The organism is Pseudomonas abyssi (genome assembly GCF_003444685.1).
Classification (GTDB): Bacteria; Pseudomonadota; Gammaproteobacteria; order Pseudomonadales; family Pseudomonadaceae; genus Halopseudomonas; species Halopseudomonas abyssi.
Window position 1 is genome coordinate 352,606 of record NZ_LMAZ01000003.1, and the last position, 113,258, is coordinate 465,863.

Consider the following 113,258-nt stretch of genomic DNA (forward strand, 5'->3'; position numbering starts at 1 on the left):
CCTGGGCCATGCCTTCCGGCTATAAAAGCCCCCGTATTTCAGGCATGCTACCGGCAAATGGACATCAGCATGTCCAAACCAACGGTTTGAACCAGCGCACAAGGTATTTCGCAACACAATGAAACCCTCGCTCGTCCTCAAGATGGGGCAGCAGCTGACCATGACACCTCAGCTGCAGCAGGCCATCCGACTGCTTCAGCTGTCCAGTCTCGACCTCCAGCAGGAGGTACAGGAGGCCCTGGAAGCCAACCCCATGCTGGAAATGGCCGATGAGGGTGACGACGACTACAGCAGCAACGCCAGCGCCGATAGCGGCGACGATGATGCACCAGCGGTGACCCTGCCCGAGCCGGTCTCGATGGACTCCATCGACCAGCACACCCAGGGTGATCAGGAAGGCAACTGGAACGAAGCCATCCCCAACGAGCTGCCGGTCGACACCCAGTGGGAAGACGTTTACCAGACCTCCGCCAGCTCCCTGCCCAGCCAGGATGACGAAGACTGGGACTACACTTCGCGCACTGGCACCGGCGAAACGCTGCAGAGCCACCTGGAGTGGCAGCTCAATCTGCTGCCCATGTCCGAGACCGACTACCAGATCGCTACCGCGCTGATCGACGGCATCAACGCCGACGGTTACCTCGAAGAGTCACTCGAGGATATCCTCGCCTCCCTGCCCGAAGAGCTGGAAGCCGAGCTCGATGAAGTGGAGATGGTGCTGCACCGCATCCAGCAGTTCGAACCGGTTGGTGTAGGCGCCCGTGACCTGCGCGAATGCCTGTTGCTGCAGATCCGCCAGCTGCCGGACGACACACCGATGCTGGAGCAAGCTACCAGGGTGATCCGCGATCATCTGGAACTGCTCGGCAACCGCGACTTCACCCAGCTGATGCGCCGCAGCAAGCTGAAGGAAGAGCAGCTCAGAGACGCCATCAGCCTGATCCAGACACTCAACCCCCGCCCCGGCTCGGAAATCGCCTCCGGCGAGGCGGAGTACGTCATTCCCGACGTCATCGTGCGCCGCGACAGCCACCGCTGGGTGGTCGAGCTGAACCAAGACGCGGTACCCAAGGTGCGCGTCAACGGTCACTATGCGTCCATGGTCCGCCGCGCCGACTCCAGCGAAGACAACACCTACCTGCGCAACAATTTGCAGGAGGCGCGCTGGTTCATCAAAAGCCTGCAAAGCCGCAACGAAACCCTGATGAAGGTGGCCACCCAGATCGTCGAGCACCAGCGCGGCTTTCTGGAGCACGGCGAAGAAGCGATGAAACCACTGGTGCTGCATGACATTGCCGAGGCCGTCGGCATGCATGAGTCGACCATCTCGCGGGTCACCACGCAAAAGTACATGCACACTCCGCGCGGTATCTTTGAGCTCAAGTACTTCTTCTCCAGTCACGTCGGGACCAGCGAAGGTGGAGAATTCTCCTCCACAGCAATCCGCGCACTGATCAAAAAGCTGGTTGCAGCAGAAAACCCAAAGAAACCATTGAGTGACAGCAAGATCGCTGGTTTACTGGAAGAGCAGGGCATCGAAGTGGCCCGCCGGACCATCGCAAAGTACCGCGAGTCGCTCAATATCGCGCCATCGAGCGAACGCAAGAGACTGGTCTAGCGCCTGCCGACCGGTTGTCGGTCAAGGCAAAGATCCAGTTCAGGGATCATGCAGTGGCACCACCGGGTGACGGAAGATCACCCTGCAACAACAAGCCAATCAGGAGACGCCGTATGCAACTGAACATTAGCGGTCACCAACTCGACATCACTGACGCACTGCGCGATTACGTCACTGAGAAAATGGCCCGTCTGGAGCGGCATTTCGACAAAATCACCAACGTCCAGGTCACCCTCGAAGTTGAGAAACTCCGGCAAAAGGCCGAAGCCACACTGCACATCGCCGGTGGCGAGGTAGTAGCCCTGGCTGAGCACACCGATATGTACGCCGCCATCGACATGCTGACCGACAAGCTTGATCGCCAACTGATCAAGCACAAGGAAAAGCACATTGACCGCCAACAAGGCGCAAACGTCCGATAACACTGCGCCAACATGCAAATTGACCATATCCTGACCCCTGAACGCACCTTCTCCGGCGTTCAGGGGGGATCCAAAAAACGTGTGCTGGAGCTGATCGGCAAACTGGTTGCCCAGCACACCAACCTGGATCCTGACGCCATCTATGAAAACCTGATTGCCCGCGAGAAGCTCGGCTCAACCGGCTTCGGCAACGGCATCGCCATTCCCCACTGTCGTCTCGAAGACTGTCACCAGGCCATCGGCGCGCTGTTGCAGCTGGACGGCAAGATTGACTTCGATGCCCTGGACGGCCAGCCCGTGGACCTGATCTTCGTCCTGCTGGTCCCCCAAGAGGCCACTGAACAACACCTGCAGATCCTCAAGATGCTGGCCGGCAAGCTGGACCGGGCCGATCTGCGCGACGCCCTGCGTGCTGCGCCGGACGCCGACGCGCTGTACCACGTCATGGTCAACGACGGCGACGGAGGCTGACCATGCGCTTGATTGTCGTCAGCGGCCGTTCCGGCTCGGGTAAAAGTACCGCCCTGCACCTGCTGGAAGACAACGGTTTCTACTGCATCGACAATCTTCCCGCCGGCCTGCTACCGGAGTTGGCCCGCCAGGCCAGCCTCAATGACTTCAGCGTGCCCGACGTTGCTATCAGCATCGATGCCCGTAACCTGCCCAACGACCTGGCCCGCTTCCCTCAGCTGCTGAAAGAAGTACGCGATGCCGGTGTGCAGTGCGACATCCTGTTTCTCGCGGCCAGAGACGAAGTGCTGATCAAGCGCTTTTCCGAAACCCGCCGCAAGCATCCGCTGACCGACGACCAGCTGTCATTGGGCGAGGCACTGGCTCAGGAACTGAAAATACTTGAGCCGATCATCGATTTGGCCACGCTCAAGGTCGACACCAGCCACCTCAATCTCTACCAGCTGCGCGACCAGCTGAAGCAGCGCCTGCTGGGTGCCCAGGGTAGCCAGCCGTCGGTGCTGATCCAGTCCTTCGGTTTCAAACGAGGGGTACCGACCGACGCCGACCTGGTGTTCGATGTACGCTGCCTGCCCAACCCCTACTGGATGCCTGATCTGCGCGCCTACTCTGGCCGCGACCAGCCCGTGCGCGACTATCTGGCCGCTCAGCCCGAGGTCGAGGACATGTTTCAGGATATCGTCTACTATCTGCGCAAGTGGCTGCCGCGCTATGCTGCCAGCGAGCGCAGCTACATGACGATCGCTGTTGGTTGCACCGGCGGCCATCACCGCTCTGTCTATATTGCCGAGCGCCTGGTCGAGGCCCTCGGCCGCACAACACCGAACCTTCTGATCCGTCACCGCGACCTGCCCTGATGCCCAACACCCGCGTCCTCATCATCAACAAGCTCGGCTTGCACGCCCGCGCCGCCGCCAAATTTGTTGGCGTTGCCAATCAATATGGTTGCAAGGTCGGCATCGGGCTGGATGAGAACGATCAGGTGGACGGCAAAAGTATCATGCAGGTAATGATGCTGGCCGCCAGCAAAGGCACCGAGGTCTGTATCAGCTGCGAGGGCGACCAGGCCGACGAAGCCATGGCCGCCCTGCTGGCGCTGATCAACGATTATTTCGGGGAAGGGGAATAGGGCAAGCGGCAAGCGGCAAGCGGCAAGCGGCAAGCGTAACCAGAGGGCGTTCGGCGGCTGGGCCGTCAAGTGCTTCTCAGTTTTTTTGCTGCCATGCGCAGCCAAAAGAAAACCCGCGCAACTCAAAGCCCCGCGGGTTTTACTTGCAGCTTGCAGCTTGAAGCTTGCGGCTTGCAGCTAGACAGTGGGGGGCGCTACGCGCCGCCCACTGTCATTCCATCCACCAACCAACTACCAGTCAGATAGTTACCGCGGCGCTCGACGTCGGAGCCGACGCAGCGCAGGTTGGCGTACATGTCGCGCAGGTTACCGGCAATGGTGACTTCGCTGACCGGGTACTGGATTTCGCCGTTCTCGACCCAGAAGCCACCGGCGCCGCGGGAGTAATCGCCGGTGACGCCATTCACGCCCTGCCCCATCAACTCGGTCACCAGCAGGCCGGTGCCCATTTCCTTGAGCAGCACATCCAGGTCGCCAGCATTGCTGCTGACCTGCAGGTTGTGTACACCGCCCGCGTTGGCGGTACTGGGCAAGCCCAGCTTGCGACCGGAGTAGGTGCTCAATAGCCAGCTGGTCAGTCGGCCCTGATCGATAAACGCCTGTTCACGGGTTTGCAGTCCATCGCCATCAAAGGCTGAGCTACCCAGCCCCTGAAGAAGATAGGGCGTTTCGTGCATGCGCATCCAGTCAGGGAAGACCGGCTGCCCCATGGCATCCAGCAGGAAAGTCGACTCACGATAGACTGCGCCGCCGGAGATGGCGCCAAACAGATGACCAACCAGACCGGCGGCCTGATCGGCGGCGAACAGCACTGGCACCTTGGCGGTTTTCACCGAGCGTGGCTGCAGACGCGCGAGCGTGCGCTGGGCGGCTTTATGACCGACCGACTGCTCGCTGGCCAGCCGCTCGGGCACGCGATCCACGGCATACCAGTAGTCGCGCTGCATGCCCTGCTCTGACGAGGCAATGAGAATGGCGGCACTGCTGTGTCGGCTGCTCAACGCGCTGCCGATGAAGCCATGACTGTTGCCGTATACCCGACAGCCCTGCTGAGTGCTGATCTGCGCGCTGTCGCTTACCAGGCGCGGATCGACATCCAGCGCCGCCGCTTCCAGCCGCAATGCACGCTCGATGGCGTCCTCGGCGCTCAGCTGCCAAGGGTGGAACAGATCCAGATCGGGCAGCTCGGCAGCCATCAGCTCGGCATCCGCCAGCCCCGCGCAGGGATCCTCGCTTGCGTGGCGGGCAATCACCAGGGCCGTCTCCACCGCCTTGATAATGGCTTCATCCGAGGTATCGGAGGTGCTCACGCTGCCCTTGCGCTGGCCCGCATAGAGTGTGATGGCAAAGCCCTGATCGCGATTGAACTCGACCGTTTCCACTTCACGGTTGCGCACACTGACCGACAGGCCGGTGTTCTGACTGACGCCGACTTCGCTGGCAGTCGCCCCCTGGCGCCGAGCTTCCTCGACAATAAAGGCCACCCGCTGCTCCAGCATCTCGCGCAGCGCCTGCGGACTTTCGGCTACGCTGGTTGTATTCGCGCTCATATCACCTCCAAAACAGAGGGTCATTGTAGCGAGCTTACCGGCAGACGCCACCACGCATTGGTCTCGCAACACCACAAAGGAGTATCATGTGCGGCCCGAAAGCCAGCTGTGCGGCACCGCCGACAGGAACACCATGACCGAATTTCACGAAGACGACGCGCTCGAGCCCGAAGACGAGGGTAAAAGCAAAACCCAGATAAAGCGGGAAATGGATGCCCTGCAGGATCTGGGCAAGCGCCTGATCGCCCTCAAACCCGATCAGTTGGCCAAGCTGGAGCTGACCGACAAGCTGCGTCTGGCGCTGGCCGAAGCACATCGGCATACCGCCCGGGGTGCACTCAAGCGTCACATGAGCTACGTCGGCAAGCTCATGCGTGACCAGGATGTGGAGCGTATCCAGCAATACGTTGACCTGCTCGACAGCGGCAGCCAGGCGCACAATCAGCACTTCCACCAGATTGAGCGCTGGCGTGACCGCCTGCTGACCGGCCGTGCGGACGAGCTGGAATTATTCATGCTCGCCTATCCCGACGCCGATCGTCAGCATCTGCGCCAACTGGTACGCCAGGCCAATCGAGAAGCCGAACAGAACAAGCCGCCAGCCGCAGCCCGCAAGCTGTTCAAGGCCATTCGTCTGCTGGCTGACGACGCTAAGGGGCTCTGAAGCGGCCGGTACTGGATCACAGCTCAGGGACACGCGCCCCACTCATCTTGGCGCTACGCGCCGACCGCTGCTAGGTTTTAACTTTAACCTGCAGAGGATGATGCTACGTGAGCCTTGCCCTTGATCTGCCGCGACTCGAGACCACCCTGCGCTTGCCGGCTCAGGATGAACTGCAAAACCTTCTGCAGGGCCTGCTGCAGCCAACCGCCCGCATCGACTCAAAGTACTTTTACGATGACTGTGGCTGCGCGCTGTTCACCAACATCTGTCGCCTCGACGAGTATTATCCGACACGCACCGAGGCACAGATTTTCTCTGATTACCGCGAGGCTATCAGCGCGCAACTGCCGGACGCCCCGCAGTGGGTTGATCTCGGCTGCGGCGACTGCAGCAAGACGCAGCAGTGGCTGAATGCCGTGCAGCCGGCGCGCGTGATCGGCGTCGACATCGCCGGAGAGTTTCTGCACAGCTCCATGGCCGCCGTCGCCAGGGAGAACCCGGATATCGAGTGTGTCGGTGTGGTCTGCGACTTCACCCAACAGCTTGAGCTGGAGCATGTGCTAGCCGAGCGCCCGGGTCACCCCCCGGTCTTCTTCTACCCCGGGTCGTCCATCGGCAATTTCGAGCCCCGCGATGCTATACGCTTTCTCAGGCGCATACGCGCGCACTGCGGGGAACACGGACGCCTGCTGATTGGCGCCGACCTGCTCAAGCCTCGCGACATACTGGAGGCCGCCTACGACGATGCCAGCGGCGTCACTGCCGCGTTCAACCTGAATATTCTCAACGTCGTCAACCGAGAGCTGGATGCCGATTTCCAACCCGAGCTGTTCCGTCATCATGCCCGCTTCGACGAAGCCCATCGGCGCATCGAGATGCAGCTGGTTGCTCGCGAGCGGCACAGTGTGCGACTGGCCCGCCACACCCGCCGCTACTTTGGCGCCGGCGAGCACATAGTGACGGAGTACTCCCATAAATACAGTGTCGACGAATTTCGCGCCCTGCTCGCCGCCAGTGGGATGCGCTGCAGCCACTACTGGACCGACCCGCAAAACTGGTTCGGCGTTTTCCTGGCGGAACCGGCATGAACCGTTTGGCCCAGCAAGCGGCGAGCGGCGGCCTGCCATTCGACTACGCTCAGGTGCGTGCACGGTCGCTGGAGCTGATTCGCGGACTCAGTGCCGAGGATTGCCAACTGCAATCCATGGCCGACGCCAGCCCGTTGAAATGGCATCTGGCGCATACCACCTGGTTTTTTGAAACCTTTGTGCTCGCCGCATTACCGCAGCCGCCCAAGGTGATCGATCCAAGCTACACAGTGCTGTTCAACTCCTACTACGTGGGCATTGGCGAACGTCATTTGCGCGCCGAGCGTGGCCTGCTATCACGGCCAACCCTGGAGGAGGTGCTCTCCTACCGCAAGCAGATTGACCAGCAGCTGCAGCAGGTGCTGGCTGACACACCGCAAGACAGCGCCCTCGCTAGCCTGGTGACCCTCGGCCTGCAGCATGAACAGCAGCATCAGGAGCTAATGCTGACCGACCTGAAGCACCACTTTTCCTGCAATCCGCTGCAGCCCGCCTGGCGAGCAGCAGCGCCTGAACAGGCGTGCGCTGCGGGCATCGCTCAAGCATCTGCCTATCGAGCCATACCGGGCGGGCTGTGTGAAATAGGCGCGTACGACGACGGCTTCAGCTATGACAACGAAGGCCCGCGTCATCGGGTCTGGCTGGAACCCTTCCTACTCGGCGAGCGCAACGTCAGCAATGGCGACTTTATCGCCTTTATCGCGGACGGCGGGTACCAACGCCCCGAACTGTGGCTGTCCGACGGCTGGGAGTGGGTCAGCCAGCGGCAGGCACAGGCTCCCCTCTACTGGCAGCAGGATGCCGATCAACACTGGCTTGCCTTCACCCTGGCGGGCTTGCAACCGCTAAACCGCGACGCGCCCGTGTGTCATATCAACCTGTACGAAGCGGACGCCTATGCGCGCTGGGCAGGTGCGCGACTGCCAACCGAAGCCGAGTGGGAGCATGCGGCACGCGCCGAGCCCAACCTTGCCGGGCTGTTCGGCGAGGTCTGGCAATGGACCAACAGCGCCTATTTACCGTACCCCGGCTACCAGCCGGCCGCTGGTGCCGTGGGCGAGTATAACGGCAAATTCATGATCAACCAGATGGTCCTGCGCGGCAGTTCCTGTGCCACCCCGGCGGGTCACAGCAGACCCTCCTACCGCAATTTCTTCCCGCCCGCGGCGCAGTGGCAATTCAGCGGACTGCGCCTGGCGCGCAATCTTTGAACCTCAGACATTAAAAAAGGCCGCCCCGTTACCGGGGCGGCCTTCTTACTGGCACTAACGCGTCGCTGAATCAGTAGCCCAGCGCGAAGTTGTCAGCATCCATGTCCATCAGGTTGTCCGCACCGGACAGGATCGCCTCAACGTGAGTGCGAACGCGCGGCAGGATGCGCTGATAGTAGAAACGGGCAGTCTGCAGCTTGGCCTTGTAGAAGCCCTCTTCCGCGGTACCGGCAGCCAGCTTCTCGGCAGCAAGACGTGCCATGTCAGCCCAGAAGTAAGCCAGGCAGGCGTAACCGCTGTACATCAGATAGTCCACAGACGCAGCGCCGACCATTTCGCGGTCTTTCATCGCGGCCATGCCGATCTTCATGGTCAGCTCGCCCCACTCCTTGTTCAGCGCAGCCAGCGGTGCGACAAACTCGGCGATGGCTTCATTGCCTTCGTTGTTCTGGCAGAACTTGTGCACGATCTTGGTGAAGCCCTTCAGCGCTTCGCCCTGGGTCATCAGAACCTTACGACCCAGCAGGTCGAGGGCCTGAATACCGGTGGTGCCTTCGTACAGCATGGAGATACGAGCATCACGCACGTTCTGCTCCATGCCCCACTCGGCGATAAAGCCATGGCCACCGTAGATCTGCACACCGTGGTTGGCCGCTTCAAAACCGACTTCGGTCATGAACGCCTTGGCAATCGGCGTCAGGAACGCCAGCATGGCATCAGCCTGCTTCTTCTGCTCGGCATCCTGACTGTTCTTCAGGATATCGACCTGCTTGGCAGTGAAGTAAACCATCGCGCGGTTACCTTCGGTAAACGCCTTCATGGTCAGCAGCATACGACGCACGTCCGGGTGAACGATAATCGGATCAGCCGGCTTCTCCGGTGCCTTGTTGCCGGTCAGCGAACGCATCTGCAGACGCTCACGGGCGTACTGGATGCCGCCCTGGAAGGCGATTTCGCTGTGTGCCAGACCCTGCAGTGCAGTGCCCAGACGCGCAGTGTTCATGAAAGTGAACATGGCGTTCAGGCCCTTGTTCGGCTCGCCGATCAGGTAGCCGGTAGCACCGTCGAAGTTCATCACGCAAGTCGCGTTGCCGTGGATGCCCATCTTGTGCTCGAGCGAGCCACAGGTGACACCATTGCGTTCGCCCTTCTCGCCATCGGCGTTAACCAGGAACTTCGGCACGATGAACAGGGAAATGCCCTTGGTGCCGGCCGGTGCATCGGGCAGGCGAGCCAGCACGATGTGGATGATGTTCTCCGACATGTCGTGCTCGCCGGAAGAGATGAAAATCTTGGTGCCGGATACCTGGTAGGTACCATCAGCCTGCGGCTCGGCCTTGGTGCGCAGCATGCCCAGGTCGGTACCACAGTGCGGCTCGGTCAGACACATGGTGCCAGTCCATTCGCCAGAGACCAGCTTGGGCAGGTAGGTGTGCTTCTGCTCGTCGGTACCGTGGGCATCCAGAGTGTTCATGCAGCCATGGGACAGGCCCGGGTACATGCCCCAGGACCAGTTGGCCTGACCAACCATCTCGCTGATGGCCAGACCCAGCGACTCGGGCAGACCCTGACCGCCGTGATCCACGTTGTGGGCCAGGCTCGGCCAGCCGCCTTCAACGTACTGCTGGTAGGCTTCCTTGAAGCCGGTCGGGGTAGTCACACCCTCAGGGCTCCAGGTACAGCCTTCGGTGTCACCCACGCGGTTCAGCGGGGCAATCACCTGCTCACAGAATTTAGCGCCTTCTTCCAGAATGGCATTGACCATATCCGGCGTGGCTTCTTCGCAGCCGGGCAGGCTCTGATAGTGTTCTTCATAACCCAGAAGTTCATCGCGGACGAAGCGAATGTCACGCAGGGGAGCCTTGTATTCGGGCATGGTACTGGACCTCAAGTGTTGTATCAGTATGCACGGGCAGCCGAGGCTGCGGTTGTGGTGGCTGCGCGGCAGCCGATTCAAACAGACGTTTGAAACATACGTTTACGCCAAGGCGTTGTCAACCCCGGCATGAATGCCAAGACATCATTGAAATTGAGAGTAGCAGGAGGTAGTCAGGCAGAGGCCTGAAGTGACGGAGCGCCGGAATCAGCAGCAATATTGCGATACAAACTAAGGGCGGCGACGGTAGCCTCTGCGCCCTCGCTGTCAGCGCTGGACTGATCATCCACCGGGTCTTGGTCACCCGCGCGGGATGCAGCCGCAGGCCGTTCACCCTCGTCGGTCTCGGCGGTGGCCAGCTCAACCCGGGCCTGAGCAATCAGCTGTGCGGCCTGGGCAGCAATGGCGCGATCAGCTGAAGAGGGTTCAGCCGGCGCCAGGGCGGCGCGACGCACCTGCTCCATTTTGTCGATAGTCGCCTGCGGATCACCCGCCACAGGCGACGTAGAGATAGGTACCTCGCCACCCACGGCGTACTGCCGCCCGTCCGGGCCTCGTTCGTAGGTATAGCTGGCGGTGCCAGCGTACTGCCCGCCAACGGCAACGTGCGCCTGTTCGTGCGCCCGCACCTCTCGGTCGCGGGCAGCCAACTCGGCAATCTCCTGCTGCTCAATCAGCGCCAGCTCGGCTTCAGCCTTGCTCAGCTGCTCGCGCTTGCTTTGCTCGGCAGCCGCCGCCTGCTCGCCCTCGGTACCGGGTGCGGCAGCGGAATCTGACTCGTCAACAGGTGGGAAACGCGTGGCCGCCTGGCCGGGAGGCATTGGCTCGCTGATCGAAATGCTACGAGCCGTGAACGTGGTCAGCGCCGAAGGCTGGTATGCGGGGGGCAGACTGCTACCGACACTGACCATGACAGGTGTCCGGGGGCTGGCCTAGACAGTAACGTCCAGCAAAGTGCCAAGCACCTCGTCAGCGGTGTCGATTACCGACGCGCCAACTTCCGCTTCCTGACGGCCCTGCTGCAGCTCAACCAGGCTGTCGACCAGATTGACCGGACGATTGGTTTCTACAGCCGTAGAGGCTGCTGCCTGGCCGGTCGCCGGCTGGGCAGGTTGGGCCGCATTGAGCGCGGGATCAGCGGGCAGCCCGGCGCTGGCGATCTCGGAAGCCGCCGCATTGATACGGTTCTGACCCTGGCGTACCGAGGTCAGACCAGATGAGATAAGGTCAAGGGTAGGCATGGGCACCACCTCTCACATTAGGTTTCCCGTCATTCAAGCACAAATGGGCAAACGGCCCAACACCGCTGGTCGCATCAGACCAGTGGCGACACCTCCAGATGGGCCGCCACGGCCGCTGCGTCAGCCTTTGCCAACCGGGGCACCACGCCCAGACAGGGCGCCTGGATCCGTTGCCGCAGAGTCGCCAGGTTCTCGGCCTGCCGGTCCATATCCGGATCAACATGGTTGGCGACCCAGCCGGCCAGCTGCAGCCCGTCTGCTGCAATCGCGCGGCAACTGAGCAGCGCGTGATTGATGCACCCCAGACGCATGCCGACCACCAGAACCACCGGCAGTTTCAGCGCTATTGCCACCTCACTGAGCAGTTCCTGGTCGTTGAGCGGCACGCACCAGCCACCGGCTCCTTCGACCAGGGTCAGATCCGCCTGTCGGTCAAACACCTGCCGGCAGGCGCCCGCCAGCGCCTGCGCCGTCAGCGGTACATTTTCCTCACGCGCAGCGATATGCGGCGCGATAGCGGCTTCCAACGTCACCGGGTTAATCAGATCGTAGGCCAGCGGTGGTTCGCACTCGGCCTGCAGCGCCAGGGCATCTTCATTGCGCAGCCCGTCGGGGGTGCGCTCGCAGCCCGCGGCTACCGGCTTGACGCCCGCGGTCGTCAGGCCGCGCAGGCGCGCGGCGTGCAGCAGGCCGGCGGCCACGGTGGTCTTGCCAATCTCGGTATCGGTACCAGTAATGAAGTACTGCTTGCTCATGACGAATTACCTACTTGTACAAAATGATCTGGGCCACCTGATAGGTCGCCGGCAAACCGGCAACCTGACGATAGGTTTCATAGGCGGCAGTCAAGGCCCTCAGGCGCGCGCGTCCGGTCAAGCCGCCTGGACGACCGGCATTCAGATTATGGGCGCCGAGGGCCTTCAGCTCATGGGTCAGGGCACTGAGCTGCGGGTAATGCAGCACATGGGTTTCCACTTCACAGTGCCAACGCGCAAAACCGGCTTCCGCCAGCACGACCTGCAGCTGCGCCAGCGGCATGAAACGATTGACATGGACATAGCCGTCCACCTGCTCCCAGGCGCCCCGCAATTCGCCAAGCGTGCCCTCGACCAGCGTGTTGAAGGCCATGCAGCCACCCGGCAACAAGACTCTTCTGGCCTCACTCAGCGCACGCCCAAGATCAGGGCACCACTGCAACGCCAAACTGGAAAACAGCAGGTGTTGTGAGTCGCCCCGCAACGGCAGCGCCTCTGCATCGGCAGCAATCCAGGCCGCGTGTTCCGGCCCCTTGGTGCGCGCAAAACACAGCATGCCCTCGGCGATGTCCAACCCCAGCACCGGGCGCTCAAATCGAGCGTTCAGGGCTCGGGTGAAGTAGCCCGTACCGCAGCCAAGATCGACCAGCGAGTGCGGCTGCAGATCATCTGGCAGGCGCGCCAGCAGGTTGCTGCCGACCTGCCGCTGCAGCTCGGCCACCTGGTCGTAGGTGCTGGCTGCGCGACTGAAGGAGGCAGCAACCGCTCGCTTGTCGATGGCAACGGCGTTCATTGCCGCTCCAGCCAGTTGCCGATCTCGCCGGCCAGCCAGATGGGAGCCTCCAGCGGCAGCGCGTGACTGGCCTGGGGCAGCACACAGATCTCGGCTTGCTCGTTTAGCTGCGCCAGCGCCTGCGCTGCACCGGCCGGCACCAGCGCATCGGCGCCGGCGAGACAGTGCAGCACCGGCTGCTGGCAGCGCTGCAGCGCAACACGGTTGTCCAGCACACCCAACAGCGCGAGATGGTTGAGCCGCTGCAGCGGGTCCAGACCACTCCAGACCAGTTGCCGACTCAGCTCGCGCGCGCGGTCAGCGCCTTGGGTGACCAGCAGACCAAAACGCCTGAGTGCGCGTTCGGGCTGCTCTCGGGCATCTCTGATAAACCCCTTGAAGGTCTCCGGCGCCATCGCTTCGGGCCAGCCCTCGCGCGCGGAAAAACAGGCATTGCTGGCAATGGTCACCACGCCCGGGAAGCGCTCGGGAAAACGTCGCTGCAGCTGCACCGCCAGCACGCCGCCCAGCGACCAGCCACCCAGCCAGCCAGCCGGCAAGGCTTCGGCCAACGCAGTCAGGTCTGGCTCCAGGGTCGACATCTGCAAGCCGGGCGGCAGCTCTGCTGCCTGAATGTTCAGCGCGGGTAAGCGCTCCTGCAGGGCCTGCTGCAAAGGCAGCAAATTGCTAGCCGCCAATGCCCAGCCAGGCAGCAGGGTAAAATTACTCATGAATCAGCTCCTGTTGCGCCTGCGCCAGTGTCTCAAGCAGACGATCAACCTGTTGTTCGGTATGGATGGCACTCAGCGTTACCCGCAAGCGCGCGGTCCCCTTGGGCACCGTGGGCGGGCGAATCGCGGTGACCAGTATGCCGCGTTGCCGCAGCGCCGCCGAGAGCGCCAGGGCACGTTCACTGCTGCCGACCAGAATCGGCTGAATCGGCGTCGGGCTGTCCATCAGCTCCAGCCCCAGCGCCTCAACGCCTGTGCGAAAGCGGCGTATCAGGGCAGCAAGGTGCTCGCGGCGCCAGCGCTCGTCACGCAGTAAACGCAAACTGGCAAGCGTGGCATGCGCCACAGCCGGCGGCTGGCTGGTGGTATAGATGTAGGGTCGGGCAAACTGGATCAGGGTTTCGATCAGCTCGTCGCTGCCGGCGACAAAGGCCCCTGCCGTGCCAAAGGCCTTGCCGAGAGTCCCCACCAGCACCGGCACCTGCTCCATCGACAGGCCAAAATGCTCGACGATGCCGCCACCCTGCTCGCCCAGGCAGCCAAAGCCATGGGCATCATCGACCATCACCCAGGCCCCGGCGCTGGCGGCCTCGGCGCACACGGCCGGCAGATCGGCCAGGTCGCCATCCATGCTGAACACGCCGTCCGTCACTACCAGCGTATTGCCCTGCGCCTTGCCCAGACGACTGCGCAGGCTCGCCGCATCATTGTGCAGGTAGCGCGAGAAACGCGCGCCGGCAAGCAACCCGGCATCGAGGAGCGACGCATGATTGAGCCGGTCCTGCAGGACGGTATCGCCCTGCCCTACCAGCGCCGTCACGGCGCCCATATTGGCCATGTACCCACTGGACAGCAGCAAGGCCCGAGGCCGGCCGGTAAACTCGGCCAGCGCCTCTTCCAGCGCATGGTGGGCGCCACTGTGGCCGGTCACCAGGTGCGATGCACCACCGCCCGTCCCCCAGCGCCGCACGCCCTCGACAAAGGCATCATTGACGCGCGGATCGTTGGCCAGGCCGAGATAGTCATTGCTGCAAAAGCTCAGCAATCGCTCGCCATCGACCAGCACCTCGACGCCCTGCGGCGTTTGCAGCAGCGGACGCTGACGATACAGGTGCGCAGCACGGCGCTCGGCGAGGCGGGAGGAGAGATTGAAGGACATCAGAAAGCTCCAAGCGACAAGCAGCAAGCTTCAAGCCACAGCAGACCAGCTTGCGGCTTGCAGCTTATGGCTTGAGGCTGCCGTCGTCAGACGGCCGAATAAAACAGTTTGCTATCGCGCTGCTCAATAAGCGCCTGTTCGATCGCCGCCTGGTGCACTTCGTCGGCGTGTTCTTCCCGGGCCTCGGGCTGAATGCCGAGGCGCTCGAACAGACGCATGTCCTTGTCCGCCTGCGGATTGCCGGTGGTCAGCAGTTTCTCACCGTAGAAGATGGAGTTGGCACCGGCCAGAAAGGCCAGGGCCTGCATCTGCTCGTTCATCTGTTCGCGGCCGGCGGACAGGCGCACATGGGACTCGGGCATCATGATGCGGGCCACTGCGAGCATGCGAATAAAGTCGAAGGGGTCCACATCCTCTTCTTCGGCCAGGGGCGTGCCCTTGACCTTCACCAGCATGTTGATCGGCACGCTCTCCGGGTGCTCCGGCAGGTTGGCCAGCTGAATCAGCAGGCCCGCACGGTCCTCCAGGGACTCGCCCATACCCAGAATGCCGCCAGAGCAGATTTTCATCCCGGCGTCGCGCACGTAGGCCAGCGTTTGCAGACGCTCGCTGTAGGTGCGAGTGGTGATGATGTTGCCGTAAAACTCGGGCGAGGTATCCAGGTTATGGTTGTAGTAATCCAGTCCGGCCTGCGCCAGCGCCTCCGTCTGCTCCTGGGTGAGCTTGCCCAGCGTCATGCAGGTTTCCAGGCCAAGCGCCTTGACGCCCTCGACCATCTTCAGCACGTACGGCATATCCTTGGCAGACGGATGCTTCCAGGCCGCGCCCATGCAAAAGCGGGTGGAACCAATAGCTTTGGCGTCTGCTGCGGCCTGGAGCACCTTTTCCACTTCCATCAGTTTTTCTTTGTCCAGGCCGGTGTTGTAATGGCCCGATTGCGGACAGTACTTGCAGTCCTCCGGGCAGGCACCGGTCTTGATGGACAGCAGGGTCGAAACCTGCACACGGTTAGGGTCGAAATACTGGCGGTGCACGCTCTGGGCCTGAAACAGCAAGTCGTTGAACGGCAGCTTGAACAGCGCCAGCACCTCGGCCGGGGTCCAATCGTGGCGGGTCACGGAAGCGATCATGGGTATTGTCCCTGTTATCTGTCTGGGGACCGCCGGGCGGTCCGAACTCTGCAGGGAATCATAACGGCAGCACGGAGGCTGTCAACCATTGAAAAACACACCGGTTTACAGGTGGATAAAAAACAACCTGCCAGACACCTGCCTGCTCTGCTTGGCATCGCCGGATGGGACACAGGACGATATTTGCCACGCCTGCCTGGCTGACCTGCCCTGGCAGCATGCCTGCTGTGCACGCTGCGCAATGCCGCTGCCACACGCCAGCGCTCGCTGCGGTCGTTGCCTGGCCAAACCACCAGCCTTCTGTCACGCGGTAGTGCCACTGCTCTACCGCTTTCCGCTGGATGCGCTGATCACTGCGTTTAAATATCACCGCCACAACCGTTATGGTCTGCTGCTGGCTCGCTTGTTGGCAGATTATCTGGAGCAGCACCTCGCGGAACCCGGGGCCCTGGTACCTGAGCTGCTGCTGCCCATCCCGATGCACCCTAAAAGACAGGCGCAGCGGGGCTACAACCAGGCATTTGAGCTGACGCGCGACCTTGCCAAGGCATTGCAACTGCCCTGTCGCGCCGGCCTGCTGCAGCGAGTGCGTCAGACGGCCCCCCAGGAAGGACTGGATGCCGCCGCACGTCGGCGCAATCTGCGTGGCGCTTTCGCCTGTCCGCAGCCCGAGCAGGTGGAGGGTCGCCACCTGGCGCTGATCGACGATGTGATGACCACCGGCGCCACCCTCGACGAAGCCAGCCGCACCTTGCTGGCAGCCGGCGCAGCCTCAGTGCAGGTCTGGTGTGTTGCGCGCACACCCTGAGCGGTACTGCGCGGGCGGCCCGGCTCCTGCTACCCTTGTCGGCTCAAACGCCAATATCGAGCCTCCACCATGTCCAGCCACCCGTTTTCCACCCTCACCCCCGACACCGTGCTGGACGCGGTCGAGTCGCTTGGCTATCTGTCCGATGCCCGCATCCTGACGCTGAATAGCTATGAAAACCGGGTATTCCAGGTTGGCATCGAAGATGCTCAACCGCTGATCGCCAAATTCTATCGCCCGGGTCGCTGGAGCGCCGCCGCCATCATCGAGGAGCACACTTTCAGTCTGGAGCTGGCCGAGCGGGATATTCCGGTGATCGCACCGGAGCAGATTGACGGCCAAACGCTGTTCGAGCATGCCGGCTTTCGTTTCAGTCTGTTCCGTCGCTTTGGCGGCCATGCGCCCGAACTGGACGACCCGGACCACCTGCTGATGCTCGGCCGCCTGGTCGGCCGCCTGCACGCGGTCGGTTCCATGCATCCGTTCAAGCATCGCCCGACGCTGGATTGGCAGAGTTTCGGGCGCGACAGTGTGGACTTCCTGCGCAGTGCAGAGGTGGTCCCCAGCAGCCTGCAGCCGGCCTATTTTTCCGTTGCCGAAGATCTGCTGCAGGTTGTCAATGAACGGCTGCAGGCCTACCCGGCCAAGCAGATCCGCCTGCACGGCGACCTGCACGTCGGCAACCTGCTGTGGCGCGACGACAGCCTGTATATGGTCGACCTGGATGACTGCCGCATGGGGCCGGCGGTGCAGGATCTATGGATGATGCTGTCGGGGGAACGCGACCAGCGACAGGCCCAGCTGTCCGAACTGATTGACGGCTACAACGAGTTCCACGACTTCAATCCGGCCGAACTCGCTCAGGTTGAGCCGCTGCGCAGCCTGCGTCTGGTGCACTACAGCGCCTGGTTGGCTCGACGCTGGGACGACCCGGCGTTTCCGATGCACTTCCCCTGGTTTGCCCAGGAGCGCTACTGGGCCGACCAGATTCTGACCCTGCGCGAGCAGCGCGCCGCATTGGATGAGCCGGCGCTTCGGCTCTTCTGATCTGCGCCTATCAAGCCCATCAATGGCCGTTCCCTGACTGTAAATGACTCAATACACTGCCCCGCGATGACTTCTGAGGTGACCGACATGTCCGAACTGCTGATTGACCAACGTAACCTGGCATTTGAACTCTACGAAGTGCTGGACGCCGAGGCGCTGACCCAGCGCCCGCGCTTTGCCGATCACAACCGCGAAACCTTTGACGCGGCCATCGGCACGGCCCGTACCATCGCCGAAAAACTGTTCGCACCGCACAACCGCAAGAATGACGAGAACGAGCCGAAGTACGTCAATGGCGCGGCCGAGCTGATCCCGGAGGTCAAACCGGCGGTCGATGCCTTCCTCGAAGCGGGCTTTCTGAACGCCACCCGCACCTTCGAGCAGGGCGGCATGCAGATGCCGAATCTGCTGTCCCAAGCGTGCTTCGCCCATTTCCAGTCAGCCAACGCCGGCACCTCGTCCTACGCCATGCTGACCATGGGCGCGGCCAATCTGATCGAGAGCTTCGGCACCGAGGAGCAGAAAGAGCGCTACCTGCAGCCAATGATCGAAGGCCGTTTCTTCGGCACCATGGCACTGACCGAGCCTCATGCGGGCTCCTCGCTGTCCGACATTCGCACCAAGGCCGAGCCTGCCGGTGACGGCAGCTATCGTCTGAAGGGCAACAAGATTTTCATCTCCGCTGGCGACCACCCGCTGTCCGAGAACATCGTGCACATGGTGCTTGCCAAGCTGCCCGACGCACCGCCCGGGGTCAAAGGCATCTCGCTGTTCATCGTGCCCAAGTTCCTGGTCAACGACGACGGCAGCCTGGGCGAGCGCAACGACGTCACCCTGGCTGGCCTGTTCCACAAGATGGGCTGGCGCGGCACGACGTCCACCGCGCTGAACTTCGGCGACAAGGACAACTGCGTCGGCTATCTGGTCGGCAAGCCGCACCAAGGGCTGTCCTACATGTTCCAGATGATGAACGAAGCGCGCATCGGCGTTGGCATGGGCGCGGTGATGCTCGGCTACGCCGGTTACCTGTACTCGCTGAACTACGCCCGCGAGCGCCCGCAGGGTCGCCTGCCCGACGGCAAGAACCCGAGCGCGCCGCAGGTATCGATCATCGAGCATGCCGACGTCAAGCGCATGCTGCTGGCACAGAAAGCCTACGTTGAAGGCGCCTTTGACCTGGGCCTGTACGCCTCTCGCCTGTTCGACGACACCGAAACCCTGGAAACCGAAGAGCAGCGCAAGACCGCACTCGAGCTGCTGGATCTGCTGACTCCGATCGTCAAGGCCTGGCCGTCCGACTACTGTCTCAAGGCCAACGAACTGGCGATCCAGATCCTCGGCGGCCACGGCTATACCCGTGAGTACCCGGTTGAGCAGTTCTATCGCGACAACCGGCTGAACCCGATCCACGAGGGCACCAACGGCATCCAGTCGCTCGACCTGCTGGCCCGCAAGGTGACCATGAACGGCGGCGCCGCGCTCAAGCAGCTGTCCAGCCTGATCCAGGACTGCTGCAAGCGCGCAGGTGAGCACAGCGAGCTGAATGACCTGCGCGAGCCGCTGGAAAAACTGCACGCGCATATCGGCAAAGTGACCCTGGCACTGCTGGGTGATATGGGCCAGAGCAAGGTTAACGAAGCACTGGCCAACTCCGCGCTGTACCTCAAGGCGTTCGGCCACATGGTGATCGGCTGGCGCTGGCTGGAGCAGGCGATCAAGGCTCAGCAGGGTCTGGCCGGCGGCAACGACGCAGACGCCGCGTTCTATCAGGGTAAACTGCAGGCCGCCCGCTACTTCCTGCGCTGGGAAGTGCCGTCCTGCCACCATGATCTGGACGTGCTGGAAAGCCGCGACCTGACCTGCTTCGACATGCAGGACAGCTGGTTCTGATCAGCGCGTGACCGCCCTGCCGTTCGCGGCATCCCAACAGGCCACCTTCGGGTGGCCTGTTGCGTTTATGGAACCGCTGGCCGGCCATGTGGTCGGCTTTCCAATCCCCGCCGGGACAGCTAACCTTGGGAAGCGCTGACGCACTGCGCTTTCTCTACCTTGTCAGGAACCCCCTTATGCTGCGTTTTTCCGTGCTGTTGTGCTGGCTGCTGTTGTCCTCCTGGGCGCTGGCCCAGCAGACACCCTCAGCAGACGAGCTCGACAAGCGCATTGAGGAGATCAACGCCAACATCGAGAGCGTCAACAACAGCAGTCTGCCGGAGGCAGAAAAGCGCGAACTCAGTGAAACCTACCAAAACACCCTGAGTTTCGCCCGTCAGACCCAGCAGACCGTGCAGGAGCAAGCCGCCCTGCAGGAACAACTGGCCGATGCGCCGCGGCAAACGCAATCCATTCGCGCCGAGTTCAACCGCCTGTCCAAGGCCGACGGCAATGCCAGCCGTGAGCAGCTGGAACGTCAGGAACTGGGCCAGCTGGAAACCCGACTGAGCGAGCAGGTCAGTCAGATGTTTACCTGGCAAAACGAGCTGACCGCCGTTAACGGCCAGCTCATCTCCGCGCAGACCCGCCCCGAACGCACCCAGGCCAACGTCTCGGAAAACCAGCGGCGCACCCAGCAGCTGAACGAGCAACTGCGCAGTCTGCAACGCCAATCCCCCAGCCAGGTGACCCGCGCGCGCATCGACCTGCTACAGGCCGAGCTCGACTATCTGACGGCGGACAGCGAACTGATGCGCCAGCGCCTGGCAGGCAACAGCGCACTGCAGGATCTGGCCAGCCAGCAAAAGAACCTGCTGAACCTACAGATTCGGCGGATTGAGGACGAGATACGCCTGCTGCAAAGCGTCGTCAACGAAAAACGCCAATCCGCCTCGGAGAAGACGGTCAGCGAGGCCACCCTGCCCGAGGAGCTGGGGCAGAACAAGGTGCTGCAGGCCCAGAGCAGCATCAACCGCCAGTTGAGCGAGGAGCTGCTCGATGCCACCCGTCAGATCGGCATTCTGACGCGCGACAATATCGAGACCAAACAGCAGACCGAGCACCTGACCCAAATCGACAAGGCGCTGGAACAGCAGATTGAAGTACTCGAAGGCAGCCTGCTGCTGTCACGTATTCTGCACCAGCAGAAAAGTGAGCTGCCCCGGGTAGAGACGGACAAGAATCTGGCCGATCAGATTGCCGACCTGCGGTTGCGTCAGTTTGAACTGAACCAGCTCATCCAAAGCCTTGCCAACCCTGACGCCTACCTCAACGACTTGCTGCTGAAACTGCCGGTACGTCAACGCGACACCCTGCGCCCGGCACTGGAGCAGATGGTCAACGCGCGGGTCAACCTGGTCGAGCAGTTGAACAACAACATCAATACGCTGATCAATCTGGGCATCACCCTGCAGATAAACCAGCGCCAGCTGCAGCAACTGAGCAGTGACCTGCGCCGTACCATCGACGATCAACTGTTCTGGGTTGCCAGCAGCCGCCCGATAGACAAGGCCTGGCTGTTGGAGCTGCCGGCAAACGCTGCCAATCAGTTCAATCGGCTGGACCTGCCTCAACAGGCCCGTAACCTGCTGAGCAACCTGAAGAACCACTTGGTCTGGTGTCTGATCGGGCTGGTCGCGCTAGCGATCCACCTGTGGCGCCGGCCCATGCTGCTGCGGCGCATCAACACCCTGCACGACGAGGTCGGGCATTTTCGCCGTGACACGCCCTGGCATACCCCGCTGGCGTTACTGCTGACGGCTATTCGGGTATGCAACGTGCCAGTGCTGCTGGCCGCCATCGGGCTGGTCATCCAGCTCGACAACGAACGCGGCATGCCCATCCTCAGCGGTGCCCTGTTCAACCTGTCACTGGCCTGGTTTGCCCTGCATCTGATGTACCGGGTGTTTGACCCACGCGGCATCGCAACGCGCCACTTCCACTGGGACGCCGATCTGGTCCAGCGCCTGCGCCGGCTGGTACGCAATCTGGCCTGGGTACTGTTGCCACTGGTGCTGGTGCTGGGCCTGCACGGCAGTATGCCGGAGTATGTCGGCAGTGACGCACTGGGGCGCTCGGGCATGCTGGTTGGCATGGCCGCACTGGCCTTTTTGCTCGGCCGCTTCATGCTGCGCAGCGAGCCGCTGTACAGCTCGCGCATTGTTCACTACCTGGCCAGTGCGCTGCTTATTCTCACCCCGCTGGCGCTGGCGGGCCTGACGCTCTGGGGCTACCACTACACCGCCGTCAAACTGGCCGAGCGCTTTATCGACAGTCTGTATCTGATCGTGCTGTGGATGCTGGTGGAAGGCACCGTGGTACGTAACCTCAACGTTGCCGGTCGGCGCCTGGCGTATCAGCGCGCCGTGGCCAAACGCGAAGCGGCTCAGGCGCGCGAGGGCCAGCAGGAGACCGAGGTGGCGGTCGAGATTCCGGAAATGAACCTGCAGCAGATCAACCAGCAGTCCCTGCGCCTGGCCAAGCTGACGCTGCTGATCCTGTTTGCCATCGCGCTCTATTTCACCTGGGCCGACCTGATCAGCGCCACCTCCTATCTGGAGTCGGTCACCCTCTGGCACTACGAAGGCTCCGGGCTGAATGCCGGCGAGGCGGTGCCCATCAGCGTCGGCGACATCCTTGGCGCCCTGGTTACGGTCATTCTGACCCTGACGCTGGCTCGCAACCTGCCGGGCCTGCTGGAAATACTGGTGCTCTCGCGTCTGGAGCTGCGCCAGGGCAGCAGCTATGCCATCACCACTCTGCTCAGCTACGTGATCGTCGGCTTTGGCCTGGTGTCGTCACTGTCGACCCTCGGCGTCAGCTGGGACAAGCTGCAGTGGCTGGTCGCCGCGCTCGGTGTTGGTCTGGGTTTTGGCTTGCAGGAAATCTTTGCCAACTTCATCTCCGGCCTGATCATTCTGTTCGAGCGACCGGTGCGTATTGGCGATGTGGTCACCATTGGCCCGCTGTCGGGCACCATCAACCGCATCCGCATTCGCGCGACCACTATCACCGACTTTGACCGCAAGGAAATCATCGTCCCGAACAAGAACTTCGTGACCGAGCAGATCATCAACTGGTCGCTGCAGGACACCATTACCCGGGTCATCATCAAGGTCGGCGTTGCCTACGGCTCGGATGTCGCCTTGGTGCGCAAGCTGTTGATGCAGATTGCCCAGAACAACCCCCGCGTGCTCAAAGATCCGGAACCGCTGGTGTTCTTCCTCAACTTCGCCGAGAGCACCCTTGACCACGAGCTGCGCATTCACGTCAAGGAACTGGTGGACCGCAACCTGGCGATTGACGAGATCAACCGCGAGATTGACCGCCTGTTCAAGGAAAACGGCATCGAAATCGCCTTCCGTCAGCTGGACGTCAACCTGCGCAGCAGCAAGGGGCTGGAGAAACTGGTGCAAAGCTATCGCATTGACGAAAAAGGCAGCGCCAGCGTCGCTGCCGAACCGGCGCGCCCGGCGGCCGCGCAAGACCCGATTACCCCCGGTGACCAGGGTGACGGCGCCGGTGGTGCAGACGACCTGTCACCGCGCTGAGCAGCGCCAGCCGGCGCTTGCCGGCGCGTCGCAGCGCCGGGCAGAATAGCGCCTCTGCAACCCTGAGAGTGCTGCCATGCCCAAAGCCGCGGACCTGAAAAAAGGCCATATCGTTCAGCTCAACAGCCAGCCGTATATCGTTGGCCAGATCGAGGTCAAAAGCCCGTCCTCGCGCAGCGGCACCACGCTGTACAAGGTACGTTTCAATCACGTGCAGACCAAGCAGAAGCTCGACCAGAGCTTTACCGGCGACGACGTGCTGAGCTTTATCGACTTCCAGAAGCGCCCGGTGCAATTCCTCTATCTGGACGCCGACGGCTACACCTTTATGGATAGCGAAGACTTCGCCCAGTTCACCCTGACCGCCGACCAACTGGAAGATCAGTTGCCTTACCTGCACGACGGCATCGAGGGCCTGTACGGCCTGCTGGTCGAAGGCAACCTGGTCGGCATCGAGCTGCCGGCAGTGGTGGAAATGGCCATCGAACAAACCCCACCCGCAATCAAGGGCTCGTCCGCCAGCGCGCGCACCAAGACCGCGCGCTTTGCCACCGGCCTGGAAATCCAGATCCCCGAGTATCTGGAAGCCGGCGAGGTGCTGCGTATCAACACCGAGTCCGGCAAGTTCATGTCCCGCGCCTGAGCTCCCCAAAGCACCGCGGCCTCGCGGTGCAGCGGTTGCACTGACCCAAACACTGAAACAGAATACGACGAATTTTCATTTACAAAGGACGCTGGCGCGCCACTCATGAACGTCAAACTCTGGTTTCTGATCCACAAGTGGAGCAGCCTGGTCTGTACCCTCTTCCTGTTGATGCTGTGCATTACCGGGCTGCCGCTGATCTTTCATCATGAGCTGGAGCATTTGCTGGAAGATGAGGTCGAGGCCCCGGCCATGCCAGCCGACACCCCGATGGCCAGCCTTGATGTGCTCAGCGAGCGCGCGCTCAGCGCCCGTCCAGGCGATGTTATTCGCTTCATGTTCTGGGACGACGAAGACCACCCGCTTCAAACCTTTGTGTCCCTGGCGCCAACTCAAGACGCCAAGGCCGAGGAGGCCCGCACGCTGGTGCTGGACTCTCGGACCGGCGACCTGCTGGACGAGCCCGGCCCGCCCGGCGGCTTTCTGTACATCATGTTCAAGCTGCACGTAGACCTGTTCGCCGGCCTGCCCGGCATGCTGTTTCTGGGATTCATGGGGCTGCTGTTTGTTGTCGCTATTATCTCCGGCGTGGTGCTCTACGCTCCCTTCATGCGCAAACTGGACTTTGGCACCGTGCGCCGTGAGCACAGCAGCCGCCTGCAGTGGCTCGACCTGCACAATCTGCTTGGCGTGGTCACGCTGGTCTGGGCATTGGTCGTAGGGCTGACCGGCGCAATCAACACGCTCAGTCCAATCGTTGTCGGGCTATGGCAGCAGGGCCAGCTGGCGGCAATGACCGCCGACTACGCCGAGCGCCCGGCACCAGAGCAGATCGGCTCGGTACAACAGGCGTTGGATACTGCCAGCGCCAGCGCTGAAGGCATGCACCTGAGCCTGATAGCCTGGCCCGGCAGCCAGTTCAGCAGCCCGCACCACTACGGCGTGTTCTTTCGCGGCGATACCCCGTTAACCTCCAGACTGCTGCAACCGGTGTTGGTGGACGCCAGTGCCGGCCACGCGCTTGAGCCTGAAGCCCTGCCCTGGTACGTGCAGACCCTGCTGCTATCGCAGCCGCTGCACTTTGGCGATTACGGCGGCATGCCGCTGAAAGTCATTTGGGCACTGCTGGATATCATCACTATTGTGGTCCTGATCTCCGGCCTTTATCTGTGGCTGGGGCGTCGCACTAGCGCCGCCCGACGGGTAGAGGAGATCAACAACGGCGGACAGGAGGCGCAACCATGAGCCGCTCGCCCCGAACGCTCTGGCAGGTTTTTCGCGCCCCCCTGCTGCTGGCGGTACTCAGCATGATTGGCCTGGTAGCCGCGCTGATCGGTGACGGCCTGCTGGACCTGCTGTCCTGGCTTGCCCTGGGCAGCACGCTGCTGGTGATTGCGTGGTACTGGAGCAGGCCCAGCGGTTAAACTGGCCGCTTTGACCGACGCCCAAGGAGTTCCCATGTCGCCGCATATCATCGAACCCGTCAGCCCCGCCAGTCGCGCCGTCATCTGGCTGCACGGCCTTGGCGCCGACTGCTACGACTTTGTCCCCGTCGTCGAGGCGTTGCAGCTGCCGGACAACCACGGCATTCGCTTTATCTTTCCGCAGGCACCAACCCGCCCGGTCACCATCAACGGCGGCTTCCCGATGCCCAGCTGGTACGACATCCTCGGCGTGTCGCCCGCCCGCGCCATCAATCAGGCGCAGCTGGATGAGTCCATCGCCCTGGTACGCCAGCTGATTGATGAGCAATGCGCCCAGGGCATCGCGCTGGAGAATATCGTATTGGCCGGGTTCTCCCAGGGCGGTGCGGTCGTGCTGTGCACTGCGGTCAGCAGCCAATTGCCACTGGCTGGCGTCATGGCGCTGTCGACCTACGGTCCAGATCTGGACAAACTGCTGCAAGACCATCCGGTACTGCAACCGCTGTCCGTGTTCCATGCCCATGGCCGCTTTGACGAGGTGCTGCCACTGAGCATGGGCCGGCAGGCGCATGATCTGATGCAGGCCGCCGGGCACCAGACCCGCTGGCATGAGTATGCGATGGCGCACGAGGTCTGCATGCCGGAGATCGCCGACATTCGCCAATGGCTGGTCGAACGACTGGGGCTCTAAGCGCGGCAGCACGGCACACCCCGGCCCCTGCTGTTCAAAAAACAACCGCAAGGCTTCGCTATCGCACGGCCTTGCATTACACTGCCTGATCTTCAATTTCCATGTAGTCGAGACATGCCTGTGCTCAAAGCACTGAAAAAGCTGATCAGCAAACCAGAAGAACCGGCCCAGAAGCCGGTCGAGCAGACACCCCGTCAGGCCCCCGCCAGCGCTGCGGCAAAGCCGGACCATGCACCAACCCAGGCCCGCAAGCCGCGCCAGACAGAGCGCCAGCGACCGGCCAAGCCCAAGCCAGCGCCAGTGCCAGCCAAGCCCTGGAGCATCAACGACTTTCAGGTGCCCCCTGCCGAGGGCAAGAGCCGCTTTCACGACTTTCCGCTGCCAGACAGCCTGATGCGCGCTATTCAGGATCAGGGCTTCAGCTACTGCACACCGATTCAGGCCGCTGTGCTGGGCAGCACCCTGCGCGGGCACGACGCCATCGGCCGCGCCCAGACCGGCACCGGCAAGACCGCTGCCTTCCTGGTCTCCACCATCACCCAGCTGCTGGAAACACCGCCGCCGGATGAGCGCTTCATGGGTGAGCCACGCGCGCTGATCATCGCGCCCACGCGTGAACTGGTGATGCAGATTGCCAGTGACGCCGAAGGGCTCACCAAACACTGTCCGCTGAACGTCATGACCTTCGTCGGCGGCATGGACCTGGACAAGCAGCTCAAGCAGCTCGAACAGCGCTACTGCGACATTCTGGTCGCCACCCCCGGCCGCCTGCTGGACTTCTGCAACCGCGACGAAGTGCATCTGGATCTGCTGGAAGTGCTGGTGCTGGACGAAGCCGACCGCATGCTCGACATGGGCTTTATTCCGCAGGTACGCCAGATCATCCGCCAAACCCCGCGCAAGGGCGACCGCCAGACGCTGCTGTTCTCCGCCACCTTCAGCGACGACGTGATGAACCTGGCGCGCCAATGGACAGAGAACCCGGCCGTGGTCGAGATCGAGCCCGAGCGCCCGGCCTCCGAGAACGTCACCCAGAAGGTCTACGCCGTCAGCAGCGCCGACAAGTACAAGGTGCTCTACAACCTGGTCACCCAGCTGGAACTCGACCGCGTCATGGTCTTCGCCAACCGCAAGGACGAAGTGCGCCGCGTACAGGAGCGCCTGATGCGCGACGGCATCAACGCCGCGCAGCTGTCCGGCGACGTGCCCCAGCAAAAGCGCGTACGTACCTTGGAAAACTTCAAGAGCGGCAAGCTGCAGGTGCTGGTCGCGACTGATGTCGCCGGACGCGGCATCCATATCGACGGCATCAGCCACGTGGTGAACTACACCCTGCCGGAAGACCCGGAAGACTACGTACACCGCATCGGCCGCACCGGCCGCGCCGGCGCCAAGGGCACATCCATCAGCCTCGCGGGTGAAGACGACGCCTTTCAGGTGCCGCCTATTGAGGAACTGCTGGGCAACAAGCTGGAGTGCATTCCGCCGGAGGAACGTTTCCTCAAGCCGGTGCCCAAGCGCCAGCAGAGCGCCGAGGAAAAGGCCGCCACCGACGCCAATGAAGCCGAACAGGCCGCAGCAGCCGCTGCCGCCCGCCGCCGCTCCGCGGGCAGCAACAGCCGCCGTGGTGGCGGTCGTCCCCAAGGGCGTCACTGACCCAGCCGTAGGGACACAGCATGCTGTGTCCGCATGCCCCCTTTGCGGACGCGACATGTCGCGTCCCTACGCATAGCATCGGCACTACCCGCAGCTAGAAAACCTGACCATTCAGGCAAAAAAAACGGCCACTTTTCAGTGACCGGGCCAATGACTATATCCTGCCTTTTTACCCCCTGCCCAGCCCCTTTGGTCAATTTCAGGCTTTTTTTGCCTCAGCGGTTTTTCACGCTTGTGAAGGTCATTCTGTTTACGTTATACGTCGAACAACCGGCCCACGCTGTGGGGTGATCCCTTGATACCCGACGGTGCTGCGAGCCGGTCCAGTGGACTGCCAGGCGCAGCCAATGCTGCCTGATACAGTCGCGTCACCGGCACTGCGAGGTACAGCATATGGAAGCGTGCGGACCGACCGAGCACACCTTCTACGTCCTTGATACCAACGTCCTGATTCACGACCCCAACGCCCTGCTCAACTTTGAAGAGCACCACGTCATCATTCCGATGACCGTTCTGGAAGAACTCGACAAGCTAAAATCCGGCAAATCCAGCACCGCAGCAGACTGTCGTCAGGCCATCCGGCTGATCGACAAGACCCTCGGTGACGCACCACCCGATCAGGTAGAACAGGGCGTGCCCATCGAGCGTGGCAAGCTCGGTCCCAACGGCACCCTCGCCATTCTCATGGACAAGGCCCCCATCCCCGCTCACTGCCTGCCCAACGACCTCAACGACAACAAGATCATCAACCAGCTCTGCCAACTGCAGTCACGCTACCCCGACGGCCGCATCGTGCTGGTGTCCAAGGACATCAACATGCGCCTGAAAGCGCGCGCCTGCGGGATCGACGCCGAGGACTACCACACCGACCAGTTGCTGGACGATATTTCCCTGCTGGCCCGTGGTTACCACGAAATCGAAGGCTCGTTCTGGGAGCGGGTGGCCAAGGTCGAAACCCGTCAGCTGACCGGCCAGACCGTGCACGAAGTGCAGCTGACCGATAACCTGCCGGCGTTGCACCTGAACGACTTCATCATCGACGATCAGGGCTTTATCGGCTGGGTCAAAGGTATCGACGGCAGCAACCTGACCATCCGCGACCTGCACCAGGAACCCATGCTGCATCAGGAGTGCTGGGGGTTGCGCCCGCGCGACGTCTTCCAGGCACTGGCCATGTACGCCCTGATGGACCCGGACATCCACCTGGTCAACCTGACCGGCGCCGCCGGCTCGGGCAAAACCATTCTGGCGCTGGCCGCCGCCATCGAGCAGACCATGGTCAGCAAAACCTACCGTCGGATTATCGCCACCCGCAGCACCCAGGGGCTGGACGAAGACATCGGCTTTTTGCCCGGTACCGAAAAGGAGAAGATGGAGCCCTGGCTCGGCGCGATCACCGACAACCTGGAAGCCCTGCACATGGATGACGAGAGCACCCACGGCAGCGTGGAGTACATCCTCGACCGCGTTCCGCTGCAGTTCAAATCCCTGAACTACATCCGTGGCCGCAGCTTCCAGCAGAGCTTCATCCTGATCGATGAAAGCCAGAACCTGACCCCGCACCAGATCAAGACCATCATCACCCGCGCCGGCAACGGCTCAAAGGTGATCTGCCTGGGCAACCTCGCGCAGATCGATACCCCTTACCTGAACGCCACAAGCTCAGGCCTGACCTATCTGACCGAATGCTTCAAAGACTTTCCCCACGGCGTACACATCCACCTGCAGGGCGTACCGCGCTCGGCACTGGCTGAATACGCAGAAACGCACCTCTAACCGGCCGGCCTTTGGCCGGCAACTGCAAGCTGCAAGAAAAACCCGCGTGATGCCAGATCGCGCGGGTTTTCCATAAAACGAGCAGCCTCAAAGCAGCCGATAGCACATCCCCGTTTCGCTTGTAGCTTGCAGCTGCGAAGCCGCAAAGCGGCGAAGCCCGATAGCCCCTGTCTATCCAACCCATTACCCCTCCCGCCGCTGGTTTCCGTCATAATGCGCGCTCCACGCTGACAGGAGTACGCCCATGCTGATGGTGATTTCCCCCGCCAAGACCCTTGATTACGACACCCCGCCGGTGATCGAGCAAAGCACCCAGCCGCGCTTTGTAGAGCACAGCGTCGAACTGATCGAGGTGCTGCGTGAAAAATCGCCGCAGGAGATTGCCAAGCTGATGTCGCTGTCGGACAAGCTCGCCAGTCTCAACGTCGCGCGCTACGGCAGCTGGGAGCGCGAGAGTACGCCACAGAACGCCAAGCAGGCGTTGCTGGCGTTCAAGGGCGATGTGTACACGGGCTTGAATGCAGAAGACTTCAATGCCGACGACTTTGCCTTTGCCCAGCAGCACCTGCGCATGCTGTCGGGCCTGTACGGCCTGCTGCGCCCGCTGGACCTGATGCAGCCCTATCGTCTGGAAATGGGTACCAAACTGAGCAACCCTCGCGGCAAGGATCTGTACACCTTCTGGGGTGAGCGGATCAGCCAGTGGCTGAACGACGACCTTGCCGCCCAGGGCGATCAGGTACTGCTCAACCTGGCGTCACAGGAATACTTCGGCGCCGTCAAACCCAAGGCGCTCAACGCCCGAGTTATCGATACCGTGTTCAAGGACCGGAAAAACGGGCAGTACAAGATCATCAGCTTCTACGCCAAGAAGGCGCGTGGGCTAATGGCGCGCTACGTGATCAAGGAAAGACTGCAGGACCCGGAAGGGCTGAAAGACTTCAATCTGGACGGATATCGCTTTGACGCAGCCTCCAGCAGCGATAACCAGCTGGTCTTTCTGCGCGACGAGCAGGCGTAAACGCGCAGAAAGACCCCCAACCCCGGCTCAGGCCGGGGTGTCCGCCGTGTCATTTGCCTGCTGATCACGAAACGCCAGATAGTGCTCCAACACCTGCTCTGGCGCCTCTACCTGGGGATAGTGGCCAATCTGAGGCAAAAGCACCGTATCCGGATTGGGGATCAACTGCCGATAGCGCTCGACCATGTGCGCACCCGACACCGGGTCAACGGCGCCGTCGATTACCCGCATGGGCAAGCGCGTCTGCTGCATGGCACTGACCCAGCGATCCCGATGCACCCGGCGATCGGCCATATAGCGAATCAGCAAATGCATGATTCTGGGCCCCTGATTGAACTCGATCATGCGCCAGAAGGCATCCAGTTCCTCCTCACTGGGCTGGGTCTGCGGCCCAAAAACAGCACCGAAAGTACGCGCCATGCGCTCTCGACTGTAGCGCCTGCCGATCAACGCGCCGATCGGACTCATCAACAGTTTCTGCAGCAGTACCGGATGATGGGTCTCGGGAAACAGACCACCGTTCAAAAAACATACCGAGCGCAAAAAACCCGGCCCCTGCTGGTGCCGCGCAAGCAGCTCCTGAGCCACGCTGTCACCGTAGTCATGTGCCAGTAGGTGATAATCGGAAACTTGCAGATCGCTCATCAGTGCCTGCTGCAGATCGGCCTGATCCAACAGGTTGTAGGGGTAGTGCCTGGGCTTGTCGGAAAACGCGAAGCCAATCATGTCCAGCGCAATGACCCGGTAACGTTCGGCCAGCGCCTGCCAAATGTAGTGCCAATCCCAGGAGCCAGAGGGAAAGCCGTGAATCAGCAGAAGCGGTTCGCCCGCCCCTGCCTCCCACCAGCGAATCTGGTGGCCGCGGTAACTGAAAACCCGCCCCTGGGCGACCCAGTCGTCCAGGGGGTTGCCGGTATCAGCCATGATTCAGGCGTCGTAACCCGGATTCACCCGATCCAGCTTGCGCAGCAGTGCCGGCCAGGCGATACCGGCACCGGCACCGTTGGTTGCCTTTTTCATGCTCGCAGCTGCGCCGTCGAGCACCGCTTGCGGAATCGGGATCAGCTCCGCGTTCTGCGCCTGCGCACGGACCTGGATTTCACAGCAACGCTGCAGCGTATACATGGTCAGGAAGGCTTCCGCCACCGACTTGCCACAGGTCAGCAAGCCATGGTTGCGCAGTACCAGGTTGTTGGCACGGCCCAGATCGGCCTGCAGGCGCGGCTTCTCCTCTTCGTTCAGCGCGACGCCTTCGTAGTCGTGGTAGGCCAGGCTGCTGAGGACAAAGATGGACTGCTGGGAAATCGGCAGAATGCCGTCTTTCTGGGTGGATACCGCGATACCGGCGGCGGTGTGGGTGTGCATCACACAGTTGGCGTCATGACGCACTTCGTGAATGGCGCTGTGAATGGTGAAGCCAGCGGGGTTGACGTCATAGGGGGACTCTTCAACCTTGTTGCCTTGCAGGTCGATCTTGACCAGGTTGGACGCGGTCACCTCTTCAAACATCAGCCCGTAGGGGTTGATCAGAAAGTGCTCGGTGCCCGGGATCTTCGCAGAGATGTGGGTAAACACCAGATCGTCCCAACCATACATTGCAATCAACCGATAGGAAGCCGCCAGTTCGACACGGACTTTCCACTCTTCGGCACTGACCTTGTTTTTCAGGCTGATCTCGGACAGCGAATGCACTGCGTTCATCGGGGTAACCCTCTATTGTTGGAATAATGTAATTGACCCAAAGGGTCTGCTGACGCTACAGGACATCCCCACTGCGCTGCGGCATACTGTGGGGCGTTCGGTATGAGGGGAGTCTAGACCGTGACGGCAAAGCGGACTGTCAAACAAATTACAGTGTCCGACATGGGCAACAGCCCGATGCTGGCCAAACTGCTGCAGAAGAACCGCTGGTTTGGCGAGCTGCCACAGGATGTGCTCGATGAGCTGCTGGCCCTTGGGCGCGTGCGCGCACTGCAGGATGGCGAGTTTGTCTACGCCAAGGATGACCAGCCAGACGGCCTGTATGGCGTCATCAGCGGTAGCGCGCGCATCAGCAATATTGGTCAGGACGGACGCGAGGCGGTACTGGCGATCCTCAGCCCCGGCAGCTGGTTTGGTGAGATATCGCTGTTCGACGGCTTGCCGCGCTCCCATGACACCGTCGCCAGTGGACCGACCGAGTTGCTGATGATCCCCCGCACCGGCTTTCACCAGATGCTGGAGCGCCGTCCCGAGCTGTATCCGCTGTTCATGCGCCTGCTGTGCCGGCGCATACGTATCTCGTTCGCCATGCTCGAAGACAGTGCCCTGCTACCGCTGTCCTCTCGCCTGGCCAAGCGCCTGCTGATGCATGCCCACAACTACGGGCAGACTGACGACGACGGACGTCGGCCCTGTGTCCAGCTATCGCAGGAATCGCTCGGTCAAATGCTCAACAGCTCGCGTCAGAGCATCAACAAACTGTTGAAACAACTGGAAGCTCTGGGCTGGCTGCAGATTCAGTATGGCCAGATTCTGCTGCTGGACGAGGACGCCCTGACGCAACTGGCCAGCGGCGCCCCCTTGCCACGAGGAACCCGGATAGCGCCCTAGCCGCGCAAGGCAGCAATAAAGTCCTGCAACCAGGGCTCAGCGTCGGTGTCCGGGGTAACAGTTTCACTGGCGTCGAGGCGCAACATCGGCAGCGCCTCGCTACCCTGCAGCTCCAGCAGCAGCTCGCGCATCTGCTCTCCGCCCTGACAGAAGGTATCGCCGTAAGCTGAATCGCCCAACGCAATCACCCCGAAAGGCACACCGGTAAACAGCGGAAAACGGTCGCGCATGGAGTGAAACAGCGGCGCCAGACTGTCAGGCAACTCACCCATGCCGGTGGTCGAGCAGCACACCAGCAGCGCTTCAGGCGCCAACGCCAGCAACGCGTCCAGCTCCAGCGGGCGCAGGCGGCTCACCGTCAGGCCCGCTGCCTGACACATCCCCTGCGCTTCGTCTGCCACCAGGTCCGCTGTACCGAATACTGACCCACTGATGATCACCAGATGCATGCCTACTCCCGCTGTTATTGAACTGGCCGGCCATTATGCCGCAAGGCAAGGGTTCAGGTCGCCTCATAGCTGGACAGCAGACGACGCTGCTATAAAATGTGGCCAGAATCCATTACGCGGGTGTCGAATGATCAACGCCAAGCTGCTGCAACTCGTCGTCAACGCATCCAACGACGGCATCGTAGTCGCCGAACAAGAAGGCGACGACAACATCCTCATTTACGTCAACCCGGCATTCGAGGCACTGACCGGCTACTGCGCCGATGAAATCCTCTACCAGGATTGCCGCTTTTTGCAGGCTGACGACCGCGACCAGGAAGCCCTTCAGCAACTGCGCGACGCCATCAAGGCGCACCAGCCGTGCCGGGTAACCCTGCGCAACTACCGCAAGGACGGCAGCCTGTTCTGGAACGAACTGTCAGTCACCCCGGTGCTCAACGACGCTGACCAGCTGACGTACTTCATTGGCATTCAAAAGGATGTCACTGCCGAGGTGGAAGCGCGCCAGCGGGCGCTGGCATTGGAAGAAGAGCTGACCGAGCTGCGCAACGCTCAGACGCCAAACTAGCACTTAACGCTCAAGCGTCGAAGCGACCCGCCAGCAACTGACGAGCCCGGTCCATCAGGGCCTGGCCGACCTCGCCAAGTCGTGAAATTCCCAGCGCCGCAAGTTCCTCATCCTGCAGCGCGCAGCAACTACCGGCCATGGCGACCGGACAGGCCACCCCCTGATTCAGGCGCGGCAAGGACTGGCTCAGCAGACGCCGGTCCAGCGCCTGATCACTGAACAGCACCACCGCCGCCGTGGTGCTGTGCTCGACCAGCGGCAGCAGGCTGCCCACATCAGGTGCGTCGCCGAGCAGCAGCAGATTGACGCCGATCTCACGCAGCAGCACGGCCACCATCAGCATGTCGAGCTCGGCCTCACGCCCCTGCAGATTGACCAGCAGCAGGGTCACGTGTCCTGGCTCCAGGTAGCCCGCTCGCTGCGCCAGGCGCCCTCGCAGGAAACTGTCGAGCAGTGCAGCGGATGCCGACCCGCCAATCTGACGGCGGTGCAGCGGCCGCAGCACAGACACCAGGGCAGTCACCAGCGGGACTTCCGTCAGCAACTGCGCATACAGCCGCTCCAGCAACAGCGGATCGCCCTGCAACAGCGCCTGATCCAATCGCTGTTGCCAGAAGTCGTAGCGTGAGAAGGCGCCATCATCCAGCGGCGCCTGTGCCTCGTCGACGTCCCCCCGATCCAGAATGCCGGCCACCTTGCTGACCGGGACACCACGCGCAATCCACTGGGTAACGCTGCGCACACGCTCGATATCCTGCAACGAGTACAGGCGGTGACCGCCATCGGTACGATGCGGGACCAACAGCCCGTAGCGCCGCTCCCAGGCGCGCAGGGTGATCGGGTTCACGCCGGTCAGGCGCGACACCTCGCGAATGGGGTACAGCGTCTGACGCGCCGCTTCAGGAGTCTGGTTCATGATCGGGATCCATAGCAGGCCGTAGCCAACACTAAAAACCTGTACAGTGTACAACAATGTTATACATTAGTGGCGACAGCGAGCGCGGCTCGGCGTGCTACCATTGCGCCCTTTTTATTCACAACCGACGGCATTCCAGCGACTCACAGCATGCAGGCAGTCAGGCAAGACACACCGCACAGCAACCTGAATGGGTCTACCATCGTCATCACCGGCGGTGCGCAGCGCGTCGGATTGTACTGCGCCGAGCGCCTGGCTGCCGACGGTTTTCAGGTACTTATCACCTGCCGGCGTCTGCGCGATGAGTGGCAGCAGCACCCGCTGGCACCGGGCATCGTGCCGATGCTGGCCGATTTTTCGACCGTGCCGGGCATCACACAGTTCATCGACGACCTGAAAGAACGCGCACCGGCGTTGCGGGCGATCATCCACAACGCCTCATTGTGGCTGGACGATGCCGCCGGTGCCGACGCTCTGCAGCAGATGTTCATGGTGCACATGCAGGCGCCCTACCTGATCAACCAGCAGTGCCGTGAGCTGTTCCCCGCTGGCGCACCGGCCGACATCATCCACCTCACCGATGACGTCACCCGCAAGGGCAGCGCCAAGCATATCGGCTACTGCGCGAGCAAAGCCGGGCTTGAGGCGCTGTCGCGCTCCTTCGCCGCGCGGCTGGCACCCCAGATCAAGGTCAACGCCATCGCACCGGCGCTGATCATGTTCAACCCCGAAGACGATGCCGACTACCGCAAGCGTGCGCTAGCCAAATCCGCGCTGGGCATGGAGCCCGGGCCGGAGGTCGTCTACCAGTCCATTCGCTATCTGATGGACAACCCCTATATCACCGGAAGCTGCCTGCCATTGAACGGCGGCCGGCACCTCAAGTAAGCCCACGAGATACTGCCATGAGCCTGGAAAATCTGACCAACAACTACCGCGAGATCCTCACCAACCTGGGTGAGCAGCCGCAGCGCGACGGCCTCAAGGGCACTCCCGAACGCGCCGCCAAAGCCATGCAGTTTCTCTGTCGCGGCTACACCCAGTCACTGGATGAGATCGTCAACGGCGCGCTGTTTGACTCCGACAACGACGAGATGGTGATCGTCAAGGACATCGAACTCTACTCGCTGTGCGAGCACCATATGCTGCCGTTCATCGGCAAGGCGCACGTTGCCTATATTCCTACCGGCAAGGTCATTGGCCTGTCCAAGGTCGCGCGCATCGTCGACATGTTCGCCCGCCGCCTGCAGATTCAGGAAAACCTCACACGGCAGATTGCTGAAGCCATCCAGCAGATGACCAACGCCGCCGGTGTCGCCGTGGTGATCGAGGCCAAGCACATGTGCATGATGATGCGCGGCGTCGAGAAGCAAAACTCGTCGATGCACAGCTCGGTGATGCTCGGCGCCTTCCGCGAGTCGGTCAACACCCGCCAGGAATTCCTGCAACTGATCAGCCGGAGCAACTGACCATGAGCCAGCTTGCTCCGGGCCTGGCGCGCATCCGCATCAAGAATTTGCGCCTGCGTACCTTTATCGGTATCAAGGAAGAGGAAATCCTCAACCAACAGGACATCCTGATCAACGCCACCATTCTCTATCCGGCGGACGACGCTGTGAGTGTCAACCAGATTGAACAGGCGCTGAACTACCGCACCATCACCAAGGCCATGATTCGGCATGTCGAGGAGAATCGCTTCGCCCTGCTGGAGCGTCTGACCCAGGAGCTGCTCGACATCGTCATGCAACACCAACAGGTGCACTATGCCGAGGTCGAAGTAGACAAGCCGCATGCCCTGCGCTTTGCCGAGTCCGTTTCCATCACCCTCAGCGCCGCGCGCCACTGAGGCTGATTGACAATACCCGGTAGCCAATTATCCTTGCGCTCAGAGTCGGCGCGCGGCTGCCGCGCGCCATGCCCCACAACAGACGCATGAAGGAAAGCCGATCATGACCAAGCAAGAGCGTCTTGAACTGGAAGCTGCGGCCTTCCGCAACCTGGTCAGCCACCTGCGCAGTCGCAAGGATGTGCAGAACATCGACCTGATGACGCTGGCCGGTTTCTGCCGCAACTGCCTGTCCAAATGGTACAAGGCCGCAGCCGATGACATGGACATCGAGCTGAGCATGGACGAAGCCCGCGAAGCGGTCTACGGCATGCCCTACGCCGAGTGGAAGGCTAAATATCAGACCGAAGCGACCCCGCAGCAGCAAGCCGCCTTCGACAAGGCACAGAAACAGGACAAAGCATGACCGCCGAGCAGTTCATCGCCCGCCTGGGCAACCCGGAACACCAATTCGCCGAAACGCTGGCGTTTATCGATGCGACCTACGAACACCAGCCAACGGCCTTCGATAACGGCCCGGTACACAACAGTGCCGAGCAGAATCAGGGCTCATGCAAGGTGCTGGCGATGTCGCTGGACCTGGGCCTGAGCGATGAACAGGCACTGCAGTGCTTTGCCGAGCACTACCGCTCGGTACTGGCGACACCCGAGGGCAGCGACCACGGCAATATCCGCGCACTGATGCAGGGCGGTCTGAGCAAGGTCAGCTTTGCCGGCAGCCCGCTCACCCGACGTCAGGGCTGACCCCATGGCCGTCAAGCAGCTACGGCCGGTCGGTGATTTCCCACCCACCGGTATCTTCCGCCGCCTGTTCGCCGCCGGTTACGACCTGTTGCTGCTGCTGGCCGCATTGATGGTCACCACCCTGCTCTACCTCGGCGCCCACATCCTGATCAGCGGCGAGCCCGCCGCACATCAGCAAGCAGAAGAGGGTGCCTATGTCGGCGACCCAATCCTCACGCTTATCGTGCTGGTGGTGACCGTCGCCTTCTACACCTGGTTCTGGACCAAGAAAGGTCAATCGCTGGGCATGCAGGCCTGGCGCATTCGCCTGCAACAGCCTGACGGGCGAACCATTACCGGACGTCAGGCGCTGATTCGTTTGGCCGTCGCGCAGGCGTCCTGGCTATGCGCCGGCCTGGGCTTTTTCTGGCAGCTGTGGGACCGCCAGGCCCGCACCTGGCACGATATCGCCTCCGGCACGCAACTGGTCACCCTGCCGAAGGGCACCTTCAAGGACTGACCAGCCCATACCCAAAACAGGGTACTGTCTCATCCAGTACCCTTTTCAGGGTACGACTCGCGCCAACAGGCTATCCAGAATCCCTTGGGCTACCACGCACATCAAGGGACCTTCTGCATGCATACTTCAAAAAAATGGCCACTGGCCCTCGCAATCTCTTCCACCCTGACGCTGACTGCCTGCCTCGGCGGCGGCGGCGGTGGAGGCGGGAGCGACGGCGGCGGGAACGCTGGCGCCAGTACCACCCGCTACTCGCTGACCGTGGGCACCCCGGCGACCACGGCCGCGACCGCTCTATCTGCGCAGGAGCGCATCGCCCAGGCGATCATCGACTTCCTGATCACCCCGGCACTGGCCGATACTTTTGATGACCTCGACCCATCCACCTTCCGTGTCATCACCATCGAGGCCGACGGGACCCTGGTCGAGCTCGGCCCTGACGAGTTCACTGCCGACGCCGATGACGAGAGTGACGGCTATATACTCGAGCTGCCCTTCGCTTCGCGTATCAACAGCTATATCGAAATCCCCCTGCCGGCGGGCATCAGCTACACCACGCCAACCACGCGAAGCGACCTGTTCGCCAACCCGCTGACGACGTTTGTCACCCAGCAAATCGCCAGCCGTACCGCCCAGTTCGATGAGCTGACGCTGGACGAGGTGGATCAGATTATCGAGGCCGTGCTGGAGATGGCCAACGACCCGGCGGTGCAGGCAGAGTTGGAACAAGCCATCAATAGCAGCGCCAGCACCGAACAACTGCTCGACCAGGTCGGCGCCAGACTATCGGCCGCCATAGAACAGCAATTCGACGACAAGGCCGCTCCCTCGCTCGACAGCAGCGCGGCCAACCAGGCTTCTGGCGGTTACTACAGCGAAAACATGACCGTTGGCGGCTACGCCGACCAGGGCGCCGGCATCCTGCTGGGCGGCAATCGCAGCAGCGCGATCGAGCTGGATATTACGGGCGACACCGGCACATTCAACGTACCGGCCAACACCTTCAAGGAAATGGAGATCGTGGTGGGTGTGGGCGCCTACAGCAACACTTACTCCCGGGCCTGGATCGACGACGAGGCCGACAGCGGCAGCTTCAGCGCCGATGCCCGCGGCATTCTGTTTGCCGAAAGCGAAGCGCTGGAAGACTACGAAAAAGGCAGCGATGACGTCGATAGCTGCGAAACCCAAACCGCCGACTGCCGTGACCGCGAGTACAGCAGCGCCTTGCGCTTCACCGCCGCCGGCCCGGCCAGCGCCCCGCTGGACGTGATGATCGGCTCCGAGTTTTACACCCGCGAGGTGCGCGACGACGCCAACTCCCCGCAGCTTCAGGTGCTCAACCAGACCCTGGATGTCATGCTGCGCCGCGCCAGCCAGATGCCCACGGTTGACGGCCGGTACGGCGTCATCGAACTGCTGTTTGAAGGCGGCGACACTGATCTTGATATCTATGTGTACAACAATCTGCTCGATATCGACGGCACGCAGGGTAGTTACTGCGAGCAGGGCCGCCGCACGCTGGAGATCAACCCGCAGTTGCTCAGCTATCAGTTTGACCGCTTCACCTACCAGGCCTGCCAAGGCGATGAAGGCTGGGACTGGGATGACCCGAATGTCGGCGAGAGTGGCAGCTTTCCGCTCAGCGTCGCCAGCGACGGCAAGCTGGTACTGGATGAAGAACTGCAGGGCTATGCCTCACCGGATGGCCGCACCTTGCTGCTGGGGCTTGAAGCCACCGAGGTACTCGACGGCGCCATTGAAGAAAACGACGGAGAGCAGCACTTTCGTCAGCTGCTGCTGGCGGTCAAGCCCGCCAGCAGCAGCAATCTGGCCAACCGCACATATCGCCTGATGGCGATCGGTCTGTACGCCGAATCGGGTCTGGTTGAGCCAACCCGCCTGAACGCGGGCAGCCTGCGCTTTGACGCTGAGGGCAACGCCGAAATGACCGCTGCCTGGCACTGGCAGCAGGTGACCGAGTCCGGTTTTGCCGACGCCAGCGTCAATGAGCAGTTCACCCTGGCATTCGATACCGACATCAACGAGGGCGCGCTGCAGCTGCAAGCGGTGCAGGGCAACAACGATGGTGGTGTGCTGACCTTCACCGCCGACGGCTACGTCCAGGAAGGCGAACGCCTGATCGTGCTCGGCGCCAGTGGCGAAAACTCGGAAGGGGGCGACTTCACCGGCATGATGATCGGGGTGTGCACCAACTGCGACGAGTAATCGCTTTCTCGCAGAACCCAGAGCGCCCGGCACCCTGCCGGGCGCTCTGCCAATAGGCGAGACTCTATAACCGTCACGCCCCCCCTGCCAGCAAATAGCGCCCGGCAAAACAGCATGTAAAACGGCCACCGCGCCTGGCAACCGCTAGTTGATCAGCCCCATGCGGATGGCTTCCTGCACCGCCTGCGCCCGGCTGCTGATACCCAGCTTGGCGTAGATATTCTTGATGTGCTTGGCGGCCGTGTGATAACTCACACCCAGCATGTCCGCCGCTTCCGCCGTCTTGTAACCGTTGCCGATCACCAGTAGAAATTCCTGCTCACGTGCACTCAGGCGCTCGACATTGTCCACCTCGGGCAGCCCACGCCGCTGCAGCTCGGTCGCGCCGCCCTGCGGCGCTTGCTGGAAGTAGCCCAGCATCCGCTGGGCGATCTGCGGTGACAGCGGAGGCACGCCCTTGACGATCCCCAGTAGCGCGCTGGCAATCTGCTCCTGCGGATCCTCCTTCAGCAGGTAGCCGTTAGCCCCGGCCTGCAGCGCAGGAAACAGGTGCATATCGTCGTCGTACATGGTGGCGACCACCAGTTGCGCTTCCGGGTGCTGCTGGCGACATTGGCGAATGAAGTCCACCCCGGAGCCGTCTGGCAATTGCAGGTCAACCAGACACAGCTCCGGCGCCCGCTCATGCAGCGCCTGGCAGGCACTGCGCAGAGTGCCGCAGAAGCGGACATCCGCATCCGGCCAGGCCAGGCGCGTTGCGTCGGCCAGCCAGCGCTGGGCATCCTTGAGGTCTTCCAGAATCAGTATGTGTTTCATGTCTGCTGTCCGCCTCCCAACGGAATCTCACAGCGCATGGCCAGCCCGCCTTCCAGCGGACTCCACCATACGATCTCCCCTCCCAGTTCCTCGCTGCGCTGTCGCATGCCGCGCAAGCCGACCCCGTCGCCGTCCAGACGCGCGGCCTGCAGGCCGCCGCCATCGTCCCTGTACTCCAGGATCAAACACTCGCCGGCAAGCCAGAGGCGCACGTGCACGGTTGCAGCCGCTCCGTGCTTGAAGGTATTGGAGCAGGCCTCACGCAGAATGCGCGACAGGTTACGCTCGATTCGTGGGCTCAACAGCCAGCTGCGCGCCGCCGGGTCCAACTGCATGTCCAGCGCAAGGCCAAACAGCCGGCAACGCTCACGCGCCTCGGCCTGCCAGCGCGCATAGCTTTGCTGCAACTGCACAGCCCCTTTCTGCAACCCCTGAATCACCTCGCGCAACTCGCGCAGGCAGTCACGCGCCAGCTGCTGCAGCTCGTCGCTACCCTGCGCGCGGTACACCACCGACAACAGCCGCGCGCCCACATCATCATGCAGGTCACGCGCTACCCGCTGGCGCTCACTGATCACGCCGGTCTGATAGGAGTGGTGGTACTGCTGGGCATAGCTGAACAGGGTCAGTGCCTGCTGACAGAAATCCAGGTCCTTGCGATCAAACAGGCGCCGCCCGCCCGCGGCGTAACTGAGAACCTGTGCCGGCCCCTCGTCGACCGCCGGCACAGCAAGACGCAAGCCGTTGTCCCGGATCTCTGGCTGACCGACCACCTCGTCAGCCTCCTCAATGCGCAGCGGGTCATATATTTCCTGCAGCGCCTTGCGCCACTGCGCCGGGATCGGCCGCTGGTACTCAAATGCCTGCTGCAGGATACGTGGCAGGCGCTGATGCAGTGCACCGCGCGGGTTATCAGGCGCCAGCCAGAGCAAAAAGCCCTGGCGAATCGGCAAATACACCCAGCCGACCACCGCCAGCGAAACCAGCAGGCCCATGCTGGTTTCCAGATCCAGCAGCAGAATCAGAAAGGCGTCCAGCACAATAAACAGCACGCCAAAGGCAAACCAGAACCAGGCCAGCAGGATCCAGCGATCCAGATCGAACAACCGATAGCGTACGATCCCCAGGGCAATGCCCAGATAGGTCAGCACAAAAAATGCCCAGGCGTGGGTCTGATGGGCAACCGAGGGATAACCGATCACCTGCGGAAAGACGACCAGCAACAGGTAACCGAAGGCACCGGCAAACCAGGCGGCCAGCAGCCATTTCAGCCGCGCGCGGGCCACCGGCTCATAGCGGGTCCAGCGCCATTGAATGCAGGCAAACAGGATGTCCACGGCAAACCACGCCAGTAGCGGATAACGGGCAGCAATATCCAGATTCGGCCACCACTGCAACCAGTTGGCGGCCAGCGTGGCCAGCACCACCGGCAGCATAAAGCGTTCAAAGGGAAAGCGGCCCAGCCGCAGCGGGTAGTACCAGAACAACGCCGTACCCGTGCCGGCGAACAGCATGGCGCCGGCCTGATTGGCCCGCGAGAGCAACAGGAACCAGTCTGGCGCCAGGGTCAGTTCCCGCGTGGTGTAGACGGCGCTGGCGATGATGGCCACAGCAATGGCCAATCCCGCCAGGGCATAAAGCAAGGGGCCACGCTCGGTCTGCACGAACGCCCAGGCAGCCACGCCCATCAGCAGCACCGCCAGGCCGCATACCACCTGATACCAGAACAGCAACGGCAACTGGATCAGCCCGCGCGCCCCCTCCGGCTGCAGACTTACCCAGCGCGCAGGGGTAGGCGGACCACTGTCGACAGCGAGTGGCTGCACCCGCAACTGCACGTCCTGGCCATGCAGGATGTCCCACAGCTGGGCGTGACGTTCGAAGAAACGGTTATAAACGGCGAATTCGCGGGCGTCGTCGGGTTCCGCCACCGCGTCCCAGCTTTCCAGCGACAGCGTGCCGGTACTGCTGCGCAGCGCCAGCAGCACTTCACCCTTGTGCACCTGACCAGCAACGGGCCCGTCGGCGTCGACCCGGCTAATACGCACTCCTTCTGGCGAGGGCACCGCAGTGAATCCCAGCCACGGCTGACCGGAGGCCACATGCAGAGCCAGAAAGAACAACAGCAGCGCTATCGCCAGGCCGGCGGAGAGCACGCGAAAAGGCGGTGTTTCCTTGAACATCGGACGGAGCAATCCTGCTTACCTGTCGAACATCAGCAAGGCAAGCATGCCCTAGCAGGGGCGACGGGTCACCCCTTCAAGCGGAAAATGCTGGCAAAAAGCCTTATCAGCCGGCGCGCCGCATCAACCAGGCGCCCAGCGCCAGCAACAGCGCGATGGGCAGCAACACCGCAATCAACGGCGAAAAACCGAACACCAGACTGGACGGCCCCAGCAGGTCCTGAACGATCTGGAATACAAACCCGACCAGCACCCCGGTGAACAGCCGCTGGCCCATGGTGACCGAGCGCAGCGGACCAAAAATAAAGGACACCGCCACAAACACCAGCACCGCCGTGGCCAAGGGCTGGAAGAGTTTTTTCCAGAAGGCCAGCCAGTAGCTCTGGTTGTTCAGGCCCTGCTCGGCCAGGTATTTCTGATAGCGCCAGATACCGGTCAACGGCAAGGCATCAGCCTCCAGCAACACCACCTGCAACAACTCGGGTGACAGGTGCACGTCCCAGCGCTCCTGCAGGTTCACGGTCACCGAGCTTGCGCCGGTGTCGGCAAAATGCGTCGAACGCACATCTTCCATCAGCCAGTCGTCCTCTTGCACGGCTGCGCGGCTGGCAAAACTGGCCTCCAGCAGACGTCGCTGGTCATCAAAGCGGTAGCGGGTGATGCCGTAGAGCACTCCGTTGGGCTGCACCGCGTTGATGTGCAGAAAGTCATTGCCTTCGCGGTGCCATAGCCCCTTGGACTTCAGCGCCTCGTCACTGCCCTCGGCGATCGCCTTGCGGCTTTCCGCCAGGTTGGCGGTATAGGGCGCGATGTACTCGCCAATCCCCACGCCCAGCACCATCAACAGCAGCAACGGCTTCATGACCGCGAGGGTGATCCGCGCAATGGACACGCCCGAGGCGCGCATGATGGTCAACTCCGAGTTGCTGGCCAGGGTGCCCAGGCCCACCAGGCAGCCGACCAGCGCCGCCAGCGGCAACAACTCGTGCACCCGTGCCGGCAACGACAGCAGGGTGTAGACCAGCGCCTGCAAGGGGCCGTAGCCCCCTTCCACGTCGTCCAGTTCGTTGATGTAGGAGAACAGCAGATCCAGCCCCAGGATCACCGCCAGAACCGCCAGAATGCCCAGCAGCACCGCACTACCGATGTGTCGATCAAGCCGCCGCATGCTGACCTCCCTTGGCCTGACGCGGCGCAAACAGCGCATCGCGATTGAGCACCACGCCAATCAGCAAAAACAGCCCGTGCACCCACCACAGCCCCAGCGCTGGCGGCAGCTTGCCCGACTCGATCCAGCCGCGAGCGCTGATCAACAGCGCCAGATAGGCCATATACAGCAGGATCGCCGGCAGCAGCTTGAGGAAGCGCCCCTGACGCGGATTGACCCGCGCCAGCGGCACCGCAAAGAAGGCCACAATCGGCACCAACAGCGGAATCGCGATGCGCCACTGCAACTCGGCGCGCTCGTCCAGCCCGCGCTCACTCAGCAACTGAGCGGTCGACATAGCCTCGCGATCGCTGACCTCGGTCTGCACTTCGGGCTTGGGCAACAGGACACCGTAGGTATCGTAGGAAATGGTTCTGAAGGCGGGCGAGCCAGGCTGCCCCTCGTAACGGTACCCCTGATTAAGCACCAGATAACGACTGCCGTCCGCATTCAGCTCCTGGGTGCCGGATTCGGCCACCAGCACCCCGAGCACCGCATCTTCGCCGTCGCCGCGGCGCTCGGTAATAAACACATCCTGCAACTCGGTGCGGTCTTCGGACAGACCACCGGCGTAGGTCACCCGCTGACCACTGCCCAGCGCCTGAAAGCGTCCGGCCGCCAAGGTGTCAAATTCGGTCAGCGCATCCTGCTGGTTCAACAGCTGCTGGGTTTTCAGCACGCCACCCGGCGCCACCCAGAAACTCAGCAGCGCCACCAGCAGCGCAACCAGCAAGGCCGGCCCCTGGGTGTAGCCAATCAGCTTGCGATCACTCATACCCGTGGCAGACAGCACGGTCATCTCGCTGTCGAGGTACAGCCGCCCGTAAGCCAGCAAAATACCGAGAAACAGCCCTAGCGGCAGAATCAGCACCATAAAGCCCGGCAGCCGATAGGCCATGATGACAAACAGCACAGACGCATCCAGCTGACCGGCAGCGGCCTGCGCCAGATACTTGATGAAGCGGCCACTCATAATGATCAGCAGCAGTACACCGCTGACCGCAGTCAGTGTCCACAGCACTTCACGGCTGAGATAACGGAAAACAATCACGAAACAGGTCCTTGGCTCCGGGGTCTTTAAGGGCCGGCGCGAATAGGCCAGAATGCGGGGCAGACATGTCTGCCAGCAGCAGCCCGACAGACACCCGCGGGAATTTGCCCGTATTATCAGTCAATCATCTCGATTTGTCTTGGGGAGCACCATGGAGTTCAACGTTAAGCACGGCGCACTGGAAACCATCAAATGTGGCTGGCTGGTCGTCACCGTCAGCGAAGGCAAGGCCCTGACCGGCCCGGCAGCCGAGCTGGACAAGGCCTGCGGCGGCCAACTGGGCACCGCTCTGAAGAACGGTGACCTCTCCGGCAAGAGCGGCAGCAGCCTGACCCTGTTTGCCCTGCCCGGTGTCGCCGCCCAGCGTGTACTGCTGCTAGGCAGCGGCAAGGACGAGCCCCTGAGTGACCGTGCCTGGCGCAAACTGGCGCAACAGGCGCTGAGAACCATCAAGGCCGGCCCGGCTGGTGATGCTGTGTTCGCGCTGTCTGGCACCGTGAAGAACCGCGACCTGGCCGGCCAGGCACGACTGCTGGTCGAAGCCTGCCACGACGTGCTCTACACCTTTGATCAATTCAAGAGCAAGAAAGCCGACAAGCCAAAGCTGAAGAAGATCAACCTGTGGAGCGCCGACAAGGCCGATGCCACCGCGCTCAAGCGCGCCATCGCCGAGGGCACTGCCATCAGCGATGGCATGGCGCTGACCCGTGATCTGGGCAACCTGCCCGGCAACGTCTGCACACCGACCTACCTAGCCAACCAGGCCAAGGCGCTGGCCAAGGCGCACAAGGGCCTTGAGGTGGAAGTGCTCGATGAGAAGGCCATGAAAGCCCTCGGCATGGGCGCCCTGCTGGCGGTCAGCGCCGGCAGCGCCGAGCCGGCCAAACTGATCCGCATCAGCTACAACGGCGGCAAGGCCAAGGACAAGCCGCACGTGCTGGTCGGCAAGGGCATCACCTTCGATACCGGTGGCATCAGCATCAAACCAGCCGCGACCATGGACGAGATGAAATATGACATGTGCGGCGCCGCGACCGTCTTCGGCGTGCTCAAGGCGGTGGTCAGCCTGCAGCTGCCGATCAACGTAACCGGTCTGATTGCCTCGGCCGAGAACATGCCCAGCGGCACCGCGACCCGTCCGGGCGACATCGTCACCAGCATGTCCGGCCAGACCATCGAAATCCTCAACACCGATGCCGAAGGCCGGCTGGTACTCTGTGACGCACTGACCTACGCCGAGCGCTTCAAACCCGCCAGCGTCGTCGACATTGCCACCCTGACCGGCGCCTGCATCGTCGCCCTGGGCAGCAATGCGTCCGGCCTGATGGGTAACAACGATGAGCTGATCAACCAACTGCTGACTGCCGGTACCGAGGCAGGCGACCGCGCCTGGCAACTGCCACTGTTCGACGAGTATCAGGAGCAGCTGGACAGCCCCTTTGCCGACATGGCCAACATCGGCGGCCCCAAGGCCGGCACCATCACCGCCGGCTGCTTCCTGTCGCGCTACACCAAGGCCTACCCCTGGGCGCACCTGGACATCGCCGGCACCGCCTGGATCAGCGGCGGCAAGGACAAAGGCGCCACCGGCCGCCCGGTTCCGCTGTTGATGCAATATCTGCTTGATCAGGCCAAGGCCTGATCAAGCAGCCACAAGCTGCAAGCGACAAGCCTCAAGCCTGATCGGTGAGAAGGTTTTAACTTGCAGCTTGCGGCTTGAAGCTTGAAGCTACCTTTATGACCCGCATCGATTTTTACCTGCTCTCCAGCGACCAGCCGCAAACGCGGCTGGCGTATGCCTGCCGCCTGGCGCACAAGGCCTGGCAGAAAGGGCATCGCGTGTACCTGCACTGCGCGTCCGAGCAAATGTGTCAGGAGCTGGACGCACTCTTATGGTCGTTTCGGCGTGATGCCTTTGTGCCTCACGTCATCCTTGGCGAGGGCCCGGAGGAAGCAGTGAGTTGCGGCAATGGCGAGCAGCCAGGCAGTCACGCCGACCTGCTGATCAACCTGTCAGAACAGACGCCTGGCTTTTTCAGCCGCTTTCAGCGCATGGCGGAAATTGTCGTCGAAGATGACAGCGTGCGCTTGCCGGCGCGCGAGCGCTTCCGTTTTTACCGGGAGCGGGGCTATCCTCTACACTCCCATCAAATACGGACAGCGGGATGACCCATGAAGCAGCGCGACCCTTCGGAGCCCTCACGACTGCTGGAAGACCTGGAATCCATCCGCACCCTGCTTGATGAGCATCCCGAGCCTGAGGTGGGTGACGACGGCCAACTCGACATCCCGCTGCTGCAGGACGTCATCCTCAACCCTGACGAGCCGCCGCTGAGCGCCGTCGAACACCCTGCCCCGCCGCTGACCAGCGGTATGGCCAGCAGATCACCCAACCCGTTTCTGCCCTACGCTTCACTGGCCAAACTAGCCGAAGAGCGCATGCAGCTGGACCAGATCATGGCCCAGCAGAGCCCCCTCTCTGCCGTCCCCAGCTCGCCGCGCGAAGCCCGCCTGGAAGCACGCCTGCAGGCTGAGGCACAGTTGCTGCTGCAGGAGGTCATCGACGATCTGATGCCGACCATCGAAGACGAGCTGCGCAAGCGCATGCAGGGCAAGCTGCAGCAACTGGTGCGTGAACAGCTGAAATAACCCCTGCGGGCTGGGCCATCCCCCCTCCTGACCGCTATAATGGCGGTTTTCTCTGCGCCTACTTCGCCTGCGGCCACTCGAGCCGCGCGACCGCGCTGATCGCCCATCGTCAACCGGATAGCCAGCACACCCATGGACAAGACTTACCAGCCCCACGCCATCGAAACTTCCTGGTACCAGACCTGGGAGCAGAACAACTACTTTGCCCCTCAGGGCTCGGGCGAGTCCTACACCATTGCCCTGCCGCCGCCGAACGTCACCGGCAGCCTGCACATGGGCCACGGCTTCAACAACGCGATCATGGATGCACTGATTCGCTTCCGCCGCATGCAGGGTCGCAACACCCTGTGGCAACCGGGCACCGACCACGCCGGTATCGCCACCCAGATGGTGGTCGAGCGCCAACTGGCCGCACAGGGCGTCAACCGCCACGACCTGGGCCGCGAGAAGTTTCTCGAAAAAGTCTGGGAATGGAAGGAAGAGTCCGGCGGAAACATTACTCGCCAGATTCGTCGTCTGGGCAGCTCGGTCGACTGGAGCCGCGAGCGCTTCACCATGGATGACGGCCTGTCAGAGGCAGTCAAGGAAGCCTTCGTGCGCCTGCATGAAGACGGCCTGATCTACCGCGGCAAGCGCCTGGTCAACTGGGACCCGAAACTGCACACCGCGATTTCCGATCTGGAAGTAGAGAACCACGACGAGCAGGGCTCGCTGTGGAACCTGCGCTACCCGCTGGCTGACGGTGCGACCACCGCGGATGGCAAGACCTACCTGATCGTCGCCACCACCCGCCCGGAAACCATGCTGGGTGACAGCGCGGTGGCAGTAAACCCGGAAGACGAACGCTATCAGGCGCTGATCGGCAAGTTTGTCGAGCTGCCGCTGGTCGGCCGCCGCATCCCGATCATTGCCGATGATTACTGCGACCCGGAGTTCGGCACCGGCTGCGTGAAGATGACCCCCGCCCACGACTTCAACGACTACGAAGTCGGCAAGCGCCACAGCCTGCCGCTGATCAACGTCCTCGACCAGAACGCCGCCGTCCTGGCCCGCGCCCAGGTGTTCAACATCGACGGCAGCGTCAACAACGAGATCGACGCCACCCTGCCCGAGGCCTACGCCGGCATGGACCGCTTCGAGGCGCGCAAGAAGATCGTCGAGGACTTCGACGCTCTCGGTCTGCTGGAGAAGATCGAGCCGCACGCCCTCAAGGTGCCCAAGGGCGACCGCTCCGGCGTGGTCATCGAGCCGTGGCTGACCGACCAGTGGTACGTCTCCACCAAGCCGCTGGCCGAGCCGGCGATTGCTGCGGTTGAAGACGGCCGCATCCAGTTCGTGCCCAAGCAGTACGAGAACATGTACTTCAGCTGGATGCGCGACATTCAGGACTGGTGCATCTCCCGTCAGCTGTGGTGGGGCCACCGCATCCCGGCCTGGTACGACGCCGCCGGCAACGTCTACGTCGGCCGTGACGAAGAGGAAGCCTATCGCAAGGCGCTGGAAGCCAACGACCGTGAAGCGGAAGCCGAGCTGCCGACCCTGGAGGAGCTCAAGAATGCCGCCTCGGCCTGCGGCCTGGGCGTGCTGCGTCAGGATGAGGACGTACTCGACACCTGGTTCAGCTCCGGCCTGTGGACCTTCTCCACCCTCGGCTGGCCAGAGCAAACCAAGGCGCTGAAAACCTTCCACCCGACCGACGTACTGGTGACCGGTTTCGACATCATCTTCTTCTGGGTCGCGCGCATGATCATGCTGACCATGCACCTGATGAAGCATGACGACGGCACGGCGCAGATCCCGTTCAAGACGGTCTACGTGCACGGTCTGGTGCGCGACGGTCAGGGCCAGAAGATGTCCAAGTCCAAGGGCAACGTGCTCGACCCGCTGGACATCATCGACGGCATCGACCTCGAATCACTGGTACAGAAACGCACCAGCGGCATGATGCAGCCCAAGCTGGCGGCCAAGATCGAAAAGCAGACCCGCGCCGAATTCCCGGACGGTATCGCCGCCTACGGTACCGACGCGCTGCGCTTCACCAACTGCTCGCTGGCCTCCACCGGCCGTGACATCAAGTTCGACATGGGCCGCGTCGAGGGCTACCGCAACTTCTGCAACAAGATCTGGAACGCCGCGCGTTACGTGATGATGCAGTGTGAAGACAAGGACTGCGGCGCCGCTGGCGAAACCGTCGAGCTGACCCTGGCTGACCGCTGGATCATCTCCCAGCTGCAGCGCACCGAAGCAGAAGTCACCCGTCAGCTGGACCAGTTCCGCTTCGACCTGGCCTCCAACGCGCTCTACGAGTTCATCTGGAACCAGTACTGTGACTGGTATCTGGAGCTGTCCAAGCCGGTCCTGTGGGACGAGAACGCTCCGGCCGAACGCCAGCGTGGCACCCGCCGCACCCTGGTTCGGGTACTGGAAACCGCGCTGCGCCTGGCGCACCCGTTCATGCCCTTCATCACCGAAGAGATCTGGCAGCGCATCGCGCCCATGGCCGGCAAGCAGGGTGACACCATCATGCTGCAACCCTGGCCGGTTGCCGCCGAGGACCGCATCGACAGCGCCGCCGAGGGCGACATCGAGTGGCTCAAGGCGCTGATTCTGGGCGTGCGTAACATCCGCGGCGAAATGAACGTGGCTCCGGGCAAGGCACTGGATGTACTGCTGCGCAAGACCACCGCCGAAGACCTGCGTCGTCTGGGCGACAACGAGACCTTCCTGAAGAAACTGGCCAAGCTGGAGTCGATCCGCGTCCTTGGCGACGACGAGGAGGCGCCTCTGGCCGCCACCGCGCTAGTCGGTGAGCTGGAAGTGCTGGTTCCCATGGCCGGTCTGATCGACAAGACTGCCGAGCTGGCGCGCCTGGACAAGGAAATCGGCCGCCTGGAAGGCGAAGTCAAGCGCGTAGGCGGCAAGCTGTCCAACCCGGGCTTTGTCGACAAGGCACCGCCGGCAGTGATCGACAAGGAGCGCGCCAAGCTGGCCGAGGCAGAAAAGGCACTGACCCAGCTGAGCGAGCAGCGCGCTCATATCGCCAGCCTGTAAGCGCGGAGGCGGCGCATGGGCGTGGACCTGGGGATAGTACTCGCACTGCTGCTGGCCAGCGTGGTGCTGTTTATCCTCAACAAACCACGGATGGATGTGGTTGCCCTGCTGGTCATCCTCGCCCTGCCGCTCAGCGGCATCCTCACTCTGGAGGAGACCCTGAGCGGCTTCAGCGACCCCAGCGTGCTGCTGATCGCAGCGCTGTTCGTGATCGGTCAGGGCCTGGTCAGTACCGGCATCGCCTACCAGTTGGGCGACTGGATCATCCAGCGCTCGGGCAACAGCGAAACCCGCCTGTTGATTCTGCTGATGCTGACCGTCGCCGGCCTCGGTGCGGTCATGAGTTCCACCGGCGTGGTCGCCATTTTCATCCCCATCGTGCTGAGCATTGCCAATCGTCTGGGCAGCTCGCCCGCGCGCCTGCTGATGCCGATGAGTGTCGCCGGCCTGACCAGCGGCATGCTGACGCTGGTCGCGACCGCTCCCAACATGGTGGTGCACAGTGAGCTGGTGCGCAGCGGTGATGACGGTTTCGGTTTTTTCAGCATCACCCCCATCGGCTTGACCGTATTGGCGGTGGGCATCGGCTACATGCTGCTGACCCGGCGCTGGCTGGATCGCCGCCCAGCAGGCAAGCCGGCGCCGCCAAGACAAACCATGGCGGCCCTGGCAGCGCGCTACCGCCTGACCGACCGTGAGCGGCGCTTGCGTGTGCGGCCTGATTCCCCACTGGCCAACCAGCCGTTGAATGCACTGTCGCTGCGTTCCGAATACGGCATCAATGTCATTGCACTGGAGCGCCCGCAACGGCTTCGCACCCTGCTGCTGGTCGCCACCGGCAACAACATGGTGCAGGCCGGGGATATCCTGCTGGTGGATCTGGCCAGCCCGGCGATTGCGCTGGTCGGCGTCTATCAGCAACTGGGTCTGCAAGCCGAGCCGCTGAGTGACTCCTACTACAACCGCCACGCCCATCAGCTGGGGCTAGCCGAGGTGGCGCTGCCGCCGGAGTCTGCGCTGCTGGGCAAGACAGTGCAGGGGCTGGGCTTTCGCAGCGAATATCAGCTCAACGTGGTCGGCCTGCGGCGTCAGGGTCAGGCGCTGGATGGCCTGCTGATCGACGAGCGGCTGAAATCCAGCGATACCCTGCTGGTCGCCGGCAGCTGGAAGGCCATCAACCGCCTGCACGGCCTGAGCCGAGATGTGCTGCTGCTCAGCGTGCCGGCGGAGGTGGACGAAGTCGCCCCGACCAAACGCAAGGCGCCCTACGCCCTGCTGAGTCTCGGCGTGATGATCGCGCTGATGGTCAGCGGCGTGGTCCCTAATCTGCTCGCGGCACTGATCGGCTGCCTGCTGATGGGCGCGTTTCGCTGTATCGACATAGACAGCGCCTGGCGCTCCATCCACTGGCCCAGCCTGCTGCTGATCGTCGGCATGCTGCCCTTTGCCCTGGCTCTGCAGAAGACCGGCGGTATCGACCTGGCCGTCAACGGCCTGCTGCAGCTGCTCGGCGAGGCCGGGCCACGCGCCCTGATCGCCGCGCTGTTTGCCCTGACGGCGGTGATCGGCCTGTTTATCTCCAACACGGCTACCGCCGTACTCATGGCCCCGGTGGCCATCGCAACCGCGCAGGCGCTGGACCTGTCCCCCATGCCGTTCGCCATCACCGTTGCGGTAGCCGCCTCCGCCGCTTTCATGACGCCGGTATCCTCACCGGTCAACACCCTGGTGCTGGCCCCCGGCGGCTACCGATTCATCGATTTTGTGCGCGTTGGTGTGCCACTGACGCTGCTGGTCATGATGACCAGCGTGATATTGATACCCTGGCTATTTCCGCTCTAGCCGCGGATTTGCTAACGTTCGGCCTCTGACGCCGGCCAGCCTGGAAAGCCCTTATGCCCATCGACAACAGCATCGTTCACCAGATACACAAGAAGCCCGACGGCCAACCCGCCAGCCTGACCCTGCGCGAGGCCGAGCTGGCCAGCTCGCAGGCGCTGGAGCAATTGCTGGCCGGCTTGATCGAGGCCTACAACAGCAAGCCCAACAAGGCCTGGGGCTATTTCCATGAGGAAAGCGGCGCCTACCCGTTCAGCGGCTGGCTGCAGCAGCTGATCGACCAGGAACTGGACTTTGTCCGCTTCTCCACTCAGGCCACCGAGCACCTGAAGACCTTGATGGAAGGCTCCAACCTGGCCCTCGGCGGACACGTGCTGTTCATCCGCTACCGCCAGGGCATGACTGCGTTTCTGGTCATCGCACTGCTGCACCACACTGAAGGCGTCACCGTGACCGACGAGCTGGACGTGGCCGCTGCCCGCCACCTGGACCTGTCCAGCCTCAACATGGCCGCGCGCATCAACCTGACCGAGTGGAAACAGAACGCCAGTGCGAAGAACTACATTTCCTTTATTCGCGGGCGCAGCGGCAAGCGGGTATCGGACTACTTCCGCGACTTTATCGGTTGTGTGGAAGGGGCCAATCCTGAGGAAGAAACCAACACGCTGCTGCAGGCCTTCAGCGATTACGTCGGCGAGGCGTCGCTGGAACCCGAACTGGTGAAGGACAAGGCCAAGGCCATGAGCAGCTACGTGAACAGCCAGACCCGCGCCGGTGAGCAGGTGGCGCTGGAGGAGCTGTCAGGCGTGCTGGATGAAGAACACCCCCGCGCCTTCTACGACTATATCCGCAACAAGGATTACGGTCTTAACCCGGAGATGCCGGCTGACAAGCGGGCGATCAACAACTTCCTGCGTTACTACGGCAAGGCCGACGGGCTGTCGATCAGCTTTGAGTCGCACCTGCTCGGCGAGCGTGTGGAGTACGACGAGAGCGAAGACGCACTGGTCATCCGTCACCCGCCCAAAGGGCTGGTACAGCAACTGCGCAACAAGCGGCGCTGAGCACAGGTCAGAGGCCTGTCGGCCCGCCCAGAACGCGGGCCGCTAGCCTCAATGTTCCAGCATGAAGGTGCTGTATTCCAGCTTCTGCAGTGCACCGTTCAGGCGCACCAGACCGGCCAGTACACAGACAATCAACGATACGGTGAAACCGTAGCCGAAGAAGGTCGGCCCGAGATAGAGGGTTAGCAGGGTCAGCACTGTGTTCAGCAGCACAAACAGCAGGCACAGCTCCAGGGCAATGCGCCGCTTGTCCAGATAGAAGAACACGTTCAGCAGCGCCATGAACACCACCTGCACACTCACCCCGATCAGATCCACGTAGAACAGCGGCAGGTAGTGCTGAGAAATGCCCAGCCGGTCTAGCAGCATGGGCGCACCGAGAAACAGCAGCAGCACGGTCAGCCCCTGCACCTTGCAGATCTCCTGCAGTCCCTGACGAATCGACAGGGTCATCTCGTTCTTCAACTGACGGATGTGCTGCAGTGTCTCGCCCTCACGCACGGCGCGGAACAGGCGGTCATACCACTCGGCAAAGTCGGTTTCGATACGTACCAGAAACACCGCCATACCAGGGATGATCGACAGGTAGGCAAGAAAGATCGGCAGGTCGTAGATCAGCGAGGCGCGCAGCGGGCCAATAACCTGCTCAGAGGTACCCGGGTTAGCCCAGAACAGAAACTTGTCGATCCAGATACCCAGGTTGTAGAAAAAGCCGGTCAGCAGCAGGCTGACAAAGACCTTGCGGCGCTGGAAAAACTCAAAGGCCACCAGACGCTCGGACGGATACTGGCGCAGCACATCAAACAGGAAGATGAACAACAGCAGCGCGTGGCCAATCAACAGCGCCAGCAACAGCCCTTCCATGCCGACATTACGCAGAAAAAAAGCGCTGGCAATCATGCCCGCATAGCCCAGCAGCATGACCACCAGGATGCGGTTATAGGCCTTCATGCCGGAGAGGAAGACAATCACCAGCCAGAGGTTGCACAGGGTGACGAAGTTGGCCAGCATCAGCACGCGATAAACGAACGACTGGTCAAACAGAACAACCATCACCAGGGTGCCAAGCAAGCCGGCAAACAGCGTCACCATCAGCAGGATACCCAGCAGGTTGGGCGTGATGGCATCCATCCGCTGCTCAAACAGGCGGTCGGATACAAACCGGGTGAAGAACAGCTGCAACCCGCCGGTGACAATCAACGAGGTTGCCATCAGATAGGTGACGCTGACCAGAAACTGCCGCACCAGCAGATCCGGCACCACAAAGCCGATACTCATGACGCCGATCAGCATCACGCTGATGATCGACAGCACCCAGGGCCCGGAGCTGATCAGCCCGGCGTACAGGTAGGCGCGCAGCGTGGCGCTGTAGCTGTCCTTGGCGAGAATCCGCCGCAGTTCAAATCCGATACCGGCCATCTGCTCCTAACCCTCTCCGATCGCGTCGCGATACAGCCGCGAGTAACGCGCAAACATCAATTCATCACTGTAGCGCTGTTGCACCCGCTGCTCGCCGGCCCGTTGCGCTGCGTGCCAGCGCTCGGGGTCCTGCAGCAGACGCTGGATGGCCATGGCGGTCGCCTGCGGGTCGGCAATCGGCACCACTTCACCCGCCATGCCCAGCGCGCGGTCCTGCTCGCCAACCCCCTCGATCAGCTCGCGACAGGAGCCCACATCCGTACTGACTACCGGCGTGCCGGCGCACCAGGCCTCTAGAATGACCAGCGGCTGAGCCTCGCTGATTGAGGTCAACACCATCACACCCAGCTGCGGCATGATCTCGCGAATATTGCAAAAGCCCAGAAAGTGCACCTGGCCGGTCAAACCCAGGCTGCTGACCAGGCTGTGACACTCCTGTGCGTACCCCGGGTCTTCGTCTTCCGGACCGACAATCCAGGCTTCGAACTCGGGGATGTCGCTGACCACCGAGCGCACTGCGCGCAAGAAGGTTTTGACGTCCTTGATCGGCACCACACGGCCAATCAGGCCGGCAACCGGCGCGATGCCCTCGCCGCGCTGTGCCCGCACCCGTTGCCAGTCGCTCAGGGCAATACCGTTGGGAATGACCTGAGTCAGCGCCGCCTCCGCGCCATCGCGAATCTGACGGGCGCGATTGCCCTCGTACAGCGAGATGATCGGGTCGGCGTTCTGATAGGCCAACAGTCCGGCGCGCTCGAAGTAGCGAATCCACAGGGTACGGATATAACCACTGCTGGCCGCCAGGCCGCTGATTTCGGCTTCTTCGCTCTTGCCCGCGACCCAGGCTGCCTGGGCCAGGTCGATCTTGCGCTCTTTGGTGTAGATACCGTGCTCGGTCAGGATGAAGGGACACTGCCAGTAGCCCTTGAGTAGCGCCCCGAGCAACCCGGCGTAGCCAGTCGACACGGCGTGCACGGCACGCGCTCGCGGCAGGCTGGCCAGCAACTCGGTCAACATGATCAATGGCGCCTGCATGGTGCGCAGGGTCCAGAAATAATCAATGAACGAGGGGTCGCTGCAATGCTCCAGATAGCCCTGGCTCAGCACCTGCCAACTGGCTTCACTGCGCAGCAGCTGAGCACTGGTGATACGACCCGCGGCCAGTTGCTGCAGCAACTGTTGACCCTGCTCCGGTCTGGGCGCCTCCGGGTGCTGAAAATAGCGGTACAGGCTTTCCAGCGCGTCGCGGTCGCCGACCGGCGGCGTATCATCCGGCCGCGCCGGGTAACGCCAGGCATCGGAGACGAATACTTCCTGCAGGTGCACCACATTGGGCGGCACCTCGTAGTGACGCTTGGGATAGGCGCTGCGCTCGCCGCCGATAAACACCACGGAAAAGCGCACATCCGGCAGCCCAAGCAGCATCTGATGTACCCAGCTGGACACACCACCGCGTACGTACGGCCAGGTTCCTTCGAGCAGCAGACAGATGTCTGCCTGTGGTGCACTCATAACCAATACCCCACCGTCGCGGCCAAGGGCGGCTTGGCCTGCAACGCGGGAGGAATACGCTGCAGTTGCACGACCACCTCGCGATAGCGATGTTCAAGAAAGGCAACCTCTGCCAGCAGTGGCGCCAGCCGCGCCGGCCCGACGCCGAGATCAGCGGCCTGCTGCAGATAACGGCGTGCCTCCAGGCTCTGGCGGCGCGCGATCTGGACACGTCCTGCCAGCACGGCCAACTCCCCGCTGGGCTCTGCGTTCAGCGCAGCGTCAGCATGCTCCAGCGCCTGCTGCAGCACGTGGCGCAATACACCGCCCTGAGCCAGCCCCAGATAGGCCAGCTCCCAGTACCAACTTGCCAGGGCCGCGCGGGTACCCGACGACGGACTCTCGGCCTGCAGTTCCAGCAGGCGCTCGATCTGCTGGTTGATGTGGTTTTCACGCTGATCCAGCATCGAGTAGGCCAACAGGCGAACATCGTCCTCCGGATCACGCAGCGCCAGCTTGAGTACCGGTACCGCTTCGTTACCGGGCATGGTCCGAGTGGCCAGCAACGCTGCGAGGCGGCGCTCGGAGTCACCAGCCAGTTGCAGCACGTCCTGCAGACCACCATCGTTGAACAGGGGGGACTGCCATTGATCTACCGCGCGATAGGGCAAGCTCGGCATACGCGTCAACTGCCAGCCCTGCTCACGCTCGCGGCGCGGCAGATAGAGACCGGGGAACACTCCGGCAATGGTACCGACGGCGCCGACCACCGGGATAAAGAAGACCAGGCTGAACAGCAGCAGCGGCGACCAGGGCAAAGGAAAGCGGTAACGCCGGGGCAACACCAGCCAGAGCGCAGCCGCCAGCATCACCGAGGCAATGGCATGCGGAACGACATACAGATACAGCCCCTCGATCAGCGACGGGTTGCTCAGCAGTCCTCCCCAGCTCCCCAGCTCAAAGGCCAGGGCGCCGCTAAATAGCCACTTGCTGGTCATTCAGACCACACTCCTTGTAGAGGAAGTCGGCCAGCGCGCTGTCACTCTGCTGCTGGCGAATCTCGAAGTTGTGGACGACCACGCCCAGCTCGCTGAGAGTGGATGCGTTTTCAAAGCGCTCCTGCACCATGCGGTCGAGTCGCTGACGGTAACCGCGACTGCCATCCTGATCGGTCAGTGGCATCAGCACCAGCAGGCCTTCGCCGCCATTGGCGCGCGGCACCAACACCTGCAGATCCAGACCACGCTGGCTTTCCACCAGCAGCTTCTGCAGCTTTTCACTGTCTGCCGGCAACTCGACAAAGGCCAGGCTGCCCGGCAGATCATGTTCGGCAGCATCTCGCCGGGCGCGGCGCAGTTGCTGGGAGAACCGGCGCGCTTCGGCATCATCCGGGCGCAACAGCTGCCGTGGCGTCTGCAACAGGTCGGCCATATGGCCACCCAGCAGCGCCAGCAGCGTAAAGGTGCGTTCGTTGAAGGCAAAGAAAGGCATGCTGTGCACAGCCACCACGGCGAGTACCTGTCCATCCACCGAGAGCAGCGGTATACAGGCCTGCAGGGCCGACACCTGCTCCTCGCGGCCGGTCTCCAGATAGCTGTCGCGCACACTGACCACCTCGCCGCGCTGCAAGCACAGCGTCAGCAGCAGGTCGTCGGCAGGCACCTGGCCGGGCTCTCCCACCTCGGCCAGCGGCCGCTGCAACTGCACCTCACCGTCCTGCACGGCAAACAGGGCCGCAGCGTTGAACGAACCATACTGTCCCAGCACGCCCAGCAACGAGGGTGCCATTTGGGCCAGCAGGTCGCCTTCGGACTTGTCCTGCAATTGGCGGCGCAGCAACAACAGGGTACTGCGCAGGCTGGTATCGCTGCCGGCGACACGCTGCTCCAGACGTTCGTGGGAGCTGCGCAGCACATGATAGGCGCGGGTGAATTCGTCGAGACGGTACTGGCGATATTCGTTGGCCGTTTGCAGGCGCTCCAGACGGCGCCCCCAGAGGTCACGGAACTCGCCCACCACCATGCTGGAGACCAGCACCCCGACGATAAAGGAGCCGGGCAACTGCACGTAGCCGGGCGTGCCCAATCGGTGCAGCACAAGGGCAGCCAACACCAGCAGAGCCGCACTGCAAGCGCCCTGCAGGAAGCCATAGCGCACAGCCAGCAGCAAGGGCGCCAGAATCGGCCAGGGGAAGCCCTGCAGAAACAGCGGGTCCGCCGGGTGCAGCCAATAGCAAAGCCCCAGCACCAGCGCCGTCAGCAACGGCGTTTCCAGCCACGCCCAGCGGCGATTGCCGATGGCGATGAGGCTGTAGTCCTTGTGCACCGAGTTCTTGAACATTAGTCGATCCGCAGGTCACCGATCAGGGTATTGAGTACCTTCTGTGCCGAGCCGGCCAGGCTTTCACGCGACCAGCCGGCGCGGGCGCCGCTGTTGCTCCACAGCACCTGTCCGGTGCGCGCATCCAGCACGCGCAGGCTCAGGCCCACGGCGGGTTCACCGTCCAGACCATTCTTGTACTGCCACTCCTCGACGCTGCCGCTGACGAGGTAGTCAAAGCTCTGGCCCTGGGCCCACTGCAGGGCCTGCTCGTAGCGCTTGCGATCATCCAGCACCAGCAGATCCTGGTCCTCTACGTGGGGATAAACCCGCGGCTGGATGCCCTCTTCCGAGAGCACGCTGAGCAGGATCTGCTCGCTGCGCTCGCCAGCCTGCGGCGTCTGTGAATAGTTGACCATCGGCAGCAGGCCCCAGCTGGCGGACGCCGGAAAGCTCGGGCCGTTGTTGCCGGAGAAGGTGCTGCAGGCGGAGACGGCCAGCAAGGTCGCCGCCAGTGTCATACCCTTGAGAATGCGCATGTTGTGCTCCTTTGTTGTGCCTTCAGCGACCGAAGCGGCTGCTGTAGGAAATCGTTGCGGTACCGCCCGCCTCGCCGTCACCGCCGACCGGCTCCGACTGGTAGCCCGCGGTAAACGCCAGTTCATCATCACCAAACACCTCAATACCAATACCGGCATTGATGGCAAAATTCATGCTCTGGTCTTCCCAGTCCCAACCGGTCGAGGTATCCAGCAACCAGGTGTACTGGCCCCGGTTGCGGTTGATCAGTCCCGGCATGCCACGACGCAGCTGACTGCCGATATAGATCCGCCCGACGCGCTCAGGCAGCAGTTGATCGACCGTGACATCGTTCTGCCGCACCGCGCCGCCGTTGGCCACCAGCAGAGAATCCAGCGGCTCGCCGCTGAGGCTGTTGCGCTGATACTCGATGCCGCTGCGCAGAATCCAGGTGGGTCCCTCAAAGAACTGGATCTGGCTGAACTCCAGGTTCAGCTGCTGCCCGGAGCCGATATCAACACCCGAGCGGGTCTCGAACTCACGCTGGGCGACCTGCCAGCTCAACTGGTCACGCGCGCTGAAGGCGTGGCTGGCACGCAGCCAGAGTGCGCTTTCCTGTCCGAGCGCGCGCATCAGACCCGTCTCGCGGCTTTCGCGCTGCCAGTCGGCGCCCACTTCCACCTCGTTGCCGCCTTCACTCCAGCGCCTGGCGATGCCGGCGCCGGTGCGGTTGTCATCCCGTCGGTCACTGTGGTCCAGCGTCACCGACAGGTCGCCGTTGCCCAGCTGGCGCTCGGCGCGCAGCAGCAGGTTCTGCTCGGAGCCGAGCACGCTGCTGTCGAGCAGCGAGGAGTCATAGGTCACCCTGCCGCCATCGGCACGCAGGTACCAGTTCTCGCCAATAAAGCGCGCGATGCTGAGCTGCGGGCCACGGGTCTTCAGGCCGCCAAAGTCTTCCTGCCCCCAGCTGACACGCACGCCCTGCGGGTAGCGCTCAAGAAAGGCAACCGACTGTCGCCACAACTGGCGGCGCACAGCCAGCGGCTGCTCATCGCCGAGCGAGGACAGCGCCTGGGCCATGGCCTGATTGTCGTCACCCAGACGCTCCTGCGCGGCAACCCGGTGGGCGTCATCAACCTGCGGGTTGACCAGCAGCGCGGCCAGCGCCTCGCGATTGTTGGTGCGCAGCGCTTCCTGAATGCGCTGATAGCCCTCTTCACGCAGCCCGCGTGCACGGCCCCAGGCCAGCCAGGCGTCCTTTTGCGCTTCCTGATTGATGCTGTCCAGCCGTGCCAGCTGCGCGGCATACCACAGCTGCAGCATGCCGACCGAGCCATCGTGCCAACGCTGCAGCCCGGCCAGCGCCTGGCGGGGTGAGCCACCGGCGGTCATCAGACGCGTCCAGATCTGGCGTTCGGTAAAGGGCGCCCGTTCGGTCTCGGCAAAGCGCAGGCGGTTGAGCAGGCGCGAACGCAGCTGCAGCGCGGCCGCCTCTCTGCCGCTCGCCTCAAGTGCGTCGGCGTAGGCCGCCAGCGCCAGCGTGTCCTCGGGTTGTTCGCGCAGGTGGCGATTGAACCATTGCAGCGCCTGGGTATTGCGCGAGAGCAGTTGATTGGCCGCGCCCATGGGCAGCCACATGACCGGCAACGATTGCGCTTCGCCCTCCCACTGACGCAGGGCACGGGCCAGCTTGGTCCGGTCAGCACTGTCGACAAACAGCCAGAGGATCCGTGCGCGCAGCAGGCTGTTGCGCGGCTGGCGCGACAGCCCCTGCAGGTACAACCGCTCTGCTTCGGCAAACTGCCCGGCGCGCTCGGCCAGCAAACCGCGCGCCAACAGCACCGGCATCAGATTGGCGCTTGCCGGCTGCTGCATCGCTTCGGCCACCAGCGTTTCCATCAACTCCCAGTCCTGCTGTTCTTCGGCCAGTTGCAGGGCATCGGTCAGGTAGCGGGTATCGCCCGTGCGCCGCCAGTTTGCTACCTGAATCCGCAGCGCCAGCGCCGGATCGCGTTGCCGGTACATATCAACCAGCTGCGCCTGCTCGCTTTGCAGCAGCACGGCGCCCTGCGCCAGCAGCGCCTCGTAGCTGGCCAGTACCGCGTCGTCGCGCTCCAGCTCCCAGGCCAGCGCAGCGCGCAGGCGCCAGTAATCCGGGCTGAGCTGATCGAGCGGTGCCACGTCCAGCACCTGCCAGGCCTGCTCAGGCTGATACAGATTCCAGAGCACCTCGGCCCAACTCATGCGTTCAGTGATCGTCAGCTGGTGACGCCCGGCAAATTGCGGCCAGGTATCGGCTTCGCGTTGCAGCAGCTCGCGGTTATGCAGGTTCTGCACCAGACGGGTCCAGGCCAGACGCTGGCTGGAAGCGCGCTGCAGATAGCCGCGCAGCCAGTTCTCCGCCATGGCCGGCGTGCCGCGCTGCTCATGGGCATAGACCAGTGCGTCAAGCTCCTCATCGCTGAGGCGGCGGGAGGCTGCCGTGGCGCCGAGCAGCTGTATGCCGCGGTTGTAATCAAACAGCTGGAACGCCAGACGCCACGCTTTGTCGCGCGCTTCGGCATCCGCCGCCATATCCAGATAGGCCACCCAGTAGTCCAGCGCCGCTTCGGGCTGACCGCGCCACTGACCCAGCTGAGCCATTTGCCGCAGCAGCTCGGCGCTGGGCGGTGACTGCGCCAACAGATCTTTGCCCACCTCCCAGGCCGTAGCCGTGTCGCCTGCCGCCAGCGCCATGTCGAATCGTGCTTGCAGGGCAGCCACGCTATCGGGCTCAGCCCGACGCCAGTGCTCTGCCAGGCGCGTTGCCAGGTCATAGCGCATCGCGCCCTGCGCTGTCTGTACGCTGCGCAGCCACCAGTCGTCGCCCAAGGTGCTCAAGCTGCCGCTGTCGAGCAGTTGCACCGCATAGACACTGGCTGCCTGAGCCTGATCGGCAGCCAGCAGACCGTTATAGGCCAGCAATGCAAATTGGCGCCGCCCCTCAACAGTGCGTGCTTGCTCGGCCAGTTGCTGGTAGATGATGGCGGCATCGGCGGGCTGCTCCGCAGCCAGATACCAACGTGCGGCGGCCAACTGGTGCGCTTGCTGATCAGGCCCTTCGACCTGCGCCATCGCCAGGTGCAGATCTGCGGCGCGTCCCGGCAGACCAAGCGCCAGCGCCAGGTCTGCCAGCTGGATTTGCTGCGCAGGAGTCAGCCCGGCCAGATCAAACTCGGCCAGCCGCTGACGTGCACTCAGAATCGCCTGCTCGTCACGGCGCACAGTGGCCATGCGGCCATCGAGCACCAGGTTGTAGAAGCGCCGAGCCTGCTCATCACCGCCCTGCCAGTCACCCAGATGCTTCAGCGCACGCGAGAACTCGCCGCGCGAGATCAGCATCTCAACCAATTCCGAGCGCAGCTCGATATTGTCAGGCTCAGCCGCCAATAGCAGTTCGGCATAGCCCACCGACACCGCGTCGGTCTCGCCCTGGGGCATAAAGGCGTCCTTGTTCTGATACGTCAGCACCAGAACCACCAGCACCAGCAAAATAGCCAGCCCCATGGCCCATGGCCGGAACAGCGGGGTCGACTCAGCGGCAGGCGAGTACTGCATCGCTCACCTCCTGACGCTCAAGGTTGAACTCCAGCAGGTCGCCACGGCGCTGCCCCTCATAACGACGCCCGGCAGCAGACAAGCTGCAATTGCCGGCATAGCGCACGGCAAAGCGCAGGGCGAACTGGCCGGCCATGGATAACCGCACCTCACGCTCGCCACGATATTCCCACGCCTGCAACGGCACATTGGCGTACTCCAGCGCCGGCGCTGTGTCGCGCGTCGCCTGCAACGCCAGCACCGCGCGGTCGCTGCTCAGATGCACATAGCGCCCCTGCGGCAGATCACGAACGCCGGCCACACCCTCGGAATTGAGCAAGTCCGGCCAGCCGAGCTGTGGGTCCAGACGCACGGTGCGTAGCCCTTGCAGGGAGCGCAACTGCCAGCGGCCGTCGGTGCGGCGCGCCATGCTCCCTTCATAGAGGCCGCGCACACGACGCAGATAGTCCCCCATCCAGAGCGAAATGGGCTGCTGGCGTTGCATCGCGGTGTACACGTCGTCCATCGCCTTGATCGACGCCTGCTTGGTGCCGGAATAGAAGTGGTAGTACAGATTCAGACCGCGCAGACGCCGGGGCGAGTCGGTCAGTTCAAAGGTATCGAGCACCCGCTCGAACCCGTAGAAGGGGCCGGTCCAGAGGTTGGTATACAGGTTTTCGTTGATGATCGGCGCGTAGATCTGCAGACCGCCCGAGGTCGGTCGCAGCAAGGGGTAGAGTCCGGTCAACGAGGGGTTGGCACGGGTGATAAAGGTCTCAGCACCGTTGACGTTAGCCATGCCCGCCGCGTACGCCATGCCAATCGCCTCTGCACTGGGCAAGGCCTCTCCCGACCAGAAGATCAAGCGTACCTGCTTACCCGCCGGCAGCAGCTCACGCTGGATGTAGTCACGCGAGCCGACTATTTCCCGCTCAAGGTTCATGATCGGGTAATTGGGGATCGCCATGTTCATCCCGTACTCGGCAGTGAAGCCTTCGCGTTGGCTGGCTTTTTCCGGCTCCCAGAAGAACGGATGGCTGAAGGTATGGGTTGCCGGCTCGACCTTGGGGTCGGCAAAGATGCGCCGGGCAATCGGCTCCAGGCGCTTGGTGAGATAGGGGTACATGCCTTGGGGCCCCACCTCGCCTTCGACCACCGAGACCGAGGTCAGAAAGTCATGGGCGCGGATAAAGTCCTGCAGCACCACCTCACCGGAATAGGGTGTGCCCGGTATCTCGGCGCGGGAGGCAAAGCCATCACCGTCGATATGCACCGTGGCGATGCGGCGGCCGTTTTCAGTGGTGACGTCCAGGGCCGGCAGCGGTGGCAGTTGCAGGCTGGCCTGCAAGAAGCGGAACGGGTCCAGCATCCAGCGACGTCCAGAGGCCGACTCCTGAAACAGGTAGGGTGCCAGCGCATAGCCGCCCCAGTCTGCCGTGGCCACCGGTGTCAGCAGATTGCTCTGCTCGTCCTGCACCTGCAGCGCCGGCTTCAGCAGCCTGTCGTCGGCAGACAGGGCAAGCAGATCACGCGCGCGCAGTCGCAGCGGTGCTTCAAAACTGCCAACCAGCGCGGCATCCACCTGTTTGAGGCTGACCTCGCGCGGCTCGTAAGCCAGGCGACGCAGTCCCAGACGGGCAAGCAGGCGCGCGTCGTCTACCGGCATGCCGCCAAAGAACGCGATGCGCGTCCCCTCATTCAGCCGCGCCTGTAGAAAACGCCGGAACTGACCGGCCTGCGCTGGTGCACCGCTGGTCATCCACACCACGACGCCCGCGTAGAGCTCGTCAAAACGACGCTCGGGCAAGTGGCCGTCAACGGCAAAATAGTCGACACGATAGCCCAGGTATTCAAGCAAGCCGCCCAGCAGTACATGACCGGGCGAGCGGGTTAACTCACCTTCACGGGGGTCATACAGCAGAGCAATACGGCGCGGCACCACTTCCAGCGTGCCGACACCCAGAGAGTCCAGCTCCGGCGTTGTGATGACCGGCAGATAGCCCTGCTGCTGTAGCCGCTGACTCAGCTCGCGGGCCTGCGCACGCTGCTCCGGCGGCAGGTATTCGATCGCCACGACCGGCGTCCCGGCATCGAGCAGCGGCTTGAGCTGGCCATCAAGCCAGGCGCGATCACTTTCCGAAACCCGACCGTATCGGCCCTGGGCCTGATCCCAGCTGGCTTCAAGCGACTCCACCGCAACCGCAGCCGGCGCAAAGCCCAGTTCCGGCAGTGCCTCAAAACCACGATTGAAGAACAGCTGAAGGTCCGGATACTCCGCGTGCAAGCGCTGCAGCAGCGCAACCAGCCCCTGCAGCTGCGCCGGGCGCCGCTCCTCCGGCAGGCGCATGAAGCTGTCCAGGGTGTCCAGAAACAGGCCGCGATACCCCTGACTGCGCAGGCGCGCGGCCCGCTCAAGCAGGTGCTGCTGCCAATCCGGACTGGCCAGGTCTGCTATATCGCTCTGCCACTCGTGATTACGCTCGCCGCTCGACAGGCGCGCCGCATCCGCCGAGGCTTCATCCTCAGGAGACAGCTCACCAACAGACAGATAGGCAAAGGGGACGGCGCCCTGGGCGTGGAGAAAGGCAACCTGATCGGGCTGGACATGCCCAGGTTCCAGCACAACCCAATCGTATTGGGCCAGCTCGGGCAACGGCGGTTCGGCGGCATACCAGAAAGCCACCGACCCGGGCCCGGTTGAGGCCTGTGCTGATGCCATGCAAAGCAGCCCAGAGAGGGTGAGCATCAGCGAACAGCACACCGTTCGGAGACGCAAAATTCCACGCGACAACAGCACCAAATTGTCTCCTAACCTGACGTCACTGTGTGAGTTTGGGAGTCAGCCTGGCGACGACAAAGAACGCATCCGTGGCAGGCGTCGCACAGCAAATCCAAATGATATCAAAGCGACACCATAACAAAACGATGGCACATTCTCAATGCGCAACACTAGAAAGTCAATAAAATGGCTTGATAAGGCACTCATATGCCCCCTCTGGCAAGGGGGCGCGCGCCGGGAGGGGACAGATCTGTCAGGGTTTGATGCGGTAGCCGGTGCGGAATATCCAGCTGATGACCAGCAGGCACAGCGTCAGGAACACCAGGGTCATGCCAACACTCACGCCAATGTGCACATCCGCCGCGCCATAGAAGCTCCAGCGAAAGCCGCTGATCAGATACACCACCGGATTGAACAGCGTAACGGTCTGCCAAAACGGCGGCAGCATGGTGATGGAGTAAAAGCTGCCGCCCAGAAAGGCCAGCGGGGTGACGATCATCAGCGGAATGATCTGCAGCTTCTCGAAGCCGTCCGCCCAGACCCCGATAATAAAGCCGAACAGACTGAAGGTGATGGCGGTCAGCAGCAGAAAACCCAACATCCAGACCGGGTGCTGAATCTCATAGTCGACAAAGATCCGCGCCGTCAGCAATACCAGCAGGCCGAGCAACACCGACTTGGTGGCAGCCGCCCCCACGTAGCCGACCACAATCTCGAACGGCGACACCGGCGCAGACAGAATTTCGTAAATGGTGCCGGTGAAACGCGGCATGTAGATACCGAAGGAAGCATTGGAAATACTTTCGTTCAGCAGCATCAGCATGATCAGCCCGGGGATGATAAATGCCCCGTAGCTGACGCCGTCTACCTCGGTCATGCGGGTGCCGATGGCCGCGCCGAAGACGATGAAATACAGCGACGTGGAGATCACTGGCGAGGCGATGCTCTGCAGCCGGGTGCGCAGCATGCGCGCCATTTCGGCCAGGTAGATTGCCTTGACTCCTTGCAGGTTCATGCAGCACCTCCCAGTGTCGACGCCTGTTGCGGTTGTTCGCGACTGTGCACCAGCCCGACAAAGATGTCCTCCAGCGAGCTCTGACTTGAACGCAGGTCCCGCACCTCAATTCCCAACTGATCCACACTACGCAACAGCTCGGCGATACCGCTCTGCTCGGCTTTGGCATCGAAGGTGTACACCAGCGCGTAGCCCTGCTCCTCCAGCGTCAGCGGATACTCCGCCAGCGCCGCCGGGATGGCCGGCAATGGCTGCTGCAACTGCAGCGTCAGCTGCCGGGTACCGAGCTGCTGCATCAGGCTGTGCTTGTCTTCGGTGAGGATCAGCTCGCCCTGACGGATCACGCCAATACGATCCGCCATTTCTTCGGCTTCCTCGATATAGTGCGTGGTCAGAATGATGGTGACCCCGCGCTGCTGCAGGCGGCGCACCATATTCCACATATCCCGGCGCAGCGCCACATCGACCCCGGCGGTGGGCTCGTCGAGAAACAACACCTCCGGTTCGTGCGCCAGGGCCTTGGCAATCAGCACTCGACGCTTCATGCCGCCGGACAGATCCATGATCCGCTCATTGCGCTTGTCCCACAGCGACAGCTCACGCAGGATCTGCTCCAGCAGCGCATCATTGCGCGGCTTGCCAAACAAACCGCGACTGAGACGCACGGTAGCCCAGACGCTGTCGAACATGTTGTTGGTCAGCTCCTGCGGCACCAGGCCAATGCGCTGACGGGCCTGACGATAGTCGCGGCGGTTATCGAACCCGTCGACCAGCACTTGCCCGCCGGTCGGGTTCACCAGCCCGCAGACGATGCTGATCAGCGTGGTCTTGCCAGCACCGTTGGGCCCAAGGAGCGCGAAGATTTCACCACGTCGAATCTGCAGGCTAACCCCCTTGAGCGCCTGAAAACCACTGGCGTAGGTTTTGGTCAGGTTGTCCACCGCAATAATGCTGTCCACGCCGTCTCTACCCCTGTCTGCTCGATCACCCGTTGTGCAGCGGTACAACTGACCGCGCCTGAGTTGCAATAGCGACCCTACACCAGATTGACGACGAGGCGAAGCCGGACGACAGTTAGTCACTCCCCCTTGCGAGCACACCCCATGAAAATCTACGGTGATCACCGCTCCGGCAATTGCTACAAGCTGGAGCTGCTGTGCGCCCTGCTTGACCTGGACTATGAATGGCAAACTGTGGACATCATGCGCGGCGACACTCGCACGCCCGACTTCCTGGCCCGCAACCCCAACGCCAAGGTGCCGCTGCTGGAACTGGACGACGGCCGCTGCCTGGCCGAGTCCAATGCCATCTTGCTGTTCCTCGCCGAGGGCAGCCGCCTCGTTCCGACGGAGCCATTCAGCCGCGCCCGGATGCTTCAGTGGCTGTTCTTTGAGCAGTACAGCCACGAACCCTATATCGCCGTGGCGCGTTTTATCGCGCTTTACCTTGGCCTGCCAGAGGAGCGCCGAGCCGACTACCTGAGCAAACAGGCAGGTGGCTACAAGGCGCTGGACGTGATGGAAACACAGCTGCAAAACAGCCCCTATCTGGTTGCAGACGAGCCCAGCCTGGCCGATATCGCACTCTACGCCTACACCCACGTTGCCGCCGACGGCGGCTTTGAGCTGACAGGCTACCCTGCCATCACCGCCTGGCTGCGGCGCATCGAAAGCCTGCCTGGCTACCAGCCCATGAAGGCCTGAACCTCAGCCGTCCTGCTGCGTCCGGTTGCGGCGCACCCGGATATTGAGCAGCTCGACCACTACCGAGAAGGCCATCGCAAAGTAGATATAGCCCTTGGGCACATGCACATCCAGCCCCTCGGCCATCAGCGTCAGGCCGATCATCATCAGGAACGACAGCGCCAGCATCTTGATGCTGGGGTGGCGGTCAACAAAGTCGCCGATGGACTTGGCGGCGAACAGCATCACCGCGACCGCGCCGAGGATAGCAATCACCATCACCGACAGGTGGTCCACCAGCCCGACGGCAGTAATCACCGAATCGAGGGAAAATACGATATCCAGCAGAGCGATCTGCACCACGATACCGACCATGCCATTGCGCGCAGCCGCCGCCATTGAGGCCTCGGCCTCCGCCGGCGCCTCCAGACTCAGATGAATCTCGTGGGTCGCCTTGCCCAGCAGGAACAAGCCGCCGAGAATCAGCACCAGATCGCGTCCGGAAATATCCTGTCCCAGCACACTGAACCAGGGCTCGACCAGCCCGATAATCCAGGCCAGCGAAAACAGCAGAGCCAGCCGCGTCAGCATGGCAAAGCCGATACCCAGCCGGCGCGCCAGTTCACGCTGCTGCGGCGGCAGGCGGCCAACCAGAATAGAAATGAAGATGATGTTATCGATGCCGAGCACAATTTCGAGCGCCAGCAAGGTCGCCAACGCCACCCAGGCTTCGGGCAGGAAGATCCAGTCAAACATGGCAGGGGGTCCTGAGGGAGAAACGGTCGAGCTGACCGCTTGCGCAGATTAACGCAGCGCCATCAGGCTGGCGAGAGGGACGCAATCCAATAGAGTGTTGCAAGACGCGTCAGTGGCCAACGCCGGCCACTGACGCGGCTAGACTCATGCCGCGCGAATACGGAAGCCGAAGCGCGGGAAGTGCACGTGTACCAGGCCGGCGCGCTCATCTTCACGGGCGATAATGATTTCCTCGGCGCCCTCGTACAGCAGAGTGCCCGCCACCTCATCGGTGCCGTAGTCGACCGCATTGACGATCACCGCCTGACCTGCGGCCAAGCCCGTCGGGCTGCTGATGGCATCGGTCGGCAGCGCCGCCGGTGTGGCCTCGCGGGCAATCCGAATCGCTTCGTCGGCGCTGAGCTCGGCATGCGAGCCGTGACCGATGTCGCGCACGCGCTGCATCCAGGCACGTACCGCCGGATAGGGCTCAAGGGCATCGGCTACCGCGCGGTTGGAAGCAACGAACCAGAGCGCGTGATAGTGGGAAAAGTCGGCGATGCTTGGCTGGCTGCCCAGCAGGAAGTCGCCATCGCGCTCCAGTTGGGTTTCCAGACGTGACAGCAGCGCCGGCCACTGGCCCAACGCCACCTCGGTATCCAGACGGCTGGCCGTCCCACCACTGAACAACTTCTGACGATCGGCCACAAAGCCCTTGATTACCTGCTCGGGCATGCCGGCAAAGCGCTCGGCCAGACCCTTGGGCTGGAAGTTGATCGCCACGGCGTGCTGGAACAGCACCTGGTCGGCGAACTGCGCCAGGCTGGCAGCGGCCGCCTCCTGGCCCTCGGGAAACAGCGCCGGCGCTGCCTTTTCCTGCTCCAGACGGCGCGCGATGAGCGCGGTGTCGCAGTAAATGTCAGCCCCCACCTGCAGCACCGGTGTACGCCGGTAGCCCCCGGTCAGCGCCGTCAGATCGGGCTTGGGCATCACCGGCGGAATCATCACCGAATGCCAGGACAGGCCCTTGAAGCCCAGCAGCAAGCGAGCTTTTTCGGCAAAGGGGGATTGCGGGTAGTGATGCAGAATCAGGTCGGTCATGACAGCTCTCCGGCGAAATGAACCGCCACTGTAGACCGCCCATACGGAGGCTGGCTAGCCCTTCGGGCGGACTGATAAGTCACCATCGGGCTGATTTATCAGGCACTCCTTGGCTTTGCGCGTCAGCGCCTTGATCGCCTTCTCCTGTCGCAAGGCATCGCCATGACCGGCGCAGCTACGACGCCACACCAGCGCCGCCGCCGGACTGCGATTGAAGAAGCGCGCGCCCTTGCCGCTCTGATGCTGAAGAAAGCGCCGCTCAGGGTCCACACTGATGCCGGTATACAGGTGGCCATTCTCGGCACGCACCATGTAAACCCACCAGATACGCTCAACCGCAGACAAGGTAGACTCTTCAACAGACATACGCAGACAGACTCAGCGCAAAGGGATACCGGATGTTCATTCAGATTTTCAGCACGGGCGGCACTATCGACAAGATCTATTTCGACGCGCTCAGCGAGTTCCAGATCGGCGACCCCATGGCCGCGGATATCCTGCAGCAAGCGCGTGTCGGCTTTGAGTACCAAATCGAGTCACTGACACGCAAGGACAGTCTTGAACTGACCGACGCCGACCGCGATCTGATTCACGCCAGCGTCGCAGCCTGCCCCTATGAGCACATTCTGATTACCCACGGAACCGATACCATGACGGTCACCGGCGCGGCGCTGGCGGATATCGAGGACAAGGTTATCGTACTCACCGGCGCAATGCAGCCGGCACGCTTTCGCGATACCGACGCCAGCTTCAACCTGGGCCTCGCCATCGGCGCCCTCAACTGCCTGCCCCACGGCGTCTACGTCGCCATGAGCGGCAAGGTGTTCCCGGTTGACCAGGTGCGCAAGAATCGGCTGGCTGGGCGGTTTGAAGCGCAGTAGCAGCGGCAAGCCACAAGCCACAAGCCACAAGCCACAAGCCACATCAGATTGTGCTTTGGTTCGGCTTGTGCGCTTGTACCAACGTCCTTTACTGCTATCCAGGGCCTTGGGCTTACCGTCAACATCCGCCCTGCTCGGCCTTTTTGCTTGCAGCTTGAAGCTTGCGGCTGCGGGACCGGCGTCAGCCGGTGCCGCCGACTGTAATCTGATCGATCTTCAGTGTCGGCTGACCAACGCCGACCGGCACCGACTGCCCATCCTTGCCGCACACGCCCACACCGGTATCGAGCTTCAGGTCGTGGCCGACCATGGAGACGCGGTTCATCACCTCGGGGCCGTTGCCGATCAGGGTGGCGCCCTTGACCGGGGCGGTGATCTTGCCGTCTTCGATCAGGTAGGCCTCACTGGTGGAGAAGACAAACTTGCCGCTGGTGATGTCGACCTGACCACCGCCCAGGTTGGCGCAGTAAATGCCCTTTTTCACCGAGCGGATAATCTCTTCCGGATCGCTCTCGCCCGCCAGCATATAGGTATTGGTCATGCGCGGCATCGGCAGATGAGCATAGGATTCGCGGCGACCATTGCCGGTCGCGGGCACGCCCATCAGGCGCGCATTCAGCTTGTCCTGCATATAGCCTTTGAGTACGCCGTTTTCGATCAACGTGGTGCAGTTGGAGGGCACGCCCTCGTCATCGATACTGAGCGAGCCCCGGCGACCTGGCAGGGTGCCGTCATCGACGATGGTGCATAGGCTGGAGGCGACCTTCTCGCCCACTCGGCCACTGTAGGCCGAGCTGCCCTTGCGATTGAAGTCACCCTCAAGACCATGACCGACTGCTTCGTGCAGCAACACCCCAGACCAGCCCGGGCCCATGACAACCGGCATGCTGCCGGCCGGCGCGGCGATCGCCTCGAGATTGACCAACGCCTGGCGCACGGCCTCACGCGCGTATCCCAGCGCCCGCTCCTCTGCCTCGAAATACAGGTAGTCGGTGCGCCCACCGCCGCCACTGCTGCCGCGTTCGCGACGCCCGTTCTGCTCTATGATCACGCTGACGTTCATGCGCACCAGCGGGCGAATATCACCGGCCCAAGTGCCGTCACTGGCAGCAACCATCACGGTATCGTGGACCCCGGCCAGGCTGACCGTAACCTGGCTGATACGCGGGTCGAGGCTGCGGGTAAAGGCATCGATACGCTGCAAAAAGGCCACCTTGTCACCCTGCGGCAGCACATCCAGCGGGTTGTCCACGGCATACAGCGCAGCAGCCTGCGGACGTTGCCAGGCCTGCACGCTGCCGGCCTGGCCGGCCCGGGCGATGGAGCGCGCCGCGCCAGCCGCTTGGCTCAATGCCCCCAGACGAAGGTCATTGCTGTAGGCAAAGCCGGTCTTTTCTCCGGACAGGGCACGCACGCCAACGCCCTGGTCGACATGAAAGCTGCCGTCCTTGACGATACCGTCCTCCAGCACCCAGGACTCGCTGATCTGGTGCTGAAAATACAGGTCGGCGGCGTCTACCCCCGGCGCCTGTACCAGTGAGCCCAGTACGCCGGCTACGGCATCTGCGCTCAACTCGGCGGGCTGCAGCAGCGCCTGCTCGGCGCGGGCGACGATATCACTCATGTTCACTAAACTCCTTTGCCCGGCGGCAATGGCTCGGCCGGCAGGGCGAAACGACGATGTCGGGTTATCGGCATGCGCTCACGCACACTTTGCAACTGATCAGGCACCAGCGTACCGGTCACTACGCCCTCACCCGCAGCCAGACACTGCTGAACGGCGCCCCAGGGATCAATCAGGCAACTATGACCATAGGTCTGTCGTCCATTGGGATGCTCGCCCACCTGGTTGGCCGCCAGCACCCAACACTGGGTTTCAATGGCCCGCGAGCGCAACAGCACCTCCCAGTGCGCGGCACCGGTCACGGCGGTAAAGGCGGCTGGCACCACAATCAGTTCGGCGCCCTGGGCGCGCAACGCCTGGTAGAGCTCGGGAAAGCGCACATCGTAACAGATACTCAGACCCAGCCGCCCGACCGGGCTGTCGATGCACACCACCTGATCGCCAAAGTCGTAGTCCCGGGACTCGCGATAGCTGCCGTGACTATCGGCAACATCGACATCAAACAGGTGTAGCTTGTCGTAGCGTGCCACCTCCTGACCACGCTCATCGACTACCAGCTGACAGGCCATTGGCTTGCCGCCAGCCTGGGCCGGCAGCGGCAAGCTGCCGCCGACCAGCCAGACACCATGCTGGCGCGCCTGCGCGGCGAGAAAACGGCGAATCGGGCGCGCCTCGCCCCACTCGGCCTCGGCAATGGCCGCCAGCGACGAGGTGCCCATGGCGGCGAAGCATTCGGGCAGCAGCACCAGTTCAGCGCCCTGCCCGGCGGCTTCGGCGATCAGCCGTGCGGCCACCTGCAGGTTTGCCGCCGGCTCCGGGCCGCTGGTCATCTGTACCGCAGCCACCGTTGCCATCTCATTCCTCCTCGAGCGCCGCCTTGTCGTCAAAGGCGCGGTCAAATTCAACATTGGGCTTTTGCCAGTCGCCGCTAATCCGGTATTTCACCGACGCAAAGCGCGCGACCTTGTCGCCCAGAATCTTGTCAGCCAGAAACAGCACCCCGCCAATCTGCGGCGCGCCGGCAATAATCGCGGCCAGCGGCAGATTGTTGGTCACCGGCAGTGTTACCAGCAGCCCCATGTCCGCCTGGTTGCTGCGCAGATTCAGCTTGCCTTCAAGCTGCAGTTTTACGCCGGGGCCCTCCAGCACAACCGGCTGTTCGCTGTGCAGCACGCCATTTTCCACATACAGGCCGGCGTCCAGGCTGTCGTAAGCGGTCCCCTTGCTGAACAGATCGGAAAAGTCGAGCCGCAGGCGCCGGGTCAGCGCGTTGAAGTTGAGCAGGCCGAACACGCGCAGCGCCTCGGCGCTGCCTTCGCCACTCTGCAGCATGCCATCGCGGGCCTCAATACCCAGCGTACCGGAGGAGGTGCGCAAGGCAAACGCGGCGGGAGAGCCGGGCCAGTTCAACGCAGCGTTGGTGACAAAGCTGTCGCTGGTGATGGTCGGTGCGTAACGCCAGTTCTTCAGCACCTCGCCAATGTCGTCAGCCTCCAGGCTGCCTTCGAAGACCGTGTGCGCCGGCGCCTCCCGCCAATCCATACTGCCCTTGATGCGCAAACCGCGCAGGTCGACATCCAGCTCCGGCAGATGGGCGCCGGTGGCGTCAGGACGCAGGGCAAACCGGGCGGCACCGATCGGGTCAGCGCCCCACGACAGCCGGTCGATATTCACATCCAGAGACGGCAGCGTGGAGGGTTTGATTCCCGCCAGGCGGTCCACCGGCTCGGCATCCGTTTCCCCTGGCTGCGGCAATGGCGGCGCGTCAGCACTCTCGGCACGCGGCAGACGCAGGCGACTGAGGTCCACCCGAATGGGCTCGCCATCGGCATCGGGCACCAGCACCTGCCCCGCCACATCGCTCTGCTCCACATCGATCTGCCAGCCAGCATTGCCGTGACCGACGCGGGCCTGCAGATTGTCCAGCTCCAGACCCATACCGACGAACCGGTCTGCCCGCACCTGCAACTGCCCCAGCGAACCGGAAAGCTGCCGCGGCCTGGCCGCACCGGAGGACTGCAAACCTGAAAGCCATTGTCGCCATTGGTCCCAGTCCAGCACCGGCAGACTGGCCTGCAGGTTGATGCCTGGCGCCTGCGGCAGGCTGGGCGCGCCGCTGGCGTAACGCACGTCTCCGGCCAGCTCACCGCCGCGATAGCGCAGCACCGCCTGCAGGCCGTCGTCGCTTTGAATCTGCCAACGCTGCTGGCCGTTCGCCAACGTCAGGTCGGCCTGCAATGGGCGCGGCGTCTTTGCATCCTTGGCAAAGGGCTCGGGCAACGACAACACCAGCCCCTTCAGGTCACTGCGCAGGCGGATCTGCTGACGACCGGCCTGCAGATCAACCCGAGCCTGCCAACCCAGCTCACCACTAAGCAGCGAGGCCGGAACCGCCTCCAGCAGGGCCCAGCGTCGCAGTTGCTCGACACGGTGACGACCGTGCAACTGCAGGCGCTGCCCACGCTCACCCAAGGGCGTCAGCTGTCCCTCAACGGACGCGCCAAGAAAACGGGCAGACAGCGTGTCAGCACTCAGCCCTTCGCCACGAGCAAAGCGAAACTGCCCGTCAATCGCCTCCAGCGGGGCCTGCAATACGGGGATGTTCACTTGCGCGTCAGCCAGTTGCCACTCAACCAGCGCCTGCGTCTGCGCCGCCTGCTCGCCGCTGCGGCGCAGCGGAATGGACAGCTGCAGTTCACCGCTGACCGCCCCCTCCCCACTCCAGCCGGCCAGCGGGTTGCCGGTCAGCTCGGCCAGGGGGCTGTCCTGCATCAGCTTGAGCGCATCGCTGACCGAACCCTCGAAAGCGGACTCGACCTGCAGCTGCAAGGGCCCGGTGGTATTCATCAGCTGACCATGAACGCGCGCACCATGGGCCTGAGCGCCCAACAATCGGGCATTGCTGGCCCGTATATCCAACGCCCCGCCACGCAGCAGCAAGTCTGCATCCAGCTCGGTCAGGGGCGGCCAGCCGCTCTGGAATACTAGCTCGCCACTGCGCAGCTGCGCATACAGGGCGATCTCGCGCTCCTCGGCACTCGCCCCCTTGAGCAGCGAGCCGTGGTACTCAAAGATCGCCAGCGGCACCTGGCCTTGCACACCGCTGGCAGCCATCCAGGTCGCCAGTGCCGGGCTGAACCCTTGCGAGCGCACCGGCAGATAGGCGCGGTGCACCGGCGCCTGACTGTTGCGCAGCGCAACCTGCAGGTCCATCGTCGGGGTTTGCCCGGTGGGCGGCAAATGCAGCGACAGCGTCGCGCTGGCATCGCCATCCTCGCCACTGACCGCGATGCCCGGCGAGTCCAGCTGCAGCCCCTGCTCCTTGGACCAACGCCAGTTCAGCAGGCCCTGAGCACGCTGATACTGCCAGGGCTCGGGGAACAGGTTGGGCAATTGCATGCTCCACTGCTGCGCATCCACGCGCAGCTCGCCCTGCTGCGGGCTACCCTGCACCGTGCCGCTGACACCACTGAAGGACGGCGCGTTATGAAAGGCCGCCATACCGACCTCTTCCAACCGGCCGCTGAAATCCAGCGAGGTCAGATCACCGGCTGGGTCAATGCCGTTCACACGGACCTGACGCAGGGTGCCCTCGGGCGCCAGCTCACCGACCAGCTCTGCCACCGGCTGGTCCGGCGCCAGCCGTGTCAGCCAGGTGCTCAGCTTGGCCAAACGCAGGCGATCAAGGGCAACAGACCAATGCCCGTCAGCGATATCGCGCTCCAGTTGCAACCGGGTGGTGGGCCAGACTTCCTCGCCCAGGTGCAGACTCAGGTCCTGCACCTGAAGTTGCTGGGTCTGTCTGTCATCGACATATTCAAAACGGCTGAAAAGGTCATGCAGCACCGGCTCGCGCTCACCGTTCTGCAGGCGAATCTGCGGGGCGATCAGGGTGCCTTGCAGGCGCTGCAAGCGTTGCTCCTGCCAGCTGCCCCAGAAGCGACCGCCAGCAGTCAGCTCGCGCAGGTGGGTGCGCTCCAGCCAGTCGTGGGGCAACCAGCGACTCCAGTCGCTGGCCGGCAGTTCGAGAAAGAAACCAAGCGACGCCTCGGACAATTGCTCGCCAGGCAGCAGCGCGCTGACCTGCCAGCGTAGACGTTCGCCATCGGGCAGGCTCAGGTGCCCGTCCAGCCGATGCCAGCCGTCGCCATTGAGCAGCGTGAGGTCTCCGTGCTCGAACTGCCAGCGCGGCTCTTCAAAGGGACTGACCTCAATGCGCGTATCGAGCAAGGTGATGCGCCGTTGCTGCTTGAGCGTACCGATAGCCTGCTCCAGTGCGCCCAGACGTCGGGTGCGCTCGCCCAGGCCCTGCATATGCCACTGGCCCTGCTCGTCCTCACTGAGCGACAGCGCCAGGCCGCGAATCTGCAGCGCATCCATCACCGGGCGCCGTAGCCAGAGGCTGCGCCAGACGTTCAGCCGCGCCGTCACATCGTCCAGATCAAACAGCACCTCGCTGTCAGGTTGCTGGCTCTCATGCACGCGCAGCCCACGCAGCGTCAGCACCGGTTGAGCGCCCTGCATCTGCCCCTGCAACGAGCGCAGCTCGATATGCCGGCCAGTCAACTGCTCAACCTGGGTAACCAGCTCCTGCTGATAATTGGCAACCGTCGGCACCAGCAGCCGGCCGAGGCTGACATAAGCCGCCGCCAGCAGCAGCCAGCCAACCAGCAGCAGGATCAGCCCGTTCAGGCCTTGTATCAGCCAGCGTTGCCCGCGCATTGCCTCAGCCCGCCATCACATCAGTACCACATCGTACTGTTCCTGGGTGTACATGGTTTCCACCTGGAACTTGATCGGACGCTCGATAAACAGCTCCAGATCCGCGACGTTGCCGGACTCTTCGTCCAGCAGGCGATCAATCACCGCCTGCGACGCCAGCACGGTGTAGGAGCCGGCCTGATAGGCGCGCGCCTCGCGCAGGATCTCGCGGAAAATTTCGTAGCACACGGTCTCCGGCGTTTTCTGAATGCCACGGCCCTGGCAACTCGGACAAGGCTCGCACAGCACCTGCTCGAGGCTTTCGCGGGTGCGCTTGCGGGTCATCTGCACCAGACCCAGCTCGGTGATACCGATGATATTGGTCTTGGCGTGATCGCGCTCCAGCTGTTTTTCCAGCGTGCGCTGCACCTGGCGCTGATGCTCCTCATCTTCCATGTCGATAAAATCGATGATGATGATGCCGCCCAGGTTGCGCAGACGCAGCTGACGGGCAATCGCAGTGGCCGCCTCCAGGTTGGTCTTGAAGATGGTTTCTTCGAGGTTGCGGTGGCCGACAAAAGCGCCGGTGTTGACGTCGATGGTCGTCATCGCCTCGGTCTGGTCGATCACCAAGTGGCCACCGGACTTGAGCATCACGCGCCGGTCCATGGCCTTCTGAATCTCGTCCTCGACGCTGTAAAGATCGAAAATCGGCCGTTCGCCCGGATAATGCTCCAGCAACTCCTCAACGCCCGGCATCAGCTCGTGCACAAACTGCTCGACCTTCTGGAAGGTCTCACGCGAATCGATCCGCACCTTCTCCAGCCTGGGGTTGGCCAGATCACGCAGGGTGCGCAGGGCCAGCGGCAGGTCTTCGTAGATTACCGAGGGGGCTGGCGCCGTGCCCATCTGCTGGGCGATCTGCTGCCACAGGCGGCGAACGTAGCGAATGTCGACCAGAATGTCCTCCGGCCGGGCGCCTTCGGCGGCAGTGCGCAGGATGTAACCGCCGGCTTCGTCGATGTCCTCACTTTCCTGGCAGTCGGCGACGACCTGCTTCAGCCGCTCGCGCTCGGCTTCGTCTTCAATTTTCAGCGAGATGCCCACATGCGGCGTGCGCGGCATATACACCAGATAACGTGATGGGACCGAGAGGTGAGTGGTCAGGCGCGCGCCCTTGGTGCCAATCGGGTCTTTGGTGACCTGCACCACCAGCGCCTTGCCCTCGTGCACCAGCGCACTGATCGGCTCTACCGCCTGCCCCTCGCGCTGGGAGATTTCGGAGGCGTGAATAAAGGCCGCACGTTCCAGCCCGATATCGACAAAGGCCGCCTGCATGCCCGGCAGCACACGCACTACCTTGCCCTTGTAGATATTGCCGACGATGCCACGGCGCTGGGTGCGCTCGATGTGCACTTCCTGCAGCACACCGTTCTCGACCAGCGCAACACGGGTTTCCATCGGCGTGATATTGATGAGAATTTCTTCGCTCATGGGCTCTCTCGCTTCTTGTCTGTCACCACAATACCGGTGATTGGAGCCCCGGAACAGCCGCGTCAGGGCCGTTGCCAGCAGGAAATGCCAAAGCCCTCAAGCAAACTGGCGGTCTCGCGCAGCGGTAACCCGACCACGGCGCTGTAGCTGCCTTCGATACGCTCGACAAAGACCGCGCCCAGACCCTGAATACCATAAGCACCCGCCTTGTCCGCCGGCTCGCCGGTATCCCAGTAGTCCGCCAGCTCCTGCGCACTCAGGCGGCGGAAGCAGACCCGGGTATCGACCCGCTGCAGCGCGATACGTTCATCCCGGGCCACCGCGACTGCCGTCATCACCCAGTGCGCGTCAGCAGACAGGCGGCCCAGCATGTCCAGCGCATGCGCGCGGTCGCGCGGTTTGCCGAGAATCTGCCCGCCGTGCACCACCGCCGTGTCTGCCGCCAACACCACCCGACCGGGGCAGGCAGCAACGGCGGCCAGCGCCTTGTCACGGGTTACCCGCTCGACGTAGGCCTCAGGCGACTCGCCCGGTAACACCCGCTCATCAACCTCGCTGGGGCGCTGGGTGCAGGGCACACCGATCTGCGCCAGCAGCTCGCGTCGCCGGGGCGAGGCCGAGGCCAGCAACAGCTCAATTGACATGGAAACGCCGACGCACGCCGCGCAGCAACGAGAAGACCCAGGGCCAAAGCACCGCACTAACCACCGCCGGCAACAGGAACATCAGGGTCGGCGGCCGATTGCCGCTCAGACTGTTGAGCCAGAGCGCGACCATCTGGGCAATCCCAAAGACCGGCAGCATGACCAGGCTCTGCTGCCACAACGGGAAGCGGCGAATGCGCTGATACAGCAGCAACACCATCCAGACCACCAGTGTCATCACCAGCGCGTTTTGACCAAACAACTGGCCGAACAAGACGTCCGACAGCAGGCCCGCCAACCAGGCGGTCAGCAGGCCGACCCGGTGCGGCAGCGCCATGACCCAGCAGGAGAGCACCAGCGCCAGCCACATCGGGCGCGCCAGACTGACCGGCTCGGGCATCGGCATGACGCTGAGCAGCAGCGCCACCACAATACTCAGGATGATCGCCAGACTAGTCTGCATCGGCTGCCTCCCCGGCCGGCTGGCCCTCGCTGTCGGCGGCGGGCGCCTCTGCCGCCTCGTCACCAACCGCTGTCGCCCCACCGTCCTGCTCGCTAGCGCCCTCGGTGCCCAGCTCCAGCGCCGGCAACACATCGCCGTAACCGCTCTCGGGGCTAAACACCAGCAGCAGATAGCGGCTGCGATTGAGCTGCGCCGACGGCGTTACCCGCACCTCGGCAAAGGATTGCGCCGGATGCCGCGTCACCGTCTGCACCCGACCGACCGGATAACCAGCCGGAAAGCGCTGCCCAAGACCCGAGCTGACCACAATATCGCCCTCGCGTACGTCGGCGGTATCGCCCACATAGCGCAGCTCCAGCCACTCGTTACGACCCGTACCACTGGCAATGGCGCGCAGCCCGTTGCGATTGATCTGCACCGGCAGGCTGTGGGAAGCATCGGTTACCAGCAAAACCCGGGCACTGTGCGGCAGAACCTCGACGACCTGCCCCATCAGCCCGCTGGCATCCAGCACCGGCTGGCCAAGAAACACGCCGTCAGCTTCGCCCTTGTCGAGCAGAATGCGCTGGGTGAAGGGGTTGGGGTCGACACCGATCAGTTCGGCGACCAGTACGCGCTCATCCACCAGCGAGGACGAGTTGAGCAGTTCGCGCAGCCGCACGTTCTGTTCGGTCAGGGTGGCAAGTTTTTGCAGTTTGCGCTGGGTCAGCAGCGCTTCGGCGCGCAGCCGTTCATTGTCGGCAATCAGCGCGGCCCGGCTGGTGGTCAGTTCGCTGACCGTCTCCCAGGCCCGCACCGGCATTTCAGCAGCCGAGTACAACGGCGCCACCAGCAGCCCGAGCTGGGCGCGCAGGGGCTTGAGGGCCTCAAAACGGGCATCGACCACCATGAGCACGATGGACAGCACCGTGAGCACGATCAGGCGGACACCGAGTGACGGCCCCTTGATAAATAGCGGTTTGATGGCAGGCTCCTCGCAGCCACTGGCGTGTTGCCGTCAACGACCCGCCGCATAGCAACGGGCCGGCCGCCGACTCACTCGGTCGACAGCAGGTCCATGGTGTGCTGGTCCATCATTTCCAGCGCACGGCCACCGCCACGAGCAACGCAGGTCAGCGGCTCTTCGGCAACAATCACCGGCAGGCCGGTTTCCTGGGTCAGCAGTTTGTCCAGATCACGCAGCAGCGCGCCGCCGCCGGTCAGAATCAAACCACGCTCAGCGATGTCGGAAGCCAGTTCCGGCGGAGACTGCTCCAGCGCGCTCTTGACCGCCTGTACGATGGTCGCCAGCGACTCCTGCAGCGCTTCGAGCACCTCGTTGGAGTTGAGGGTAAAGCTGCGCGGCACGCCTTCGGCCAGGTTGCGGCCGCGGACGTCGACTTCCAGCATTTCGCCGCCCGGGAAGGCCACACCGATCTCCTGCTTGATACGCTCGGCGGTGGACTCGCCGATCAGGCTGCCGTAATTGCGACGCACGTAGGTGACAATGGCTTCGTCGAAGCGGTCACCACCAACCCGGACGGACTCGGCGTAGACCACGCCGTTCAGGGAAATCAGGGCGATCTCGGTGGTACCACCACCAATATCCACGACCATGGAACCGCGTGCTTCCTCCACCGGCAGGCCGGCACCGATGGCCGCAGCCATCGGTTCTTCGATCAGATATACCTCGCGGGCGCCAGCACCCAGGGCCGATTCGCGGATGGCCCGGCGCTCAACCTGGGTAGACTTGCACGGCACGCAGATCAGCACACGCGGGCTCGGTTGGATAAAGCTGTTCTCGTGCACTTTGTTGATGAAATACTGCAGCATCTTTTCGCAGACACTGAAGTCGGCGATAACGCCGTCTTTCATCGGGCGAATGGCCTGGATGTTGCCGGGCGTGCGTCCCAGCATGCGTTTGGCATCAGTACCAACGGCAACAACACTTTTCTGATTGCCGGCGGTGGTGCGAATGGCAACCACCGAGGGTTCGTCCAGCACAATGCCACGATCGCGGACGTAAATGAGGGTGTTGGCAGTGCCCAGGTCGATGGACAGATCACTGGAAAACATGCCACGAATTTTTTTGAACATGCGTTGACTAGACCCCGAGGACGCGTGGGTTAATGGTAAAAATATAAAGAAAGCACTGATAAACCACCTGCCCACTGCATCGCCGCACGGATGGATAGCGGCGAAAGGCCTTTAGGAAACAGGGCAAACAGGTAGCTAATCGGTACTTCCGGAAGTGTCGCAACTCTAACAATGGCGGGGTTTTTGGGCAAGGCGCGCTGTGGTAAATTCCCGCCTTTGCCCGCATTTCCCGTGGCGAACCACCCAACGGCGCCTGTCGCCAGCAGCCAACCGGAATTCTTCCGGCTACATGGAGCTTTACACATGTCCCTGGACCGCACCGATGTGGAAAAGATCGCGCATCTGGCCCGTATCGCCATCAGCGAGGATGAAATCCCCGCTACTACCGCCAAACTGTCCGGCATTCTGGACCTGATCGACAAGATGCAGGCGGTGGATACCAGCAACGTCACCCCGCTCGCCCACCCGCTGGAAACTATCCAGCGCCTGCGCGCCGACGAAGTGACTGAAAGCAACCAGCGCGACGCCTACCAGGCCATCGCACCGGCCACCGAAGAAGGCCTGTATCTGGTTCCCAAGGTCATCGAATAATCCTGCCGCGCCGACAAGAGACTACCCCCATGCACGAAAAAACGCTGGCCGAACTGTCCCAGGCCCTGCAGAGCAAGGCGCTGTCCAGCGTCGAGCTGACCCAGCATTACCTCAAGCGCATCGAGCAGCTTGATGGCAACCTCAACAGCTATATCACCGTGACCGCCGAATCGGCCCTTGAGCAGGCAGCCGCGGCGGACGCCCGCATCGCCGCCGGCAACACCAACGCGCTGACCGGCATACCGCTGGCACACAAGGACCTGTTCTGCACCCAGGGCCAACGCACCAGCTGCGGCTCGAAGATGCTCGACAACTTCATTTCGCCGTACGAATCGACCGTCACCCAGCGTTTCCTCGACGCCGGCGCGGTCAGCCTCGGCAAGACCAACCTCGACGAATTCGCCATGGGCTCGTCCACCGAGTCCAGCTTCTACGGCCCGACCCGCAACCCGTGGGATACCGACCGGGTACCCGGCGGCTCGTCAGGTGGCTCCGCTGCCGCTGTTGCCGGACGCCTGTGCGTGGCAGCCACCGGCACCGATACCGGCGGCTCGATCCGCCAGCCCGCCGGCTTCACCGCCCTGACCGGCCTGAAACCGACCTATGGTCGGGTGTCCCGCTGGGGCATGGTGGCCTACGCTTCCAGTCTGGATCAGGGCGGCCCGATGGCCCGCACCGCCGAAGACTGCGCGCTGATGCTGCAGGTCATGGCCGGGTTTGACGCCAAGGACTCCACCAGCGTCGACCAGCCGGTGCCGGACTACAGCGCCGGCCTGAACGACTCGCTCAAGGGCCTGCGCATCGGCCTGCCCAAGGAGTACTTCGCCGCCGGCCTGGACGCTGCGACCAGCGATGCCATCAGCGCCGCGGTCAAGCAGTTCCAGGCGCTCGGCGCCGAGGTCAAGGAAATCAGCCTGCCGAACGCCGAGCTGGCGATTCCGGCCTACTACGTCATCGCTCCGGCCGAAGCCTCATCCAACCTGTCGCGCTTTGACGGCGTGCGCTTTGGCTACCGCTGCGAGAACCCGGCCGACCTGACCGACCTGTACAAGCGCTCACGCGCCGAAGGCTTTGGCGCCGAGGTCAAGCGCCGCATCATGGTTGGCGCCTACGCGCTGTCCGCCGGTTACTACGACGCCTACTACCTGCAGGCGCAGAAGATTCGCCGCCTGATCAAGAACGACTTCATGGCCGCCTATGAGCAGGTCGACGTGATCCTCTGCCCGACCTCGCCAACCCCGGCGTTCAAGATCGGCGAGAAGATCGACGATCCGGTCAGCCTGTACCTGACCGACATCTACACCATTACCGCCAACCTGGCCGGGGTTCCGGGCGTCGCCCTGCCCGCCGGGTTTGCCAACGGTCTGCCGCTGGGCATGCAACTGCTGGGGCCCTACTTCAGCGAAGCCCGTCTGCTCAACATTGCGCACCAGTACCAGCAGGTTACCGACTGGCACCAGCGCGCTCCGGCCGGCTACTGAGAGGATTGACAGCAATGCAATGGGAAATCGTCATCGGGCTGGAAATCCACGCCCAGCTCACCACCGCGTCGAAGATCTTCTCCGGCAGCGCCACCACCTTCGGCGCCGAACCCAACACCCAGGCCAGCCTGGTTGACCTGGGCATGCCGGGCACCCTGCCGGTGCTCAACGCCCAGGCCGTGCGCAACGCGGTCAAGTTCGGTCTGGCGATCGACGCCGAGATCGGCATGACCAACGTGTTCGCGCGCAAGAACTACTTCTACCCGGACCTGCCCAAGGGCTACCAGACCAGCCAGATGGATCATCCGATCGTCGGCAAGGGCTATCTGGACATCACCCTGGAAGACGGCACGGTCAAGCGCGTCGGCGTCACCCGCGCGCACCTGGAAGAAGATGCCGGCAAGAGCCTGCACGAAGACTTCCACGGCATGAGCGGCATTGACCTCAACCGCGCCGGCACCCCGCTGCTGGAAATCGTCTCCGAGCCAGACATGCGCAGCGCCAAGGAAGCGGTCGCCTACGCCAAGACCATCCACTCGCTGGTGCGTTATCTGGGCATCTGTGACGGCAACATGGCCGAAGGCTCGCTGCGCTGCGACTGCAACGTCTCGGTGCGCCCCAAGGGTCAGGCCGAGTTCGGCACCCGCTGCGAGATCAAGAACGTCAACTCGTTCCGCTTTATCGAGAAGGCGATCAACACCGAAGTCCAGCGCCAGATCGAGCTGATCGAAGACGGCGGCAAGGTGATCCAGGAAACCCGCCTGTACGATCCGAACAAGGACGAAACCCGTTCCATGCGCAGCAAGGAAGAAGCCAACGATTACCGTTACTTCCCCTGCCCGGACCTTCTGCCGGTCGTGCTGGAGCCGAGCTTTATCGAGGAAGTCCGTGGCGAACTGCCGGAACTGCCGCAGCAGAAGCGCGAGCGTTTCGAAAGCCAGTTCGGCCTGTCGACCTACGACGCCAGCGTCTTGAGCGCCAGCCGTGAACTGGCCGACTACTTCGAGCAGGTTCAGCAGACCTGCGGCGACGCCAAGCTGGCCGCCAACTGGGTGATGGGCGAGCTGTCCAGCCTGCTCAACAAGGAAGGTCTGGAGATCGACCAGTCACCGGTCAGCGCCGATCAACTGGGCGGCATGATCCTGCGCATCAAGGACAACACCATCAGCGGCAAGATCGCCAAGATGGTGTTCGAGGCACTGGCCGCCGGTGAAGGCGACTCTGCCGATGCCATCATCGAAGCCAAAGGGCTCAAGCAGGTCACCGACAGCGGCGCGATCGAAGCCATGCTGGACGAAGTGCTGGCCGCCAATGCGGCGCAGGTCGAGCAGTACCGCGCCAGCGACGAAGCCAAGCGCGGCAAGATGTTCGGCTTCTTCGTCGGCCAGGCCATGAAGGCATCCAAAGGCAAAGCCAATCCACAGCAGGTCAACGAACTGCTGCGCAAGAAGCTGGAAGGCTGAACCGGCGAGCGGTGGTGCGGTCTCAGACCGCGCCACCGTCATCCGGGATTCTCCCCATGCTTCGCGCCCTGCTGATCGTCCTTGCTACCCTCTTGGCCAGCCGCGCCATGGCCGACGATCTTTCGCTGGGTGACCCTGGCTGGACCCAGACCGGCAAAGCCTCCTACTACTCCTCTCGTCTGCACGGCCGACGCACCGCCAGCGGCGAGCCTTACGACGAAACCGACCTCACCGCAGCACATCCGCAGCTGCCCTTTGGCACCCTTGTTGAGGTGACCAATCTGTACAACAACCGCTCGGTTGTCCTGCGTATCAACGATCGCGGCCCCTTTGTCGGCCATCGTATCCTCGACGTCTCGCAGAGCGCCGCCGAGCTGCTCGGCATGATCCGCGCCGGCAGCGCACGGGTGCGCATCGAGGTGCTGGACCCGGACCGGCAAAACGAATAAGCGGAACCTTTGGCCCTGGCGGCTATCCTCTATCAGGTAACGAGCAAAAACACTGACCAACATCGGCGCCCCGAGGCCCGCATGTCGGCTGGCGGCTGCTCGCCCAAAAAACCGGTCAACCGACCGGTACACGCAGGACAAGGAGATCTGCATGACTGACGCCAAGCGTGGCTGGCAATCAACCGTACTGGTTCCCGTGTTTGCCCCTGCCGTGATTGTGACTCTGCTGCTGGTTATCGGCACCATCAGCAACCCCGAACTGGCCGGCTCGCTGTTTTCCAGCACCCTGGCCTACATCACCGAGACCTTTGGCTGGTTCTACATGCTGGCGGTCGCCAGCTTTCTGCTGTTTGTGGTACTGGTCGCCTGCAGCAGCTGGGGCAATATTCGCCTCGGGCCAGATCACGCCGAGCCGCAGTACAGCTTCCCGGCCTGGTTCGCCATGTTGTTTTCCGCCGGCTACGGCATCGCCCTGCTGTTCTTTGGCGTCGCCGAACCGGTCACCCACTTTGCCAGCCCGCCGGCGGGGGCCCCGGAGACGCTGGATGCCGCCAAGCAGGCGATGCAGATCGCCTTTTTCCATTGGGGCTTTCATATCTGGGCGATCTACGGGCTGGTCGGCCTGGTACTGGCCTACTTTGCCTTTCGGCATGGCCTCCCGCTGTCGATGCGTTCAGCGCTCTATCCGCTGATTGGTGAACGCATTCACGGCCCCATCGGGCACACCGTGGATGTGGTCGCCATTCTAGGCACCCTGTTCGGTATCGCTACCACCCTTGGCCTCTCGGTGGCGCAGATCAACGCCGGGCTGAACTACCTCTGGCCCAGCATTCCGGTGACCAGCAACGTCCAGGTTATCGCCATTGCGGTGGTCACCGGCCTGGCCTTGTTTTCGGTCGTCGCCGGCCTCGACAAGGGCGTCAAGAACCTCTCCATCGTCAACATGGTGCTGGCGGTGTCGCTGATGCTGTTTGTGTTTCTGGTCGGCCCCTCGATCTTTATTCTCGAAGCCTTTTTGCAGAATACCGGCAGCTACCTGAACAACATTGTCGAGCGCACCTTCAACCTGCAGGCCTACACCCACAGTGACTGGATCGGCAACTGGACCCTGTTCATCTTCGGCTGGACCATCGCCTGGGCGCCCTTTGTCGGACTATTTATCGCCAAGATCAGCCGGGGCCGCACCATTCGCCAGTTCGTTTTTGGCGTCATGCTGGTACCCACCATGTTCACCTTCCTGTGGTTTTCGGTGTTTGGCGACACTGCCCTGCACCTGATCATGAACGAGGGTTATAGCGCGCTGATCAGCGAGGTTCAGGCAGACAAGGCGATCGCCCTGTTCAAGCTGTTCGAGCACCTGCCGCTGACCTCGATCGTGTCGTTCATCACGGTAGTGCTGATCGTCACCTTCTTCGTGACCTCGTCCGACTCCGGGTCGCTGGTCATCGATTCACTGGCCTCCGGCGGGGTCATGCAGACCCCGGTCTGGCAGCGCGCCTTCTGGGCCATTCTGGAAGGTGTGGTTGCGGCGGTGTTGCTGCTGGCCGGTGGCCTGAGCGCCCTGCAAACCATGACCATCGTTACAGCCCTGCCGTTTGCCATCATCATGATCATTGCCATGCTCGGTATGTGGCGGGCGCTGGTGATCGAAGGGCACCGCGATGTCAGCCTGCTGCACCAGATGCAGGTCAGCCGCTACAGCGACAACAGCCTGACGACCAACTGGAAGAAACGCCTGGCCGGTATCGTCAACTTTCCTGACCGGGCAGCGGTGGAAGGCTTTATCAACAAGACCGCCATGCCCGCCATGCAGCGCCTAAGCGATGCGCTGGTTGACCAGGGCTGGCCAACCAAGGCAGAGCGCGACCCGGAAAATGGTCGGGTGTATCTGGAGATACACAAGCCGGATCAGCTCGACTTCATCTACGAGGTGCGCCTGCGCGAGTACCTGCGCCCGGATTTTGCCTACCCGGAAATGCGCCGCACCGACAACAACGAGCAGCAGCATTACTACCGCGCCGAGGTATTCCTGCGCCGCGGTGGCCAGACCTACGACGTCTATGGCTACGATGAGCAGGAAATCATTGGCGACATTCTCGACCACTTCGAGAAGTATCTGCACTTCCTGCACATCTCGCCGGGTGTACTGCCCTGGAACATGGCCGAGCACGACGAAATGCTACAATCACCCCCTGCCTGAACTGTTGACGCCAGGCACAAAAAAACCGACGCCTCAAGGACGTCGGTTTTTTTATACCCGCAGCCCTTTACTGCTGCAGGATCTGAATAATCGCCGGGTCCTGAAACACGCGGGTCAGCGCATCACTCATGACATCGGTCACCAGCTGCGTGTTGGTCTGCTCGTTCGGGGCATAACCAAAACGCTGCTGCAGCGAGGAGCTGTAACGCCCCTGGTAGTTCTTGTTCATGTTGCGCGCCTCCGCCACGAAGGTTGCGCTGATATCGGCCTGGGTCACGTATACCGAACTCTTCGGCGACTGGTAGCTCAGGTCAGACAGGTTCAAGGTCAGACTGTTGGCATTCGGCGTGCCCTGCGGCACGACATTAAAGCCCAACTGGCGCAGCGCGTTCTCTACCTGCTGACGTACCGCCGGCAGGGTGCTGTCACTGACGGTGATATTGCTGGAGTCAGGGTAGATGCCGCCACGGGTGCCCAGAATCTTGCTCTGGCGCGTGTCCTGCACCTGTACGCTCACCGGCTGCTGCTGGGCGACCGGATTGAGCGGCTTGTTGATCTGCGGTTGTACTGTCAGTTGCTGCGGGCTATGTGCGCAACCCACCAGGGCCGCCGTCAGCGCTGCCAGCAACAGCATGCCTGAACGCTTGAGCATAAGTAGCTTACTCCTGCCATCTATCGGAAAGTCGGTTTGTCACCGGTTGCTGCCGGTTTGGACAGGCGCAGCATACTCCGGTTCCGAGGCCGCCGACAGGGGGATGCGCTGTCATCATCCTGCAATGCAGATAGGCCAAGCTGGCGCCCTGAATAACGACGGAGTCCGCCCCATGCTTAACGCACTGTTCAAGCGCCGCCGCTGCTATGCACAACTCAGCCCGCAGGGGCTGTGTCTTGCCCTGTGGGAGCTGAAGGAAGCTCCGCGCACCGGGCATTGGGTCGAGGTCAACGAGCTGGAGGCCCGTTGGATCGGCAAAGCACTGCCGAGCAGTGCTCGCGTGGCGCAGCCATCACGGCGCAACCACTGGCGCCTGCTGCCGGCCTGAGCCGGCGGCAAGGCACTGTCAACGCGCGCCGGCCGCTTCCAGCACGGCAACGTAGTCTTCGCCCTGCGCGTGTTCGCGCACGGTCTCGGCGAAGGTGCGCCCCTCACCGTTCACGGCGTTCAGGTCAAAGCCTTCGGCCTTGAACATCACCAGAAAACGCTCGAAATCCTCGACGCGCAGCCCACGGTAGGCGCGGACCAGCAGGTGATAGTCGGCGGATTCTTCACTGCTATAAGGACGCGCGTTGAGAAACACCGCGACCTGCTCATCGGTCATCGGCTCGCCGATCACCTTTTCTTTGTCTTTACGCATGTTGCTTCCTCACTGGCTCAGGGTCGGCATTGTAACCATCCGCCGACGCGGCCACCAGTTCAGCGACCACCGGACTGCGGCGCCGAATGCACATCGGCCCAGATCAGGCCATTGCCGTAAAAGCGTCCCTGGACATAATCGGCGCCGGGCGCATCAAGCTGCTGCCGGATAATCGGCAGAAAGCTCAGCGGATAGGTGATCACCAATGTATGGGCGCCATCCTCCAGCCGCGCCGCACGACGACCACCTTCGCCCTCGACAAAGTGCAGTCGCGCACGCTCAACCGGGCTGCCCGGCAGCAGCGAGCGCCCTTCCAGCAGCAGCCAGATGCCGGCTTCCGCCTGGTTGGGACGCCCGCCGGGGCGCAGCTCGCTGCCAACGGTCAGACTGTAGCGCTGCACTTCAAACAGCACCTGCTCGGGCTTGTCCTGCCGTTGCCCGAAGGGATCAGCCGGCAGGTATTCGTCGTGCGGCAGGCTGACCTGTGCCGCCAGCAGCGGCGCCAACAGGCTCAAGCCCGCCCCCAGCAACCAGGCGCGCATCGTCTAGTGGCCCTTGAGGGCAAAGATACCGGCGGCGTTGCGCCAGTAGCCCTTGTAATCGAGCCCGTAACCGAAGATGTAGCGATCCTCGACATCCAGACCGGTAAAGTCGGCACGCATGCCGGGATAGGCCTTGCGGTCATGCTGCTTGTCCAGCAGGACCGCGGTGTAGACGTGCTCGGCGCCGGCATCACGGCAATACTCGACGATCGCGGCCAGGGTGTGCCCCTCATCCAGGATGTCGTCGATGATCAGCACGCTGCGGCCCGCCAGCGAATGCTCGGCGCGCGCCTTCCAGAACAGCTCGCCACCGGACAGCTTGTTGCGATAGCGCGTGGCGTGCAGATAGCCCACTTCCATCGGGAAAGGCAGTTTGGGCAGCAACTTGCCACTGATGATCAGGCCGCCGTTCATCACGCTGTAGACAATCGGGTTGCTGTCACTCAGCCGCGTGTTGATGTCATCGGCCATGCGCTGCAGCGCTGCCTCGACGTCTGCCTCGGTAAAGAGACAATCCGCCTCCGCCATCACTTCTTTAATATGCTGCAGCTCTACCGCCATGACTGACCTCCGCTGGTGCCGGAAAAAAGGGGCGAAAAATACCCATGTCGCCGCGAAAGCACAAGTATAGGTAAGTTCTGCCCAGTTCCACACATGCTCTGACAGCATGTTGACCCGGCTCAGGCTGTGCCATAATTGCCGCGCCCTTCTTGCAACAGAGTAACTTTCCGATGAACGTCAAAGAAATCCGCCACCCCCTGATCCGACACAAGCTGGGGCTGATGCGCCGCAACGACATCAGCACCAAGAACTTTCGCGAACTGGCCCAGGAAGTTGCCGCCCTGCTGACCTACGAGGCGACGCAGGACATGGCGGTGGAAGCCCATACCATCAAAGGCTGGTGCGGCGACGTGCAAGTCGAGAAACTCAGCGGCAAGAAAGTTACCGTGGTGCCCATCCTGCGTGCGGGTCTGGGCATGCTTGATGGCGTCCTCAGTCTGGTACCGAGTGCCAAGGTCAGCGTCATTGGTCTGGCCCGCAACGAGGAAACCCTGGAAGCGGACACCTATCTGGAAAAGCTGGTCGGCGAACTGAACCAGCGTATGGCCCTGATCATCGACCCGATGCTCGCCACCGGCGGCTCCATGGTCGCCACCATCGACATGCTGAAAAAAGCGGGTGCCCGCGAGATTCGCGCGCTGGTGCTGGTGGCCGCGCCCGAGGGCATCAAACGCGTCAACGATGCCCACCCCGACGTGCAGATCTACACCGCCTCGGTTGACCAGCGCCTGAACGAACAGGGCTACATCATCCCGGGCCTGGGCGACGCCGGTGACAAGATCTTCGGCACCAAGCAGAAGGATATTGTCTGATGGAAGGCGTCCAGACCCACGGCTGGCGCACCGCGCTGGCCGGCTCACAGATGCTGTTTGTGGCCTTTGGCGCACTGGTGCTGATGCCGCTGATTACCGGCATGAACCCGAGCGTGGCGTTGTTCACCGCCGGTATTGGCACCCTGTTGTTCCAGTTCACTACCCGCCGTCAGATCCCGATCTTTCTGGCCTCAAGTTTCGCTTTTATCGCACCGATCATGTACAGCAACCAGACCTGGGGCCTGCCGGCCACGCTGGGCGGCCTGGTTGCCGCCGGGGTCATGTATATCCTGCTCAGCCTGATCATCCGCTGGCGTGGGCCGGGCTTTATCCAGCGCCTGCTGCCGCCGGTAGTGGTCGGCCCGGTGATCATGGTCATTGGCCTGGGTCTGGCCTCCACCGCCGTCAACATGGCGATGGGCAAGTCCGGCGACGGCAGCCAGCAACTGGTGGACTACAACACCGCGATTCTGATTGCTGCAGCGTCGCTGACCACCACTATTGTGGTCGCGGTCTTTGCCAAGGGGCTGTTCCGTCTGGTGCCGATTCTGGCCGGCGTCCTGGTGGGTTATGTGCTGTCCTGGCTGCTGGGTGTGGTCGACTTCAGCCAGGTGGCTGAATCCCCCTGGCTGGCAGTGCCGGCCTTTGTTGCGCCGGAGTTCCAGCTGGCAGCGATTCTGTTCATGATTCCGGTCGCCATTGCGCCGGCCATCGAACACATTGGCGACGTGCTGGCCATTGGGGGCGTCACCGGCAAGAACTACCTGGAAAAGCCCGGCCTGCAGAACACCCTGCTGGGTGACGGCATCGCCACCTCGGCGGCAGCCTTCCTGGGCGGCCCGCCCAACACCACTTACTCGGAAGTCACCGGCGCCGTCATGCTGACGCGCAACTTCAACCCCAATGTGATGATCTGGGCGGCCGTGTTTGCCATCGGCCTGGCCTTTGTCGACAAGTTCGGTGCAGTGCTGCTGGGTATGCCGGTACCGGTCATGGGTGGCATTCTTTGCCTGCTGTTCGGTTCAATCGCCGTGGTGGGTCTGAATACCCTGGTACGCAATCAGGTAGATCTGGCGCAGGCGCGCAATCTCTGCATCGTCTCGGTGACCCTGGTATTTGGCATCGGCGGCATGGTGATCGGCAATGACAGCTTCAGCCTGCAGGGCATCAGCCTGTGTGGCGTGGTCGCCATTGTCCTCAACCTGATCCTGCCCAAAGGCGAAGACGAGAACGTCTTGCCCCATCAGTAATGTCGGCTCAGCGCCGCCAGCAGCGCGCGTCTGCTGGCGTGCGCTGTCCAAGCTGGTTAAGCGTCAGTTCAGCACACACATCGCCGTCCATCAGTCCACCGCTCACCGCCTGGGCACGCAGTACAAAGCGCTCCCGATCTCGCTCCGCGCTCACCCGATAGACCGCCGTGCCCTGCGCCGGACTCTGCAGCCACAACCCCTCGACCGTGCCCTCGTCATAGCGGCCAGTGCTGGCATAGTGGTGCTCCAGACGCTGGGCATTATCCAGTACCAAGCCACTGACCTCAGCCCGTTGCCCCTTGCGTACATGCTCCTGATAGCCGGGATAGGCAATGGCCGCCAGCAGGCCAACGATCGCGACCACCATCATCAGCTCCAGCAGGGTAAAGCCGCACGCGCGCTTCATCGCAATTGCCGCCAGTGAATCCGCGCAAATACGCAGCGCCCACCACCAGCCAGCAGCGCGCTGCCTTCACTGCCCTGCAGCAGGTAGTGCTCGCTCTCGCAGCCGGGAAGCGTCACTTCCGGGTCTGCCTCCGCGCGCAATACCTGCGGCAGACTGGGCAGGCCGATATCCAGCTCAATACCGATCACGCCGATATCTGCGTCGGTCACCTGCAGATCGGCATTGCCGTCCAGGCTGGCGAAGGGCGGCGCCAGGCCGGTATCCAACGCCAGCGATATCAGCCAGCCACTGCTCTGATGGCGACACAGATCTGCGGCACTGCGGCGCGGAATCAGCGTGCTGAACAGGACCCGGCTACCCACGACCGTAGCCGCCTCGACCACCCGTTCGGCGCTGACCGAATGCACCGGCAGCGGCACATACCAGCCCGCCTGCTGCTGCCAGTCCAGCGCGGCGCCCTGCACCTGCCGGGTGCTGGCGGTATCACCTGGTTGCAGCTGACGCTGCGTCAGATCCGCCACGCTCAAGGTGCGCACCGAGGGCGCCAACCGCAGCGCATAGAATGCCTGTTGCTCTCGACTTTGCGCATCGCCATCGGCCAGCAGGCGACCACTGCCAAACAGCAGCAGTGGCGCCTTGGCTTGCGCGCCGAGATGCAGCACCGGAGCGGCCGTCAGCGGTTGCCCGGGCGGCGCCACAAACAACGGACTGCTGCGGTTGATCACCTGCCAGTGCTGCGGGTCGTCTGCGCTCAGATCAAAGCCCCACAGCTGTCCATGCAGATCACCCGCATAGGCTGCCACGACGTTTGCGCCGGCGTCACGCTGCAGGGTCAATGCCGACAATCCGTTGCTCTCAGATGTGCCCGCCCTGGACGGCAGGTCCAGTTGTCTGAGCAGTTCGCCGCTTTCCGCATCCAGCACAAGCAAACTGGCTACGCCCGTAGCACTGCCGTAGCCGTTGCCCGTAATCAGCAGCGCCCGCCCGGCCTTGTTAAACACCTGCGGGGCGGCGTACAGGTGGCCGAGCGCCTGCCAACCCGGCTGCCCTGCATCTACCTCCCACAACGCTCCCAAGGCATTGGCGGCGTCGCGCTGGTCATATAGCCGCACGGCAAACAGCCCCTTGCCGCCGGCGCCCAGGCCCGCCGCTGCCAAGGTACTCCAACCAGCTGACAGGCGAGCATCAGCCAGCGCTATCTGGCCATCAACTCCGGAGTAATGCCCGTAACCTGCGCCGTAGGCCGGAGCTGCCCAGTGCTGCAGATTGCCCTGCAAGGCAGCAGGCAGATAGGCGTACCGATGCAGGCCGCCCGCCTCGAATACGTGCAGCAAACCGTCATTGGCGCCCACCAGCAAGAGGTCACCCATGGCGCTGCGCTGCTGCAGATAGGTCTGGTAGGCCGCCTCCTGGCTGGTCTGCAAGGGCGCCCCGGCCATCAAAAGCCGAGGCGCGCTGCGCACGCTATCCCCCAACAGGCGGGCGCGTTCGCGCAGCCCCGGTACCGGCACACCGCGGGCCCAGTCGAGCAACTGTTGCCCGGCATTGGCACCATGCAAGCCGAGCCCGGCGGCCATCGCCTGCAGCTGCTGTTGCTGGACGGCCGCCAGGGCGCCAAATCCGGCGCCGCGCAGGGTCACCGGACCTGCTGGCTGCAAGGCATCGGCGTGGCGCCAGCTCTGGTATCGGCCGCGCAGCCCGCCGGGTACAAACTGGCTGTCGCTACGCCAGATCACGCCCTGCTCTGCTCCGCGGCTGTCCAGCGCCAGCAGCTCCAGCTCGCCGCTCCAGTCTCGGGCATGATAGTGCAAGCGGACACGCAAGCGGCCAGCGCTCAACGTCTGGCCATCAAGGGTTGCTGCCGATACGTAACCGCTGTGCGCTCCCACCTCCCCCACAAGCTGGCTCAGCGCAGCGGACAACCCGCTGGCGTCGGCGACGCTCAGGTAGCGCCCACCTCCGGCTTGCGCAGCGGCACGCAAACGCGGGTCATCAACGGCAAACCCGAGGGTGTAGCTACGCAGGTTTTGCGGTGGATAGGCCGGATCGTCCCAACTTTGGCCCGCTGCGTCGGCGCCGCCCTGGCGCAGATCGAGCGCGCGGGCGAAGGCCGCCATATCGTCCAGATAAAAGGTACTGCCCGGGTCCTGCAGGCTGGCGCCGGTCGCATCATCAGCGGTGTCGCCATCCCAGTCTGGCAGGTGCCAGTTGCCCGGCAGGTGGGGGTTCTGGCCAGCCGGCTCCTGCTGGGCCGAGACCGGAAAGGTGCTGTCATGGGTTGGCAGCCCGTCAGTCAGCACAACCGCAGCGCTGGCCTGACAACGCCACTGCAGCGGGCTCTGGTAGCGCGGTATGGCGGGGTCGTAGAAGGAAGTCATGCCGCGCAGGTAGCGGCTGATCTCATAGTGGGTTTCCGCTAGCGGTGTCCAGGTATACAGGTCCGGATTACTGCCCGCTGCGGGGTTCAGGCTGGTAATGGCCTGCTCCAGCCGCTGCAGATGCTGCCGCCCGGCGGGGTCATCGCCAATCCCGTCGACGGGCACCAGCAAGCGCCCGCCGGCCGTGTCACGCTGCGCGCCCGTCCCCGACGCCGGGTTAAAAGCAAACAGGCCAAATCGCAGGTCGCGATGCTGGCGCAGCAGCTGGCTGGCAGCCTCCTGCATCACCGCCAGACGGGTACGCCCGCCTGTACTGTTCAGCACCATGCTCGAGGAGTTATCCAGCAGCAGGACCACATTGGCCGGTGCAGCGCTACGCGTGCTCACCGGACCGCTGATCGGCTGAAACGCCAGTGCAGCAGTCGGCACTGCACTCAGCAGCAAGGTTGCCAGCTTACTGATAGGCCAATGCATACATAGCCTCCAATTCGGTGCGACGACGCCCGGTTTCTGTGCGCACCACAAGCCGGTAAACCTGTGACTGCCCACTGTGCTGCAACTGTGCAGGTATCGCACTGGTGCCCAGCCAGTCGACTCTGTAAACAACCGCCACACCGGCTGCGGCAGAGGCAAGGCTTTGCCAACCGGCGTCCGCCAGGTTGCAATCAGCACCGCTGCAGGCCTGCCCGGGCAGGGCCACCTGCTGTGCCCGGATCTGTGCCTCCAGAGTACGCAGTGCACTTTCGGCAGCTTGAAAGCCGAGTTGGCGCTGCACCAGATTGGCAACCTGACGTTGCTGATGGGTGGCGCCGCGCACAGCAGCGTGTGCCCCCACCACCATCAGCAGCAGAAATACCAGGCTGATCAGCAAGGCGGCCCCTTGCTGCCGCCGGAACGAACGCCTCCTGCTCATATCACTCCCTTATTGATCTGGTCGATTGCGCAGGCGCGTCACCTGCGTATAACGCTGGGTGAGCAGGCGTCCGGCCTGCGGACTGCCCGGGTTATCACTGAGCGCCAGACTCACCCGCACACTGCGCAAACGGGGCTGCTCCCCGGGCGTGAGCGTGGACTGGTAGCGGCCACCGGCATCTGGCATATCTGCGTTGGCGGCCAGGGCAAACTGCACGCGAAAATCCACCACCTGCTCGATCAGCGTTTCAAAGTTGCCGCTACCATTGAGGCGCACCTGCACCCGGTCGCCCTGCTGACGGTATTCGAGCTGACGAAGCGCCAGCAGCCAGTCACCAGGCTGCACTTGCAGCTCATCTTCGGCGATGGTCACACGGTCCCGGCAATTGCCTGCCACCAGCCAGCGCGCGCCAAAGGTGCCGGGACGATAGCCGGTGGGGGCATTGGTCTGGACTCGGACCGGTAAGGCGGTAACGATCTGCAGCACACCGCCCTGGTAACTGACCGGTTGGGCCAGTGGTGCTGGCAACGCGATACCCGGGCTAAGCTGCAGGTTGAGACACCCCTCACTGCCCGCCGCGCGCAAGTCCGCCGCCAACCGCCCCATCAGGTAGCGCGCATCCTCCTGCAACTGGTTGCCGTGCCGCAGCAGCACCAGGCTGTCGCGACTACCCAGCAAGGTCTGCATCAGGGCCATGGTCAACAGCAGTCCCAGCGCCATGGAAACCAGCAGCTCGACCAGGCCAAAGCCGCTCGGCCGGCCGTTCACGGCTGCGCTCCGATCCGCACATCAAGCTGCAGGCGGGCCGTTCCCTGCTCGCTGATCCGCGCCTGTGACCAGCGCACCAGCACCCGCGCCACGCCCTGCTCGACCGTCACCCGCGCTTCGCCTTCGGGCAGCTGGCAGGTCACGGCGCTGGCAAAATCAGCGCGATCCTGTTGCAGCACAGGCAGGTTTTCCACGCTCTGTTCGGGACACTCTCCGCTGACAGTCATGGCATACAGCGGCAAGGCACCACGGTTGGCACGCATGCGCTCAAGCAAGTCATTGGTCATCAGCAACGCCTGGGCACGGTGGGCGCTATCGGCGCTGAAGCGCAGGGCATTGAGCTGCAAGCCGATGGCGCCGAACACCCCAAGGGTGGTCAGCAACAGCGCCACCAGCACTTCGAGCAATGAAAATCCGCGCTGGGCCGGCGGGCCGCAGACAGACGAGTGATTGGCCGGCATGGGGCAGGTCCTTGTGCCAATGGACCTGCGCAGCAATGCCTGCAGGCCCTGATTCCGTGGCGGATCAACCGGACTGCAGCTAGCCGGCGAACGTCATCCGATGACGTCGTTCACCGTAAAAGGAGGCATCCGCGCAACCATCACCCTTTTGGGTGAGGGCGGCGACGGAGGTGTGAGGGAGTTAGCAGATGCCGACCTGACGAAGCATCTGGCCGTCGGCAAAACCCAACAGGTTTTCGCGCAGTTGCTCGACAATACGCTGGCGCGCCTCGCGGCTGCCCCAGGCGCTGTGCGGGGTGATGACCAGATTCGGTAAATCAGCATCAAGCAGCGGATTGCCATCGACCGGCGGCTCGACCGTCAGCACATCACAGGCCGCACCGCCCAGGTGCCCGGAGCGCAGCGCCGCCGCCAGCGCAGCCTCATTGACCAGACCACCGCGACCGGCATTGATCACCAGGCTGCCCGGCTTCATCAGCGCCAGCTCGGGCGCGCCGATCAGATCCCGGGTTGCCTCGGTCAACGGGCAGTGCAGGCTGAGTACATCAATCGCTGGCAGAAAGTGCTCGAGTGCCGGGCGCCCTTCACGCTCACGCCCGGGCAACGCGCCCACCAGTACGCGCATGCCAAAGGCCTCGGCCAGCCGCGCGACCGCTTGCCCCAGCTCGCCGTAGCCAAGAATACCCAGGGTCCGGCCAGACAGCTCGCCGATGGGATAATCCAGCAGGCAGAACTGCTCGCTACGTTGCCAGGCGCCGCCGCGCACGGCCTCACGGTAGGACTCGAACCGGGTAATCAGCACCAGCATCAGCATTAGCGTGTGCTGCGCCACCGCCGGGGTACCGTAGGCCTGGCAATTGCACACCACGATGCCCTGCTCACGCGCCGCCTCTAGGTCGACATTATTGGTGCCGGTTGCGGCAATCAGGATCAGCTTCAGCTGCGGGTTTGCCTGCATCAGCGCACGGTCAATCACCACCTTGTTGGTAATCACCACCTGCTGCCCCTGCAGCCGCTCGCTGACCTCACTGGCAGCCGTGCGCGGATAACTGGTGAAGACACTCGCGGTGCCTTCCAGCCCACTCAGATCCAGGTCGCCCTGGTCGAGGCTGGCACGATCGAGAAAAACGGTGGAGAGACCTTCTTGCATGCTGGCTGTACCTATGTTGCAGGGAGACGGCGCAGTATAATCGTCCGCCCACAGGAGGACCTGCAATGTATTGGAATGAATTTGCGCTGGTGGCACTGGTCCACCTGCTCGCGGTGATCAGCCCCGGACCGGATTTTGCCGTGGTCATTCGCAACAGCGTCAGCGCCGGGCACCGCGCCGGCCTGTACACCGCGGTCGGTGTTGGCTGCGCCATTTTCCTGCACGTGACCTACTCGCTGCTGGGCATTGGCCTGATTGTGTCGCAGTCGGTCTGGCTGTTCAATCTGCTGAAGCTGGTCGCCGGCGCCTATCTGCTCTACATCGGTTTTCGCGCGTTGCGCGCCCAGCCGGCCTCGGCGGACCAGCAGGTTAGCAACCAGCACAGCATGAGTGCCGCGCAGGCGTTTCGTCAGGGCTTTATCACCAATGGCCTGAACCCCAAGGCGACACTGTTCTTCCTGTCGCTGTTCACCGTGGTCATCAGCCACGACACCCCGCTACTGGTACAAGCCGGCTATGGCGTTTATACGGCGGTAGCGACCGGCGCATGGTTTTGCCTGGTGGCCCTGCTGTTCAGCCGCGATGCGGTGCGTCGCGGCTTTCATCGCATGGGGCACTGGTTCGATCGGATGATGGGCGGCGTGCTGATCGCCCTGGGCCTGCATCTGGCCCTGTCGCAGTGGATCAAGCGCGGTTGATGGCAATGCGGCAGGCTCACGCCTGCCGCGGGGTCTCCCGGCACCAGTCAGCGAGCACCTGAACCCATTGCGGGTCGTCATTCAGGCAGGGGATCAGCACCAGCTCCTCTCCGCCGGCAGCGACAAACTGCTCGCGCGCGCGATCGCCAATTTCCTCCAGCGTCTCGATGCAATCAGCCACAAATGCCGGGCAGGCAACGAGCAGCCGCTTGACGCCCTGCGCAGCCAGCTCGTCGATCCGCGTCTCGGTATAGGGCTCAATCCACTTGTCACGACCCAGGCGGGACTGAAAAGCCATTGACCATTGCTGTGGCGCCAGCTCCAGGCGGGCCGCCAGTTCGCGGCTGACGTGGCTGCAGTGCGCACGATAACAAGTGGCGTGAGCAGCGGAAGCACGTTCGCAGCAGTCGCCGGACGCCAGGCAGTGAGTACCGGTCGGATCGGCCTTGCGCAGGTGACGCTCGGGCAAGCCGTGGTAGCTCAGCAGCAGGTGATCAAAGCCCTGCGCCAGATAGGGCCGCATGCTGTCGGCCAGGGCGGCCAGATAGTCGGGGCGATCATAAAACGCCGGCACCACGTTCAGGCGGATATCCAGACCATGCTGCTTGATCACCCGCTGCGCCTCCTGCACCGAGGTGGTAATGGTGCTGTCGGCGTGCTGCGGATACTGCGGCATGAACAGCACCTCGCGCACACCCGGCCGCGCCGCCAGTGCCAGCAGCCCCCGCTCGATGGAGGGCTCGCCATAACGCATCGCCAGTTCGACCGGCATATCCAGCTGTTGCTGCAACGCCTGCTGCACCCGGCGACTGATCACCACCAAGGGCGAGCCGTCCTCCCACCAGATTGAGGCATAGGCATGCGCCGAGGCCTTGGGACGCGTGAGCAATATCAGGCTGACCAGCAACCGGCGCGCAGGCCAGGGCAGGTCTACCACGTAGGGGTCCATCAGAAACTGATTCAGATAGCGCCGCACATCGGCCACCTGGGTACTCTTTGGCGAGCCCAGATTGACCAGCAAAACCCCACGTTCAGACATTCACTCACTCCAACGGATCAACAACCATCATTTTTGCTTTTGCAGCACTTGAGCCAGTGCGGTCTCAAGATGCGGGTAACGAAACACAAAGCCTTCCTGCTCCGCCTTGGCCGGCAACGCGCGCTGCCCGGTCAGCAACAACCGCGACATCTCGCCCAGCGCCAGCTTCAGCACAGGTGCCGGGGCCGGCAACACCGCCGGCCGGCCAAGCGCCCTGCCCAACGCACGGCTGAACTCCCGGTTGGTTACCGGCGTCGGCGCGGTGCCGTTATACACCCCGCGACAGTCAGGACGCTCAATCAGCCATTGCAACAGCGCCTCGACATCACTGTGATGCACCCAAGGCATGTACTGCCGCCCAGACCCTAGCGGGCCGCCCAGCCCCAGGCTGAAAGGCAGACGCATGCGCTGCAAAAAGCCGCCATCGGGCGCCAGCACCAAACCAATACGCAACACACAGACCCGCATGCCGTAAGATGCCGCGCGGCGCGCCGCCGCCTCCCAGGCATCGCACAGGGTGTGGGTGTATTCTACCTTCGCCGGGCTGGTCTCGGTCAGCGGCGTATCGCCACCGTCACCGTACCAACCCACCGCCGACGCCGTAACCAGTACCTCGGGGCGCTGTGCACGCTGGCCAAGCCACTGCACCAGCTGCTCAGTCAGGGTCACCCGGCTCTGCCACAGCAGTGCCTTGCGCTCAGTGCTCCAGCGCCGGTCCGCCACGGGAGCGCCAGCCAGGTTGATCACCGCGTCCAACGGGCTATCATCCAGCTGCTCCAGGCTGGCGACGCCGCGCACCTGTGCACCGCACAAGCTGGCAACGTCACCCGGACGGCGGCTCCACACCGCCACCTGGTGCCCTGCTGCTACCAATTGGCGACACAGTTGCCGCCCGATCAGACCGGTACCGCCGGTCAGTAATACATTCATAAGGACTCCCTGTCGTCAGCACTGCGAGCCGCCACACTAGGGCCTGACAGCCCATGGGGCAAGCGCGGGCACGCCAAACTGCCAAATGGACAACATGCGAGACAACGGCGACACCGACGACGCACAAATTTTTATACAAACAGCATGCCCATGTATAGCTTTTCCTGTTCCGCCGGGGTAAAACGGCCCCATACAGCGACCTGAACAGGACCAGATCACATTATGAGCGTAGCCGTAATCGGCGCCGGCATCGCCGGCATCAGTGCCGCCAGTCACCTGCACGAAGCCGGCGTTAGTGTCCACATCTTCGACAAGAGCCGGGGTACCGGTGGCCGAATGAGCAGCAAGCGCACCGAACAGGGTGAGTTTGATATCGGCACCCAGTACTTTACCGCTCGCCACAGCGCCTTCCGCGCAGCCGTCGAGTACTGGCAGGAACAGGGCTGGATTACCCGCTGGCAGCCGCGCCTGTATCGCATCGATGAACAGGGCCTGCAGCGCTCCGACGATGACCAGCCACGCTATGTCGGCACACCTCGCATGACCGCACTGAGTCGCGGCCTGCTTGGCGACATGCCGCTGCACAGCGCCACCCGCATTGCCGCACTGCAGCGGGCCGAGAGCGGCTGGCTGCTGGTTGATACCAAGGCGCAAACCTATGGTCCCTACCAGCAGGTTATCGTTGCCACCCCCGCCCCTCAGACAGTGCCCTTGCTGGAGGCCGCCCCGGCGCTGGCCAATGCCGCCAAGCAGGCGCAAATGGAGCCGGGCTGGGCCGTCTCGGTCGGCTTTGAGGCGCCACTGGCCGTCGAGCTGGACGCCGCCTTTGTACGCTGCGGCCCGCTCGACTGGGTTTGTGCCAACCACAGCAAACCCGGACGCAGTGAGGCGGCAAACTGGGTACTGCAATCCACGCCCGCGTGGGCGAGCGATCACCTAGACACCCCAGCGCATGAGGTTGCGCAGCAGTTGGTCGACGCCCTGGCGCAGGCGCTCGGCATCGCGCTGCCGGCCATCCGTTTTCTGCACGCCCACCGCTGGCTCTATGCCCGACCTGCGGACGACTGCGAATGGGGCGCACTGGCGGCCCCCGACCTAAACCTGTACGCCTGCGGGGACTGGTGCCAGTCCGGCCGCCTTGAAGGCGCCTGGCTGAGCGGTCGCGAGGCCGCCCAGGTACTGCTCGGCAAACGCTGAGCAGTCAGGTTTGCAGCGCCAAATCAGTACAGCTGGTAACAGCTGACAGACGAAAGGTGAAAAAACTTATACAAAAATAGCCAAATCAGTCTTATCCTTGTACAAAAGCGATTCAAGCTGTACAGGAGACACGCCATGCGATCTGCCAATTCTGCACGCATCCCCGTCGGCATCAGCCAATGCCTGATGGGTGACCCGGTACGTTTCAACGCTGGCCACAAGCACTCGCGCCTGTGCACCGACCACCTGGGCACCCTGTTTGAGTTGCGGCCCTTCTGCCCCGAAGTCGCCATTGGCCTGGGCACCCCGCGCAAGCCCATCCGGCTGGCCGGCGACCCGGCAGCGCCTCGCGCGGTCGGCACCGTGGATCACACCCTCGACGTGACCGACGCCCTGCAGCAATACGCCGACGATGTCTCCGTACTCTGCGAAGAGTTGTGCGGCTTTATCTTTATGCAAAAGTCACCCAGCTGCGGCATGGAGCGAGTCAAGGTTTACGAGCCCAATGGGCATCCCGCACCGGCCACCGGCCGGGGCATCTTCGCCGCTCGGCTGATGCAGGCCAATCCGCTGCTGCCGGTTGAGGAAGAGGGACGCCTGAACGATCCGGTGCTGCGCGAAAACTTCGTCAACCGTGTCATCGTTTACTCGGATTGGCAGCAACTGCTGCGCGACGGGCTCAGCGCCAGCCGCCTGCTCGCCTTTCACGCGCGTCACAAATACCTGCTGATGGCACATCAGTCACCCAGCTACCGTCAGATCGGGCAGATGCTGGCCAACCCGGGGCGCGGCGCCGCCTTGCGTGACACCGCCAACGCCTACTTCGCTGAACTGATGGCCGCACTGCGACGTCCCGCCAGTCGAAGCGGACACAGCAACGTGCTACAGCACGTCGCCGGGCACTTCAAGAAAGTACTCAACCCGCCGGAAAAAGAAGAGCTGCAGCAGCTGATCAACCACTACCGCAGCGGGATCGTGCCGCTGGTCGTGCCGGTTACTCTGCTGCGCCACCATCTGCTGCGCCATCCCGATCCCTATCTGCTGCAACAGGCTTACCTGCAGCCGCATCCGCCTGAACTCAGCCTGCGCAACGCGATATAACGATGAATACCCTGACCCGTCACTACAGCCGTCACACCGGAGACCGCGCATGAGCAGCCCCCTGCAACTGTGCTGGCTGCGTGGCGATCTGCGCCTGCACGACAACCATGCACTCTGGCACGCCAGCCAGAAAGGCCAGGTGCTGGCCGTGTTTATCACCACGCCGAACGACTGGCGCGCCCACGACGACGCACCGATCAAGATCGATTTCTGGCGCCGCAACCTGGTGGCGCTGCAAGCACAGCTCGCTGAGCGCAACATAGCCTTGCGCGTGCTGCAAGCCGAGGCCTGGGACGATTGCCCCGAGCTGCTCGTCGAGCTGGCGCAGGAGCTGAAGGCCAGCGCCCTGCACTTCAACAACGAATACGGCCTGCACGAGCAGGCCCGCGACGCCGCCGTTGCGGCGATCTTCAAGGACGCAGGTCTGGACTGCCAGCGCTATACCGACCAACTGCTGTTCGAGCCAGGTAGCCTGACGACGCAGAACGGCACCATGTACAAGGTGTACAGCCAGTTTCGCAAACAGGCCTATGCCAGCCTCCATCGGCGTCTGCCGGACTGTCTGCCCGCGCCCAGGCGCCAGCCGCCGCATGCCATTGAGAGCGATCAGCCGGCGGCCGGCTTTGACTCGTTCGAGCGCCCAACTGATGACCAGCAGGCACTATGGCCTGCCGGTGAAGAGGCCGCTCTGGAACGCCTGGAACACTTTTGCGCCGACCTGTTGCAAGACTACGCCGAGGACCGCGACCGCCCCGACCTGGATGCCACCAGCCGCCTGTCGGCCTATCTTGCTGCCGGCGTACTCTCGCCCCGCCAGTGCCTGCACGCAGCGCTACGCGTCAACCAGGGCGAATTTGACGGCGGCAACCCCGGCGCCGTGAGCTGGATCAACGAGCTACTCTGGCGCGAGTTCTACAAGCACATTCTGGTCTGCTATCCGCGTGTTTCCCGGCACCGTGCCTTCCGCCCGGAAACCGAGTCGGTGCGCTGGCGCAACGACCCCAAGGGCCTGGCCGCCTGGAAAGAGGGCCGCACGGGTATCCCGCTGGTCGATGCCGCCATGCGCCAGCTGCTGGCGACCGGCTGGATGCATAACCGGTTGCGCATGGTCAGCGCCATGTTCCTGACCAAAAACCTGCTGATCGACTGGCGCGAAGGCGAGCGCTGGTTCATGCAGCACCTGATCGACGGCGACCTCGCAGCCAACAACGGCGGCTGGCAGTGGAGCGCCTCGACCGGCACCGATGCCGCGCCCTACTTCCGCGTATTCAATCCGGTCAGTCAGTCCGAGAAATGCGACCCGGACGGCAGCTTCATTCGCCAATGGCTGCCGGAACTGGCCGGGCTGCCTGCGCGCGACATTCATCTGCCGCCCCAGGCCGACCTGTTTGCCGACAGGCCTGCCTACCCTGCCCCTATTGTTGACCTGCGCAGCAGCCGTCAACGGGCCATCGACGCCTTCCGCGAAGCAGGAGAAACCGCATGATCAGTCAACAGCAGATCGATGCCTTCGCCCAGGGCTTCGCCAGTCTCAATCGCGACAACCTCGAACGCCTGGCCGAGCTGTACCACCCCGAGGTGCAGTTCACCGACCCGCTGCATCAGGTGCATGGTCTGCCTGCGCTGGAGGCTTATTGCAGCAACCTTTACAGCAATCTGAACAGCGTACGCTTTGAATTCGGCCAATGCTCGCCGGTGGATGACGAGCAGGCGCTGCTGTGCTGGACCCTGTACTACCGCCACCCCCGACTGGCCGGCGGACGCGAAGTCAGCGTTCCGGGCGTAAGCCAGGTGTGGTTCCGCGACGCCAAGGTGTACCGACACCGGGATCACTACGACGCGGGCGCCCTGCTGTACGAACACATACCGCTGCTCGGCAGCGTCATACGCTTACTCAAGAGACGACTGACATGAACCATCAACGTAGAATCTGGTTAACCGGCGCCTCCAGCGGTATCGGCCTGGCACTGGCTGAGCAACTGGCCGCACAGGGCCACCGGGTAGCCATGACCGCGCGCCGCCGCGAACCCCTGCTGGCACTGGCCGAACGCTACCCCGATCAAGTCCTGGTGGTCACCGCCGACCTCACCGATATCCACGCCGTGCGCGAGGCAGCAGAGCGTATCGATACCGCCTGGGGCGGCCTGGACTGGGCTATTCTTAACGCTGGCACCTGCGAGTACATGGAACTGCCGCACTTCTCCGCTGCCCTGCTGGGCCGGGTCATGCAAGTAAACGTGCAGGGCACCGCCAACTGCATCGAGGCAGCCCTGCCGTTGCTCCGACGCAGCAGCGCGCCGCGTCTGGCGGCGGTGGGCAGCAGCGTGACCTATCTGCCGCTGCCACGCGCCGAAGCCTATGGTGCCTCCAAGGCCGCCGTGCGCTACCTGATGCAGTCGCTGGAGCTGGACCTGGCCGAAGAAGGCGTGGCGGTCACCCTGGTCAGCCCCGGCTTTGTCGACACCCCGTTGACCGCCAAAAACGACTTCGCCATGCCGATGCGCGTCAGTGCAGAAGAAGCCGCCCGCCGCATACTGCGCGGGCTGGAGCGCGGCCAGCGGGAGATCCGCTTCCCCGGACGTTTCATCAGCGTATTGCGCCTGATCGCTGCACTGCCGGCCGGGATACGCGTGGCCTTGACCCGTCGCCGTCGCAAACCTGAAGTCGGCGCACGACAGGAGCTCAACTGATGCGTATTGCTGTTGTCGGCAGCGGTATTGCCGGCCTGGTGGCGGCGCACCTGCTGTCGCGTCGCCACGAAATTACCGTGTTCGAAGCCAATGACTGGGTCGGCGGGCACACCCATACCGTCGATGTCGAGGTGGCGCAGCAGCGCTACGCCATCGACACCGGGTTTATTGTGTTCAATGATTGGACCTACCCCAATTTCATTCGCCTGCTCGACAAACTCGGCGTGGCCTCGCAGCCCACCGAGATGAGCTTCTCGGTGTGCGAACCGGCCAGCGGTCTGGAATACAACGGCAACAACCTCAACAGCCTGTTTGCCCAACGCAGCAACCTGCTGTCGCCCAGTTTTTTGCGCATGCTGTTCGATATCCTGCGCTTCAACCGCGAAGCCCTGACCGATCTGGAAAAGCCGGAAGCCAACACCCAGACCACCCTTGGCGACTACCTGCGCGAGCGCCGCTACAGCCGCTGCTTTATCGACCATTACATCGTGCCTATGGGATCAGCCATCTGGTCGATGTCCCTGCGCGACATGCTGGACTTTCCGCTGGCCTTCTTTGTCCGCTTCTTTCACAACCACGGACTGCTGTCGGTCAGCAATCGGCCACAGTGGCGGGTTATCCAGGGCGGCTCGCGCAGCTACGTTCCGGCGCTGACCGCGCCCTTCGCCCGCAACATACGCCTGAACTGCCCGGTCCAGCGCATTCGCCGCGATGCTCAGGGCGTCAGCATCATCAGTCGGCAGGGCGAGGAGCGCTTTGATCGGGTGATACTCGCCTGTCACAGCGACCAGGCGCTGAACCTGCTGGAGCAACCCAGCGACGCAGAGCAGGCCATTCTTGGCGCCATTCGCTACGCCGACAACGACGTGGTCCTGCATACCGACACCAGTCTGTTGCCAAGCCGGCGACTGGCCTGGGCCAGCTGGAACTACCGGCTCGGTGGCGATCCGCATAATCCCGCCGCGCTGACCTACAACATGAACATCCTGCAGGGCATACAGGCGCCGGAAACCTTCTGCGTCAGCCTCAACCAGACCGAGCAGATTGATCCCGCGCGCATCCTGGCGCGCTTCAATTACGCCCACCCGCAGTTCAGCCAGGCCGCGAGCGCTGCCCAGCAACAATGGGAATCACTGCTTGGCGAGCAGCACACCTTTTTCTGCGGCGCCTGGTGGGCCAACGGTTTCCATGAAGACGGGGTGGTCAGCGCCCTGCGCGTGGCAGCCCACTTCGGAGAGCGCCTCTGATGCCCCTTGCCAGCGCACTCTACAGCGGCCAACTGCAGCACCGGCGGCATCAGCCGCGCGGGCATCAGTTCCGCTACCGGATCACCTTGCTACTGCTCGATCTGGATGAGCAACCCGAGGTATTCGGCCTGAGTGCACTGTGGAGCGGTCGCTGGTGGTCGCCGATGCGTTTTGTCGAGAATGACTACCTGCGTACCGAGCGCCAGCCAGAGGAAAACCTGAAAGCCTGCGCCCAGCGCCTGGTGCGCGAGCAGTTGGGCCTGACGCTAGACGGCCCGGTCCGCCTGCTGACGCAAATTCGCAGCTTCGGCATGCTGTTCAACCCGGTTTCGTTCTTTTATTGCCATGACCGGCGCGGGCAACTGCGAGCGATCATCTGCGAAGTCACCAATACCCCCTGGGGTGAACGCTTCAGCTACCTGCTGGAAACCGACCCCGAGCAGCCTCGCCAGCACTTCAGCCTGGCCAAGCGCTTTCACGTTTCACCCTTTTTGCCCTGCGACGCCGAGTACCAGATGCACTTCAGTACGCCGGCCGAGCGCCTGCAGGTGCGCATCGAGCACCATCAGGACGGCCAGCGGCTGTTCGACGCCAGCATGGGCCTGCAGCGCCAGCCGCTCAGCCCGGCGCTACTGCGCCGGGAGACAGTTCGCTTCCCCTTCATGGTGCTGCGTACCGTCAGCGGCATCTACTGGCAGGCCCTGCGTCTGCTGCTCAAAGGCATACCGTTGTTTGACCATGCGCCCGCCGCGCAGTCGGTGGCAGCGCATTCGCGCAAGGAGTCCGGACATGAAACCGAGCAGACCTGAACTCACCTGCAGCACCGCGCAAGAACGCGAGGGCTGGCTGCAACGCCTGTGCCGCCAGGCCGTGCTGTCTCGCCTGAGGCTGTTGCAGCGCGGCACCCTGCGACTGCACCTGGAGGGCGAAACCCTGGACTTTGGCCAGCCCGATCACGATGGCCTGCACGCCGACATTCGCCTGCACGATCCGGCCGCCTGGGGGCAGATTGCCTGCAATGGCAGTGTCGGTGCCGGCGAGGCCTACTTTCAGGGCATGTGGAGCACGCCAGACCTGACCGCGGTAACCCGCCTGTTTGTGCGCAACCTGGATGTGCTCGACGCCATGGAAACCGGCCTGGCACGGCTCGGGCAGCCGGCGCTGCAGTGGCTGCATCGTCTCAACCGCAACAGCCTGAAGGGGTCACGGCGCAATATCAGCGCGCACTATGATCTTGGCAACGACCTGTTCGAACGTTTGCTGGACCCCAGCATGATGTACTCGGCGGCGATCTTTGCGCCCGGCAGCGACGACCTGCACGCCGCCCAGCTGAACAAGCTGGAACGCATCTGCCGCAAGCTGGAACTGACTGCCGACGATCACCTGCTGGAAATTGGCACCGGCTGGGGCAGCATGGCCATCTATGCCGCCCAGCATTATGGCTGTAGGGTGACCACGACCACCTTGTCGCAGGAACAATACCGGCTGGCCGAGGAGCGTATTGCGCAAGCCGGCCTGCAGGACCGCATCACTTTGCTGCTCAAAGACTACCGCGAACTGGAAGGCCAATACGACAAGCTGGTATCTATCGAGATGGTCGAGGCCGTAGGGCACGCCTACTTTGCTACCTATTTCAAGGCCTGCGCCGCCTTGCTCAAACCCGATGGCCTCATGCTCCTGCAGGCCATCACCATCCGCGACCAACGCTACGAACAGGCACGTCGCAGCGTAGACTTCATCCAGCGCTATATCTTCCCCGGCGGCTCCCTGCCCTCAGTCAGTATCATCGGCGAGCTGACCCGGCGACATACCGATCTGGCCATGCTGCATCTGGAAGATATCGGCCTGCACTACGCCCGCACGCTCCGTCACTGGTACCACAACCTGCAGCGCTACCGTGGTGAGCTGGCGCAACTCGGGTATGATGACGCCTTTTTCCGACTCTGGGAGTTCTACCTCTGCTACTGCGAGGGCGGCTTCCGCGAGCGCGGCATCGGCACAGCGCAAATCCTGCTTGGCAAACCTGATGCGCGCCCTGGAGAAACCATCTTGGGGGAGTGACATGCCTGACCGGCGACTGATTGCCAATGCCGTGCTGTTCCAGCTCGGCTGGCTGGCCTGCGTACTGGGCGGCAACAGCTACTGGCTAGCGGTGCCGGCGGCGGCCTTGCTGGTGCATTTTTTCTGGACCAGCAGTTGGGCTGCCGAAGGCAAACTGGTGGTCTCGGTGATGCTGGCAGGCGCCGCGCTGGACTCCTTCCTGCTGCAGTTGGGCGTATTGGAATTTCGCGACCAGGACACGCTGGTGCCGCTATGGCTGGCCGTGCTCTGGGCGCTGCTGGGGACCACGCTGAACCACTGCCTGGGCTGGACCGCCAAGCCCATCTGGCGGGCAGTGCTACTGGGCGCTGTTGGCGGGCCGCTCAGTTACCTGGCCGGCGCCCGACTGGCCGATGTCGGTTTGCCGCTGGGTACGACCACCACCCTGGTGCTACTGGGCTGCATCTGGGCCTTGGTCATGCCAGTGCTGCACGGTTTTGCTCACCTTTACCGCGAGCAATATCGCATGCAGCAGCTGGCTAACAAGCGCCGCGGGGACGCATCCTGACCGCCGTCAGATCGGGTGACGGTAGTAGAGCGCGGCCTTGTTGATACCCTGGTTGGGTTGTTTGATACCGGCGTTGGAATAGTGGTAGTAGCGCAGCCCTACTTCCGCCCCCGAGGTGAAGCGCATACCAGCGCCAATGCGGTCCTCGAACTGGAATTTGGACCCCAAGTCACGACGGTTGTCCAGGTTGGTTTCGGTAAACACGGCGGCACCGATACCACCTTCGATAAAGGGCGTCACGCCACCATTACCCGGAAAGCTCAGGGTAAACACCGGGGTCAGGATGACACTCTCGGCGTCCAGCCCGCTCCAGTGGGTGTAGCCGGCATCCCAATAGCCACTGATTACCGCGCCACCGCCATCGCTTTGCCACAGCGTACGGCCGAAATCGAACTGCAGGCCCAGGCGCAAGGTGTCGGTCGATTCGTTGGTATGCCCCCCTTCCAGGGTAATACCATCGAGGGCGTATACGGATGAACTGCAGGCCATAATCGACAGCATACTTCCGATTATCAATGAACGTCTCATGCGTCTTCTTCCTTAATTATCGACAAATCACGCTAGATAGACCGCGAATTCACGCAAAGTTCTCCCAACAGGAATTTTTCCTGCCCATTGCGATTTCTACACCGGCAGTGCAGCAACCGGCCCCTCATCGCCCCAGAGCACGGGTAGCACGGCCCGCATCTGCTGCGGATCGCCACTGGTCCAGAAACGCACTGACGCCGTACCCGTGGCGCGCAGCAAGCCACTCTCGGTCAGTCTCGCCTGCACCTGGCGGGCAACCGCTTCGCCGGTATCCACCACCTGCACATCGGGCGGCAGCATGGGCCCCAGCAGCGGCTTAAGGAAAGGGTAGTGCGTACAGCCCAGAATCAGCGTATCGCAACCGGCAGCCAGCAACGGCTGAACATACTGGCGCAGCAGCATCGTCACCTCCGGGCCGTCGAGATCACCGCGCTCGACACATTCGACCAGCCCCGGACAGGGCTGGGCCAACACCTGCACATCACGGGCAAAGCGGTCCAGCAGGGCAGCGAAGGTCGCACTTTGCAGCGTCCCGGTGGTAGCCAGCACACCCACCTTGCCATTGCGGGTGGCCCGTGCGGCCGGCTTCACCGCTGGTTCCATGCCGACGATCGGCATATCGAAGATCCCGCGCAGATCATTGACCGCAGCCACCGTAGCCGTGTTGCAGGCCAACACCAGCGAACGGGCGCCCCGCGCAATGAGGAATTCAGCGATATGTCTGCTGCGCTGACGAATCACCTCAGGAGACTTTTCGCCATAGGGCACATAGCCGCTGTCAGCCACATACAGCAGGTCTTCGCTTGGCAGCAGCCGGCGAATTTCACGTAACACCGAGAGGCCGCCCACACCTGAGTCGAAGACACCGATAGGGCAACTCATGCGCGCGCGCCACAACAGGCACAGCCCGGGTCACGGCGCACCCGCAGCTCGCGAAAACGACCATCCAGCGCATCAATCAGCAGCAGACGCCCAACCAGCGGTTCACCAAACCCGACCAACAACTTGAGCGCCTCCAGCGCCTGCAGGCTGCCGACCAGGCCCACCAGCGGCCCTACCACGCCGGCCTCGCTGCAGCTGAGCGCCTGCTCATCACCATCACCGTATAGGCATTGATAGCAGGGGCTATCATCGCGGCGCGGATCAAACACGCTGAGCTGCCCTTCAAGACGAATGGCGGCGCCCGACACCAGTGGCTTACCCAGTTGCACGCAGGCGCGGTTGACCGCATGCCGGGTCGCAAAGTTATCAGAGCAGTCGAGCACCAGATCAACCTCGCCAACGGCTGTCAGCAGCGCATCGTCCGCCAGCGCGACCGGCAACTGACGACAACCAACCTGCGGGTTGATGGCAGCCAGCCGTTCGGCGGCAGAGGCTACCTTGTCACGGCCGATGTCAGCTGCGTGATGAATGATCTGCCGCTGCAGGTTGGTCAGATCGACCTGATCCGGATCGGCGAGCACCAGTTCGCCCACCCCGGCAGCGGCCAGATACAGCGCGACCGGCGAGCCAAGTCCGCCGACACCGACAATCAGCACCCGGCTATCGAGCAGCCGCTGCTGGCCGTCGACATCAATCTGCGGCAACAGAATCTGTCTGCTGTAGCGCAGCAGCTGTTGATCATCCATGCCATTGCCCTCCGGTTACCCGTTGCTGGCCACCAAGATCACGCCAACTCTGAACCTGCTCAAAGCCTCGCTGGCCCAGCAGCTCTGCGACGGCTTGGGCCTGCTGCCAGCCATGCTCAAACAGCAGCCAGCCACCCGATTGCAGGTGATCGGGCACCTGTTGCACGAGCCGGCGAATATCATCCAGACCGTCAGCGCCACTGACCAGCGCACTGCCAGGCTCAAAGCGCACA

At 62.9% G+C, this 113,258-nt stretch carries 108 protein-coding genes (2 of these 108 only partly in view); 55 read left to right on the forward strand and 53 right to left on the reverse strand.

All coding sequences use genetic code 11. The features are described 5' to 3' along the window. From lptB to ASB58_RS12325, 6 genes are all read left to right on the forward strand, one after another. Nucleotides 1-25, forward strand: the 3' end of a protein-coding gene (lptB, locus tag ASB58_RS12300; protein ID WP_096003159.1) for an LPS export ABC transporter ATP-binding protein. 701 nt of this gene lie to the left of the window's left edge; 25 of the gene's 726 nt are visible here — the last part of the coding sequence; its start codon lies off the left edge, out of view; its stop codon occupies nt 23-25. Between the two features lie 93 nt (nt 26-118). Then, on the forward strand, nt 119-1,618 hold the full coding sequence (locus ASB58_RS12305) for an RNA polymerase factor sigma-54 (protein WP_096003160.1): 1,500 nt from the start codon (nt 119-121) through the stop codon (nt 1,616-1,618). A gap of 113 nt (nt 1,619-1,731) precedes the next feature. Beyond that, a complete protein-coding gene (hpf, locus tag ASB58_RS12310) occupies nt 1,732-2,040 on the forward strand; it encodes a ribosome hibernation promoting factor (protein WP_083728964.1) in 309 nt (102 codons plus the stop codon). 12 nt (nt 2,041-2,052) lie between these two features. Beyond that, nucleotides 2,053-2,511, forward strand: a complete 459-nt coding sequence (gene ptsN, locus ASB58_RS12315; RefSeq protein WP_096003161.1) for a PTS IIA-like nitrogen regulatory protein PtsN — start codon at nt 2,053-2,055, stop codon at nt 2,509-2,511. Nucleotides 2,512-2,513: 2 nt separating this feature from the next. Further along, a complete protein-coding gene (gene rapZ, locus ASB58_RS12320) occupies nt 2,514-3,368 on the forward strand; it encodes an RNase adapter RapZ (protein WP_096003162.1) in 855 nt (284 codons plus the stop codon). Beyond that, nucleotides 3,368-3,640 (forward strand): HPr family phosphocarrier protein, encoded by a 273-nt coding sequence (locus tag ASB58_RS12325; protein WP_096003163.1) that lies wholly within the window; start codon nt 3,368-3,370, stop codon nt 3,638-3,640. The genes rapZ and ASB58_RS12325 overlap by 1 nt, the downstream gene beginning before the upstream one ends. Before the next feature lie 194 nt (nt 3,641-3,834). On the opposite strand, the gene pmbA is transcribed toward ASB58_RS12325, so the two are convergent. Continuing rightward, nucleotides 3,835-5,190 (reverse strand): metalloprotease PmbA, encoded by a 1,356-nt coding sequence (gene pmbA / locus ASB58_RS12330; RefSeq protein WP_096003164.1) that lies wholly within the window; start codon nt 5,188-5,190, stop codon nt 3,835-3,837. A 133-nt stretch (nt 5,191-5,323) separates the two neighbouring features. On the opposite strand from pmbA, the gene yjgA reads away from it, so the two are divergent. The 3 genes from yjgA to egtB all read left to right on the forward strand — a co-directional run bounded on the left by yjgA (nt 5,324) and on the right by egtB (nt 8,153). Then, nucleotides 5,324-5,854, forward strand: coding sequence for a ribosome biogenesis factor YjgA (gene yjgA / locus ASB58_RS12335; protein WP_096003349.1), 531 nt, complete (start codon nt 5,324-5,326; stop codon nt 5,852-5,854). Between the two features lie 107 nt (nt 5,855-5,961). After that, complete coding sequence (gene egtD / locus ASB58_RS12340; RefSeq protein WP_118131055.1) at nt 5,962-6,942, forward strand: L-histidine N(alpha)-methyltransferase; 981 nt, start codon at nt 5,962-5,964, stop codon at nt 6,940-6,942. Then, nucleotides 6,939-8,153, forward strand: coding sequence for an ergothioneine biosynthesis protein EgtB (egtB, locus tag ASB58_RS12345; protein WP_118131056.1), 1,215 nt, complete (start codon nt 6,939-6,941; stop codon nt 8,151-8,153). Before egtD ends, egtB begins: the two co-directional genes overlap by 4 nt. 70 nt (nt 8,154-8,223) lie before the next feature. Here the strand turns inward: egtB and ASB58_RS12350 are convergent, their stop codons facing one another. From ASB58_RS12350 to bioB, 8 genes are all read right to left on the reverse strand, one after another. Next, entirely contained in the window at nt 8,224-10,029 is a 1,806-nt protein-coding gene (locus ASB58_RS12350; RefSeq protein WP_118131057.1) for a phenylacyl-CoA dehydrogenase, read from the reverse strand. A gap of 173 nt (nt 10,030-10,202) precedes the next feature. Then, nucleotides 10,203-10,850, reverse strand: coding sequence for a putative metalloprotease CJM1_0395 family protein (locus ASB58_RS12355; RefSeq protein ID WP_118131149.1), 648 nt, complete (start codon nt 10,848-10,850; stop codon nt 10,203-10,205). 111 nt (nt 10,851-10,961) lie between these two features. Beyond that, nucleotides 10,962-11,270 carry a hypothetical protein gene (locus ASB58_RS12360; RefSeq protein WP_118131058.1) on the reverse strand — a complete coding sequence of 103 codons (309 nt, stop codon included), beginning with the start codon at nt 11,268-11,270 and terminating at the stop codon, nt 10,962-10,964. A gap of 74 nt (nt 11,271-11,344) precedes the next feature. Beyond that, a complete protein-coding gene (bioD, locus tag ASB58_RS12365; RefSeq protein WP_096003169.1) occupies nt 11,345-12,025 on the reverse strand; it encodes a dethiobiotin synthase in 681 nt (226 codons plus the stop codon). Between the two features lie 10 nt (nt 12,026-12,035). Further along, nucleotides 12,036-12,818, reverse strand: coding sequence for a malonyl-ACP O-methyltransferase BioC (gene bioC, locus ASB58_RS12370; protein WP_118131059.1), 783 nt, complete (start codon nt 12,816-12,818; stop codon nt 12,036-12,038). Further along, complete coding sequence (locus tag ASB58_RS12375; RefSeq protein ID WP_118131060.1) at nt 12,815-13,528, reverse strand: alpha/beta fold hydrolase; 714 nt, start codon at nt 13,526-13,528, stop codon at nt 12,815-12,817. The genes bioC and ASB58_RS12375 overlap by 4 nt, the downstream gene beginning before the upstream one ends. Continuing rightward, nucleotides 13,521-14,687, reverse strand: coding sequence for an 8-amino-7-oxononanoate synthase (gene bioF / locus ASB58_RS12380; RefSeq protein ID WP_118131061.1), 1,167 nt, complete (start codon nt 14,685-14,687; stop codon nt 13,521-13,523). The genes ASB58_RS12375 and bioF overlap by 8 nt, the downstream gene beginning before the upstream one ends. An 86-nt stretch (nt 14,688-14,773) precedes the next feature. Continuing rightward, nucleotides 14,774-15,823, reverse strand: a complete 1,050-nt coding sequence (bioB, locus tag ASB58_RS12385) for a biotin synthase BioB (RefSeq protein ID WP_096003172.1) — start codon at nt 15,821-15,823, stop codon at nt 14,774-14,776. A gap of 82 nt (nt 15,824-15,905) precedes the next feature. Between bioB and ASB58_RS12390 the strand changes: the two genes are divergently transcribed. The 11 genes from ASB58_RS12390 to yaaA all read left to right on the forward strand — a co-directional run bounded on the left by ASB58_RS12390 (nt 15,906) and on the right by yaaA (nt 30,363). Further along, entirely contained in the window at nt 15,906-16,625 is a 720-nt protein-coding gene (locus tag ASB58_RS12390; RefSeq protein WP_118131062.1) for a ComFC family protein, read from the forward strand. Nucleotides 16,626-16,694: 69 nt separating this feature from the next. Next, nucleotides 16,695-17,672, forward strand: coding sequence for an SrkA family protein kinase (locus tag ASB58_RS12395; protein WP_118131063.1), 978 nt, complete (start codon nt 16,695-16,697; stop codon nt 17,670-17,672). A gap of 87 nt (nt 17,673-17,759) precedes the next feature. Further along, complete coding sequence (locus ASB58_RS12400) at nt 17,760-19,562, forward strand: acyl-CoA dehydrogenase (RefSeq protein WP_118131150.1); 1,803 nt, start codon at nt 17,760-17,762, stop codon at nt 19,560-19,562. Nucleotides 19,563-19,738: 176 nt separating this feature from the next. Continuing rightward, nucleotides 19,739-23,152, forward strand: a complete 3,414-nt coding sequence (mscK, locus tag ASB58_RS12405; RefSeq protein ID WP_181977928.1) for a mechanosensitive channel MscK — start codon at nt 19,739-19,741, stop codon at nt 23,150-23,152. A 76-nt stretch (nt 23,153-23,228) separates the two neighbouring features. Next, on the forward strand, nt 23,229-23,795 hold the full coding sequence (gene efpL, locus ASB58_RS12410) for an elongation factor P-like protein EfpL (RefSeq protein WP_118131065.1): 567 nt from the start codon (nt 23,229-23,231) through the stop codon (nt 23,793-23,795). Between the two features lie 105 nt (nt 23,796-23,900). Beyond that, a complete protein-coding gene (locus tag ASB58_RS12415) occupies nt 23,901-25,040 on the forward strand; it encodes a PepSY-associated TM helix domain-containing protein (RefSeq protein WP_118131066.1) in 1,140 nt (379 codons plus the stop codon). Next, nucleotides 25,037-25,219 carry a hypothetical protein gene (locus ASB58_RS12420; protein WP_096003179.1) on the forward strand — a complete coding sequence of 61 codons (183 nt, stop codon included), beginning with the start codon at nt 25,037-25,039 and terminating at the stop codon, nt 25,217-25,219. Before ASB58_RS12415 ends, ASB58_RS12420 begins: the two co-directional genes overlap by 4 nt. A gap of 34 nt (nt 25,220-25,253) precedes the next feature. Continuing rightward, nucleotides 25,254-25,910: an alpha/beta hydrolase gene (locus tag ASB58_RS12425; RefSeq protein ID WP_118131067.1), complete on the forward strand. Its 657-nt coding sequence runs from the start codon at nt 25,254-25,256 to the stop codon at nt 25,908-25,910. A 120-nt stretch (nt 25,911-26,030) separates the two neighbouring features. Next, entirely contained in the window at nt 26,031-27,566 is a 1,536-nt protein-coding gene (rhlB, locus tag ASB58_RS12430; protein WP_235827296.1) for an ATP-dependent RNA helicase RhlB, read from the forward strand. A 393-nt stretch (nt 27,567-27,959) separates the two neighbouring features. Further along, a complete protein-coding gene (locus ASB58_RS12435; protein WP_118131069.1) occupies nt 27,960-29,342 on the forward strand; it encodes a PhoH family protein in 1,383 nt (460 codons plus the stop codon). Between the two features lie 244 nt (nt 29,343-29,586). Then, on the forward strand, nt 29,587-30,363 hold the full coding sequence (gene yaaA / locus ASB58_RS12440) for a peroxide stress protein YaaA (protein ID WP_118131070.1): 777 nt from the start codon (nt 29,587-29,589) through the stop codon (nt 30,361-30,363). Between the two features lie 27 nt (nt 30,364-30,390). Here the strand turns inward: yaaA and ASB58_RS12445 are convergent, their stop codons facing one another. Both ASB58_RS12445 and ASB58_RS12450 read right to left on the reverse strand, forming a co-directional pair. After that, nucleotides 30,391-31,287 (reverse strand): alpha/beta fold hydrolase, encoded by an 897-nt coding sequence (locus ASB58_RS12445; RefSeq protein WP_118131071.1) that lies wholly within the window; start codon nt 31,285-31,287, stop codon nt 30,391-30,393. Between the two features lie 3 nt (nt 31,288-31,290). Then, nucleotides 31,291-32,064: a class II aldolase/adducin family protein gene (locus ASB58_RS12450; protein WP_118131072.1), complete on the reverse strand. Its 774-nt coding sequence runs from the start codon at nt 32,062-32,064 to the stop codon at nt 31,291-31,293. A 162-nt stretch (nt 32,065-32,226) separates the two neighbouring features. Between ASB58_RS12450 and ASB58_RS12455 the strand changes: the two genes are divergently transcribed. Continuing rightward, the gene (locus tag ASB58_RS12455; RefSeq protein WP_096003186.1) at nt 32,227-32,955 is read left to right on the forward strand and encodes a Crp/Fnr family transcriptional regulator; all 729 of its coding nucleotides are present in this window, start codon (nt 32,227-32,229) and stop codon (nt 32,953-32,955) included. Here the strand turns inward: ASB58_RS12455 and ASB58_RS12460 are convergent. Then, a complete protein-coding gene (locus tag ASB58_RS12460) occupies nt 32,952-33,404 on the reverse strand; it encodes a flavodoxin domain-containing protein (RefSeq protein ID WP_118131073.1) in 453 nt (150 codons plus the stop codon). The two genes, ASB58_RS12455 and ASB58_RS12460, sit on opposite strands and share 4 nt — an antisense overlap. 127 nt (nt 33,405-33,531) lie before the next feature. Here ASB58_RS12460 and ASB58_RS12465 point away from each other — a divergent pair, with 127 nt between their 5' ends. Beyond that, nucleotides 33,532-33,972, forward strand: coding sequence for a PAS domain-containing protein (locus tag ASB58_RS12465; RefSeq protein ID WP_118131074.1), 441 nt, complete (start codon nt 33,532-33,534; stop codon nt 33,970-33,972). A gap of 10 nt (nt 33,973-33,982) precedes the next feature. On the opposite strand, the gene ASB58_RS12470 is transcribed toward ASB58_RS12465, so the two are convergent. Next, nucleotides 33,983-34,888 (reverse strand): MerR family transcriptional regulator, encoded by a 906-nt coding sequence (locus tag ASB58_RS12470; RefSeq protein ID WP_118131075.1) that lies wholly within the window; start codon nt 34,886-34,888, stop codon nt 33,983-33,985. A gap of 150 nt (nt 34,889-35,038) precedes the next feature. Here ASB58_RS12470 and folM point away from each other — a divergent pair, with 150 nt between their 5' ends. The 7 genes from folM (at nt 35,039) to ASB58_RS12505 (ending at nt 40,203) form a co-directional block, all read left to right on the forward strand. Continuing rightward, on the forward strand, nt 35,039-35,776 hold the full coding sequence (gene folM, locus ASB58_RS12475) for a dihydromonapterin reductase (protein WP_118131076.1): 738 nt from the start codon (nt 35,039-35,041) through the stop codon (nt 35,774-35,776). Nucleotides 35,777-35,793: 17 nt separating this feature from the next. Further along, on the forward strand, nt 35,794-36,357 hold the full coding sequence (folE, locus tag ASB58_RS12480) for a GTP cyclohydrolase I FolE (protein WP_118131077.1): 564 nt from the start codon (nt 35,794-35,796) through the stop codon (nt 36,355-36,357). A gap of 2 nt (nt 36,358-36,359) precedes the next feature. Next, nucleotides 36,360-36,734: a dihydroneopterin triphosphate 2'-epimerase gene (gene folX, locus ASB58_RS12485; protein WP_096003192.1), complete on the forward strand. Its 375-nt coding sequence runs from the start codon at nt 36,360-36,362 to the stop codon at nt 36,732-36,734. 103 nt (nt 36,735-36,837) lie between these two features. Next, nucleotides 36,838-37,140, forward strand: a complete 303-nt coding sequence (locus ASB58_RS12490; protein ID WP_096003193.1) for a DUF1244 domain-containing protein — start codon at nt 36,838-36,840, stop codon at nt 37,138-37,140. Then, nucleotides 37,137-37,478 (forward strand): HopJ type III effector protein, encoded by a 342-nt coding sequence (locus tag ASB58_RS12495; RefSeq protein WP_118131078.1) that lies wholly within the window; start codon nt 37,137-37,139, stop codon nt 37,476-37,478. The genes ASB58_RS12490 and ASB58_RS12495 overlap by 4 nt, the downstream gene beginning before the upstream one ends. Nucleotides 37,479-37,482: 4 nt before the next feature. Continuing rightward, nucleotides 37,483-37,977, forward strand: a complete 495-nt coding sequence (locus ASB58_RS12500; protein ID WP_118131079.1) for an RDD family protein — start codon at nt 37,483-37,485, stop codon at nt 37,975-37,977. 117 nt (nt 37,978-38,094) lie between these two features. Then, nucleotides 38,095-40,203: a hypothetical protein gene (locus ASB58_RS12505; protein WP_118131080.1), complete on the forward strand. Its 2,109-nt coding sequence runs from the start codon at nt 38,095-38,097 to the stop codon at nt 40,201-40,203. Between the two features lie 144 nt (nt 40,204-40,347). Here the strand turns inward: ASB58_RS12505 and ASB58_RS12510 are convergent, their stop codons facing one another. From ASB58_RS12510 to lptF, 4 genes are all read right to left on the reverse strand, one after another. Next, entirely contained in the window at nt 40,348-41,019 is a 672-nt protein-coding gene (locus ASB58_RS12510) for a response regulator transcription factor (protein ID WP_118131081.1), read from the reverse strand. Next, nucleotides 41,016-43,202 (reverse strand): sensor histidine kinase, encoded by a 2,187-nt coding sequence (locus ASB58_RS12515; protein WP_118131082.1) that lies wholly within the window; start codon nt 43,200-43,202, stop codon nt 41,016-41,018. Before ASB58_RS12515 ends, ASB58_RS12510 begins: the two co-directional genes overlap by 4 nt. 106 nt (nt 43,203-43,308) lie before the next feature. Next, nucleotides 43,309-44,370, reverse strand: a complete 1,062-nt coding sequence (lptG, locus tag ASB58_RS12520) for an LPS export ABC transporter permease LptG (RefSeq protein ID WP_096003199.1) — start codon at nt 44,368-44,370, stop codon at nt 43,309-43,311. After that, complete coding sequence (lptF, locus tag ASB58_RS12525; RefSeq protein ID WP_118131083.1) at nt 44,357-45,460, reverse strand: LPS export ABC transporter permease LptF; 1,104 nt, start codon at nt 45,458-45,460, stop codon at nt 44,357-44,359. Before lptF ends, lptG begins: the two co-directional genes overlap by 14 nt. Before the next feature lie 151 nt (nt 45,461-45,611). Here lptF and ASB58_RS12530 point away from each other — a divergent pair, with 151 nt between their 5' ends. The 6 genes from ASB58_RS12530 to yejK all read left to right on the forward strand — a co-directional run bounded on the left by ASB58_RS12530 (nt 45,612) and on the right by yejK (nt 54,063). Continuing rightward, nucleotides 45,612-47,102, forward strand: coding sequence for a leucyl aminopeptidase (locus ASB58_RS12530; protein WP_096003201.1), 1,491 nt, complete (start codon nt 45,612-45,614; stop codon nt 47,100-47,102). A 95-nt stretch (nt 47,103-47,197) separates the two neighbouring features. Further along, nucleotides 47,198-47,629 carry a DNA polymerase III subunit chi gene (locus ASB58_RS12535; protein WP_096003202.1) on the forward strand — a complete coding sequence of 144 codons (432 nt, stop codon included), beginning with the start codon at nt 47,198-47,200 and terminating at the stop codon, nt 47,627-47,629. A gap of 3 nt (nt 47,630-47,632) precedes the next feature. Beyond that, nucleotides 47,633-48,109, forward strand: a complete 477-nt coding sequence (locus tag ASB58_RS12540) for a hypothetical protein (protein ID WP_118131084.1) — start codon at nt 47,633-47,635, stop codon at nt 48,107-48,109. Between the two features lie 132 nt (nt 48,110-48,241). Continuing rightward, nucleotides 48,242-51,160, forward strand: coding sequence for a valine--tRNA ligase (locus tag ASB58_RS12545; RefSeq protein ID WP_118131085.1), 2,919 nt, complete (start codon nt 48,242-48,244; stop codon nt 51,158-51,160). A 15-nt stretch (nt 51,161-51,175) separates the two neighbouring features. Next, complete coding sequence (locus ASB58_RS12550; RefSeq protein WP_118131086.1) at nt 51,176-53,002, forward strand: SLC13 family permease; 1,827 nt, start codon at nt 51,176-51,178, stop codon at nt 53,000-53,002. A gap of 53 nt (nt 53,003-53,055) precedes the next feature. Then, the gene (gene yejK, locus ASB58_RS12555) at nt 53,056-54,063 is read left to right on the forward strand and encodes a nucleoid-associated protein YejK (protein WP_096003206.1); all 1,008 of its coding nucleotides are present in this window, start codon (nt 53,056-53,058) and stop codon (nt 54,061-54,063) included. A 48-nt stretch (nt 54,064-54,111) separates the two neighbouring features. Here the strand turns inward: yejK and pelG are convergent, their stop codons facing one another. The 9 genes from pelG to ASB58_RS12600 form a co-directional block, all read right to left on the reverse strand. Beyond that, nucleotides 54,112-55,482: an exopolysaccharide Pel transporter PelG gene (gene pelG, locus ASB58_RS12560; RefSeq protein WP_096003207.1), complete on the reverse strand. Its 1,371-nt coding sequence runs from the start codon at nt 55,480-55,482 to the stop codon at nt 54,112-54,114. Between the two features lie 6 nt (nt 55,483-55,488). Then, on the reverse strand, nt 55,489-56,994 hold the full coding sequence (gene pelF, locus ASB58_RS12565; protein WP_118131087.1) for a GT4 family glycosyltransferase PelF: 1,506 nt from the start codon (nt 56,992-56,994) through the stop codon (nt 55,489-55,491). Then, nucleotides 56,991-57,971, reverse strand: coding sequence for a tetratricopeptide repeat protein (locus ASB58_RS12570; protein ID WP_118131088.1), 981 nt, complete (start codon nt 57,969-57,971; stop codon nt 56,991-56,993). The genes pelF and ASB58_RS12570 overlap by 4 nt, the downstream gene beginning before the upstream one ends. After that, on the reverse strand, nt 57,949-59,313 hold the full coding sequence (locus tag ASB58_RS12575; RefSeq protein WP_118131089.1) for a PelD GGDEF domain-containing protein: 1,365 nt from the start codon (nt 59,311-59,313) through the stop codon (nt 57,949-57,951). Before ASB58_RS12575 ends, ASB58_RS12570 begins: the two co-directional genes overlap by 23 nt. Beyond that, nucleotides 59,313-59,831 (reverse strand): penicillin-binding protein activator LpoB, encoded by a 519-nt coding sequence (locus tag ASB58_RS12580; protein ID WP_096003211.1) that lies wholly within the window; start codon nt 59,829-59,831, stop codon nt 59,313-59,315. Before ASB58_RS12580 ends, ASB58_RS12575 begins: the two co-directional genes overlap by 1 nt. Nucleotides 59,832-59,853: 22 nt before the next feature. Continuing rightward, the gene (locus ASB58_RS12585; protein ID WP_118131090.1) at nt 59,854-63,408 is read right to left on the reverse strand and encodes a tetratricopeptide repeat protein; all 3,555 of its coding nucleotides are present in this window, start codon (nt 63,406-63,408) and stop codon (nt 59,854-59,856) included. Further along, a complete protein-coding gene (locus ASB58_RS12590) occupies nt 63,386-66,133 on the reverse strand; it encodes a bifunctional glycoside hydrolase/polysaccharide deacetylase family protein (protein ID WP_118131091.1) in 2,748 nt (915 codons plus the stop codon). The genes ASB58_RS12585 and ASB58_RS12590 overlap by 23 nt, the downstream gene beginning before the upstream one ends. Nucleotides 66,134-66,419: 286 nt before the next feature. Beyond that, nucleotides 66,420-67,181: an ABC transporter permease gene (locus ASB58_RS12595; RefSeq protein ID WP_083726186.1), complete on the reverse strand. Its 762-nt coding sequence runs from the start codon at nt 67,179-67,181 to the stop codon at nt 66,420-66,422. Then, complete coding sequence (locus tag ASB58_RS12600; protein WP_407920681.1) at nt 67,178-68,131, reverse strand: ABC transporter ATP-binding protein; 954 nt, start codon at nt 68,129-68,131, stop codon at nt 67,178-67,180. Before ASB58_RS12600 ends, ASB58_RS12595 begins: the two co-directional genes overlap by 4 nt. A 153-nt stretch (nt 68,132-68,284) precedes the next feature. Between ASB58_RS12600 and ASB58_RS12605 the strand changes: the two genes are divergently transcribed. Further along, nucleotides 68,285-68,884 carry a glutathione S-transferase family protein gene (locus tag ASB58_RS12605; protein ID WP_118131092.1) on the forward strand — a complete coding sequence of 200 codons (600 nt, stop codon included), beginning with the start codon at nt 68,285-68,287 and terminating at the stop codon, nt 68,882-68,884. A gap of 3 nt (nt 68,885-68,887) precedes the next feature. Here ASB58_RS12605 and ASB58_RS12610 read toward each other — a convergent pair whose 3' ends face one another. From ASB58_RS12610 to ASB58_RS12620, 3 genes are all read right to left on the reverse strand, one after another. Next, nucleotides 68,888-69,619, reverse strand: a complete 732-nt coding sequence (locus ASB58_RS12610; protein ID WP_096003216.1) for a TerC family protein — start codon at nt 69,617-69,619, stop codon at nt 68,888-68,890. 144 nt (nt 69,620-69,763) lie between these two features. Then, complete coding sequence (locus tag ASB58_RS12615; RefSeq protein WP_096003217.1) at nt 69,764-70,699, reverse strand: glutathione S-transferase family protein; 936 nt, start codon at nt 70,697-70,699, stop codon at nt 69,764-69,766. Nucleotides 70,700-70,753: 54 nt separating this feature from the next. Continuing rightward, nucleotides 70,754-71,065: a GIY-YIG nuclease family protein gene (locus ASB58_RS12620; protein ID WP_118131093.1), complete on the reverse strand. Its 312-nt coding sequence runs from the start codon at nt 71,063-71,065 to the stop codon at nt 70,754-70,756. A 32-nt stretch (nt 71,066-71,097) separates the two neighbouring features. Here ASB58_RS12620 and ASB58_RS12625 point away from each other — a divergent pair, with 32 nt between their 5' ends. Further along, nucleotides 71,098-71,580 carry an asparaginase domain-containing protein gene (locus ASB58_RS12625; protein WP_118131094.1) on the forward strand — a complete coding sequence of 161 codons (483 nt, stop codon included), beginning with the start codon at nt 71,098-71,100 and terminating at the stop codon, nt 71,578-71,580. A 181-nt stretch (nt 71,581-71,761) separates the two neighbouring features. On the opposite strand, the gene tldD is transcribed toward ASB58_RS12625, so the two are convergent. The 8 genes from tldD to mreB form a co-directional block, all read right to left on the reverse strand. Then, nucleotides 71,762-73,204, reverse strand: coding sequence for a metalloprotease TldD (tldD, locus tag ASB58_RS12630; protein ID WP_118131095.1), 1,443 nt, complete (start codon nt 73,202-73,204; stop codon nt 71,762-71,764). 5 nt (nt 73,205-73,209) lie between these two features. After that, nucleotides 73,210-74,058: a carbon-nitrogen hydrolase family protein gene (locus ASB58_RS12635; RefSeq protein WP_096003221.1), complete on the reverse strand. Its 849-nt coding sequence runs from the start codon at nt 74,056-74,058 to the stop codon at nt 73,210-73,212. Nucleotide 74,059: 1 nt separating this feature from the next. Continuing rightward, nucleotides 74,060-77,926, reverse strand: a complete 3,867-nt coding sequence (locus ASB58_RS12640) for a YhdP family protein (protein ID WP_118131096.1) — start codon at nt 77,924-77,926, stop codon at nt 74,060-74,062. 15 nt (nt 77,927-77,941) lie between these two features. Continuing rightward, nucleotides 77,942-79,399, reverse strand: coding sequence for a ribonuclease G (rng, locus tag ASB58_RS12645; protein ID WP_096003223.1), 1,458 nt, complete (start codon nt 79,397-79,399; stop codon nt 77,942-77,944). 62 nt (nt 79,400-79,461) lie between these two features. Then, nucleotides 79,462-80,043 (reverse strand): Maf family protein, encoded by a 582-nt coding sequence (locus ASB58_RS12650; RefSeq protein WP_096003224.1) that lies wholly within the window; start codon nt 80,041-80,043, stop codon nt 79,462-79,464. Continuing rightward, nucleotides 80,033-80,506, reverse strand: a complete 474-nt coding sequence (gene mreD / locus ASB58_RS12655) for a rod shape-determining protein MreD (protein WP_096003225.1) — start codon at nt 80,504-80,506, stop codon at nt 80,033-80,035. The genes ASB58_RS12650 and mreD overlap by 11 nt, the downstream gene beginning before the upstream one ends. Next, on the reverse strand, nt 80,496-81,455 hold the full coding sequence (mreC, locus tag ASB58_RS12660) for a rod shape-determining protein MreC (protein WP_181977932.1): 960 nt from the start codon (nt 81,453-81,455) through the stop codon (nt 80,496-80,498). Before mreC ends, mreD begins: the two co-directional genes overlap by 11 nt. 86 nt (nt 81,456-81,541) lie before the next feature. Further along, nucleotides 81,542-82,582 (reverse strand): rod shape-determining protein MreB, encoded by a 1,041-nt coding sequence (gene mreB, locus ASB58_RS12665; protein WP_096003227.1) that lies wholly within the window; start codon nt 82,580-82,582, stop codon nt 81,542-81,544. A gap of 303 nt (nt 82,583-82,885) precedes the next feature. Here mreB and gatC point away from each other — a divergent pair, with 303 nt between their 5' ends. The 5 genes from gatC (at nt 82,886) to ASB58_RS12690 (ending at nt 88,766) form a co-directional block, all read left to right on the forward strand. Continuing rightward, nucleotides 82,886-83,173, forward strand: a complete 288-nt coding sequence (gene gatC / locus ASB58_RS12670) for an Asp-tRNA(Asn)/Glu-tRNA(Gln) amidotransferase subunit GatC (RefSeq protein ID WP_096003228.1) — start codon at nt 82,886-82,888, stop codon at nt 83,171-83,173. Nucleotides 83,174-83,202: 29 nt separating this feature from the next. Further along, nucleotides 83,203-84,654, forward strand: coding sequence for an Asp-tRNA(Asn)/Glu-tRNA(Gln) amidotransferase subunit GatA (gene gatA / locus ASB58_RS12675; RefSeq protein WP_118131098.1), 1,452 nt, complete (start codon nt 83,203-83,205; stop codon nt 84,652-84,654). A 14-nt stretch (nt 84,655-84,668) separates the two neighbouring features. Continuing rightward, the gene (gene gatB / locus ASB58_RS12680; protein WP_118131099.1) at nt 84,669-86,117 is read left to right on the forward strand and encodes an Asp-tRNA(Asn)/Glu-tRNA(Gln) amidotransferase subunit GatB; all 1,449 of its coding nucleotides are present in this window, start codon (nt 84,669-84,671) and stop codon (nt 86,115-86,117) included. Nucleotides 86,118-86,173: 56 nt separating this feature from the next. Then, nucleotides 86,174-86,566 (forward strand): septal ring lytic transglycosylase RlpA family protein, encoded by a 393-nt coding sequence (locus ASB58_RS12685; RefSeq protein WP_118131100.1) that lies wholly within the window; start codon nt 86,174-86,176, stop codon nt 86,564-86,566. A 151-nt stretch (nt 86,567-86,717) separates the two neighbouring features. After that, a complete protein-coding gene (locus ASB58_RS12690) occupies nt 86,718-88,766 on the forward strand; it encodes a BCCT family transporter (protein ID WP_118131101.1) in 2,049 nt (682 codons plus the stop codon). 67 nt (nt 88,767-88,833) lie between these two features. Here ASB58_RS12690 and ASB58_RS12695 read toward each other — a convergent pair whose 3' ends face one another. Beyond that, a complete protein-coding gene (locus ASB58_RS12695) occupies nt 88,834-89,418 on the reverse strand; it encodes a YajG family lipoprotein (protein ID WP_118131102.1) in 585 nt (194 codons plus the stop codon). 172 nt (nt 89,419-89,590) lie between these two features. Between ASB58_RS12695 and ASB58_RS12700 the strand changes: the two genes are divergently transcribed. Next, nucleotides 89,591-89,806, forward strand: coding sequence for a hypothetical protein (locus ASB58_RS12700; RefSeq protein ID WP_096003234.1), 216 nt, complete (start codon nt 89,591-89,593; stop codon nt 89,804-89,806). A gap of 18 nt (nt 89,807-89,824) precedes the next feature. On the opposite strand, the gene ASB58_RS12705 is transcribed toward ASB58_RS12700, so the two are convergent. Genes ASB58_RS12705 through ASB58_RS12715 form a run of 3 tightly spaced genes read right to left on the reverse strand, consistent with a single transcriptional unit; the run spans nt 89,825 to nt 91,221 of the window. Continuing rightward, nucleotides 89,825-90,118 (reverse strand): PA4642 family protein, encoded by a 294-nt coding sequence (locus ASB58_RS12705; protein ID WP_096003235.1) that lies wholly within the window; start codon nt 90,116-90,118, stop codon nt 89,825-89,827. A 59-nt stretch (nt 90,119-90,177) separates the two neighbouring features. Beyond that, nucleotides 90,178-90,660 (reverse strand): hypothetical protein, encoded by a 483-nt coding sequence (locus ASB58_RS12710; RefSeq protein ID WP_065336044.1) that lies wholly within the window; start codon nt 90,658-90,660, stop codon nt 90,178-90,180. Nucleotides 90,661-90,663: 3 nt separating this feature from the next. Next, the gene (locus tag ASB58_RS12715; protein ID WP_096003236.1) at nt 90,664-91,221 is read right to left on the reverse strand and encodes a hypoxanthine-guanine phosphoribosyltransferase; all 558 of its coding nucleotides are present in this window, start codon (nt 91,219-91,221) and stop codon (nt 90,664-90,666) included. 170 nt (nt 91,222-91,391) lie between these two features. On the opposite strand from ASB58_RS12715, the gene upp reads away from it, so the two are divergent. Beyond that, nucleotides 91,392-92,033: a uracil phosphoribosyltransferase gene (gene upp / locus ASB58_RS12720; RefSeq protein ID WP_083726135.1), complete on the forward strand. Its 642-nt coding sequence runs from the start codon at nt 91,392-91,394 to the stop codon at nt 92,031-92,033. Further along, nucleotides 92,033-93,283 carry a uracil-xanthine permease family protein gene (locus ASB58_RS12725; protein WP_096003237.1) on the forward strand — a complete coding sequence of 417 codons (1,251 nt, stop codon included), beginning with the start codon at nt 92,033-92,035 and terminating at the stop codon, nt 93,281-93,283. Before upp ends, ASB58_RS12725 begins: the two co-directional genes overlap by 1 nt. A 7-nt stretch (nt 93,284-93,290) precedes the next feature. On the opposite strand, the gene ASB58_RS12730 is transcribed toward ASB58_RS12725, so the two are convergent. From ASB58_RS12730 to ASB58_RS12755, 6 genes are all read right to left on the reverse strand, one after another. Continuing rightward, nucleotides 93,291-93,689: a type IV pilin protein gene (locus tag ASB58_RS12730; RefSeq protein WP_118131103.1), complete on the reverse strand. Its 399-nt coding sequence runs from the start codon at nt 93,687-93,689 to the stop codon at nt 93,291-93,293. Further along, complete coding sequence (locus tag ASB58_RS12735) at nt 93,686-96,541, reverse strand: PilC/PilY family type IV pilus protein (RefSeq protein ID WP_118131104.1); 2,856 nt, start codon at nt 96,539-96,541, stop codon at nt 93,686-93,688. The genes ASB58_RS12730 and ASB58_RS12735 overlap by 4 nt, the downstream gene beginning before the upstream one ends. Then, complete coding sequence (locus ASB58_RS12740; RefSeq protein WP_118131105.1) at nt 96,522-96,980, reverse strand: pilus assembly PilX family protein; 459 nt, start codon at nt 96,978-96,980, stop codon at nt 96,522-96,524. The genes ASB58_RS12735 and ASB58_RS12740 overlap by 20 nt, the downstream gene beginning before the upstream one ends. A gap of 9 nt (nt 96,981-96,989) precedes the next feature. After that, nucleotides 96,990-97,748, reverse strand: coding sequence for a PilW family protein (locus tag ASB58_RS12745; RefSeq protein ID WP_118131106.1), 759 nt, complete (start codon nt 97,746-97,748; stop codon nt 96,990-96,992). Next, nucleotides 97,745-98,209, reverse strand: a complete 465-nt coding sequence (gene pilV / locus ASB58_RS12750) for a type IV pilus modification protein PilV (protein ID WP_118131107.1) — start codon at nt 98,207-98,209, stop codon at nt 97,745-97,747. Before pilV ends, ASB58_RS12745 begins: the two co-directional genes overlap by 4 nt. 181 nt (nt 98,210-98,390) lie before the next feature. Further along, nucleotides 98,391-99,359, reverse strand: a complete 969-nt coding sequence (locus tag ASB58_RS12755; RefSeq protein ID WP_118131108.1) for a 2-hydroxyacid dehydrogenase — start codon at nt 99,357-99,359, stop codon at nt 98,391-98,393. Between the two features lie 65 nt (nt 99,360-99,424). Between ASB58_RS12755 and ASB58_RS12760 the strand changes: the two genes are divergently transcribed. Continuing rightward, nucleotides 99,425-100,057, forward strand: coding sequence for a LysE family translocator (locus ASB58_RS12760; RefSeq protein WP_096003244.1), 633 nt, complete (start codon nt 99,425-99,427; stop codon nt 100,055-100,057). Between the two features lie 16 nt (nt 100,058-100,073). Here the strand turns inward: ASB58_RS12760 and hemH are convergent, their stop codons facing one another. Further along, nucleotides 100,074-101,096, reverse strand: a complete 1,023-nt coding sequence (gene hemH, locus ASB58_RS12765) for a ferrochelatase (RefSeq protein ID WP_118131109.1) — start codon at nt 101,094-101,096, stop codon at nt 100,074-100,076. 27 nt (nt 101,097-101,123) lie between these two features. Beyond that, nucleotides 101,124-102,026, reverse strand: coding sequence for a TIGR01777 family oxidoreductase (locus tag ASB58_RS12770; RefSeq protein ID WP_118131110.1), 903 nt, complete (start codon nt 102,024-102,026; stop codon nt 101,124-101,126). A gap of 222 nt (nt 102,027-102,248) precedes the next feature. Between ASB58_RS12770 and ASB58_RS12775 the strand changes: the two genes are divergently transcribed. From ASB58_RS12775 to ASB58_RS12815, 9 genes are all read left to right on the forward strand, one after another. Further along, nucleotides 102,249-103,223, forward strand: a complete 975-nt coding sequence (locus ASB58_RS12775; protein WP_118131111.1) for an NAD(P)/FAD-dependent oxidoreductase — start codon at nt 102,249-102,251, stop codon at nt 103,221-103,223. A gap of 135 nt (nt 103,224-103,358) precedes the next feature. Next, complete coding sequence (locus tag ASB58_RS12780; protein ID WP_096003248.1) at nt 103,359-104,324, forward strand: YbgA family protein; 966 nt, start codon at nt 103,359-103,361, stop codon at nt 104,322-104,324. A gap of 61 nt (nt 104,325-104,385) precedes the next feature. Then, entirely contained in the window at nt 104,386-105,810 is a 1,425-nt protein-coding gene (gene phrB / locus ASB58_RS12785) for a deoxyribodipyrimidine photo-lyase (protein ID WP_118131151.1), read from the forward strand. Continuing rightward, nucleotides 105,807-106,238 (forward strand): nuclear transport factor 2 family protein, encoded by a 432-nt coding sequence (locus ASB58_RS12790; RefSeq protein ID WP_096003249.1) that lies wholly within the window; start codon nt 105,807-105,809, stop codon nt 106,236-106,238. The genes phrB and ASB58_RS12790 overlap by 4 nt, the downstream gene beginning before the upstream one ends. Continuing rightward, nucleotides 106,235-107,014, forward strand: coding sequence for an SDR family NAD(P)-dependent oxidoreductase (locus ASB58_RS12795; RefSeq protein ID WP_118131112.1), 780 nt, complete (start codon nt 106,235-106,237; stop codon nt 107,012-107,014). Before ASB58_RS12790 ends, ASB58_RS12795 begins: the two co-directional genes overlap by 4 nt. Then, the gene (locus ASB58_RS12800) at nt 107,014-108,261 is read left to right on the forward strand and encodes an NAD(P)/FAD-dependent oxidoreductase (protein WP_118131113.1); all 1,248 of its coding nucleotides are present in this window, start codon (nt 107,014-107,016) and stop codon (nt 108,259-108,261) included. Before ASB58_RS12795 ends, ASB58_RS12800 begins: the two co-directional genes overlap by 1 nt. Further along, complete coding sequence (locus tag ASB58_RS12805) at nt 108,261-109,070, forward strand: DUF1365 domain-containing protein (RefSeq protein WP_118131114.1); 810 nt, start codon at nt 108,261-108,263, stop codon at nt 109,068-109,070. The genes ASB58_RS12800 and ASB58_RS12805 overlap by 1 nt, the downstream gene beginning before the upstream one ends. Continuing rightward, nucleotides 109,051-110,322: an SAM-dependent methyltransferase gene (locus ASB58_RS12810; RefSeq protein ID WP_118131115.1), complete on the forward strand. Its 1,272-nt coding sequence runs from the start codon at nt 109,051-109,053 to the stop codon at nt 110,320-110,322. The genes ASB58_RS12805 and ASB58_RS12810 overlap by 20 nt, the downstream gene beginning before the upstream one ends. A 1-nt stretch (nt 110,323) precedes the next feature. Then, complete coding sequence (locus ASB58_RS12815) at nt 110,324-110,869, forward strand: DUF2878 domain-containing protein (RefSeq protein WP_118131116.1); 546 nt, start codon at nt 110,324-110,326, stop codon at nt 110,867-110,869. 6 nt (nt 110,870-110,875) lie between these two features. Here the strand turns inward: ASB58_RS12815 and ASB58_RS12820 are convergent, their stop codons facing one another. From ASB58_RS12820 to prmC, 4 genes are all read right to left on the reverse strand, one after another. After that, a complete protein-coding gene (locus ASB58_RS12820; RefSeq protein ID WP_202974630.1) occupies nt 110,876-111,397 on the reverse strand; it encodes an acyloxyacyl hydrolase in 522 nt (173 codons plus the stop codon). 96 nt (nt 111,398-111,493) lie between these two features. Continuing rightward, nucleotides 111,494-112,279, reverse strand: a complete 786-nt coding sequence (gene murI / locus ASB58_RS12825) for a glutamate racemase (protein ID WP_096003255.1) — start codon at nt 112,277-112,279, stop codon at nt 111,494-111,496. Further along, nucleotides 112,276-113,025 carry a molybdopterin-synthase adenylyltransferase MoeB gene (locus ASB58_RS12830; RefSeq protein WP_096003256.1) on the reverse strand — a complete coding sequence of 250 codons (750 nt, stop codon included), beginning with the start codon at nt 113,023-113,025 and terminating at the stop codon, nt 112,276-112,278. The genes murI and ASB58_RS12830 overlap by 4 nt, the downstream gene beginning before the upstream one ends. Then, nucleotides 113,018-113,258 carry the 3' end of a peptide chain release factor N(5)-glutamine methyltransferase gene (prmC, locus tag ASB58_RS12835; RefSeq protein WP_118131117.1) on the reverse strand. It continues 593 nt past the right edge of the window, so 241 of the gene's 834 nt are visible here — the last part of the coding sequence; its start codon lies beyond the right edge, outside the window; the stop codon is at nt 113,018-113,020. Before prmC ends, ASB58_RS12830 begins: the two co-directional genes overlap by 8 nt.

What these genes read in the sequence shown, in the direction of transcription:
- bioC (WP_118131059.1), bottom strand. Translation starts at nt 12,818, where the DNA reads ATGAACGCCGTTGCCATCGACAAGCGAGCGGTTGCTGCCTCCTTCAGT.
- ASB58_RS12465 (WP_118131074.1), top strand. Translation starts at nt 33,532, where the DNA reads ATGATCAACGCCAAGCTGCTGCAACTCGTCGTCAACGCATCCAACGAC.
- ASB58_RS12515 (WP_118131082.1), bottom strand. Translation starts at nt 43,202, where the DNA reads ATGTTCAAGGAAACACCGCCTTTTCGCGTGCTCTCCGCCGGCCTGGCG.
- ASB58_RS12395 (WP_118131063.1), top strand. Translation starts at nt 16,695, where the DNA reads ATGTCCAGCCACCCGTTTTCCACCCTCACCCCCGACACCGTGCTGGAC.
- ASB58_RS12685 (WP_118131100.1), top strand. Translation starts at nt 86,174, where the DNA reads ATGCTTCGCGCCCTGCTGATCGTCCTTGCTACCCTCTTGGCCAGCCGC.
- ASB58_RS12625 (WP_118131094.1), top strand. Translation starts at nt 71,098, where the DNA reads ATGTTCATTCAGATTTTCAGCACGGGCGGCACTATCGACAAGATCTAT.
- murI (WP_096003255.1), bottom strand. Translation starts at nt 112,279, where the DNA reads ATGAGTTGCCCTATCGGTGTCTTCGACTCAGGTGTGGGCGGCCTCTCG.
- egtB (WP_118131056.1), top strand. Translation starts at nt 6,939, where the DNA reads ATGAACCGTTTGGCCCAGCAAGCGGCGAGCGGCGGCCTGCCATTCGAC.
- ASB58_RS12530 (WP_096003201.1), top strand. Translation starts at nt 45,612, where the DNA reads ATGGAGTTCAACGTTAAGCACGGCGCACTGGAAACCATCAAATGTGGC.
- folM (WP_118131076.1), top strand. Translation starts at nt 35,039, where the DNA reads ATGCAGGCAGTCAGGCAAGACACACCGCACAGCAACCTGAATGGGTCT.
- gatB (WP_118131099.1), top strand. Translation starts at nt 84,669, where the DNA reads ATGCAATGGGAAATCGTCATCGGGCTGGAAATCCACGCCCAGCTCACC.
- ASB58_RS12795 (WP_118131112.1), top strand. Translation starts at nt 106,235, where the DNA reads ATGAACCATCAACGTAGAATCTGGTTAACCGGCGCCTCCAGCGGTATC.
- ASB58_RS12575 (WP_118131089.1), bottom strand. Translation starts at nt 59,313, where the DNA reads ATGTTCAAGAACTCGGTGCACAAGGACTACAGCCTCATCGCCATCGGC.
- ASB58_RS12810 (WP_118131115.1), top strand. Translation starts at nt 109,051, where the DNA reads ATGAAACCGAGCAGACCTGAACTCACCTGCAGCACCGCGCAAGAACGC.
- ASB58_RS12375 (WP_118131060.1), bottom strand. Translation starts at nt 13,528, where the DNA reads ATGAGTAATTTTACCCTGCTGCCTGGCTGGGCATTGGCGGCTAGCAAT.
- ASB58_RS12715 (WP_096003236.1), bottom strand. Translation starts at nt 91,221, where the DNA reads ATGGCGGTAGAGCTGCAGCATATTAAAGAAGTGATGGCGGAGGCGGAT.
- hpf (WP_083728964.1), top strand. Translation starts at nt 1,732, where the DNA reads ATGCAACTGAACATTAGCGGTCACCAACTCGACATCACTGACGCACTG.
- ASB58_RS12460 (WP_118131073.1), bottom strand. Translation starts at nt 33,404, where the DNA reads ATGCATCTGGTGATCATCAGTGGGTCAGTATTCGGTACAGCGGACCTG.
- mscK (WP_181977928.1), top strand. Translation starts at nt 19,739, where the DNA reads ATGCTGCGTTTTTCCGTGCTGTTGTGCTGGCTGCTGTTGTCCTCCTGG.
- tldD (WP_118131095.1), bottom strand. Translation starts at nt 73,204, where the DNA reads ATGAGTGATATCGTCGCCCGCGCCGAGCAGGCGCTGCTGCAGCCCGCC.
- upp (WP_083726135.1), top strand. Translation starts at nt 91,392, where the DNA reads ATGAACGTCAAAGAAATCCGCCACCCCCTGATCCGACACAAGCTGGGG.
- ASB58_RS12605 (WP_118131092.1), top strand. Translation starts at nt 68,285, where the DNA reads ATGAAAATCTACGGTGATCACCGCTCCGGCAATTGCTACAAGCTGGAG.
- ASB58_RS12690 (WP_118131101.1), top strand. Translation starts at nt 86,718, where the DNA reads ATGACTGACGCCAAGCGTGGCTGGCAATCAACCGTACTGGTTCCCGTG.
- ASB58_RS12640 (WP_118131096.1), bottom strand. Translation starts at nt 77,926, where the DNA reads ATGCGCGGGCAACGCTGGCTGATACAAGGCCTGAACGGGCTGATCCTG.
- ASB58_RS12775 (WP_118131111.1), top strand. Translation starts at nt 102,249, where the DNA reads ATGAGCGTAGCCGTAATCGGCGCCGGCATCGCCGGCATCAGTGCCGCC.
- ASB58_RS12360 (WP_118131058.1), bottom strand. Translation starts at nt 11,270, where the DNA reads ATGCCTACCCTTGACCTTATCTCATCTGGTCTGACCTCGGTACGCCAG.
- ASB58_RS12590 (WP_118131091.1), bottom strand. Translation starts at nt 66,133, where the DNA reads ATGCTCACCCTCTCTGGGCTGCTTTGCATGGCATCAGCACAGGCCTCA.
- efpL (WP_118131065.1), top strand. Translation starts at nt 23,229, where the DNA reads ATGCCCAAAGCCGCGGACCTGAAAAAAGGCCATATCGTTCAGCTCAAC.
- ASB58_RS12755 (WP_118131108.1), bottom strand. Translation starts at nt 99,359, where the DNA reads ATGCAAGAAGGTCTCTCCACCGTTTTTCTCGATCGTGCCAGCCTCGAC.
- pelF (WP_118131087.1), bottom strand. Translation starts at nt 56,994, where the DNA reads ATGAGTGCACCACAGGCAGACATCTGTCTGCTGCTCGAAGGAACCTGG.
- rng (WP_096003223.1), bottom strand. Translation starts at nt 79,399, where the DNA reads ATGAGCGAAGAAATTCTCATCAATATCACGCCGATGGAAACCCGTGTT.
- ASB58_RS12400 (WP_118131150.1), top strand. Translation starts at nt 17,760, where the DNA reads ATGTCCGAACTGCTGATTGACCAACGTAACCTGGCATTTGAACTCTAC.
- ASB58_RS12470 (WP_118131075.1), bottom strand. Translation starts at nt 34,888, where the DNA reads ATGAACCAGACTCCTGAAGCGGCGCGTCAGACGCTGTACCCCATTCGC.
- bioF (WP_118131061.1), bottom strand. Translation starts at nt 14,687, where the DNA reads ATGTCCTTCAATCTCTCCTCCCGCCTCGCCGAGCGCCGTGCTGCGCAC.
- ASB58_RS12305 (WP_096003160.1), top strand. Translation starts at nt 119, where the DNA reads ATGAAACCCTCGCTCGTCCTCAAGATGGGGCAGCAGCTGACCATGACA.
- ASB58_RS12635 (WP_096003221.1), bottom strand. Translation starts at nt 74,058, where the DNA reads ATGGCAACGGTGGCTGCGGTACAGATGACCAGCGGCCCGGAGCCGGCG.
- ASB58_RS12415 (WP_118131066.1), top strand. Translation starts at nt 23,901, where the DNA reads ATGAACGTCAAACTCTGGTTTCTGATCCACAAGTGGAGCAGCCTGGTC.
- ASB58_RS12735 (WP_118131104.1), bottom strand. Translation starts at nt 96,541, where the DNA reads ATGCATTGGCCTATCAGTAAGCTGGCAACCTTGCTGCTGAGTGCAGTG.
- ASB58_RS12510 (WP_118131081.1), bottom strand. Translation starts at nt 41,019, where the DNA reads ATGAAACACATACTGATTCTGGAAGACCTCAAGGATGCCCAGCGCTGG.
- ASB58_RS12740 (WP_118131105.1), bottom strand. Translation starts at nt 96,980, where the DNA reads ATGAGCAGGAGGCGTTCGTTCCGGCGGCAGCAAGGGGCCGCCTTGCTG.
- yaaA (WP_118131070.1), top strand. Translation starts at nt 29,587, where the DNA reads ATGCTGATGGTGATTTCCCCCGCCAAGACCCTTGATTACGACACCCCG.
- ASB58_RS12700 (WP_096003234.1), top strand. Translation starts at nt 89,591, where the DNA reads ATGCTTAACGCACTGTTCAAGCGCCGCCGCTGCTATGCACAACTCAGC.
- ASB58_RS12350 (WP_118131057.1), bottom strand. Translation starts at nt 10,029, where the DNA reads ATGCCCGAATACAAGGCTCCCCTGCGTGACATTCGCTTCGTCCGCGAT.
- ASB58_RS12585 (WP_118131090.1), bottom strand. Translation starts at nt 63,408, where the DNA reads ATGCAGTACTCGCCTGCCGCTGAGTCGACCCCGCTGTTCCGGCCATGG.
- ASB58_RS12455 (WP_096003186.1), top strand. Translation starts at nt 32,227, where the DNA reads ATGGGCAACAGCCCGATGCTGGCCAAACTGCTGCAGAAGAACCGCTGG.
- pelG (WP_096003207.1), bottom strand. Translation starts at nt 55,482, where the DNA reads ATGGCCGGTATCGGATTTGAACTGCGGCGGATTCTCGCCAAGGACAGC.
- ASB58_RS12505 (WP_118131080.1), top strand. Translation starts at nt 38,095, where the DNA reads ATGCATACTTCAAAAAAATGGCCACTGGCCCTCGCAATCTCTTCCACC.
- ASB58_RS12580 (WP_096003211.1), bottom strand. Translation starts at nt 59,831, where the DNA reads ATGCGCATTCTCAAGGGTATGACACTGGCGGCGACCTTGCTGGCCGTC.
- ASB58_RS12610 (WP_096003216.1), bottom strand. Translation starts at nt 69,619, where the DNA reads ATGTTTGACTGGATCTTCCTGCCCGAAGCCTGGGTGGCGTTGGCGACC.
- ASB58_RS12425 (WP_118131067.1), top strand. Translation starts at nt 25,254, where the DNA reads ATGTCGCCGCATATCATCGAACCCGTCAGCCCCGCCAGTCGCGCCGTC.
- ASB58_RS12570 (WP_118131088.1), bottom strand. Translation starts at nt 57,971, where the DNA reads ATGACCAGCAAGTGGCTATTTAGCGGCGCCCTGGCCTTTGAGCTGGGG.
- ASB58_RS12445 (WP_118131071.1), bottom strand. Translation starts at nt 31,287, where the DNA reads ATGGCTGATACCGGCAACCCCCTGGACGACTGGGTCGCCCAGGGGCGG.
- ASB58_RS12760 (WP_096003244.1), top strand. Translation starts at nt 99,425, where the DNA reads ATGTATTGGAATGAATTTGCGCTGGTGGCACTGGTCCACCTGCTCGCG.
- ASB58_RS12800 (WP_118131113.1), top strand. Translation starts at nt 107,014, where the DNA reads ATGCGTATTGCTGTTGTCGGCAGCGGTATTGCCGGCCTGGTGGCGGCG.
- ASB58_RS12435 (WP_118131069.1), top strand. Translation starts at nt 27,960, where the DNA reads ATGGAAGCGTGCGGACCGACCGAGCACACCTTCTACGTCCTTGATACC.
- ASB58_RS12770 (WP_118131110.1), bottom strand. Translation starts at nt 102,026, where the DNA reads ATGAATGTATTACTGACCGGCGGTACCGGTCTGATCGGGCGGCAACTG.
- yjgA (WP_096003349.1), top strand. Translation starts at nt 5,324, where the DNA reads ATGACCGAATTTCACGAAGACGACGCGCTCGAGCCCGAAGACGAGGGT.
- pilV (WP_118131107.1), bottom strand. Translation starts at nt 98,209, where the DNA reads ATGCCGGCCAATCACTCGTCTGTCTGCGGCCCGCCGGCCCAGCGCGGA.
- ASB58_RS12450 (WP_118131072.1), bottom strand. Translation starts at nt 32,064, where the DNA reads ATGAACGCAGTGCATTCGCTGTCCGAGATCAGCCTGAAAAACAAGGTC.
- pmbA (WP_096003164.1), bottom strand. Translation starts at nt 5,190, where the DNA reads ATGAGCGCGAATACAACCAGCGTAGCCGAAAGTCCGCAGGCGCTGCGC.
- ASB58_RS12620 (WP_118131093.1), bottom strand. Translation starts at nt 71,065, where the DNA reads ATGTCTGTTGAAGAGTCTACCTTGTCTGCGGTTGAGCGTATCTGGTGG.
- ASB58_RS12535 (WP_096003202.1), top strand. Translation starts at nt 47,198, where the DNA reads ATGACCCGCATCGATTTTTACCTGCTCTCCAGCGACCAGCCGCAAACG.
- mreD (WP_096003225.1), bottom strand. Translation starts at nt 80,506, where the DNA reads ATGCAGACTAGTCTGGCGATCATCCTGAGTATTGTGGTGGCGCTGCTG.
- ASB58_RS12730 (WP_118131103.1), bottom strand. Translation starts at nt 93,689, where the DNA reads ATGAAGCGCGCGTGCGGCTTTACCCTGCTGGAGCTGATGATGGTGGTC.
- ASB58_RS12650 (WP_096003224.1), bottom strand. Translation starts at nt 80,043, where the DNA reads ATGTCAATTGAGCTGTTGCTGGCCTCGGCCTCGCCCCGGCGACGCGAG.
- ASB58_RS12325 (WP_096003163.1), top strand. Translation starts at nt 3,368, where the DNA reads ATGCCCAACACCCGCGTCCTCATCATCAACAAGCTCGGCTTGCACGCC.
- bioD (WP_096003169.1), bottom strand. Translation starts at nt 12,025, where the DNA reads ATGAGCAAGCAGTACTTCATTACTGGTACCGATACCGAGATTGGCAAG.
- ASB58_RS12420 (WP_096003179.1), top strand. Translation starts at nt 25,037, where the DNA reads ATGAGCCGCTCGCCCCGAACGCTCTGGCAGGTTTTTCGCGCCCCCCTG.
- ASB58_RS12805 (WP_118131114.1), top strand. Translation starts at nt 108,261, where the DNA reads ATGCCCCTTGCCAGCGCACTCTACAGCGGCCAACTGCAGCACCGGCGG.
- ASB58_RS12790 (WP_096003249.1), top strand. Translation starts at nt 105,807, where the DNA reads ATGATCAGTCAACAGCAGATCGATGCCTTCGCCCAGGGCTTCGCCAGT.
- lptG (WP_096003199.1), bottom strand. Translation starts at nt 44,370, where the DNA reads ATGCGGCGGCTTGATCGACACATCGGTAGTGCGGTGCTGCTGGGCATT.
- ASB58_RS12495 (WP_118131078.1), top strand. Translation starts at nt 37,137, where the DNA reads ATGACCGCCGAGCAGTTCATCGCCCGCCTGGGCAACCCGGAACACCAA.
- rapZ (WP_096003162.1), top strand. Translation starts at nt 2,514, where the DNA reads ATGCGCTTGATTGTCGTCAGCGGCCGTTCCGGCTCGGGTAAAAGTACC.
- ASB58_RS12780 (WP_096003248.1), top strand. Translation starts at nt 103,359, where the DNA reads ATGCGATCTGCCAATTCTGCACGCATCCCCGTCGGCATCAGCCAATGC.
- ASB58_RS12705 (WP_096003235.1), bottom strand. Translation starts at nt 90,118, where the DNA reads ATGCGTAAAGACAAAGAAAAGGTGATCGGCGAGCCGATGACCGATGAG.
- ASB58_RS12695 (WP_118131102.1), bottom strand. Translation starts at nt 89,418, where the DNA reads ATGCTCAAGCGTTCAGGCATGCTGTTGCTGGCAGCGCTGACGGCGGCC.
- gatA (WP_118131098.1), top strand. Translation starts at nt 83,203, where the DNA reads ATGCACGAAAAAACGCTGGCCGAACTGTCCCAGGCCCTGCAGAGCAAG.
- ASB58_RS12540 (WP_118131084.1), top strand. Translation starts at nt 47,633, where the DNA reads ATGAAGCAGCGCGACCCTTCGGAGCCCTCACGACTGCTGGAAGACCTG.
- yejK (WP_096003206.1), top strand. Translation starts at nt 53,056, where the DNA reads ATGCCCATCGACAACAGCATCGTTCACCAGATACACAAGAAGCCCGAC.
- ASB58_RS12355 (WP_118131149.1), bottom strand. Translation starts at nt 10,850, where the DNA reads ATGCCTCCCGGCCAGGCGGCCACGCGTTTCCCACCTGTTGACGAGTCA.
- ASB58_RS12500 (WP_118131079.1), top strand. Translation starts at nt 37,483, where the DNA reads ATGGCCGTCAAGCAGCTACGGCCGGTCGGTGATTTCCCACCCACCGGT.
- ASB58_RS12820 (WP_202974630.1), bottom strand. Translation starts at nt 111,397, where the DNA reads ATGAGACGTTCATTGATAATCGGAAGTATGCTGTCGATTATGGCCTGC.
- ASB58_RS12490 (WP_096003193.1), top strand. Translation starts at nt 36,838, where the DNA reads ATGACCAAGCAAGAGCGTCTTGAACTGGAAGCTGCGGCCTTCCGCAAC.
- hemH (WP_118131109.1), bottom strand. Translation starts at nt 101,096, where the DNA reads ATGTCTGAACGTGGGGTTTTGCTGGTCAATCTGGGCTCGCCAAAGAGT.
- mreB (WP_096003227.1), bottom strand. Translation starts at nt 82,582, where the DNA reads ATGTTCAAAAAAATTCGTGGCATGTTTTCCAGTGATCTGTCCATCGAC.
- folE (WP_118131077.1), top strand. Translation starts at nt 35,794, where the DNA reads ATGAGCCTGGAAAATCTGACCAACAACTACCGCGAGATCCTCACCAAC.
- ASB58_RS12815 (WP_118131116.1), top strand. Translation starts at nt 110,324, where the DNA reads ATGCCTGACCGGCGACTGATTGCCAATGCCGTGCTGTTCCAGCTCGGC.
- ASB58_RS12615 (WP_096003217.1), bottom strand. Translation starts at nt 70,699, where the DNA reads ATGACCGACCTGATTCTGCATCACTACCCGCAATCCCCCTTTGCCGAA.
- folX (WP_096003192.1), top strand. Translation starts at nt 36,360, where the DNA reads ATGAGCCAGCTTGCTCCGGGCCTGGCGCGCATCCGCATCAAGAATTTG.
- ASB58_RS12550 (WP_118131086.1), top strand. Translation starts at nt 51,176, where the DNA reads ATGGGCGTGGACCTGGGGATAGTACTCGCACTGCTGCTGGCCAGCGTG.
- ASB58_RS12545 (WP_118131085.1), top strand. Translation starts at nt 48,242, where the DNA reads ATGGACAAGACTTACCAGCCCCACGCCATCGAAACTTCCTGGTACCAG.
- ASB58_RS12830 (WP_096003256.1), bottom strand. Translation starts at nt 113,025, where the DNA reads ATGGATGATCAACAGCTGCTGCGCTACAGCAGACAGATTCTGTTGCCG.
- ASB58_RS12725 (WP_096003237.1), top strand. Translation starts at nt 92,033, where the DNA reads ATGGAAGGCGTCCAGACCCACGGCTGGCGCACCGCGCTGGCCGGCTCA.
- gatC (WP_096003228.1), top strand. Translation starts at nt 82,886, where the DNA reads ATGTCCCTGGACCGCACCGATGTGGAAAAGATCGCGCATCTGGCCCGT.
- ptsN (WP_096003161.1), top strand. Translation starts at nt 2,053, where the DNA reads ATGCAAATTGACCATATCCTGACCCCTGAACGCACCTTCTCCGGCGTT.
- ASB58_RS12595 (WP_083726186.1), bottom strand. Translation starts at nt 67,181, where the DNA reads ATGAACCTGCAAGGAGTCAAGGCAATCTACCTGGCCGAAATGGCGCGC.
- ASB58_RS12710 (WP_065336044.1), bottom strand. Translation starts at nt 90,660, where the DNA reads ATGCGCGCCTGGTTGCTGGGGGCGGGCTTGAGCCTGTTGGCGCCGCTG.